Below are 115,343 nucleotides of genomic sequence, written 5' to 3' on the forward strand. Positions count from 1 at the left end.
CACGACCATCGGCCAGCACAGCCGCGCCCCCAGATTGATCTAGTTGCTCAAGCACATGAAGTGCATTGACGGAGCATGGTTCTACCGCGGCATTGATGCGGCCCGGCACTGACGCACGCATTTTCGTCGAAGGAGTGAGATCGCGCCACGCCGGCATTGCTGGCTTTCCGAAGCGCTACGCTCGAAATGGGTATTGCCGAGACAGGAGAGAAGCTTGCTGTCGTTGTCGCTGGCGCAACTACAGCAGAGGAATCCGAAACACGCATCAACGATTACCGCTTCTACCGGCGATACTTATGAGTACGTTTGTGTAGTTCCTTCGCCGTATCGCGACTGTTGAGTAGTACCGTTGCGAACAGGTTATGAATCTCTGCGCACCGAGCTACCGCCGTTTTGATACCAGTCTCCAAGTTTTAGCACAATAAACTCACTGTTTTGCCCAGTGCCGCGCCAAACTCCCGCCTCAAACGTAAACAAACGTTAATCCATGGGCGCTTCGATCGAAGTTAATGCAGAACTGTAGTTACGTACCTGCGCTTTCTTTTACGAAGATTCTTGGGGGCTTCGTCAACGTACTACAATACAGGGGAACGGTATTGACAACATTACACTACACATCCGGAGATAACATCGACGCAAAGGGTAACTTCACTCCAGCTCAGGCAGGCTTCAATCTCGCCGACGTTTCGTCGGTCGAGCAAGTGAACGCTTTGCCGGCAGGTGTGAAGGGCCTCGTCTGGCTCGATCAGGGCGATGGCGTCACCCAGAGCTTCATCGACGCTGTGAAGCCTTACATCGGTAATCCCAACGTTTACGGCTTTTTCCTTAAGGACGAACCAGATCCCACGGGGCAGTGGAATACCCTCGTGACCGCTGCAAACCTGAAGGCTGAGTCCGATTGGATTCACGCCAATGTTCCGGGCGCGAAGACCTTCATCACCATGATGAACATGGGATCTTCAGATAATCCCAGCTTCGCGAATACATATACTCCGGAAAACACCCACATCGACCTCTTCGGAATCGATCCGTATCCGGTGCGGTCGGACAGCTCGACAGTCGACTACAGCATGATTGACAAGGCTGTCGCTGCCGCCAAAGCCGCTGGAATTCCGGAGGCCAGCATCGTGCCGGTATTTCAAACATTCGGCGGCGGTAACTGGGTCACCGATCAGGGTGGTCACTATGTGATGCCGACCGCCGCGCAGGAACAGCAAATGCTCGACCATTGGGCATCTGTCGTTCCCAATCCGGCTTTCGACTACGCCTATGCCTGGGGATCGCAGAACGGAGACGTGGCGCTCGAAAACTCGCAAGCGCTCCAGAACGTATTCCTGCAGCACAATACGAGCACCACGGCGACGGGTTCGACGTCGACTGGAAGCACGACTCCGGTCGATACGTCGAGCAGCAGCCCGACGACGCCGGTCGACACGTCGCATAGCGGCACCTCGACAGACACGACGTCTTCGAACGATTCTTCGACGACGCCCACGACCTCCCAGCCGACAACGACGGCGCCGACCAACGACACCAGCAGTTCCGGGCACAATCACCATCACAAGGCTGACTCCTCCCAGTCGACAGATGGAAGCACATCGTCCGGTTCCGGAGGTGGACACCATCACCACGGATCCACGGCAAACGCGTCGGTGAGCACTGCAGCGGATACCGCTTCCAGCAGCGTCACGGACACGACCTCGTCGGTAGACACCTCGACTGCGCCCACGACCACCGAGCCAACGACGACGGCGCCGACCACCAACGCCGGCCACTCCGGGCATAACCACCATCACAAGCTGGACTTCTCCCAGCTGACCGATGGAAGCACATCATCCGGAGGTGGACACCATCACCACGGATCCGCGGCAACCGCTTCCGTGAGCGTTGCAGCGGATACCACTTCCAGCAGCGTTGTCGACACCTCGACTGCGGCGGCGACCACCGAGCCGACGACAACGGCTCCGACCACCGACGTCGGCAACTCCGGGCACAACCACCATCACAGGCTGGACTTCTCTCATCTCACGGATGGGAACAAATCTTCCTGGGGTGGTCATCATCAGCACGCATCCGCATCGCCCGCTGCAACCGCAGCAGCGACGGCTGCGACGGATACGGCTTCGAGCGACGTCACCGACGCAACTCTGGCGCCGCATCTGGATCTCGCCAGCCTCCACAACAACCATCACGTGGATCACCATTCTTGGCACTGGTAAGCCCGCAGAACTGAGTCTGCGGCAAAGAACGACATATGCGCGGTGATCCGCGCATATGAAAGCGACTTGGGGGGCCTTCATGGCCCCCCAATTTGGGGATCATCGCGGCCAGTATGGTCGCGAGAGGAATGCCGTCTCGCGCAGTGCGGGATGTGTTGCGTACGAGCGCATTCGCGCTCGCTTCTTCGCATATGGCTTCTCTAACGTTAGCGCCGTCCGATTCGGGCGGCCTGGATACACACATGTATACTTCGACAAGACCGCCCGCACTTGCGGATGCGTTCCGCCAGATACGTCCAGGCCTGCTTGCCGCGGGCGGGCTGTCTATCTTCATAAATCTTTTGGTGTTCGTTTCGCCGCTCTATACGATGCAGATCTACGATCGCGTACTGACGAGCCGAAACGCCATGACGCTGTTGCTGCTTTCGCTGATCGCGCTCGCGCTTTTCATCAGCTACGCAGCACTTGAACACTTTCGCAGCCGCGTTCTCGTGCAAACCGGGCTACGCTTCGACCAGTTACTCTCAGGAGAAGCTTTCGAAACGGCGCTTGCACAGGCAGTGCGCACAGGGAGCTCGCATCATGTTCAACTGTTGCGCGACGTCGATACATTGCGTGATGTTTTATCCGGCGGCGTGATCACGTCTCTGATGGACGTACCTTGGACTCCGATTTTTCTCGGCATGTGTTTCCTACTTCATCCATCGATCGGCCTCGTTGCTTTGATGGGCGCGCTGGTCATTCTTGCACTCGCCTTTCTCAACGAGCGCGCCACCAAGGCGCCGCTGATGGCAGCTTCGTTCAAGAACCTTCACGCTCTGGACCGATTGACATCTTCGCTTCGTAACGCTGAAGCGATCCGCGGTCTCGGAATGGGGCCTGCCGTGCGCGCCGCCTGGGGTGTCATGCATGGACAGGCGCTCGTTGAAAGCGCCAAGGCCGGAGAACGCGGCGGAACATTGCTCGCAATCTCGAAATTTCTGCGGATGGCGATCCAAGTGGCGATTATGGGCGTCGGGGCCTACCTGGCAATTCATCAGGAGATTTCGGGAGGCGTTCTCTTCGCTGCCTCTCTGATTATGGGGCGTGCGCTGGCACCGGTAGAAGCGGCCGTCTCGCAATGGAGGGCATTTGTTTCCGCGCGCACGTCTTTTTCCCGCCTCGATGAGGCCCTGCGAACGCGAGCGACGGAAAGACAACCGACGCGGTTGCCGCCCCCGATCGGCGAAATCTCCGTCGAGGCTTTGACAGTTATGGTACCAGGCTCACAACTGGCGGCGATCGCCGATGTCACTTTCCGACTGACACCTGGCGAGGTTGTTGCGATCGTCGGCGCGTCGGGCTCCGGCAAATCCTCCCTGGCCCGCGCGCTGGTCGGAGCTTGGCCGGCCGCACAGGGCTGCGTACGTGTCGACGGAAATGACATCCGGCATTTCGAAACCAGCTTCCTCGGGCAAAGTTTCGGTTACCTGCCGCAGGATGTTGAACTATTCGCCGGGACCGTCCGCGACAATATCGCTCGCTTTCGCGACGGCGCCTTGGATGAACAGGTCGTCGAAGCGGCACAACTGGCTTCGGCGCACGCCATGATCCAGCGGCTGCCGCAGGGCTACGACACTGTCATAGGGGAAAACGGGGCTGGTCTTTCCGGCGGCCAGCGACAACGCATCGGGTTGGCCCGCGCGCTTTTTGGCAGGCCCGTCTTTGTCGTGCTCGATGAACCGAATGCCAACCTGGACGGCGACGGCGATCGTGCTCTGGCCGATGCCATCCAAATGCTCCGTCAGCAACGCGTGACGATCGTGATCATCAATCACAGACCCAATCTCCTTTCATTGGTCGACAAGATTGTTTTCATGCATGACGGTCGCATCGGGCGCGCCGGCACGCGCGAAGAGCTTCTTCCCTTGCTTCTCGGCGAGACCGTTGCGCCCATGCGTCGCGAGCCGCGGATCGCAACAGAAAGCCACCGAGTTGATGGGGCCTCACGCCACGCGCCGTTTCCAGGTTCAGTGCGGCCTGTCCATGTCACGAGGCAATGATGAAGATTCCCAAACTGCGAGCAGAGATTTCTGCTCAGGACGAACTCGCGCGACTCCTTAGACGGTTGAGCAATGGTGGCCACGCGCTTCGCAGGCCGGATGTCCTGCAACGATTTATGGAGATCAAGGCGCGGTTGCTGATCTGGCTATCAAAGGTATGGCTGTCGATATTCCCGAATCGCGACGCCGGGAACGCAAATGGCGGCCCATCGGGCGATTGGCGAACGCCGGCGAGACGCGGCTTTGGCATCGTATTCCTGACCTTCGTTGTGTTTGGTGGTTGGGCTGCCCTGGCATCTATCGATGGTGCCGTCGTGGCTGCTGGCTCGATCGTCGTCGAGAGCGACCGTAAGTCCGTTCAGCACCTTGAAGGTGGCATCGTCCAAAGCCTGATGGTGAAGGGCGACGCGCATGTCGAACAGGGACAGGTGCTGTTGCGGCTCGATCCAACACAAGACCGGGCACGGGAGGAGATGGCGCGTTCGGCAGTGTATTCGGCAATCGCGGAAGAGGCGCGCCTGCTTGCGGAAGCCGATGGGGCCGATACGATCATGTTTCCATCCGAATTGACGCAGAAGGCCTCCGATCCCTCTGCGCAGCGTGCCATGGGCGATCAGAAGCGGCGGTTCGAGGAACGCCGCGTTGCGCGAAAGATCGAGGTTTCGATCCTTGAAGAAAAGATCGGACAGGCACAGCGCCAAATCCAGGGAAACGCTGCGCAAAGCAAGGCTGCACACGCGCAGTTCGACAGCATGGCGCAGGAATATACCAAGCTCAAGCCGCTCGCCGACCAGGGGATTGTTCCGTTTGCGCGGGTTGCGACCCTGGAGCGTTCCAAATCCGATCTTGAGGGGCGAATTGGTTCATACGACGCCGACATCGCGCGCTTCGGACGGATCATCGACGAGGCACGGTTACAGATCAATCAAGTAGGGCAGAAAGTTCTGGAAGAAGCCACCGGCAAGCTAGCCGACACCCGCGCCCAGCTCGCCGACGCGCGCGAGAAGCTACGCATGGCCGCTGACGTTCTCGGTCGGATGGACCTGCGTGCACCTCGCTCCGGGCGTATCGTCAATCTGAAAGTCCACACGGTTGGCGCGGTGATCAAGCCGGGCGACGTCTTGATGGAGATCGTGCCAGACAACGACGTTCTCGTGGTTGCCGCAAAAATATCTTCTCTCGACGTCAATCATGTACAAATCGGCATGCCTACAGAAGTGCGGCTTCCCTCGTTCAAGGCTCGCTCGACGCCTATCGCCATCGGCGAGGTTCTCTCGGTGGCGGCGGACGCGCTTCGCGACGAAGCCACGCACCAGCCTTACTATGAAGTCAAAGTTTCAGTGCAAGTGACGAAATTTCCCGACAAAATTCGCGAGAAGCTGAAACCCGGCATGATGGCCGACGTCCTGATCGCGACTGGTGAACGCACCGTTCTTGCCTATCTCATGCAACCGATGACCGATGCGATACGACGCGGTATGCGGGAGGATTAAGGAGACCTACCGGCGTCGCGACTTGCCGATGCCTCGCCGGTGGCTTGGTTCAGTTCAGCGCAACCGTCGTTGCCGCAATGCCAAGACATTGCGGATGTTGGAGCGTTGAATGGACGAGCGGGCGCGAAGGGCAGCTGCGCATGCGGCGAGGCAATGGAAATGTCAGGCTGGTATCTTCGCAACAAAGGCGAGCGAACTGGTCCCATCGTCCTGCACTCGTTTAGCATCTGCGTCAGTCAGGGCGCGGGCCAGTTGCATGCTGTCGCTATCTTGCGTCGGACTGAATCCAAGCCGACCAATTGAAACGTACTTTCATATGGCGGACCTTTCCCAACGCGGACCTTAACAAGAAGTTGGCTGCCTTCCGGCATTGAGCGGAGCAAGCGAACAACGTCGCCTGGAAAGGCAAGACCTTTCCCCGTTTCTAACGCCCGCCAGCGCTGTTCAACAACTGGCTCTTCGTTGATCCGGTGCGCGACCTTCACCTCGCCATCCGCGCCCTGCTTCCAGGATCCCGTTGTGGAAATGGTCAGCTCCGTGCGATGGGCGCGGCAATGGATGGCGAGCGCGGAGGCAGCATTTTGCGATGCCGTGCGCGCTGTCATCAGCGCCTCAATCTGCGGCTGATAATCCACCGGCGAGGTGGTCTCGCTGATGATCCAGTTCGGACTTGGAGACGGCGTGGTAGCGTGGGTTTCGGTCATCTCCCCCAACAGCTCATCGACGCACTTCAAGCGCTCCATGCCTTCAAACTGTGAGCAGGTCTTCAGGCGATCTATGGCGCCACCGGTTTGAGCACACACAGTCTGGCTCATAACCAAGAGCACAGCCAGACCGAGGGTACCCGTGTCCTTCATGGGGACCGTCCCGCGGTTACGGCCTGCGGAAGATCAAGCCATTCCTGCGCCGGCTTGAACCTGCCGAGGCTCGGGACACTAGCCCGCAGGTTGACCTCTTTCCATTTCGGATCGAAACCGGGCGACTGCAACCGGTCGAAGCGACCAAACAAGTGATCGACCAGGCGCGCCACGCGCCGGTATCGATCGGACTGTTGCGGCCAGTTGTAGGCCGCAAGGATGGTGGGGACTGCAATCGTCGCTATCCGCTCACCCTTCGGTACCAGACTCGGATAATCCGTCGCGTCGATGGACGACGGGAGGTAGTAGTCCTCAAATCTGGCGCCGTATTCGACGGGGAGGAACTTAAATCCGGGATCCCAGCGTCCCTTGAGAAAGGCGTCGACGGGCTTTGACGTCACAAATACAACGGCCGCGATTTCTCCGCGCTTCATTTGCTCCAAAGCCACCTGGTGTGGAATGAACATTTTCTCCACGCCCAGCCCCAGCCGACTGAAAATCAGCGGACCGGAATAGGCGGCTGCCGTACCTTGCGTATTGAAATTGACCTTCTTGCCCTTGAGGTCTTCGAGCGACCGGATCTCGGGGCGGACGAATATATGTAGTTCGGATGGGAAGAGGCTCAGAACGTAGACGATGCGCCGCTCGATAGACGGGACCTGAGCCTTGTATTCGTCAAGAGCGTCCGTATTGATAATCGCCGCATCAACACCCTTGAGATACAGCAGCGAATTGACATTTTCCGTTGCTCCGCGCGTTACGATCGGGAGAACGTGAAGCTTGTCTTCTTCATTCACGACGCGAGCGATCTCTGCCGCGAGACGAAGCGGAGCGCCTTCAATGAGGCCGCCGGCAAGGCCGACAGTCCAAGCATTGATGCGTTCTTTCGCGGCTGTTTCAGTCTTTTTCGCGGCCACCGCAGCTGGCGTCTCGCGCGTCGGAAGCGATTGCGCATTTGCGGCCAATTGCGACCCGAACGCCGCCAATGCCATCGCAGATAAGAGCTTGATGAGCGACATGCGAGTCTCCATTCTCGGAATGACCATCTAGGGCTGACGCGCCAGGAGCTGGCAGCTATTTCAGCGACTCAATCCTCGTCTTCGCATCCTCAATGCCGCCCGCCTGTGCCTTTTCGTACAGTTCGCGTGCCTTTCTGGAATCACCGAGGACCCCACGTGCGCTCCACGATTTCAGCACGCGGGCGTCGTAGGTCTCCGCGAGCATAAAGGCGGCTCGCGCGCTGCCATGTCCAAGAGCGTGTTCAAGCAATGGGCGCGCCCCGCTGATGTCAGCTTGTCGGAGCAATGCGTTGGCCCGAACAAGCAATCTCTGTTCGTCCGCCACAGAATAGGGAGCGACACTCGCCAGCATGGTTGCCTCTGATGCCACGGGGACTTTCAGCTCCACACTTGGCACGGCTTCGCGAGCGGTCGACCGTGCTTGCGGTGGCGTTTCCAACACGGACGATCGTTCCACATATGAAGCGACGGCCTGAGTGGAAGCCCACTGCGGCAAGGCGCTCTTTCCCTCGGTCGTCTTCGCACGGGGCTCCGCCGCGCCTTCGTTCCGGCCAGTAGTGGCGGGTTGGCGCGAAGCGAGAGTCTGAGAAGCACTCACGGCAGCAAGCTGCTGGTTTCCAGCCTCCAGTTGGTTCTTAACAAGAGCAAGCTCCTGCACAAGTGCGTCAGCGCGCTCGCGCTCGCTGGCAAGAGTTCGCTTCTGCTCTGCTGCCGTGGTGTTGCTGGCCTCCGTCACCCGAAGCATCTCAGCGTGTGCCGCCGCGAGACGGCCGGCATGCTCCTCGATCTGCTGACGCGCCGAGGAGAGCTCGCGGGCGAGTGCCTCGGTCCTGCTCCGCTCCTTTGCAAATGTCCGCTCTTGTTCGATCTTCGCAGCCTCTATGATCCGCGCGGCCTCCGGCGTCGCGGCATGCGCCGCGTCGAGTTCCGTCCGGAGGGAGATCAATTCACGCGTGAGGGCTTCTGCTCCGTCTTGCTGCTGTTTGAGCTGCTGTTCGAGCGCCTGCTTTTGTTCAATCTCCGCCGCAGTGGCTTTTGCGGCGTCCGAAGCTGCGATCCGCGCCGTATCGAATTCCGTCCGAAGGGAAGCAAGGTCACGAGCGAGCGCGTCTGCCTTCCCCCGCTCCTGCTGTTCGAGCGCCTGCTCTTGCTTGATCTCTGCCTCGGTGGCTTGCACAGCTTTCGAAATCACGATCCGTGCCGCGTCGAGTTCCGTCCGAAGGAAAGTAAGCTCACGCATAAGGTTGATTGTTTTTTCTCGCTCCTGCTCGAGCGCTTGCGTTTGCCTGATCCCTACCTCGATGGCCGGGCCAGATTCCTTTTCCTTGCCTGCCACCCGCGCCGTCTCGAGTTCCGCCCGGAGGGTCGCAAGGTCACCCGCAAGAGCGTCTGCCCTGGCTCGCTCTTGATCAAGCGCGTGTCCTAGCATGGTGCTGGTCGCTTCAGCCGTCGACTGCACCGCATTGAGTTCTGCTCGAGGAGGCGCGACAAGCACAGGTGCAAGGGCCTCAGCCCTGTTCCGTTCCCGTTCAACGGCCAGTTCCCGCTCCCGTGTTTGAGAGGATTCGGAGGCCTGCGCGCGGAATTGGCTTTCACCGCATAGCCCATCCTCCGCAGCCCCAATGAGGACCCACAGAATGCAAGCTCCTACCGCAGACGAGGCACGCACAACGGTTCTGCTTGTTGCGCGGGAGCCCTCAACAGCTTTGGATCGCCGTAGCCAATGCGATGCTGCCTCAATTGTCTGTGACCACATCGTGACAACTCAGGTGAGCTTTTATGTGTGTCCATTTTCATGACACAGCCTTCATCGGCCGTTTGTCGATGTAGCAATGGAAGTAGTCACAACGAGGTAGGCGCACCAATCGCGGCAATTAAGTAGATCACGCCTGCATTGTCTGAACCATTCTTGACCCGCCTGTTCGCGCGCGATTACGCTATCGCGCACACTTGAGCCCGCACTCCCAGCACACTCAAGGAAACAACATGAACAGATCACTCGTCGTCTTCGCCAGCATGGCCGCCGTTGGGAGTATCTTGATGCTGAGCATCCAAACCAGTGGCGCTGTGGAAATCAATACGTCTGCCAAGACTTCTACCAAAATGAACGCCAACGCCAAGGTGACCACTGCCGCCATCCGAATGCAGCCCCATCGGCTCGTTGTACAGGTTGACGTCAATGACCCCGCAACAATCAATCTCGCTCTCAATAATGTCAGCAATGTAGCTCAGCACTACAGCGAGATCGGTCAAAAGGTTGGGATCGAAGTGGTCGTTTTTGGACCCGGACTGCATATGCTGCGAGATGACACCTCTCCCGTCAAAGCGCGCATCAAATCCATGAGCGAAACCATGCCACAGCTGACCTTTTCAGCATGCGGGAACACCCGCGAGAACATGGCAAAAGCTGAGGCGAAAGATATTCCTCTCATCCCGCAGGCCAAGGTCACCAAATCCGGAGTGGTACGGATCATGGAGCTGCAAGAGCGAGGCTGGAGCTACTTGCGACCTTGATCCAGAGGGGGCCTTTGCGATCTGCATCGCCTTGTTCCAATCTGTTGGATCTGCTGGTCGAAGATCAGGAACAGGACGACGCAATTGCTCGTTCGATGACGGGTCGGTTGACCGTCAAATGTGGGTCGATAACGAGATCGAGATGCCCGCCAGCAATCGGAATAACGTCTAGTTTTGCAAACAAGGAGTCCCAACCGAGGTGCGCCGGCGCCCCTCGCCGGTTGCAAAGGAATAACGTTCCGGTGATTGGCAAGCGAGATTTGGCACTTGCCACCCAGCGGCCGAATTCCTGCATCCGGAGAATCTCCTCAAGCTCCAACTTGAGCATGAAGCGGGTGTCGGCCAGATGCCTCCAGATCCTCATATCGAGAATTCGGCAGAACTTCATTTCCCAGTGGAGCCGAACAACACATTTTGCGATAGCGCGGCACAGCATTCGGTACATCGTGACCCGGTGTGATCTAACTCGCTGCAACGTACGTGACAGGGTCTCCCGATAGTCACTCCTGCGGGGGCCGATATTCGTATCCAGAATGCCTAGGAATTTCACCGATCGGCCTTCCGCAATCAGCCGGGCTGCCACTTCAAATGCCACGCCACCACCCAGTGAATAGCCGATCAGACTTATGTCGCCGCGAGGATGAACAGCGTTGATCTGCTCCAGGGCCAACGACGCCATGTGGTCGACCGAACTGCATCCAGTCAGAGCAGACGTCAGATCCGGGTAGCGGATCGGGATCACATGAGCCGTCTTGCTCAACTGCGCCCCGAACGCCGCCAGACTTGGGCCGTACCCCATCGAACCTGGCAACATCACAAGATGAGGCAAGAGTTCCCCGGCGGCTTGTCTCCGCTGCGCTTTACCTCCTGCAGCGACGATCTCGATCATATCGGCTGCGTTCATGTCCACCGTAAAGGCTTCCATGTTGAGCTCTTCGCCGACCAGCTCTTCCAGCTCCATCACGCATCGCAGAAGCTTGAGGGAATCGCCACCTGCCTCGTCCCAGCGGCTGGCAACGTCGGTCGTACCGAGGATCCGCGCCCATACCTGCGCCACTATTTTTTCGGCTTGCTTCACTTCACCCGCCCCTGGGGGCTGAGGTGGGGCTGGACCTCTTCGGCTCTCGGCATCCAGCACCTTGAGTTTCGCGACGTCTATCTTTCCGCCGGCGAGCCGCGGAAGCTCTGCGATTTCATGCAATCTGGTGGGATGCAATGCGGTCGGAAGCGTCTGCCTGATGACGTCCCGAACGTTAGTTGTGAATGTTGCCTTCGCCTCGGCGCCTGGCGATGCAAAAATAACCAGCTCGTTTGAATCGGTGACGATCGCGACAGCGTCGCTTACATAGGGAATTCTGCGTACGACAACCTCGAGTTCAGCCGGTTCGACACGCCGTCCATTGATTTTGAGTTGACGCCCCTTTCGTCCCAGCATCTGCATCAATCCGCGCGCATCGACAATAACAAGGTCGCCTGTCGGGAAGATGCGGCAATGGCTATCATCCGGGTCGGGTAATGCCGGAAGCACCTGACCGTTCTCCCAGTAACCAAGCAGCACATGCATGCTCTTGATGATCAGCTCCCCAACCTCACCGGTGGGCACAGGCACTCCATTGTCGTCGACGACGGTAAACGACATTCCTGGAAGCAAATAGCCAACCGGGGGCATGCCGAAGTCGCTTTCCTTGCAGTTGTCGGGAAGAAACCACTGCGTGCCGGTGGTTTCAGTCGACGAATAGCTGATCTGAATGAAGCAGGAGGGCTTCACGACCTTTCGGACGAGTGCAACATCCGTCCACAGCACCTTCTCGCCGCCGATCCGGACAACCCGGAGCGACTCGAAATCACCGGTATCGCTCGCGGCAACCACTGCCCGCAGGAGAGCGGGAACGATATACGCGATCGTTATCTGCTGCGAGCGAATCTGACGCAACACGCCGCGAAGGCCAAGGGCCTCGACATCCGCCATATGCAATCTTGCGCCGGTCAACAAAGCCGTGAGCATCTCTCTGGTGCCCGCAATGGTCGTAGGGCCGCTCAGAGGCATGAAGACGTCAGTAGCGTCGATGTGACATGCATCCGCATATTGCTGGACGCGCTGGAGCAAGCTCCGTTGGCTATTCACAACGCCCTTTGGCTGTCCGGTACTGCCCGAAGTGTAGAGCACGAGGGCAGGTGCATCCACCGAGATCGGCTCAAGCGATGCGGCGTCGCCGAAAAGTTCGTTGACGCGCGTAATATCGATCCAGTGCAGGCCGTCTCCGTCGATCCATTTGGTTGAGCTACCGTCGCCCTGGCCGATCAGTACAGAAATCTGCGCATTTGCAACGATGTGGGCAAGTCGCTGGTCGGGATCGCGCGGATTGAGCGGCACCAAGGGGCGCCCTGCGGCCATACATGCAAGCATGGCGATCGGATGCCAGATCGAGTGGCGCAACAACAGGCCGACGGCCCGCCCTTCGGGAGCCACCGCTGCAATCGCCTGGGCCAGCGTCAAAACTCTGATCAGAAAATCCGAATATGTGATTTGGCGAGTGTCATCGCTGATGGCGACGTTGTTCGGAAATCTCTTTGCCACCGCATCCAGATGCGTGATCGCGGGCACGTCGGCAAATTCGACCCCCATACGATTGAACGGGCGATCGACAGGCCCGCCCAGGTCGAGGGGCAGTTCGGGAGGTTTCATCCAGAGGGCTTGTGCAGGCTCGCTTGAATCTCCGGAAAGTGCGCGCCCGCCAGCGAACGTCTTCGCGCGTTTCGCCAAGGATCCATCGGGAAATCTCTGAAGTTGCATGACGGTACTCACCGTTGCGGGACGAACATCGTAGGTTAACAAGTCGGCTATTGGCGTCCTTCGAGTGAAGGATAAGCCCACACCAATTTACCGGCTTCTATCCAATTTCCGGTTACCCGGCGGCGGGCCGACGAAACTCCACAAAGGCAAAGAGCAGGCCGGCCGTCATGTTCACGCGTTTGTAGATGTAGATCGCCATTGCCGTGTTCCAGGCTACGTTCGTCACGGCCGTCGCAACGGCGGCACCCATCACTCCAAAGAAAGCAATGCCGATCGCACAGGCGACAACGTTCATGATGGCTCCGATCGCTGTGATTGCGGCTGCTGCGCGCTCGTGCCCAGTCATGGTCAGAAGATTTTGCTGTGGACCAGTAGCAGCAGCAAAGATCTGTCCGACGACAAGAATTTGGGCGACCGGAGCTGTTGCAACGAATTCCTCGCCAAAAAAGCGGAGTAGTGGCACCGTCAGCAATAGAAGCGGAAGTGCCAGCACGACTGTACCAGTCAGTGACAAGACAGTTGCTCGGGCAAACAGACTCTGAAGCGCCGCCTCATTCCGATGAGCGTGAAGCTTTGAGACGTTTGGTGAAAAGAAAGTCCCCACTGCCATGCGGGGGAGAACAAGAAAAAGAGCTAAGTTCAACCCCAGTGCAAAGATGCCGGCCTCGTGAGCATCGCCGGTCCAGCCGAGAATAATCACGCCGGCGCGGCTCATGAGAACTTCAACTCCAATCAAGATCATGGCAGGACAGGCGAGATGCCACCAGTCGCGAGGTGCATAAGCCGGCACCGCCGAGCGTAGTTGTGGCGGCCAAAGCTTCCGCATGCTCAATCCGACGATAGCGGCTGTGACGGCAGAGCTTGCCATCAAAGCGATCAAAACCGTTGTCGCATCGATTGGCGTGACGTTGAGTGCCACGGCAAGCAGAAGCAGCACGACCATAAGGCCGTCCCGAACGAAGCGTTCGGGCGCAATTGCCGAAATGACGCCACCCAGCGCGCGTACCGTGGCAGAACCGAGAACGTAAAGTGCGACCAATGGGACGGTCGCCATGCCAACCGCCAGACTAACAGTCAGCTCCCGATGAAGCGTCTCCGACAGGAATAGTGCGGTGGCGATTCCGCAGATCGCAATCAACATCCCAACCAACAATGATCGTCCGAATGCAAATTGAATAACTCCGCGCGCCAATGGCCACTTTCCGGTCGCACTATAGGCCGGCACATATCGCAGCAGAACCGTGTTGAACCCGAGTCCCGCGATGTAGGAGAGAAGGGTCGTCCAGGCCAGGACGTATGAGTAGATACCGTAACTCGTCGCTCCTATCGTACGGGCAATGACAAGTTGAGCCACGCACGTCAGCCCGGCGCCGCCAACATAGATAACGAATGCCCACAGGCTTGCGCTGGCCATGCGCCTAGCCAGCTCGGGGTGAGCCTGAGCTGTGAAAGTTCCGATCGTCTCGGGCGCCGGCAAAGGTGGCGTGAACTTCTCCGCACAGCGCTCCAAACTGTGGTCCGCTGCCCCAGGTGACAAACCGACCGCCCTGTCGGGCCTGAACTTGCTGGAGACTTCCTCTTCGATACGATCGAGAGCCTTGGACATCAGGCTGGGATCGAGCGAATTGATGCAGATCATCTGTTGATGCTCGGCCGCGAGCAGCGAGCCAACGTAATCAGTAATCGGCTTTGCCTTGAGAAAGGTACCTACATCGGGTTCGAACCATTTCTCCATGTACGTTTTCTGGCGTACTCGCTCATGGAGGCGCTGTTCCAACAGTTCCTCCGGAGCATCAAAGCGGATCAGCAGATCTGATTGCGTCCTCATACCGATAGCATGAGCGATCGTCTTCTCGTCTGCTCGGCTAAACAGGGCCAAGGTGCAAACGATCTGCACAAATCCCTGGTCGAACAAGACGATGCGATCGGGCTTGTGTGAATCTCTCCACACGCAGGAAAATCGAACGACGTATTGGCTAAGCCTGATCCACCAGACGGGATTGTTGGGTGGCATCAGTCGGAGCAACTCTTTCGCCAGACGCAGCCCTCGGGCATTTGCGACAGGACGGCACAAGATTGCGATAGTGGCGAAGATGGCAAGAGTGACGCGCTGCAGCGCTGGAAGAAATCCACCAAAGTTAAGAAGATGATTGGATAGATGCGGCAACGTGAGTACGAGGTCGACTTCATACCCACGGTCGCGCAGGCGTTGAGCGAGTGCCTCACTAAAGGTTGTTTTGCCAGCGCCTGGTGGACCGAAGGTCTCGATAATCATGCTGCCCTCAATCGCTTCTTAACCAATTGCGGGGATTCAGTTTGGGTGATCCGGAACGCTTCAGCTCGATTGCGTCTCCGCCCCACGTTCGCCAGGTGATTGCTGTCTTCGACCGCCGGCGAAGTGCGTCCCAAATCCTCTTGAACAGTTGCTGTGCGCGCTCACCGAACTGGTCCTGCTGTGGCGGCTCGACGCGAGTTAAGACAGATGAGAATCTCGTGTTCTGGGCAGGGTTGAGATGTTCTGTCCGAACAAGTTGATGCAGCGCGGTCTGCGCCGCCTCACGATCGGTGCTTCCAGAGTGAATGGCGAGCAAAACGTGGTCAGCCCAACTCGCCAGAAGTCTTGCTTCCGGGGCTTCCAGCAACGAGGGTCCGTCGATGATCACGAAATCATAGGTATCGCTCAGTTGTCGGAGCAACGAAGAAATCTTAGGATCAGCGAGAATCCGAAGCCGGTGTCCGCCAGACGATGTTGCCGGCAGATAGTCAATTCCAGATTCATGGATATGCTCGATCGCGTCTGCAAGTGGACGACCATACGCCAGTACACTGAGTAAGTTGGCGCTCTCGCCACCCGGTCGACGAGTGAATTGACCAAAGTCAAGAAGTAGAGTGCGCCACCCGAGCCGAGCAGCGTAAAGACCAAGGCTCCATGCAAGTGTGGTTTTGCCTTCCCCACCGATGCTGGAGCTGACAAGGACGACACGCTGCGATCGTGGGGTTGCCGGGTCGGGGGCCAGTATGGATACCAGAATGGAGCGGATTGCTCTGGCATAGTGGCTCGCAGGTTGCTCCAAAGCATAATGGGGCTGTTTGTCTGGCTCCAGTGGAATCGCAGGTATCAGTCCGGCGCATGGAATACGCAGAGCTTCGGTGGCGTCGGCTTCCGTGTGCAGGGTCCGATCGAAGTGGTTCAATATGACTGCGAGAACACAAGCCAGCAGAGCGAAGATAATTGCCGCAGGAGGAATCATAAGTAACGGGTGTAATGAGGTCGGTCGTTCTGGCGGCGTGGCCGTGGCAAGAAGACCGACGTCTGATTGCGCGGTCAGACCTTTTGCGATTAGCTCCTGCCGTCGCCGCAGGAGCGTTTCAAACTGTTGCGCCAGGGTGGTGACTTGCCATTCTAGCGCGGCGTCCCGGGAGGGTTGGCCAAGACGGGAGGCCTTTAGTTCCTCCTCGGCTTTTACCAAGTCGCGCTGGACTTTGGATGATTGTGTCGCGAGGGAGCTCAAAGCATACTCCACATCGCTTTGCTTCTGACGCGCGACTTCATCGACATACGATTGCGCCACCGTATTAGCGATTTCCGCCGCTCGTTGCGGGTCGGAGGCCGTAGAGGTAACGGCGATGATTCTGGAGCGCCGCTCCTGACCAACCCTCAGGCTGCGCTTTAGCGCAGCGAGAGCGGATCCGTCATCGGGCTCATGGTTCTTGCCAAGTAGCAGCTCCTTGGTTGCTGACCATGTACGACGAAAGAGCGTGCGCAAGCTTTGCATCCACGTTCGTGAACCCGCTTCCGCACCGTGCCTCGCATCCTCGAGAGCGCGGAGCGTTGGGAGAAGTCTCCGCAGATAGGCGTCGGAGAGCAGCACCGTGACATGTGTGTCGATGGTGGATTCCTCAGCAGCTGGTGTAGGCGCTGCGGACGCGCCACCGGCGTTTAAGGCATCGGCTGCGCCGGACTGTCGGACGTCAACAGCAAGTTGTGCCGTCGCGATGTAAGAAGGAGACATAAGAAAGCCGGCTACTCCGGCCAGCAAGGCGCCGATGACAATCATCCTGACGACAAGCCGCCTGTACTTCCGCACGCTATCCAGCACGCGATTTAAAGAGTGGAGACCATCATTTGAAGCCAAGGATTGTTCCGTCAGGCGCCGCCCAAATTCGTCCTCTGCCATATCCGGCGAAAGAGCCTGCAGCGGTCGAATGCGTCTTCCTACTAACGCTTCCATAGCTAGTTCCTCTACTGTGCGGGCTCGAGGGTATCTGTTGTTCGGGACACTCTCTGTTCGACCGTCGTTTCCAGCCATGACTGCAACATCAAGACGGCCCATAGCGTTCGCGAGTGATCGCGATTGCCACTCAGATGATCCTGCCAGCAGTTCTGGACTCTTTGCGTATCCAGCAAATTCTGCTGGTTAAGGCGTGATTCGGAGAGCAGGTCTGCAGCCCATGAGCGCAGGGGGCCTTTCAACCAGGCGCCAACAGGCACGTCGAATCCTTGCTTGGGACGATCTATCAACTGGCGCGGCACATAACGATCGAGAACCTGCCGCAAGATCCACTTTCCCTGCCCGTCGCGCACCTTGGCCGTGTTCGGCAGCCGCCAGGAGAATTCCACGACGCGATGGTCGAGAATTGGACAGCGCGCCTCTAGGCCTGTCGCCATGCTGGCGCGATCGAGCTTCACCAGAATGTCGCCGGGGAGATAACCGATCATGTCTCGCACAATGAAATCGGATAGAAGATCGTTCAGCGGCGGCACCTTGCTCGACTCGGTGACCATCTGCTCCGGGGTCAACTGCAGTTCGGAAAGCTGCATGACTTTCCGATACATGTCGTCGGCGTCATTGCCTGCAAACAGTTGCGCAAGGCGGTTAATCCGGTCGCTTCCGATCATCCGTCGCAGACGGCCCGGAAGAGGCAGGGCGTCGGCGATGTCCTCCCGCACACCGCGGGCGAGCAATGACACACCTATTGCCGCCGTTCGCCGAATTGCCCGATTGGAGTTCAGGAGGGGAGCCAGACGGGCGGTCAAAAGATGCCTGGAGTATCCAGCAAAACATTCGTCGCCGCCGTCACCGGAGAGGACAACAGTTACATCCCGGCGGGCGAGGCGAGATAGCAGCAGTGTCGGAATCTGCGATTCGTCGGCGAACGGCTCGTCCCAAATACGAGGCAGATCGGGAATGACATCTCTGGCCTCCGAGGGAGTGAGACGTAGCTCCGTGTGGTCCGTGCCGAGGTGACGAGCCACCGCCGCGGCACTGGCCGCTTCGTCGAAGGCGGGCTCGCCGAAACCGATAGTGAACGTGCGGACGGGCCGGGCGGATTGGGATTGCATCAGGGCGACGACAGTTGAACTGTCGATGCCACCGGACAGGAACAGCCCGATTGGCACGTCGGCGACCATGCGCTCACTGACGGCCTCGCGAAGCAAGCCATCAAGATGCGACACGAGCTGGCAATCGTCCGCGGAAACGAGGTTTTCTCGGCCGTTCTTTGCGATGTCAGTCAGCGACCACCAGGTACGCGTCTTTGTTCGAAGCTCTGCAGCATCCCGCGATGTCAGAAGATCATCGGCGCTGAAGGATAGAATGCTGCCGGGTGGAAGTTTGAAGACGTCTTGCCATATGCAATGTTCATCCGGCAACCAGCCGCGGGCGAGAAACTCAGCGACCCCGCACGGATTGATCTCCGGATGGAAATCGGGGAACGCATCGATCGCCTTTAATTCTGAAGCAAAGACAGCAGCGTTTGGCGTTCTGGCGACGTACAGGGGCTTCTTTCCCATTCGATCGCGAGCCAGATGGAGAGTGCGGGTCTGGCGATCCCAGAGGCCGATTGCGAAGATGCCATTGCTGCGCCCCAGGGCTGCTTCAAATCCCCATCTCTCGATCATCGCGAGCAAGACCTCGGTATCGCTGCCGCCGATGAAGTTCTGGCCGAGGCGTTGGAGCTCCTGTCGCAGCGACAAGTAATTGTAAATCTCGCCATTGAACGTGATGACGAACCGTCCGCTCTCGGAAAGCATCGGTTGTCGCCCCGCGTCCGTGAGGTCAACGATGGCGAGCCGGCGATGCCCTAATGCAATCCCGGCATCGCGATCGCACCACGAACCGTAAGCATCAGGTCCGCGATGGTGCAAACGATTCGTCATTCGCCCAATCGCATCCAGATCGGCGGATCGAGGAGCGCTTGGCATCTGAAGAATTCCGGCGATTCCACACATGATCTAGCTTCCGATGCGCGTATGCGGCGACGGAGTGCGCGCCGATCCGAGGATCAGACTGAGAGCGAACGCGAACCACACAATGGGATGACGCAAGATGAAATGGCTGATGCTGAAAATGGCCAGCGCAACGAACAATGCTGCCAGAGCATCGAGCTTCGCGCGGAACATGAGTATGAACGTGCCCGCGAAGAGGCCGCAAACGGCAATCACAGCGAGCAGGCCACCTTGCGTAAATATATCCAGCAGTGTGCTATGGGCTTCGAAAGGAGTTGGAAGCGCCTTGTTATTGGCGACGTTCGGCTTCTCGAGATGCGGGCCCGGCCCGAGCCCGAGCGATCCGGATTCCAGCCCTCGATGGAGTGCATCTTCCCAGAGTTGCAGCCGCAGGGACGCGGTGCGCTTCGTTGCCTCGCCGCCACGGTCCTTAGCCAAACTGATCGCCAGACCTTCGAACTCATCGGCGGTCGCGACGGCATACGGTGCTAATGTGAGCGCCAGAGGGACGGCGGCGGCGATGACCAGAACCGCGACCACAGACCGAAAATTTAATCTGTGCTGTGACGAGGTCAGCCAACTGCGCAAACGCAGCACAGAAAAGATCGCGGTGGCAATCACCATCGCAACAAGAAATGTATCGCTTTTGGTCAGGCGTCCGACGGCGAAGGTTAACAGGCAACTGAACGATCCCGCTACGCGGCCAAACCCTTTGGCCGACAGGGCAAGGCTGAGAGACAGCGGCGTCAAAACGGCGCAATAGAGAGCGATCTGATTCGGATTCTCCGCCCAGCCTCGAAATCGATCCCAGTACCATGGATCGACCGACGGCAGGCTGATGATGGACCATCCCGCAGCGATCTGAAGGACCAGCGCGATGTTCCAGAAAGCGAGCAGGAACCATTGGGTTTGGCGTAGGGCAGCGTTGGCTTCCATCGTTGCGACGATGAGGCAGGTCAAAGCTGCCACCAACAGATACGCGAAGGTGTCGTGCAACATCGTAGGAAGGTCCAGCTCCTGACTCAGATAGGCCACGCATGTCCCTACGCTCAGAGCGAGTGCAAGACAGGCCCAAAACGCACCGATTCGGAGCAAAGCTGTCGCGTTGTAAATCTGGCCGGTAACAACGGCCCGCAATGAGACGAAAGCAAGCCATAGGACGAGACAGATCTCGCCAACACCCAGCGGAATTCCGGGAAGGCGCAGCTGTGAAGCTGTCGTAAGTACGATGCCAAAAGAGAGAAGCGCATTGGCGATCATGGTGATTTCCCTCCGTGCTGGCTAGCCGTTCGATCTTCATTGATGTCGCGAGATAGAACAGTCGTGTCTTCGCTTCGCCTCCCGGTGAAAATCAGCTTCCTGTAAAGATCGGCGTAGCGGTCAGCCACGACGTTCAGGTCGAATTCACGGCGCACGAGTGCGATCGAGCGCTGTCCCATGCTCTTTGCGCGGGCAGGATTTTGGAGAAGATCAAGAATGGCTGCGGCGAGCGCACGCGGGTCGCGAGGCCGCACCAGATGGCCATTGCAGTTCTCCACCACAACATCGCCGCAGCCTGGCATACGCGTGGCGACAATAGGCACACCCGCCAATCCTGCTTCCAGCAGAACACGGGGAATTCCTTCGCGATACTCTGTCGGGAAGGCAAAGACATTCGCGATTCCGAGAAGCGCAGGAACGTCGGATCGCGCACCGAGAGCGACGACGTGTGGTGCGTATCGATCAATCAAAGCCTGATCCACGGCAAAAGGACCTTCGCTCTCCCTGGGACCGACAAGCAGAAAACGAACGCGGGGTCGGGATTCGCGGACAATCGCCGCCGCATCCAGAAGCGTAGGTATACCCTTTTGCACGGTCAGTCGGCTCACAGTCATGACGACTTCGTCGTCACCGAGTCCGAGTTCTGTACGAAGTTGCACGGCGGACGGCGCCTGAGCCCGCGCTGTCTCGAAAGCATCGACATCGATTCCCGAACTTCCGATCAGTACAGCAGGACTGTTGCCAAGCAGACGATAGCGGCGGAAGAAATCGCCATCCTCCTTGTTTTGAAATACCGTTGCCGAGGTCCAGCAGGCTGCCAACCGCTGCAGCGCTAGGTAGGCTGGCCTGAATGCAAGAGCTTTCAGGTGTGCCGAGGAAAATACCCAACCCATTCCGTTGATGGTGCGCACAATGGGGATTGCGCCTCTCACCGCAAGTGGGGCGAGCAGGTTTGGTTTGGTATCGAACGTTTGAACAACGTCCGGTCGAATGTCACGTACGAGCTGTGAGAGCTGGCCGACGGCTAGGCGGTCGGCTACCCGTGCGCCGAACCTATTGAAGTCATAGCGATGATACTCGATGCCGCTATTTGAGAACGGGAGTGCAGCGCCAGTTCCGGCAGCGCTCACCCGAAAGCCACGGCTGCGCAAGGCTGCCAGAAATGGGATCCGCAGGGCATGATCCTCGCCTCCTACGCAAAGCACATGCAACGTCATGCTAATCCTTTCGGTCGCAATCGGAATGCAGCTCGGTCGAGCCGGAAAATCCGGCTACAGACGTATTTCAATGTCTTCGAATATGAGCGGACGGTGCGAGCTTACGGGGTGATCACAAAGTGTCTTCATGCGTTCGAATGACGGCGGCGTCGGAAATATTCGGCGATCCTGAGGAATTTTGGCACCGATACTAGGAGGAGTACTCCGAAGTGCGATTGGCATGACGTGCGCAAGCTGAAGCGCCGTATCGTCAGGTCCGGACTCAGTTCAAACGTCGGAGCAAAGCAGCCGGTCAGCGACCCGCTTCACTTGCTGCTGTGTTTATGCCCGCATGAACAAGGAGACCTGCGTAGATGCCTATCGTCGGACTCAATTGCCGGGAGAAGGCAGGACGGCGACGCGTCCCAGTAGTGCTACCAGCTCCGCCTGCCGCCGTGTCTGTGTCTTGACGAACAGAGAGGCCAGGTGTGAGCGGATGGTCGTCCGGCTTAGCCGTCGGGAGCGAGCAATATCAAGTAAATTATGGCCGCGCGCCAATTCGACTGCAAGCTGGGTTTCCGCGGCTGTGAAGCCGAACAAACATCGCAGCGCCTGGGGGGTCGGCTCCGGATGAGCATCGAGATCGAGCAGGATGATAGTACTGGTTTCATCCGTCCAAACATTGACCATCTGGCTTACAAGACTGGTGACGCCTTCCTTGAAGGAAGTAGCGAGCCATGATGTCGAGCCAACGGGAATTTGGGCCCCCGCGCGGTTCACCAACTGCTTTACGGCGCTGTAGAGTGTTTCAGGACTGGCGGTGAGTTTGCATTCGCGTTCCAATATCGCACGTCCGATTGCGCTCACGTCAAGCACACAGCCACGTTTGAGCAGAACTTGCCCGCAGCCAATACGCGCCAGAACCGCATGTAGCACGTCACGTTGTTCGCCAAGGTCGGGCTTCTTGTCTGGATCAGCGTCTGGCCTGACAAGGGGAGCGCGATTCGAAATGTTGAAGATTGATTCTTTGCAGGGATGAAGCGACGCAATCGCGCCAGGCAATGCGGCACTCTGGTTCAAGTTCAACATTTCGTCATTCCCTTTGCCTACTACTTCGACCGGATGACAAGGATTGATCGTGCCGAAAGCATTCCAATTTCGACGAGCCATGTAAATGTTCAAATCGGGGTAACCCGACTGCACACTTGGCCGAGGCGATCCGCATTCGCAGGGCCTCTAGCGGTCCGACTGACATGGAGGAAATGGAAGAAATGCTGCCTGAAAAGCGGTGCGCAACCTCAGCGCGCAGTTCTGTGCGGGCCATCGGGCCAGAGGCTGTGAATAGCCGTACCCATTGTAGGTACTCCCGCTTGTGCCAATGGCTCAGTTAGATGCGCTGGCTACTCCCGAAGGGCGCAGCGAGACTTCGACCACATCTCCCGGCTCTACATCGAAATCAACTGATGCGGCGATCCTGTTCCACTGCTGGCCGACCTTTCGCGCGATCGTTACCTCTGCTCGGAGATCGCTGGTTCCGACAGGCAATGCTCCCACACCACCGACAGGCTGCAATTTTTGACTCAACGCCTGCAATTTAACCCGTAAGTCCGCCATGCGAACGGTTGAATCCTTCACCTCGCGCAACAGATTGATGGTTCGCTGATTGGCGACCCGCTCTATCTGGCGCAAGAAGTCGTCGCGCTGACGTTGCAGCCGCATGACTTCGACCATCGTTTGAAGACGCCGCGTCGACGACAACAGAAGAGCGCGTCGGCTTTCCGTGACACGAGGGCTTGGCAACGATCCCGCGCCAAACAACTTGGCTACCCGATCCAGCTCATCCTCATCAGCCTGCACACCCTTTTCCTCACCGTCCTGCTGCTTCCTGAGGGTTGAGAGCTGCGCATCCGATTGTTTTACGGCATCCTCCAGAAAGCTCCGTTCCTTACGATAGTCAAGCTGCGCAGTCTTTAGTGACGCCGCCTCGGATTGCACGATCGCCTCGATGACGGAGGCCGGCAAAGATACTTCACTAGGTATCTTCTGATCGAAGCTGTCATTGCCCTGGAGTTCCGCATTGGTGCGGATCACGTGGAGATACTCTTTGATGTACTCGGTCGACAAAGATTGGTAATCGCGCAACAGATCTGCCGGATCGACGGCACCGATCTGACCGCGAGAGCGCAACAGGCTAAAGCCACCGGCCACCGCGACGGCTTGGCGTACAGTCATGGACGCGCGATACACCAACTGTCCGGGCGTGAGAACGTCGCCAGTGACATAGATCGGTCGGTAGTCCACGACGCTTGTGATCACATCTCCGGGCTTGATGACGAGCGCCTGCTCGCGCCCGTCCGGCGCACGCTGACGCAGGATCCTGGACTGCAGCAGCGTCTCCATGCGGGCCTGAAGTTCCGCCGGGGTCAGACCGGCAACCGGTACCGCACCGATCCCTGGAAGAGCAATGGTGCCGTCCATCTGGATCTGAGCTCTATTGCGCTGTTCAGGCGCTCCACCGACCGACACCTCGACAGTATCGCCGGGTGCGAGGCTGTATTGAGCTCCAAGGCAAGCGCTGCTGCCTGCCAAGACAACGATTCCAGCCCAGAAGCTGCTAGGGACATAGCTGAGAGTCTTACTGCGCCTGTTGCCTTCCATGACGATCTCCTTGCGCTAAGCTGCCTCCGCTGTCTCGATCAGCCCAGTCGATGCGGGAAACAAAATCAAATACCGGCCCGCCTCGTTGCCCCCAGTTGCTCGACCAGATGACTTGCGATCCATCAGGAGAAGGTGAGCCATGCGTTTCGCTCCAATAGTCATACGGAGCATTGCGCGTATGCGCGATACGTCGAAATTCGCCACTGCCATCGATTTTAAGTGCGATAACTTCCTGAGCGAACGGAGCCACTCTTTGACCGCCAGCGGGAGCGAGCGCGGCGCCGGCATAACTCATGAAGACCCAGCCGGGACGGCGTATCGCCCGCATCGATGCATGCTGAGCTTCGCCGTAAGGAGCGAGCGCCGTTACCTGTCCGTCCTGGAGTCTCCGCTTGATGACCTGATACTTGTCGGGCACCGACTTGCTGATACCGACATAAACTTCATCACCGCCGGCATCGACGGTCATGTCACCGTGGCCGGGCCGGTGATGCTCGGTCCAGCTCTGCAGGAGATCGCCCTCAATGCTGAAGACAAATGCTTGATCTGTGAAGTCAATGAGAGATTGCTGGCAGAATATGTACTTGCCCAGCGGCGAAATTCCGCAATAGCTGTTTTTGCCGGGAATTCGCGCCAGCTCAATGTCGGGAAATTTCCGACGATCCGAAAGATTCACCGCAAATGCGACAAGCGTGCCCTGCTGGCTGATGGCGCGCACCACGATACGGTTACCGTCCCATGATGGATTGCCTTTGTAGGGGCCGAATTGAAGCTCACGATATGCTTCAGTCTCAAGAATTACATCTTCGGCGTTGCTTCGCGGCGCCCATCGCGAAATGCGACGCCCGGCGACACAAATCATGAGCTCTGGATCTTGCGGATGCCATTCGCATTCACCCCCGCGCTGTCGCCGGAACAGTGGGGCATAGGTGTGCCCATCAAGAAAGCACAAGCCATTGCATCCGTTGACAATCAAAAGCAGGCTCTGGTCGGCATTCCACGCCTGCGCGCTCGAATAGCGATGGGTGCAATAGGAACGCTTGCAAGCCAGGCCGTTTCCCATCGGACTGTCAGGCGTGGTCACGCGTACAAAGGTCGTGCCGAGGGATGCATCGACGGCTGGCGCGAGATAGCCAGGCAGATCCATGGCGGGCGCCGGGAGGAATTGGGCGTTTGCGAGCGATTCCGTTAAGGCGGGTCTCGAGGAAGCGAGCAAGACAAGGGCGCCACAGCACAGGAGAGCTCGGGCATAACCCAGCAGGGCCATCATGTGATGAAATCCCTCTGCCGCCGGACTTGCTTTCCCGAAAGGCGATGACGCCACCAATCAACTGTCCGTTCCAACCCTTCCCGCAGCGTGACCTGCGGTGACCATCCCGTTGCATGGACGAAGCGGGTGCAATCAGCGAGCAACGCTCGCACTTCCGAATTTGTCGGTCGCAGACGCTTCTCCTCCTGAAGCACAGGCTTGTCGCTGGAAGTAAGGTCGACGATGACGTCAATCAGGTCGCGGATCATGATCGCCCGCTGGCTACCTGCGTTATATGGCTGGCCGTATTCGATGCCCTCAGCCAGCCCGGCAGCCATGAACGCGGCTGCCGTATCTGCGACGAATGTGAGATCGCGCACGGTTGTTGCGTCGCCGATCATGATCGCCGGGCAAGAGGGATCGAGCGCTTGCCGTATAATGGCGGCGATGATCGCCCTTTCGCTTTGTCGTGGCCCAAACGTATTGAATGGCCTGAGGATGACGACCGGTACGCCGAACGACTTCGCAAAAGCCCCCGCCATCATGTCTGCGGCTATTTTGGAAGCGGAATACGGCGATTGTCCCTGCAATGGATGATTTTCATCGATCGGCATTGTTATGGCCGTGCCGTAGACCTCGCTGGTCGACGTGTGAATGACCCGCTCGGTGCCGTGCTGCCGCGCGGCTTCGAGCACATTCAAGGTGCCGAGTACGTTCGTCTCGACATAGGATTGCGCAGCGACGTAGGAATAGGGGATCGCAATCAGTGCCGCGAGATGAAAAACGATCTCGTGGCCGGGTACGAGGCGACCCACGAAAGCCGCATCGCGGATGTCGCCGCGAACGAGATTGACTTTCTTTCGGGTCGAATCCGGCAGATCGTCCAGCCAACCATGGCTATCGAAGGAATTGTACTGGGCAAGAGCGGTAACGTTGGCTCCTGCCGAAACAAGCGCTTCGGTCAGGTGCGAACCAATGAAACCGTCGGCTCCCGTAACGAGAATTCTTGCACCAAGGTAGCTCATGGCTGTCAATCCCCGGTTTATTGTCCAGAGTCTTCCGATTGATCCTTCGGCGTGCATTCAGTCCACGATCCCACGGCGATTGCCCAGGCTGCACGAAGAATCCAGCCGAGATCGGAAGCCAATGTTCGACGCGGGAAATAAGCGAGATCGATTTTCGCCTTGGTCGGGAACAGAACTTGTCGATAGAAATCCACAGCCGCGACGTCAGCGGGATAAAGCTTGCTTTCATGCCGAAACATGACTTGGCACGGACCAACAAGGCCGGGCTTGTGGTCGAGAAGCTTCTCGAACCCATTGTGAAAGCAGTCGAAGAATGCGAGCGATTCGGGCCGCGGTCCCACGAGCGCCATGTCGCCGCGCAAGACGTTCCAGAGTTGCGGTAACTCGTCCAGCTTGCTCGCGGCAAGGAAGCGACCAATCATGGTCAAGCGGCCATCCCCCTCTACTGTGAGAGGGTATCCATGCAGATCGCAATCCGACCTGAACTTGCGAAATTTATACATGAGGAATGGTCGTCCATTTTGCCCGAGACGAAATTGCGAGAACAAAATCGGCCTTCCGCCTTCGATCCAGATAGCAAGTGCTACGATCAGAAAGAGAGGAGCGAGACTGGCTGTCGCAGCACCGGCAAACAGAATATCAAGGGCGCGCCGCAAGCCCACCTGCGTAACAGGAGTTGACGCCAGGAGCTGGTTCGCTGCCCCGCGCATGGCTATGCGATTGCCCCTAGTGGAAACTCCGTGCCAAGTGCGCCTGCAAGGGAATTCACCACCTGCTCCACATCGGCTGGGTTCATTCGGGGATGCAACGGCAGCGTGAGCTCCCGTTGGGCAAATTCCTCGGTTCGCGGCAAGAACGTATCGGGGTAAAGCTCTCGGTAGAACGTCAGGTGATGTACGGCGGGATAGTGAATGGTGGTCTGTATACCGCGCTTGCGTAGTCGATCGATCACGGGCTGCCGGTCGGTTCCCGCCGGCAAAACAACCGGCATCAGATGATGCGCCGATGGCCAAGGATTCGCGAAGGGTATCATCACCGCAGGGCAATGCTCCGCCATCAACTGACGATAGCACAGCGACAGGCGTCGCCTGGTGTCATTCCATTCCGGAAGTTTCTTGAGTTGGGCAAGGCCAACGGCAGCGCGCAAATCATCCATACGATAGTTGAATCCGAGGATCGTGACATCGTAATCGGGACGACGACTGGTGAGGCGCTGTCGTGTGCTGCTTGTCATGCCATGAGACCGTGCTCGCCTGATGGTTTCCCTCAAAGCGCGGCTACGGGCGATAATGGCGCCGCCCTCGGCGGTCGTCATGTTCTTGTTGCCATAGAAGCTGAATGCCGCCGCCTCGCCAAAAGTCCCCACTGCGGACAGTCCGGGCGCATGAGCTGCATCCTCGATCAGGAGCAGGCCCTTGCGACGAGCGAAGGACTGCCAGGTATCGCGATGTGCGAGGTAGCCAGCGAAATGGACGAGAATAATCGCTTTGGTTCTCGATGTGCATTTGGCTTCAGCATCATCCAACGACATCAACGGAATCTCGGCCGAATCGATATCGACGAAGACGGGGCGTGCTCCCACATAGAGAACGCTATTGGCCGTGGCGACGAAGGTCAGCGACGGAACGAGAACTTCGTCGCCCGGCCCAATGCCGAGCGCGTGCAGGATGAGGTGGAGGGCTGCCGTGCACGAGCCGACGGCGATCGAATCCTCGGCCTCATGAAGATGAGCAAACGCTTGTTCGAACTCCCGGACCCGGTCTCCCATCGTAACCCAGCCGCTCTCGATGACAGAGGCTAGGGCTGTTTGCTCGTCCGGACCCAGGACTGGCTCTGATACCAATAGCATGTTCATCTCCAATCCCGGATTCAGCGATACGTTTGAGATTGCACGAGCAGCAGCCGTGACATGCAGCGTCTTCGTCAGGCCGCGACGGTTGCCACGAATGCCGGGGGCGACTGCTCGTCCCATGCAATATCCTGAGCCTTGAGGAAGTCGTCCACCCGCCCGATATCGAGCCACATGCCGTTGTGCTTGAATACGTTCACGGGTATTTCCTCTTCCAGCATCTGGGCCATCAGATCGTCGAAGCCGAATGGAACACCTGACGGAATGCGATCCAGCACCGAGGGATCCATGCAGTAGATGCCCATGCTCACGAGATGCGACAGTTCAGGCTTCTCGCGGAATCCGGTGACGCAACCGCCCGTCTCGTCGATCACGCCAAAGTCCATCTTGGTAGGACGCGTGGCGGTGGCGATGGTGAGGGGACCCTGATGTCGTCGATGACAGCTCACGAACTGACTGAGATTCAGGTCCGTCAGCACATCGCCATTGAGAACGAGAAACGGCGTGTCGAGTTGTTCTCGCAGAAGTGACAGCGGGCCGATCGTTCCAAGCGGCTCCAGCTCCTGCGTGTAAACGATCTGCATGTTCCACTGATTGCCGTCGCCGCAAACGCTGCGAATAAGGTGGCCCAGATATCCAGTCGTGATGAAGACTTCTCTGATTCCGTTTCGTCGGAGCCATTTGAGCAAGAGTTCGAGTACGGGCCGCGATCCGATCGGCATGAGCGGTTTCGGCAAAATGGATGTATGCGGGCGCAAGCGCATTCCCTTTCCGCCGCATTGGATGACAGCCTTCATGTTATCCTCCTGTGTTGCTGGAGCGCGCAATCGTCATCATATCAACGTGACGGCCCGACCTGCGCTGACGGCCAAACCGGAATAGCATTGACGAGAAAGCTAGACACTGACTGTCAACACGTCTTCGTGCGTTTGCATGAGATGTCGGAAGTATAGTTGGATTTCACGCGAGCATCTATTGCAGCGGCAATGCCGCAGCTCGCGCAACGCATGCAGCTCCCAGTAACCCATGAAGAGATTGGATGGGCCGGACATAGGCTGCATCGCTAACGTGCGATATCGCGAGGCAAGATTGACATCGCTGCGATTGGAATGACGACAACGGCCGCAACGAGTCGGTTTTTCAGAAAACCTACTAGAAACTGACGCCCGGTATCCACCACGCGCGTAAGCGACATTGCCTTAACCGTCGCCGATGATTGGTGAAATAATTTACTGAGTCGCATCGCAACGATACGCGCGATCGTCGGCGCCTCACGTATCTATGCTCGATCGTTCGCCGGCGTAAGCGCCACCATCCGACAACTATCAGTCGGCTCGACTTGCTTTCCTACGCCGAAACGCTGACTATTTTCCGATTCGTGCAGTGCCACAGATCTTTCCGTTGATGCCCTTACGGATCAGACCGTCGATGCGCGAGACTTCAACATGATTTGGCTCATGGTTGACGGCACCAAGAGGCGCCGGCGCCTCGATTTTCTTGATCTCGGAGATCATCGTAACGGGATTTGAAAGCCGCCCGCTCGAATCGCCAACCAAAGGTGGAGAGTTGCTGTTCGCTGGCTCTGCTAGTGATCCGTTGTTCATCCCCCAAATCGCTGCCTGTGTCCGATTCTGAACTCGGAGCTTGCGAAGGATCGCCTTGACGTGGACTTTTACAGTTGCCTCGGCGATATGGATCTTTCGCGCGATGCTCTTGTTGGAGGCGCCTTCGATCAGGCAGTGCAGAATTGATTTCTCCCGCGGAGAAAGCTGCGGCGTGATTGTATCGTCTGTAGCGATAAGAATCGCATGTTTTTTGTTTTGATCGCACGACCTCGCCTCGCCGAGGTGACTACCTTCAGGAGCGAGAACAGATGATAGAAATGCCGGAGGAAAAATGGTTTCACCCATCATGATCAGTTCGATGGACTTTATGAATACATCGCAGGTCATAACGTTGACAAAGTAGCCGCTAGCACCTGCCCTAAACGCCGACGCCAGTTCTTCCATTCGATAATGATCGGCCACGATCGCAATGCGCCCGTCCGGATGGCAGTCCCTGAAAAGTTCGATTTGTTCAATCGCGGCGTCAAAATCATCGCCGGTGTAGACAATAAGAAACAGAGGTTGGTGTGCTTGCAGTTGGCCCGGGAGCAAATCATCAACACTTGATACAGAGGCAAGGATACGAAAATTTGCTGAGCGTAGAATTCTGGCAAGCCCCTCTCTAAGTAGAACGCTTTTCCCAACGAGAATGGTTAAAAATGATTGTTGCCTTCGCATAGCGACTCTCCCAACCACACGCAAACGGATACTTAAAAAACGGAGCGATTGAAATTCAGCTCCTTCTTGATGATCTGTCGGCGGCTAAGCGCCGCTTCTTCCGCAGAAGTTTTGGTATTGAAATATTCTCAGTCGGCAAGAAACTCTGTCTTTTAGAAAGCATTTTATGGTCGAATTTTGGGAACCTCCCTGTCGGTTTGCGACGATTTTATGAATGTTAGATGCGAATTCCCGATCTCCCTATATACCTTTAGTTATAGGCGATGGACCGGTACTGAGGGATGTCGTTCATAATAGTAAACGGGGGAATCACCGCAGACTCCGCAGTGGGAGTGCGTGCTTTGTCATATGGGGCATCCACCCTTGAGTGACGATCTCAATTATAGCGACCCGAGGTTGCGGAACGTTTTCATTGTTGCGTTGCGATGTAGCGTGACAAATTTGAGCCTCCAGAAAATTAGGTTAAGAAGGAAATATCCGGGGTAGCGTGGAGTTTAAGTTTTGGGGGGCGAGGCTGAGGACCGCCCATGAGCTGCACCAGCGTGGTGATCGCAGACCGCCATCCTGTGGTTCTGCAAGGTTTGACGAGCGTGCTTGAAGCGCAAAACGGCTTCAAGGTTGTCGCATGCTGCAGCAATGGCATGAGCTGTATCGAAGCGATCCGAAATTTAACGCCGGACATCGCCATTATCGACATCGCAATACCGGGCCTGACCGGGCTGGAAATCATTACCATCGCCAATTCCGAGGGGCTTTCAACGCGGGTCGTCTTTTTCAGCGCCGTGGTTGAAGATCGCCAACTGGCTTTATCGGCCGCGGCTGGCGCCTACGGTGTCATCCTGAAGGATGTGCCGCTCGAAACCCTGGTGCAATCCTTGCGGGAGATCGCGAATGGTCAAAGGCTATTGCCGCTCCCCTCGGTCAATCACGTTATACCTTCCGAGCAAAAGAATATCCCGATCGCGGAGAGTGTGCTGACGGCGCTGACAGAGCGCGAGCGTCAGATCATGCGCCTGGTCTCTGAAGGGTTGTCGAACAAGCAAATTGGACGCCGGCTGAGTATTGCCGATGGCACCATCAAGCAACATCTCCATCACATCTATCAGAAGCTTGAAATCAGCAACCGGACAGTACTTGCGGCGCTTGCTATATCCCACCACGAACGTGGGGGCTTTCTTGAGGATCGTGCTCTGTCGACTCATTGTGATTGAGCGTCTGCAGTCGCGCGCTGACCTGTGTGCCACTTCCACGCTGATGCGGGCGCTGATCGGCGCACAAGCCTGGTTGGCGACATCCACCTTGCCGCCAACGCGGAGTCAAAAAGAACCCCGATGCGCGGCTTCACCACCGTGCACGACATCGGTGGGCCTTCTTCAGCAAATCGCTGGGGAACCTGCATTGCCAGTTGCGCGGCGCCATGCCCCCGGCGGTAGTCCGGTCGCAGCGGAAAAGACGCGGGTGAAGTGGCTTTGATCGGCAAAGCCACAAGCCAGTGCGACATCGGCCAACGGCGTATCGGTCTTCATCAGAAGACCTCGGGCCTGCTCGACGCGCTGGGACAGGATCCACTGGTGAGGCGCCTTGCCCGTCGCTTTCTTGAAGCCGCGAATGAAATAACCGCGCGACAATCCGCAGGCGTGGGCAACATCGGCAACGCGCACATTGCCGGCAGCGTTGCTGCTCAGCATTTCGATGGCGAGCGCCAGTTGCGGCCGCGATAGCGCCGCGCCTTGCGACGTGGATTCCAGACTGGTCGTATTGTTGTATCGCTCGATCAGATGAATGCCGATCGTCGTTCCGAGCTGGTCGAGGAACAACGGACTCGCTTCGCTACTTTTCTGCAGCAAGGGCTCGACCACGCTGACGAGCCGCAACAAGACTGGATCGGTATCACCGGCGTTGCACGCAAGGTCGACCGCACCGCGCCACCCGTGCTCCTGCGCCAGTTCGATCAGGAACGGCCGCGACACCTCCATCAGGAGAAAATCGAACGCGCCGCGCAAATCGGCGCGATAATCATCCGCTAGGTTTCGGATATAGATCGAGCCTTCCTCGAACTCATGGCTCGTGGCGTGATGCTCGTGAAAAATACGCCGCCGATGACCACGACCCTGCGAGATGCCGATCAGGAAACCGCGATCGTCGGCGGCGGTCGAGACCTGACCGAGATGCGGATCGTCGCTCCCTTTGCGGAAAAACTTGATCCCGGCACCGCGCAGCTCCTGATCCTTGTGGAGCTTGCTGGCGGGACAACCAAACAGGTCGATCGTCGGCGCTTTCGGCTTGGCCGGGATTTGCTGCTGCCCCAGCATATGGACCGGTCCCACATATGATGCACTGTCGGGAATTCGGGTATTCGCCATCATATACCCCATTGCTGCACGCCACAGATCGCCTGGACGCTCTCATGCGCCCCACCGAACCACCGCAGGTTTCAGTTCAGCCACGCACATCGTTGCGCGTCGTCGCGCTCCATGATTCCAGAATGCGGAATTGTATGCGGACAGACAATTGGAGCATGGTGGAGACTGACTAGACCTTGGTCTAGGCGAGCGAGGGCGGCTCATATCTCAACCGGTCGGCCATCCGCACGACGTCAGCGAGCGAGTTTGCCCGCATTTTGCGCATCATCGTGCCGCGGTGGAGCTTGATCGTGGCCTCGCTCAGGTCCAGCGCAGCCGCAATCTGCTTGTTCATCAGACCGGCAGCGACATGCGCGAACACCTCGCGCTCCCTGACCGTCAACGTCTCGAAATCTGCCTTGAGGCCAGCGATTTTCTCGGCCGCCTGCTTCGTTGCACAGTCGCGCTTCACGGCCGCCTCAACCGCAGCGAGAAGATCCATCGCGCGAACGGGCTTAGTCAGGAATTCGATAGCGCCGGCCTTCATCGCCCGCACCGACATCGGCACATCGGCAAAGCCGCTAATCACGATCACCGGCGTCGTGACATGCAGGGCAACCAGATCATCGAGAAAATCGAGCCCGTTACGGCCGGGCAGATGCACGTCGAGAACGATGCAGCCAAATTTGCCCCTGTCATCTTTCGCCAGAAACTCCTGCGCCGAGGCAAAGCACTCGACCTGAAGACCGACCGAGCGCAGCATACCGTCCAAGGCCTCGCGAATACCCTGGTCATCGTCGATGACGGCGACAACGGCTGCAACTTGTTCTTGATTTGCGATCACGGTGCTACCTGCAGCGTACGGGGCGGCAGCGTGAAGCGAAAGCGCGTGCCGGTGGGCACGCGTGGCTCCGCCCAGAGCCTTCCGCCATGGGCATCGATGATGGAACGGCAGATCGACAGCCCCATGCCAATGCCATCTCGCTTGGTCGTGAAGAACGGATTGAAGATCATATCGAGATGATCGGGATCGATACCCACCCCCGCATCTTCGACGGTGACGCAGACCTCTCCCAGTGGGTCCATCGCCGACACGACAGTCACACGCCGTTGTTGATTCTCCGATGAATTGATGGCATCCGCCGCGTTGGACACTAAGTTCAACATCACCTGCTGCAACTGCACCCGATCGCCAACGATCGACGGCTGGTCAGGCTGAAGATCAACGTTCAGCGCAATCCCCTGTCGCGACAGTTCCGGCTGCACGATCAAAAGAACGCCTTCGATCATCTCATTGAGGTCGAGCGGCTCGAACACCACGGGCCCGTTGCGGGCGATCGCGCGAACGCGCTGGATGATTGCTCCGGCGCGATGCCCCTCCGCGATGGCCCGCTCCGCGGCGGCGCGGGCTTCGCCGACATTGGTCTTCTCGCCCTTGAGCCATTGCACGCAGGCCTCGGCATTCATGACAACGGCCATCAGAGGCTGATTGACTTCATGCGCAATGGACGCGGTGAGCTGCCCCATCGTGGTGATCCGCGACATGCGCGCCAGTTCCGCATGCGCGACCTGAAGCGCCGCCGTGCTCTCGCGCAGCTTGCGGTCGGCGCGGTCCTTGTACAGGGCCATTTCAATCACGGTGCGCAGTTGCAGATCCTCGAACGGTTTGAGCAAATAACCGAATGGCTCGGCCTCACTGGCTCGCCTGATCGTCTCGTCATCGGCATACGCCGTGAGGAATACCACCGGGATCTGGCATCTGGCACGGATCTGCCGGGCGGCATCGATGCCGTCGATCTCGCCTTCCAGACGGATATCCATCAGCACCAGATCGGGACAATTGCTGATCGCGAGTTCAACCGCCGCCTCGCCGCGGGCGGTCACCCCGATTACGGAATGACCGATTCGGCCGAGCTGCTCGCTGATATCGCGGGCAACGATGCGATCGTCCTCGACGACCATCACGCGAGCGCGCGTTGTCATGGCGCGAGCCTCGCGCTACGACCAGCTGGGAATGTAAGGGTGCAGGTGGTGCCGCCAGTGCGATCGACCGAGAAAGTGCCGTGCAACTGCTCGACCAGATCGCGCACGAGCTGCAGACCAAGCGATCTGGTCTCGATGAAGTCGAACTGCTCGGGCATCCCTATGCCGTCATCCGCGACAGTCAGAATGCATGTCCCGTCGTCGCTGCGGCCGAACCTGACCTGGATATATCCGCCGCGTTCGCCGGGAAAGGCGTGCTTGAACGCATTGGACACGAGCTCGTTGATAATGAGGCCGCAGGACACAGCGCGATCCATATCCAGCGTGACGTCATCACTTTCGGCCGTGATCTCGACGCGAGCCCGCCCATAGGCGCGGCGCAGATGCGTGCACAGACTGAGCACATGGGTCTGCATCTCGATCTCGGCGAAGTTGCCGGCGCGATAAAGATTTTCGTGCACGAGTGCCATCGACCGCACGCGGTTGCGGCTGTCCGCAAATAGCGCCGCGGTGATCGGGTCGGTGATCCGCGATGCCTGCAGGTTCAGGAGACTGCTGATAAGCTGCAGGTTGTTCTTGACGCGGTGATGCACTTCCTTGAGCAGCGCTTCCTTTTCGTTCAGCGATGCTTCAAGTCTTTCCCGCGCAGCATTTCCGGTTGTGATGTCCATCATCGCCCGCCGCAGCTCAAGCTGGTTCATGATCTGCCGCGCGAGCGCCTGTAGCGTGAAGCGCTGGCGGGCCGAAAGACCATCCGGACGCGGCGTATGGTCGAGCACACAGACGGTGCCGATCGGCAGGCCGTTTTGCGTCTCCAGCAAAGCACCTGCGTAGAAGCGCAGCTTTGGACCGCCGCTCACCAGTGGATTGTCCTGGAAGCGCGTGTCCGAGGAGAGATCGGGGACCACGAACAGATCGGTCTGGCGGATCGCGTGCGCACAGATCGAATGATTGAGCGGCAGTTCCTGGTCGCCATGCGCGATGCCGGTCAGCGTCCAGTGCCGGTCGCCATCGATCAGATTGATGGCCGCGATCGGCGCATCGCAGATATCCGACGCGATCTGCACGAAGTCCGCGAAATCTACATCAGATGCAGAGTCGAGAATATCATATCGATGCAAGGCCGCGAGACGATCGCGTTCATTCCACATGTCAGCCACTTATCTCGGCGTCATCCGAACCATCACGCCAAAATGAGAACCGATGGCGGGCGGGCGCGTAACCTATTCTGCGGCGGCACAAAATGAAACCTGGCCGCACGCGGTAGCCGGAGCGCCCGGTTACCACCCATATTTGAGCTCCAGGCCCAGATAGTTGCTGTCATGCCCGCCGGCATTCCGCACGGTATCGCCGATAGCATAATGCACCGCCTCGACGGCTCCGGTCAGGTTGGCGTTGAAGACGTAATCCGCACGAAGCTGCGAATAAACCCCGGTCCAGCGACTGCCCTGCCCGGCCGTGCCGGCAACGGTAACGTTGGGCTGAACATAGACGGCATCGGCAACCGTCTGGCGCCACTGCATGCCGACCCCGGCGGTCACCGTCAGATTGGCAATGGGCTTCACCGTCAGTGTCGGCTTAAGATGGATCAGATTGGCGTAGCCGGTATAGCCTGCCAGCGAAAAATAGTAGCCGTTCGGGAACAGCGGATTGAACGTACCGATCGTGTTGTCACCCGCACGCCCGTCACCTGACGCCGCATCCGCCTGCAAGCCGATCCTTGGCGTCCATGCGACGTTAGAGAATGTGTAACCGGTGCGGCCGCCCAGTGCCCACGCTTCGATGTCCTTAGCGCCGACATGACCGGCCTGCCCCATCGCCTCGAGATCCCAATCGAAGCCATTGGCGTTGCCGGCAAAGCGGACGTCGAAGATGTGCCGCGTCTCTTCGCCCAGGGCGTCGAGATAACGCGCAGACGATCGCTCGAACAGCGAGTAGTAGCCGGAGAGTTCGTTGTCGCCGAAAACCTTGCGTTCGATACGCGCCGTACTGAAGCGAAAATTCTGGCCGGAGAAGTCGTCGAACACATCGCCAAAGCGATATTGCACCGGCTGACTGACAAAGCCAATGAAACGCCACCGCCCGGTCTCATAATCTGCCCACACCGCATCGAATGACTGCCGCACATTCGGTCCGTCGCGCGACGATACGAAGCGCTGCAGATCGAAGGCAAAATCCTGCCGGCCGACGCGCGCCTTGAAGATGCCGTCACCCAGCGCGCCGCTATAGGCGATGAAGACCAACCTCAGATCTAGCTGGTTCTGGTCGACCGGCGAGATACTCGCCTTGTCGAGGGTTCGCACGTCCTCGAGCTGGGTGAAGATCTGCCAGTTCTCGTTTAGCCGGATATCAACATGCATCTGCAGCCGCTGCAGCAGATAGGAATCGCCACGCGTATTGCCGACGCCGAAATTCGGCGCATCGTTGAACTCGAACCGCTCGCGCAGATTGGCACCAAGCGAGATATAACTTTTCGGATCGGTGACAAAGAGCGGGATATATTTCAGCGCGTCGAACGACTCCGTGCGCAGCGCCGGATTGGCGAGCGCGGACCAGTCTTCCTGCCAGCGATTGGCGAGAAGCTTCGGGCGCGCGGGCGCTACCGCTGAATCGTCGGCATGCGCGGACTGCAGCAACGCCGCGCTGACGATCAACGCGGTCGCGGCTGCCCAGACCCTACTTGCCAATAGCGGAATGGATCTCGGCAACATAGCCTCCCGGGAATTTCACCAGCACCGCGCGCCGCGCATCCGCGACATAGGGCTCGACTAGCACCGTGGCACCGGCCGTCTTCGCCCTGGCCAGCGTCTCGTCGAGCGACGGCACTTCATAGCCGGTCAGCTCATGCCCATAAGGATAAGGGAGCACGCCGTCGGTCACTAGCACAGTCATCTTGCCGAATTTCGACGTGATGCGAACCCGACGATAGGTATCGTTGGGGCGGCCGATCTCGATGCCCGGCGCCTTCGCCGTGTCGGAGACGATGCTGCCTTTGGAGAAAGCGACAAAGCTCTTCACGAACTGGTCGGCCCGGCCAGCCGGCACATAGACGCGATTTTCCGGGATCGTCTGCAGCTCCGGATAGGACGGCGCCGTCGTGTGCCAATAGAGCTGCATGTTGATGCCACCCGGCCATTGCACCACGACGTCGCGGCCAATGGGATCGGGGAACGTCTTGACCAGCACGTCGGCGCCCGCGCCCTGCGCGGCTTTGACGGCGGCGTCGATATCGGTGACGAGATAGCCGGTGCGCTCATGGCCAAACGGATACGGAATCGGCGTCTTGAAGCCGAACACCGAGACCGACCCCGCCGGGGTCAGCAGAAGCTGCGACGTCGTGCTGCTCGGTGTCGGTGTCACCGTGGCGACGACCTGTTTGGTGCTCTTGCCGCCAAAGGTTGCGATGAAGCTCTCGACGAAGCGATCGACCTCGTCCGGCGCAACATAGACATGCGTCGTGTCATATTGCGCGCCGACCGCAAAATTGGCCTTCGCCGGCGCCTCGCGCGACCATGCATCTTGCGGCGTGGCCGATAGCAACGCGACGGAAACAATAGCGGCGGTGAATTTGAACAAACGCATCATGGCAGTCCTTGTGGCAACTAGTGCTGATTGACCAGTTCGGGCTTCGACATCGGGTTTTTCAGATCCAGCGTCAGAAAATGCCGGACCACGGGGGCGGCGGGCCCGATGTGATATTGCGTCATCTCGCGTTGCACATCGGCATCAGCCTTCGAAACGCGGTGATGCTGCCGCAGATGCTCCGCCCATGATTCCACCAAGAACCATTCGACGATCTTTTCCGGATCGGCGGCATCCTCGGTGATGCCCCAGCCATAAGCACCATCGCGACGACGCGCTTCGGAGAGGCGCTTGAGCCCGGTGAAGAACGGCGCGCGATTCTGACGCGCGACTCGGTATTCAATCAAGATCAGGACGGGACCGCGGTCATGTTCGACCTCATCCGACGTCAGCGGCTCCGGCCAGTAATTGGATGGCGTGAGATCGGCTTCGCCGGTTGGCAGCTTGACCCGGTGCATGATGAAGGCGGCGATGGCGAGACCGCAGGCGCTAACCAGCAGCGTCGCCGGCAGGCTCAGCGCTTGGGCCACCGCGCCCCAGCCGAGGCTTCCGGCGGCCATGGCACCGTTGAATATCATCAGATAGACCGCAAGGCCGCGGCCGCGCACCCAGTTCGGCAACACCGCCTGCGCGACACCACTGAACGTCGTCAGCGCCGTGATCCACGCAGAGCCGAGCAGCAGCAGAGCCGGCAGCGCAACCCATCTTGGCGGCGCGAAGGACAATACGGCCATCACACACGCCGATAGCAGCGCAGCGATGAGCAACAGCGCGTCGGAATCGAGCTTCGCGCGGAGCCGCGGCAGCACCAGCGCGCCACCGATCGCACCTGCGCCGACCGCACCAAGCAGCACGCCGTAGAAACTGGCATCGCCGCCGAGCAAGTTACGCGCCACTAACGGCAGCAGCGCCCAGATCGAGCTGGAGAACGCAAAGAAGATCGCAGCACGTAACAGCACGACATGCAGCTCGCGGCTGGAGCGCGTATAGCGCAAGCCCGCCCGGAACGCGCCGAAGAACTTCTCCGACAACACGTCGTTCTCGGCCTTGGCGCGCGGCCACCACAGCAATGCTGCGATGACGAACATATAGCTGATGACATCGGCGCCATAGGTGACGGCCGCGCCGAATGTTGCCAGCAGTATACCGCCGGCCGCAGGACCGATCGAGCGCGAGACATTGATACCCAGCGAATTCAGCGCGACCGCACTCTTGATATCCTGCCGCGGCACGAGCTCCGGCACGATCGCCTGCCAGGTCGGCCCGACCAGTGCCGCTCCGACGCCGCCCATGAAGGTCAGCCCGATCAGCAGATTAACCGTCAGCAGCCCGTAATAGGACAGCATCATCAGCGTCGCGCTCACCAAGGCGAGCAGCACCTGCACCGCGATCAGGAATTTGCGGCGATCGAGAATATCGGACAGCACCCCGGCAGGGATCGCAAACAGAAAAATGGGCAGCGTGCCCGCGGCCTGGATCATGGTGACTGCTGCCGGCGCTGCCGACAGGTCGGTCACGAGCCAGGAACTCGCCACGTCGCGCATGAAGCTGCCGGTGTTACCCATCACCGTCGCGACCCAGATCACCGCGAAGACGGATTGATGGAATGGCGCGAAGGCGCTGGTTGCCTTGGCGGTGTCGGCAGTGCCGCTCATGATTTTACCTTGTTGAGGTCATGCCATGCGACGAGCAGGAAGCCGCCGCACAGGCCGATGTGTTCGAAAAACGAATTGGCGCTCATAAAGCGCTCTGGCGGAGCCAGCTCCCAGAACCGATTCGCCAGAAACGTCGCCATCAGCGTAAAGCCTGCCAGCGAGAGTGCGCCGAGCCAGCGCAACACGCCACCGAGAATCAATAGCGAGGCAACCAGTTCTAGCCCGATCGTCGCCAGCGCGAGGGGCGCTGCCGGCTGCAGTCCGAAATGGTTCATCTCGGCAATCGCCCCCGGAAGGTCGAACGCCTTCACCAGTCCACCTTGCAGATAGGCCGCGCATAGGCAGAGCAAACCCAGCCAATGCACAAAGGGCGCACCGATCACGCGACGTGCGAGATTCGTGATCATACCGCCCAGCACGCGCAGCCGAGTGCGCCCCAGAAGCTCTTGAGATCAGCGATCGGCAGCTTGCTGGACCACGCCGTGGCGTGATCATGGCCATGCACGCCGCATGAATTCGCGCAGCCACAGCTCATCGCCATCTTCTGCGCGACGACCTGTCCATTCGCATCGGGCGCAGCCCATGCGCCATAGCCACCGAAGGTGCGCACAGGCGACCAGTCCGGCATGGCCGGCGGCGGCGCATTCTCGTCGAGCTTGGCGAAGTCACCGACGCCATAGACCACCCTGCCGCCGACGATTGTCAGCACTGCGCTCGTTTCGGCAATCTCGTTCTCCGCGCAGGAGAAGAAGTCGCGATCGGGTACGACGATATCGGCGAGCTGGCCGACCTGGATGCGACCCTTCTTGCCTTCCTCATTGGAGAACCAGGTGACGTTTTCAGTCCACATGCGCAGCGCCGTCTCGCGGTCGAGACAGTTGCGTTGCGGATAGAGCTGCATGCCACCAACGGTGCGGCCGGTGATCAGCCAGGACAGCGACACCCAGGGATTATAAGACGCAACGCGCGTCGCATCGGTGCCGGCGGAAACCTTGACGCCCTTGGCGAGCATCTTCGACACTGGCGGCGTGGCTTCCGCCGCGCCATAGCCATAACGCTCGACGAAATATTCGCCCTGATAGGCCATGCGGTGCTGCACGGCGATGCCGCCGCCAAGGACGGCGATACGGTCGATCGACTGATCGGAGATCGTTTCGGCGTGATCAAAGAACCAGTTCAGCCCTTCCAGCGGCATTTCCTGATTGACGCGCTCGAACACATCCAGCGCACGGCTGATGGTCTCATCATAGGTCGCATGCATGCGCCACGGCCATTTGTTCTGCACGAGAACGCGAACGACCTCCTCCAGCTCGCCCTCCATCTCCGGCTCCATGTCCGGACGCGGCTGGCGGAAATCCTCGAAATCGGCGGCAGAGAACACCAGCATCTCGCCAGCGCCGTTATGGCGGAAGTAGTCGTCGCCCTGCTTGTATTTGGACGTCTTGGTCCAGTTCAGGAAATCGTCCTTCTCGCCCTTCGGCTTCTGAGTGAAGAGGTTATAGGCGAGACGAATGGTCAGTTGGTTCTCGTCATGCAGTTTCTGGATGACGGCATAGTCTTCCGGATAGTTCTGGAAACCACCGCCCGCATCGATGGCGCCGGTGACACCGAGGCGATTGAGTTCGCGCATGAAGTGGCGGGTCGAGTTGACCTGGTAGTCGAAGGGCAGCTTGGGCCCCTTGGCCAGTGTCGCATAGAGAATGCCGGCATTGGGCTTGGCCAGCAGCATGCCGTTCGGATTGCCGTTGGCATCCCTGATGATCTCGCCGCCCGGCGGGTTCGGCGTATCCTTGGTGTAGCCGACCGCGCGCAGCGCAGCGCCGTTGAGCAATGCACGGTCATAGAGATGCAGCAGAAACACCGGCGTATCAGGCGCAACGGCATTGAGCTCGTCGATGGTCGGCAGCCGCTTCTCGACAAACTGATGCTCGGTAAAGCCACCGACCACGCGCACCCATTGCGGCGGCGGCGTGATGGCGACCTGACGCTTCAGCATGCTCATGGCATCGGAGAGCGAGCGCACGCCGTCCCAGCGCAGCTCCATATTGAAGTTCAGACCACCGCGAATGATGTGCAGGTGATTGTCGATCAGGCCGGGCAGCACACGCTTGCCCTTGAGATCGACGAGCTTCGTCTTCGGTCCCGCCAGCGGCAGGATTTCCGCGTCGTGGCCGACGTGGGTGAAGCGGCCGTCCTTGATGGCCACCGCGCTGGCAACGGGATTGGAGCGGTCCAGCGTCGTGAACAGGCCACGATGGAGAATGAAATCGGGGATCTGTGACTCGGCCATGGGGAGCTCCTTTGGAGGTAGTGAATTGAACGGTCGACGTGATCGTGAGACGTGTACCGGCGACTAGCCGCCAGCGGGCGGCTGCGACGCCTTCTCGGCCACGACACGCGTATCGGAGCGCTGGCCCTTTGGCAGATGGCCGAACATGTGTGGCTTCACCTGTTCGAGCCAGGACTGCACCATCGGCTCCTTCTGCCAGATGCTGCGCACCAACGGCGGCAATTGCTCGCCGACGAGAATGCCGAGCAGGCCAACCAGCGCCACCACCGGTGGCGCTGGCGAGCGCACATTGATCAGACTGTAGATGATACCCACCAGCAGGCCCGCGCCCAGCGAGATCATATGCGCTTTCATATCGTTGTCCTCGGTTGTGTGACGTGACGGCTTACTTGGCCGGGCCGCCTTCGGAAGCGTGCTCACCAAGCGCCCACTTCGAGAAGCGGATCTGGATGCCGTAAGGCGAATGCGCACGCTGGATGTCCATCATGCCCTCATAGGTCTCGCTGCGCGCCCAATCCTGCTGCAGCTCATAAGCATATTGCGAGGACGTGATCGGCACCGCGCCAGCCTGGATGGCGCGCTGCATGGCGCGCTCATGCGCTTCCGGCGAGAGATCGCCGCAAGCGTCGGCAGCGATGTAGATTTCAAAGCCTTCGCGCAGCATGTCCAGGGTCGGAAAGATCACGCAAGCCTCGGTCCACAAGCCCGCGATCACGAATTTCTTGCGGCCGGTGGCGGCGACGGCCTTTCGGAAGTTCGGATCGAGCCACGAATTCATCGAGGTGCGATCGATGATCTCCTGGCCCGGAAACAGCGACACCACCTCGGGGATGAACGGGCCGGAAAACGACTCTGCCGCGACTGTGGTGAGAACGGTTGGAATCTTGAAGAGCTTCGCAGCTTTTGCAAGAATCTGGACGTTGTTCAATGTGACAAGACGGTCGTGCGACTGGACGCCCTGGAACATCGCGGGCTGAAAATCGATCAGCGCGATAGCGCTGTTTTGGGGCGTCAACATTTCCTGAAATGACATTCGAATTCTCCATGAAAGGGTTGTGACGGCTTCGCTTGTGTCCGCACAATGGCGGCTCTTCTGCTGATCCGTACGCCGACACCGATCAATTCGTCGATCAGGAGACCACGGGTCACGAAGCCACCACGCGGGATAACCCGGGAAGAAACCACGGTCTTGTCTGTAAGTCATCAGCATTGAACGATCGGCCCACGACACGGCGCGCGAACGATTCTCCCCAGCATGGTACCGGCTTAGGCAAAAGTCGCAGTCGACGCGGGCGAGTTCTTCAAAGAGTTGTCGCAGATAGCTTACTTAGCAAAGCACTGGCTTTCGCAAGATCTGCTGTCTTGCCTCCCTCAGCGAAAGCGAGATACACACTCGACAACAGTTCTTTTGTGCTGTCTCGCCTTTCAGTATCTGCCGTGAGGGCCGCAAGGTCGACCACTGTGTGCAATTCCCACGCGCGATCCCTGCGCGCGAGCTAGATCCAAGGATTGCTGAAAGTACAGTTCAGCTTCGTGTCGCCGCGCTTGGGGCAGCTCGCAAAGCAGCTTGCCCTTTACGCGCAAGAGTTCAGGCAACTGGATCAATTCTCCGCTGCCCTTCCCGCGATCAATCGATTCATCGATCAGTTTCGGCCTCTCCCCGGCCTGCCCAAGCTCGAGAGGTCCGAACGCCGGTTTCATGTTGAACTCTGTCGTCAGCAACTCATGGCGCGCTGCATGGATGGGCCGCAGCGCGGCCTTGAGATCGTAGACGCCCTGCCTCACTGCGCCCCGCCGAATTGGCCAGCTCGGCCTTGCGGCATCGCCCGATAGCTATCAGCGATCCCATGGCGTTCGCTTCAGCCAGCGAATAGGAGCGATCAACGTAGCGTTGAGCAACATCGAGATCTCCGCGCCAGAGGGCGACGGTCGCTGCTCCCACCAGTACCAGGGCGAGCGCCGCCGAAGGTCCCGTGGCCTCAGACGCCTTGACGGCCTCGCTTGCGCGCTCCGCCGCTTGATCAAGATAGCCCTGCAACCAGAATGTCCGCGCCAAAGTGACGATCGACCGATAATGCGGGTCGCAGCCAAGAAAGATCGAACTGTGCTGCGAGTGGGCAAGCACGAAAATCAGGCTCTCGAGTTCGGAACGCGAACGACCGAGATCGCCTGAAAACTGCAGGGCCATTCCGAGCGCCGAATGCGCTAGCGCCGCGACCGCAAGGTCGTCCGATCGACATCACCACCAATATCATCTGATGCAGGCATTGCGCTGATCGAGCGCGCGGCACCCGACGGCTCGCGGGGACAGTAGGTGGACAACCTTGCAGGTGCTCCGCGTCACTGCACGGGCGTCAGCGAGAGCCAGCCAGCATCTCCGACATGATCTGTCCGACTTGATCCGTGTGTTTGAAAAACGAACCGGACCTTTTGCTTCATCGTTGGACGCTTCAGACCATCCTCCAGCTTGAAGCTGGGAGATGTTGCCACGTCCGCGCATGGAGGCAAGCGGTCGAGAACCTCGTCCCTATTGATCACATCTGCAGTTTCGTGGGGCCGCAACGAGCGACATGTGGGGGACGCCTCGATTTTGGGACCCGCCAAGCCATTGATTTGATTGAGATCGTAAGGGTCAAAGCGTAGTGGCGGAGAGGGGGGGATTCGAACCCCCGATGGGCTTGCACCCATGCCGCATTTCGAGTGCGGTACAATCAACCACTCTGCCACCTCTCCAAGGCGCCAAGACCCGCGGTCGCCCGCGGGTGGTTGCGCGGAGTTCTAGGCGAGGATGGCGGGCCAGACAAGACGGGCAGAGCGGAAAATCCGTACCCGATCACCCGCAGAGCCGCAAAAGCTGGCTCGAGCGGGCTCGTCGACCAGAAAGCACACCCTTTCGTTGGAGATTCGCAGCTGCAACAGACGCTATGGTCGTGTCTGCGGCATGATGAGCCGCGGCGGCACCAGGATGATTCGCCGACAGATGCCCGCACTCGGCCATTGGCCGAGGCGGCACCGGGACCACCCGGCCCCACCGCGCAGTCAGCCGCCCGCAGCACCGATGCGAAAGATGACGACGAAAGTGCCCGGGACAAACCAGCATGGCGCGAGCACATCCGTGATGCGAGCATTCCGCGCAATTACTCCACGACCAGAAGTCGGGCACCACCGACTGGCTCGATCCGAAAGCGTCGCGCGATGCCCGTCATCATTCCGCCGACGCGAAGGCCAACAAGTGCCGGAAACTGAAGGACTGAAAGTCACGGCACTGGATCGCTGTGGCGGACCCGGCAACTGTCCGGGTCAATCCTTGTCTTTCTTCGCTTTCTTGTCGTCCTTCTCTTTCTTGCGATTGGTGAAGCGGGCATTGCCCAGCCCCGTTCCGATCGTCAGCACGCCCCAGCGTTCGAAGTCCTGCATGAAAGGGACTTCACTGAGCCCCTGGACAACGCCATCATTGTGCATGAGCACCGCAGTATCGTGATCCCCGATTGTGGGAATGCCTTCGGCAAGCAAGGCCGGCAGATTGAACTTGCTGCTCTCCCAATTACCCGGAAGATTCTGCGCGCCCTTCGCAATGGTGCCGTCTTCGTTGATCACCCCCGGGCACGAGATGCCAATGAACGGCGCCAGCTTGAGGCCTTCCTTGTCGGCAGCGGAGATCAGATCCTTCAGCATCTTCACTAGCCGCTTGACGGCGCCCTCACGCGTCGGCTCGTCATCGGCATGTTTCCAGAGATCGGACTTCCACACCCCGGCCTTGGAGAGATCCTTCGATTTCTTCCATGCGGTTTCGACCACGCCGCAACGGATGTTGGAGCCGCCGATGTCGACCGCAAGAATGCTGTCGTAACCTTCGAAGATCCATGACGGCGCCAGATGCAGGCAACCGATCAGGCCGGCTTCGTCTGGATGAAAACGGATCGGCACCAACGCTACCTTGAGACCCTCGGCCTTGAGAATGATGTCCGTGCGCGCAATAACAAGTTCCCCGACGCGGCTCTGGCGGAAACCGCCGCCGACCACGATGCATTCCGTATCTGCCCAGGCCTTCGTCTTGAAGAAGCGCTGCGTGACATAAGCCAGCTCCCGCGCGAATTCTTCGATCGCACCATGGACGAGTGCAGCCGCAGCTACATCGTCGCCAAGCAGGATTTCGTCGAGGCTGGATTTACTGATCTCGTTGGCAGCCTTTTTGCCGAGCGGGTCGTCGCCATTCTTTTTCAATGGCTTTCTGAGATCATCCAGTATCCGCTGAAACGCGCCCTTACTGGCGCGGTCGCCGAGAAAGCCGTTGTCGTCCTTCAGCTCGATGTTGAACGTGTCCACATCAACGGATGGCAGCCGCTTGGCACCGTGATTGCCGATGCCGACGGTCGTCATTGTGTCTTCAGCCATATTGCCCCTGCCAGACTAGAACCGCACGATAATGCCCGGGGAGCCGGTTTGTTTCATCGCCGAGGCAGGATGATCGTACCGCTTCCTTTTGCGTCGATCCTTCAAGCCGTTTTCGACGATGGCCGGTAGAACATCCTTAACTAACCAAACGGGGCGGTAACCCAAGCCACCACTTTCTGCGATCGACCTAACGGTAAATTTATTAGCTCAGGTAATTATCTCTGCATTCATACGGGTGCGTATTCATGCTGAAGTCATTCCTCGGGCTATCATTCCTCAGGCTAACTGATCGTTTTCGCCGCGACCGGCGCGGCAATGTCGCGATCATATTCGCGATCACATGCATACCCCTTATTTCCATGGTGGGCGCTGCGGTTGACTATACGCGTGCCCTACAGATCAGATCCCAACTGCAAGCCGCCCTTGATACTGCCAGCGTCGGCTCCATCGTGCAGAAGTCCGCTGCATTCATTACCGCAGGCTCGATGACATCGGACGGCCCCGTCCCCGGGGGCGACGTCGATGCAATCAATATTTTCAAGGGCAACACATCAGGCAGGACCGGCTTCACGCTGACCAGCACGACAGCGACCGTCAATCGCGCCAACGGCGTCGTGACGGCCACTATGCAATTCTCGGCGGATGTGCCGACCAGCCTCACATCCGTCATGGGCTTTTCCAAGATGACCGTCACCGGCAGTTCTGTCGCGACGGCGACGATGCCGAATTATATCGATTTCTATCTGCTGCTCGACAATTCGCCGTCAATGGGCGTCGGCGCAACACCGGCCGACGTGGCTACGATGGTCAACAACACGTCGGACAGCTGCGCCTTTGCCTGCCACGACCTCAACAACAACAATAACTACTACAAGCTCGCCAAGACACTTGGCGTGACCACACGCATCGACGTGCTGCGTACGGCCACCCAAAAACTGATGGATACCGCAGCCAGTACGCAGACCTATTCCAACCAGTTTCGCATGGCTATCTACGACTTCGGTGCGGCCGCCTCGACGTCCGGTTTGAGAGCCCTGTTCACATTGTCGTCCAGCCTCTCGAATGCGAAGACGGCGGCCGGAAACATCGACTTGATGACCGTGAACGGCCAGAACGACAACAACGATCAGGACACCGGCTACAGCACCATATTCCCGGCGATCAACACTGCTATCAGCGCGCCCGGAGCCGGTACAGCAAGTGCACCACTCAAATATCTCTTCTTCGTATCCGATGGCGTGGCTGATGAATACAATCCAAGCAACTGCCTGAAACCGACGACTGGTGGACGATGCCAGTCGCCGATCAATCCGGCGCTTTGCACCACGTTGAAGAATCGCGGCATCAAGATTGCCGTGCTCTACACGACCTACCTCGCACTTCCGACCAATGGCTGGTACAATAGCTGGATCGCACCATTCAACGCTGGTCCTTACGGACCTTCACCCAACAGCCAGATCGCCAGCAATATGCAGAGCTGTGCTTCGCCGGGCTTCTATTTTGAGGTCAGCCCGACCCAGGGCATCTCGGAAGCGATGACGGCGCTGTTTCAGCGTGCCGTCGCCGATGCGCGCGTGAGCCGCTAACCGGCGCAATCACCGGGCAAGCCGGGCAGCTCCACGATATCGACTGCGTGATTCGTCTTCAAGATCACGCACGACACCACACTATGGCGAATTCTCATTCGCTTGCGCTCTCCTTCAGGCTATCCAGCAGCAATTGCGCCGGCCGACTGAGGCCCTTGTCGCGCACGGCGACGACGAATTGCCGCTTAGCCCAGTCATTGCTGAGCGGAATGACCTTCAGTCCCAGCGTCTGCTGGATGGTGGAGGCTTCTTCCTGCGGGATGATGGCAACAGCCAGTTGTGCGGCGACGATGCGATAGGCGGCATCCACCGTGGAGACCTGAATGCGGTAGCGCATCTGCTTGCCGGCCGCAGCCGCGACGCTTCGCTGCATGGTTTGCATGATGCTCCGCGCGACGATATCGACATGCTCGAAGTCGATCGTATCCTCGAACGACACTGACGTGCGTTTCGCAAGCGGATGAGCGGGGTGCACCACCACCGCGAGATGATCGCGGTGATAGGGAATCGTCTTGAGGCCGCGCAGGTCGACGGCATCCCAGCACACGCCGATATCGGCGCGCCCTTCCTCGACGCCGCGGACGACCTCCCAGATCTCGCGCTCTTCCAGACTGACGCGCACATCGCGATAGCGCTTGGCGAACAGGCTGATGTCTTCCGGCAGCACCTGCGCCACCGCCGACTTCGAGGCGAACACCCGCACATGGCCCTGCACGCCATCGGCGAACGCGCCGAGTTCGGCCTGCATCCGGTCGAGCAATTGCAACGACTCCCGTGCATAGCGACACAGCGCTTCACCGGCCGCCGTCACCGTGACGCCGCGGCGACCGCGTTCGAGTAACTGCACGCCGGCTTCCTGCTCCATCTGGCTGATGCGCTTGCTCACCGCGGAGGGCACGATGGCCTCGCGTTTGGCGGCATTGGCGATATTGCGCTCCTCGCAGACGGCGATGAACAGGCGGAGCGAAATTGGATCGAAGCTTTGCATGGAACGTCCGGGATGGCACTAGCCATCTTATCTCGGAACTTCTCTGATGAAAAATGACCATTTCAGAGATGGCTGGGGAAGGCGTATGTCATCTCAAGCTGGCCGGAAGTCGGCCTCAAGCATCTCAAGCCTGCCTCAGGAAAGTCACAGGATCCATGCGTATCGTCGACATCCGGGAGCGCACCGCTCCGATCGCCTCCCCCATTGCTAACGCCTTCATCGACTTCAGCAAAATGACATTGAGTCTGGTCGCTGTGGTGACCGACGTGATCCGCGACGGCAAACCCGTGATCGGCTACGGCTTCAATTCCAACGGCCGTTACGGCCAGGGCGGCCTGATCCGCGAGCGCTTTGCACCGCGCATTCTGGAAGCCAAGCCCGACAGCCTGATCGACGCCTCCGGCGACAATATCGACCCGCACAAGGTGTGGGCCACCATGTTCACCAATGAGAAGCCGGGGGGCCATGGCGAGCGTTCGGTCGCTATCGGCACCATCGATATGGCGGTGTGGGACGCAGTCGCCAAGATTGCCGGCAAGCCGCTGTTTCGTCTGCTCGCGGAGCGTTACGGCACCACCGCCGACCCGAAGGTCTTCGTCTATGCCGCGGGCGGCTACTACTATCCGGGCAAGGGCCTCGAAGGCCTCGCCTCGGAAATGAAGGGCTATCTCGATCGCGGCTACAATGTCGTGAAGATGAAGATCGGCGGCGCGCCGCTGGCCGATGACTGCAAGCGTATCGAGCATGTGCTGAAACTGCTTCCAGCAGGCGCTAAACTCGCTGTCGACGCCAATGGTCGCTTCGATCTTGAGACGGCCGTCGCCTATGCCAAGGCGCTGCGTGAATACGATCTCTTCTGGTACGAGGAAGCCGGCGATCCGCTCGATTACGAGCTGCAGGCAAAGCTCGCCGAGCATTATCCCGGTCCGATGGCGACCGGCGAGAACCTGTTCTCGATGCAGGACGCGCGCAACCTGATCCGCTATGGCGGCATGCGCTCGGACCGCGACTGGCTGCAGTTCGACTGCGCGCTCAGCTACGGCCTCGTCGAATATCTCCGCACGCTCGACATGCTGAAGTCTTACGGCTGGTCGTGGCGCCGCTGCATCCCCCATGGCGGCCACCAGATGTCGCTGAACATCGCGGCCGGCCTCGGCCTCGGCGGCAACGAGTCCTATCCGGACCTGTTCCAGCCCTATGGCGGGTTCCCGGACGGCGTGAAGGTCGAGAACGGCCATATCGTGATGCCGGAACTCCCGGGCATCGGCTTCGAGGGCAAGTCCGACCTGATCAAGGAAATGCGAAGCCTGGCGTCGTGAGGGCGACCGAGAGGCTAAGCCTCTGATTTGGAGAACAAAACTCCGTCATGGCCGGGCGTGACCCGGCCATCCACCTTTCCGCCATTCCGTCCGAAGATGGATGCCCGGGTCATCTAGCGAAGCTCGCTTCGCGCTACCCGGGCATGACGAACTGAAGGCAGGCGCCCGAAAAACGGGACGGCAGGTTAAATGGTACGCTCCATCGGAGGCACGGACCCATCCGCCAAGACTCTGTTTTTGGCTCGCTTTTCGCCCGTCTTTCCTTGACTCTCCGCCTTCACCCTCTATAAAGCACGCTTCGGCGCAAGCTTTGCTTGGCGCCGATTGTTTTTGCGTGGGGTCGCAACGTCGACCAGAAAACGCAGAAATTCGCGACTTCCTAGAAGTCGCGGTGAACCCTTATCGACTGAACAAGAAGCCGTCCCGGATCTGATCCGAGGATGGGATCGAACACGAAGGAATATAACGATGTTCGCAGTCATCAAAACCGGCGGCCGGCAATACCGCGTCGTTCCGGATGATGTGCTCGAGATTGGCAAGATCGCCGGCGATGTCGGAACGATCGTGCAGCTTGGTGAAGTTCTCGTGCTGGGCGGTGATACGCCTGTGCTCGGCCTGCCTTTGGTGGCTGGTGCGTCGGTTGCCGCCGAAGTGCTCGACCACAAGCGCGGCCCCAAGGTCATCTCTTTCAAGAAGCGCCGCCGCAAGAATTCGAAGCGCAAGCGTGGCTACCGTGACGAGCTCACGATGATCCGCATCACCGAGATCCTGGCCGACGGCAAGGCGCCGACGATCGGACCTCGCCCGAAGCGTGAGAAGCCGGTCGTGACCGCTCCGGTTGATGGCGACGAAGCTCCTGCCAAGAAGGCGCCGGCGAAGAAGGCCGCTGCTCCGAAGGCAGCCGCTGCCAAGCCTGCTGCAGCCAAGAAGCCGGCTGCAAAGAAAAAGCCCGCCGCGGAATAAGCCGCTGCGAAAAGTTGAGAATCTGTGAGACAATTCCTTCAAGGAATTGATCTAGAACTTATCGAGATCGGAGACGGGCTATGGCTCATAAAAAAGCAGGCGGTTCATCGCGCAACGGCCGCGATTCAGCTGGCAAGCGCCTCGGCGTGAAGGCGTTCGGCGGCGAACGCGTGATTCCCGGTAACATCATTGCGCGTCAGCGCGGCACCACTTGGCACCCCGGCCTTAATGTCGGCATGGGCACAGACCATACCCTGTTCGCCAAGGTCGAAGGCCATGTGGAGTTTCGCGCCAAATCGAACGGCCGCACTTTCGTATCGGTACTCCCGATTACTGAAGCCGCGGCCGAATAAACGGTGGACACATTGGAGTCCGCCGGGTCCTGTTGAACCGGCGGAGCGCCAGAATTGGGCTCCAGGGGAGGCGGGAAACCGGCCTCCCCTTTTCGTTTGGTGCGTCGCTTCGGGGCGCACACAGGAGCCCGAGATGCTGCAGGATATTCCGACCCCGACGTTGAGAGAAACCAGAGGCTGCGTCCTCGAGACCGAACGGCTGGCCTTGCGCAAGCCGACACTCGCGGACGTAAAAGCCATCGCGCTTCTCGCCAATGATCGCCGCATCGCCGAGATGACGCGTCGCCTGCCCTTCCCGTATCGGCAGGATCACGCAGTCGATTTCGTCAATTCGCTGAGCGGAACGGCAAGCGACAGCGTGTTCCTGATTGAACTCGATCGTCGCCCCATCGGCATGGTCGGGATCGACTGGCGCGAAGCCGAATCGCCGGAGCTCGGCTACTGGCTCGGCGTCGATCACTGGGGTCAGGGTTTTGCCACCGAAGCTGCTCGTGCCGCGATCGATTACGCATTCGATGAATTCGACATCGATCACCTGATCTCGGGTGCGCGCGTTGCCAATCCGTCGTCCCGCAACATCCTGGAGAAGTGCGGCTTCCAGTGGAGTGGCGTTCAACTGCACCGCTTCGAAGCCATCGGCTCATCGACGCCGGTGGATTGCTTCAAGCTGACAAGGGGCGTGTGGTCGTCGCTGAAGAACTGGGGAACGTCGACGAGAAGGTGAGCGACTCTTACTTCCCCTCTTCCCTTGCGGGAGAGGGTGCCTCCGCGAAGCGAAGGCGGGAGAGGGGAAGGAAGAAAGCCTCACACCGCCGCCGGCGGCACCTCATCCGCGATCTTTCCGAGCTGCTGCTCGCGCAGGAAGATGTAGAGCCCTGCCGCGATGATGACTGCCGCGCCGATCAGCGTGGCCCATGACGGCAATTCGCCGAACACGAGATAGCCGAAGATCACCGCCCAGATGATCATCGAATACTGATACGGCACCACCGTGCTGGCTGGCGCCAGCTTCAGCGAACGATTGACACAGAGCAGCGCGCAGACCGAGACAACGCCCGCCAGAAAAAACAGACCGAGATCGCGCAGATTGGGCGTCACCCATCCGAATGTCGTGAAGACCGCGCCGAAAGTAAACGTGCCGATAAACTGCGTCGTCGCCAGCACGACGTCCGGCGCGGAACGCAGCGAGCGGGTGATCAGCATCAGCGCGGCGAAGGACAAGCTACCGCCGAGCGCGATCAGTGCCGGCCATGTCACCGTCTGCGCCGAGGGCTGCAGTGCGATCAGCACGCCGCAGAAGCCGACGAAGATCGCAGTCCAGCGTCGCCAGCCGACGGATTCGCGAAGAAAGATCGCGGAACCCGCGGTGACGAAGATCGGACAGGCGAGATAGTAGGTGATGACGTCCGCCAGCGGCAGATAGGCCGCCGCCCAGAAGAACGCCGCGACTTCCAGCGTCGACAGCACCACGCGAATGAGCTGCAGACCTGGTCGGTCGAGTTGCAGGAAGTCCGCACGATGCCGCCAGATCGACGGCGCCAGCAGCGCCAGCGCTGCGCAGGCGCGCAGGAGCATCAATTGCCCGACCGAATAGGTGCCGACCAGGAATTTGCCGATCGCATCGCCGCAGGAGAACATGCTGATGCCCAGGAGCATCAGGCCGATACCGGCCAGCCGGGCGGCGCGATTGTCGGCTGCGGTCGAAATGGTCGCAAACATGCCTATATGAGCCTTTAGGTAAGCTTCTGGGTGCGGCTTGGTTAACGGCGCGATGTTGTCGTTTAGGACGCCACCGGATGCGCAGCAAGGCCCGAAAATAAGGGCTTTTCACGATGCGCCGACGATGAAGTGGTTGCCGCGACCACCCCCCTGCGATACGGATACGCTATGAAATTCCTCGATGAAGCCAAGGTTTACATTCGCTCCGGCGACGGCGGAAACGGCTGCGTGGCCTTCCGCCGCGAGAAGTATATCGAATTCGGCGGCCCGTCCGGTGGCAATGGCGGCCGCGGCGGCGATGTCATCATCGAAGTGGTCGACGGCCTCAACACGCTGATCGACTATCGCTACCAGCAGCACTTCAAGGCGCCGCGCGGTGTCAACGGCATGGGCAAGGATCGCCATGGTGCCAATGGCAAGCCGATCACGCTGAAGGTTCCGGTCGGTACGCAAATCATCGACGAAGATCGCGAAACGCTGATCCACGACTTCACCAAGCTCGGCGAGACCTATGTGCTGGCCGAAGGCGGCAATGGCGGCTTCGGCAACGCGCATTTCAAGTCATCGACCAATCGCGCACCGCGCAATGCCAATCCCGGCCAGCCCGGCGAAGAGCGCTGGATCTGGCTGCGGCTGAAACTGATTGCAGATGCGGGCCTCGTCGGCCTACCCAATGCCGGCAAGTCCACATTCCTCTCCAAGGTCAGCGCTGCGCGACCGAAGATCGCCGACTATCCGTTCACCACACTGCATCCGCAGCTCGGGGTCGTCGATGTCGACGCGCGCGAATTCGTGCTGGCCGACATTCCCGGTCTCATCGAGGGCGCGCATGAAGGCGCCGGCCTCGGCGATCGCTTCCTCGGCCATGTCGAGCGTTGCCGCGTGCTGCTGCATCTGATCGATGCGACCTGCGAACATGCGGGCAAGGCCTACAAGACTGTCCGCGCCGAACTCGATGCCTATGAGGGCGACCTTGCCAACAAGGTCGAGATCGTCGCGCTTAACAAGATCGATGCGGTCGAGCCGGACGAGTTGAAGAAGCAGAAAGACCGACTGAAGCGCGCTGCGAAGCAGACGCCGCTGCTGATCTCGGGCGCAACAGGCGAAGGCGTGCCGGAGGCATTGCGTGCGCTCGTTGCAGTGATCGGCGAGGCGCCGGTGTCGGACAAGGCCAAGAGCGCGGCACAGTCTGCGCCATGGGCACCGGCGACGAGCTGATCTGCCTCTGACGTCCGTCCAAGCATCACACGCACTGCCAAAGCCCACATCATGTCGCGCCCCGAGCTAAAGAACTTTCGCCGTATCGTCGTCAAGGTCGGCTCCTCGCTGCTGATCGATTCCGCGGCCGGTGAAGTCAGGGCCAAGTGGCTCGCCGCACTGGCCGCCGATATCGCCAAGCTGCATGCAGATGGCCGTGACGTGCTCGTCGTGTCCTCGGGTTCGATTGCGCTTGGCCGCAGCCGCCTCAAATTGCCGCGCGGTCCCTTGAAGCTCGAAGAGAGCCAGGCTGCCGCTGCCGTTGGACAGATCGCGCTGGCACGCATCTGGTCGGAAGTGCTGGGTCATCACGGCATCGGCGCCGGACAGATTCTCGTGACACTGCAGGACACCGAGGAACGCCGCCGCTATCTCAATGCGCGCTCGACCATCGGCAAGCTGCTTGAATGGCGCGCCGTGCCGGTCATTAACGAGAATGACACGGTCGCGACCAACGAGATCCGCTATGGCGACAATGACCGCCTCGCAGCGCGCGTCGCGACCATGGCATCCGCCGACCTGCTGGTGCTGCTGTCGGATATCGACGGTCTCTACACTGCGCCGCCCGGCGCCAATCCCGATGCGAAACTGATTCCTATTGTCGACAGCGTCACCGCCGAGATCGAAGGCATGGCGGGCGCGGCCGAGAGCGAATTGTCGCGCGGTGGCATGTACACCAAGATCGAGGCAGCGAAGATCGCGACCACGGCCGGCACGCACATGATCATCGCGTCCGGTAAGGTCGAGCATCCGCTGCAGAAGATCGCCGATGGCGGCCTCTGCACCTGGTTCCTGACGCCTGCCAATCCCGTCACTGCACGTAAGCGCTGGATTGCGGGATCGCTGGAACCGAAGGGTACGTTGACCATTGATGCAGGTGCTGTTGCTGCACTCCGTGCCGGCAAGAGTTTGCTGCCTGCCGGCGTCATCAAGGTGGAAGGCGATTTCGCACGCGGCGACGCCGTTATCGTGCGTGGACCGGACACGCACGAAATCGGCCGCGGCCTCGTGGCTTATGACGCAGACAATGCCGAGAAGATCAAAGGCCGCTCATCTCCGGACGTGATGATTATTCTTGGCATCAGCGGCCGCGCCGAAATGATCCATCGCGACGATCTCGTGATCTCGGGATCGCGAAGTTAAGTAGCGACGCTTCGCCTGAATGACGTAACGCGCAATCCGTGAACCTGGTGCCGGACGCTCGCCATCATTGCGCCACTCCCGCGTACTTCGTTGCGCGCCATACAGTCAGATAACCAATTTTTGGGAGGCCCATTTCATGACCCGACTTTTGATCATCCCGTTCCTGCTGATCGCAACGTCCGCTTTCGCGCAGGGCGGCAACACATCAGCCAATCAGTCGGCCTGCTCACGCGACGTCTCGCGCTTCTGCCGCGCCAAGATGAACGATGGCGACATGGTCGTGCTCAGCTGTCTCAAGGAAAACCGTTCGAAGCTCAGCAAGGCCTGCGCGAAAGTTCTCGCCGAGAATAATCAATAGCGCGACTGGCGTTTTCGAGCGAAGTGGGCACGGGCTCGCGTCAAAACAAAAAACTCTAACCGCTGCTGCCGGCCGGCGTCGCGACAGGAAGCACCTCGGTCGCTGCGCGATCGGGCGTATCGTCCTTCCAGCGCACCGAACCGAACGGCCGCTCCAGCATGCGGCGCACGCGGACCGGATCCGCCCCGAGATGGAATGCCACTGCGCGCTGATACAATGCGCGTTCGGACTGCGTCGCGCGGTTGCGCTGGCGCAGGAAATCGAGCCAGGTTGGGCAGTGATAGCGCTCGGTCCACAATTCGGGATCGGCGATATCACGCGCGATCGACCAGCCATAGGCGCCATTGCGCTGGCGAGAAAGCTGCACGTCCTGCATCACGCCGTGGAACGCCCGCGCGCTTTCCTGATCCACGCGATATTCGATCTCCACCACCAACGGGCCACTGCGCGCCGTCAACTGGAGCTGCACTTCAGGATCGGCCAACGTCTCGGCATCCTCGTCACGCGCGCCGGTCGGCGGCATCCGCAAGAACAGACCGAACAGTGGTGACAGAAACATCGCCGCGCCAGACACCAGTAGCGCGGCCTCGACGCCAACCATGTCGGTGAGATGACCCCAGCCCCAGCTGCCAATCGCAATGCCGCCGGCGATCGCCGCCTGGAATGCCGCAAGCGAACGCCCGGCGACCCAGCGCGGTGCGGAGAGCTGCACGCCAATGTTGAACAGGGCGACCGCCAGCATCCACACCGAGCCCGCCACCACCAGCGCCGCCGCGGTGATCACCGGCTCACTGCTGACCGCAACGACCGCAATCGCCACGCCCATGATCAGCGCGCAGGCGCGGATCGCGCCTTCGCCGCTGAGGTGCTTGCGGACATGGCCTATATTCATCGCGCCGATCACCGCACCCATGCCGAAGGCGCCGAGCATGATGCCATAGGTCTGCGCGCCGCCATGCAGAAGGTCGCGCGCAACCAGCGGCATCAGTGCCGACACCGAGCCGCCGCAGATGCCGGTGATCAGGGTGCGCATCAGCACAATGCGGATCGACGGCGAATTGGCAATGTAACGCACGCCGGACACGATGGCGCGGCTCATCCGCTCGCGCGGCAGCCTGGAAACATCGACCTTGCGACGCCACAGGAACAGCACCACCAGCAACGGGATGTACAGCACCGCATTGGCCGCGAAGGCTGCGACGGCACCGGCGGTGGCAACCACGATGCCGCCGATCGCCGGGCCGAAACTCCGCGCGATATTGTAGCTGATGCCGTTCAGCGCCACGGCGGATGGCAGTACCTCCGGCGGCACCTGCTCGCCCACTGAGGATTGCCAGGCCGGCCCGAACAGCGCCATGCCGCTGCCGATGATGAAGCAGAAGGCCAGCAGGATGTTCGGCGTGATGTGGCCGGTCCAGTCCAGCATGGTCAGCATGGTGGCGCCGACCAGGGACAGCACGAGCGAGACCAGCGACACGATGCGGCGATCATACATGTCCGCGACGGCACCCGCGGGCATCGAGATCAGCATGATCGGCAGCATCAAGGCGGTCTGCACCAGCGCCACCTTGTCCGCCGACGCAGTCATCTGCGTCATCGCCCAAGCGGCGCCCACGCTCTGGATCATCAGACCCAGATTGGACAGCAGGCTGGCGAGCCAGATCCGCCGGAACACCGCAAACCGCAGCGGGGCGGCAATGCCGTCGGAGGGAAGAACCACTGGTTTCGCTGCTTCGGCCATCATCGTCCCGTCGTCTGCTGCAGATAGCGACTGCAGGGCCATGCGGGGCCTGATTCCCCGCTGGCGTATCCAAGGTGATGCCTGTGAAACGCGTTGTCTGTCCAGTGCCTGCTCCGCTATCACAGCAGCAAGCGCCGGTAGTGCGCAGATAGAGGGAGACCAGCCATGACGCTGTCGCGACGAACCATTCTCACAGGCGCAGCGATGCTGCCGCTGGCCGCCCATGCGCTCCGTTTCGAGGCCGTTGCACAGACCAACCTCAGCGCAGCGGCCGGTTTCGACATTCCCCCGATCCTGTTCGTCCATGGCAATGGCGACCACGCGGCGCTCTGGATGACGCAGATCTGGCGCATGGAATCCAATGGCGTGCCGCGCAACCGCCTGATGGCGCTCAATTTCACCGATCCGCTGGCGCGCAGTGACGATGCTGTGGCGCAGCAAGGCCGCTCCTCCACGGAGGACCAGCGCCGCGAGCTTGGCGAGGCCATCGCGGAACTGAAAAAGCGCACGGGTGCTGCGAAAGTGGCGCTCGTCGCCAATTCGCGCGGCGGCAATGCGGTCCGCAATTACATCAAGAATGGCGGCGGCGCCGATGTCAGCCACGCCGTGCTGTGCGGCACGCCCAATCACGGCGTATTCGACTGGACCGACAATCCCGGCAGCGAATTCAACGGCCGCGGCCCGTTCCTCAAGAGCCTTAATCCCGGCGAAGGCCCTGAGGTGACCGAAGGCACCGCCTTCCTCACCCTCCGCAGCGATGGCATCGACAAATATGCGCAGGCCGACGGTCGCCTGCTCGGCAAGCCGGGCGTGGCCACCGGCGTCACCGCCGATGGTCCGGCGCTGCGCGGCGCGACGAATCTCGTGCTCGGTGCCATCGATCATCGCGAGACCGGCTTTCACCCCCGCGCCTTCCGCGAGATCTACAAATTCATCGCCGACCGCGAACCAGTGCGGATCGATATCGCGCCGGAAAATGAGGTGAAAATCAGCGGTCTCGTCACCGGCACGCCCGGCGGCGTTCCGACCAATCGTCCGGTCGCGGATGCCTTGGTTGAGGTGTATCGCGTCGCGCCCGACAGCGGCGAACGGATCGGGGCGGCGCTCCATGCGGCCCGCACCTCCGCCGATGGCCGCTGGGGTCCGGTTCAGATTGACCCTACCTGGCCTGTCGAGATCGTGCTGACATCGGCCGCCGCGCCGATCACGCATTCCTATCGCTCGCCATTCCCCCGCTCGTCCGACGTCGTGCATCTGCGTGCCGGTCGCGCACTGGGGCCGGCCGATGCCAATGTCGGCGCCGTGGTGTCGATGTCGCGCGTCCGCGGCTATTTCGGACTGCCGCGCGATGTCGTGCTGCTCGACGGCAAGGAGCCGGCCGACGTGAAAGCCGGCGTGCCCACGGATTCGCTCTCGACTATCCGCCTTCCGGCCAAGGACATGGGACGTCCGGTGGCAGCGCTGTTCAATCAGGAGCGGATCGTGGTGCGCGCCTGGCCGGCGTCGGAAAACCGGATCACGGTGGCGGAATTCACCGAGTAGCCGGCGAGACTGCCTCTCGCCTTCATGGCGCCCGGATTTGCAACTGCTATAGTCGGGCCACACCCAGCGCCCCATTCCAGGTTGCGAGGTCCATCGTGAGCATTGCCGAAGTCTACGACTTTCCCGCTCCGCGGCAGCCCCTGGTGCCGCCGAGCCCGCCACGTGCGCCCGAGAACATGGGTGCACTGGGGCGTATGTCGGCAATGCGCCGCAGCGCCATCGAGACCTGGGGCCAGCGCGCCTATGAAGATGACATCATCAAAGGCCGTTTCTTCGGCCATTCCAGTTTCATCCTCAATGACCCCGATGCGATCCGCCATGTGCTGGTAGACAATTACGAGAACTATACCCGCACGCCTGCGGCATTCCGTGTGCTGCGGCCGATGCTCGGCGAGGGCCTGCTACTCGCCGAAGGCCGCACCTGGAAACACCAGCGCCGCACACTGGCGCCGGCCTTCACGCCGCGCGCGGTGATGACTTTGGTGCCGCACATGATCTCGGCGGTCGATGACACGCTGACCGACTTGCACCGCGCGGAAGGCAAGCCGGTCGATCTGCGCGCGATCATGCAGCGGATGACGCTGGAGATCGCAGGCCGCACCATGTTCTCGTTCGGCATGGCCGAGCATGGCGCGAAGCTGCGCGACTTCGTGATGGAATACGGCATGAACCTGGCGCGGCCGCATTTCCTCGACCTGCTGCTGCCGCTGGGCTGGCCAACGCCGCAGGATATCTCGCGCGCCTTCTTCCGCAGACGCTGGACGAAATTCGTCGGCGAGCTGATGACCGCACGTCGCGCTGCCGGCAAGAACGACGACGCGCCGCGCGATCTGTTCGACCTGATGGTGGCCGCACACGATCCGGAAACCGGTGCATCCTTCACTGATGTGCAGCTCGGCGATCAGGTGGCGACGATGATCCTCGCCGGCCATGAGACCACGGCAACGGCGCTGTTCTGGGCGCTGTATATGTTGACGCTCGATCCGGCGACCCAGGAGCAGGTCGCGGCCGAAGCCCGTGCCGCCAGCGCGAGCGGTACGTTCGACATCGAACATCTGAAATTCACCCGTGCCGTGATCGACGAAACCATGCGACTCTATCCGCCGGCCTTCCTGATCGCACGCGCGGCCGCGGGCCCTGATCGTCTGGCTGGCCAATCCGTTGCCAGCAAGGACGTGATCCTGATCGCGCCCTGGCTGCTGCATCGACACGAGAAATTGTGGCACGAGCCCACCGCCTTCATGCCGTCCCGCTTCACGCCCGGCGCGACGCCGCCGGACCGCTTCGCCTATCTGCCTTTCGGCGTCGGTGCCCGGGTCTGCATCGGCGCGCATTTCGCGCTTGTCGAGGCCACATTGGCGCTGGCGAAAATCATCGGCGCGTTCCGCGTCGAGCTGCCGGATAAAGCACCCGTCATGCCGATCGGCGTAGTGACAACACAACCGGATCGCTCGCCAATGTTCCGGATCGAGCGGCGCTGACGTTACTTCAGCACGCCCTCTTGCGCGCTCATGGCACATGGCGGAACGACAAGTTGAAGCGCTGCGGCAAAGCCCTGCCTTGGACGCAGCGGCTATTTGGCCTAAACTGAAGCCATGAGTGATATTCAGGCACAATTCGCGACATTAAACCAGACGATCGATCCCGCCGTGGCGGATGCGATTGCGCAGCTGATCCGCGATGGCGCGGACCACGAACTCAATCGTATCAACGTGCTGGATTTTGCGGCACGCCGCGGCCTGAACGAAGAGCGCGTCATTTCCGGCTTCCTACATGCCTCCCGCCTCGGCCTGTTCGACTTGACCTGGAATGTGCTGTGCCCGGGCTGCAGCGGCGTCCTCGACGCCCACAGCACGCTGAAATCGCTGCGCCATGACGACTACCATTGCGGGCTCTGTGCCTGCGGCTATGAAGCGTCGGTTGACGAGCAGGTCGAGGTCGCGTTCACGGTCGCGCCGCGCGTCAGGCATATCGCTGCACACGACCCCAATACGCTGCCGCTCTGGGAATATTTCAAGCAGGTGTTCTGGAGCTCCGGCGTCGATCTCAACCAGGAATCGTTTGCGTCACTCACCGATGAAGTGACGCTGGACGCAATGGAACTGCCGGCGCATGAAAAAGCGGTGATGTCGCTGCACTTGCCGTCGGAGTTCGTCATCGTGTTCGAGCCGGTAACCCATGCCGCGCAGTTCATTGACGTGCAGGGCGAGCCGACCAAGGAACGACAGCATCTGTCGCTGATCTATAACCGGCAGCATACACCGACCGGCACCATCACACTGCAACCCGGACCGTTGCGGTTATCCCTCGAAAACCAGACCGAGGTGCGCGTGCTGCCATCGGTATTTGTCGCGGCCGAGGGCCTCCACCACCTGATCGGCAAGCGCAAGCCGTTCCTCACGGCCAAGCGGATACTCACCAACCAGACCTTTCGCGATGTCTACAAGGCCGACAATCTCAATATCGATCAGCGACTGAAGATCACCTCGCTGACTTTCCTGTTCACCGACCTCAAGGGCTCGACCGCTCTGTACGAGCGCGTTGGCGATCTTGCAGCCTTCGATCTGGTGCGCGCGCATTTCCATGCACTGCTGGAGATTATTGCGTCAGAAGCTGGTGCCGTCGTGAAGACCATCGGGGATGCCGTCATGGCGACCTTTACGCGGCCCGAACAGGCGCTGGCTGCGGGTCTCCGCATGCGCACCGCGATGGAGCGATTGAACGAGGAGCGCGGCACCAAAGACCTCGTGGTCAAAATTGGTATCCACGAGGGACCCTGCCTTGCTGTGATGCTGAACGAACGGCAGGATTACTTTGGCCAGACCGTCAATATCGCTGCCAGGGTGCAGGGCCTGTCAACCTCGCAGGCGATCCACGTCACCAGCCCGGTGATATCGGCGCAGGCAGTGGAAGCCATCCTGCGGAAGGCTGAAATCACGCCGATCCAGAAGCATGCGGCCTTGCGCGGTATCGCCGACAAGATCGTGGTCTATGAAATCCCCTGACATGAGTCCCGGTAAACTGCCGATCGTCTCAATTGTTACTTAACTGTCATGAGTGCTTCGGGAACCCGGCCGCATTGCGCGCGTTCCATTTCCGCGCCACAAAGCACGAGCGCTTTCGCCGCATGGCGGGCTTCTCGATCATCTGGTTCAAAGAATAATGCTGGAAAAACTGCGCCAATTCATTGCCGACGTGGTGTCTCCCGATGCGCACGGAAATCAGGCATTCGACGATACCGGTTTCCGTCTCGCCGCCACAGCACTGATGCTTCACGTCATCTCGCTGGACGGTGAACCCACAGCTATCGAGAAAGCCAAGTTGCATAGTTTGATCGAGTCGCGTTTCGAGCTCGATCCCGGCACGGCTGACAGGCTCATCTCGGCTGCCACGCTCGTCGAAGGCGAGGCCGTCGATCTCTATCACTTTACAAGCGTCATCATGCGCGTGGTCGATGAGCCCGGTCGTGTCCGTCTCGTCGAGATGATGTGGCAGCTGGTCTATGCTGACGGCCGCGTCAGTGAGTTCGAGGAAAATGTGGTCTGGCGCGCAGCCGACCTGCTCTCGGTTTCATCACGTGACCGGATGGAGCTCAAGCGACGCGTGGCGGGCGGTACAGCCACAACGGATACAACTGTCTGAGCAGGCGCAGCCGGACCGGCAAATGACAGCACCACGACGCATAACCAAAGTTTAATGCGCGGTCCCCGATAATTCATGCCACTGCTACGCATTCGGGAACCGAAGGCCACGCGGTATTCCGGTGGTCATTCCGGCTTGCACATCACGGGTATCCCTATTACGCCTGTAGATGCATGCAAATCGTCCTCACGTATTTCAAGAGTACCTTATTGTGACTGAGCGCGTGACGTTGATAACCGGGGCCTCGGCCGGAATTGGCGCCGAACTCGCCCGCGTCTTCGCCGCGAACAAGCATCGCGTTGCACTGGTTGCGCGCCGTGCCGAGCGTCTGGATGCGCTGGCTGCTGAGATCATGGCCGCAGGCGGCGCGACCCCCGTCATCATTCCCTGCGATCTCGAACAACGCGACGCCTGCGCCCAGATCGCGGCTGCCCTCGCTGCTGCCAATGTCGAAGTGGAGTACGTCGTGAACAATGCCGGCTTCGGCATGTTCGGTCGCGCGATCGACATGGACCGCGACCGGCAACTCGGCATGCTTGAGGTCAATGTGCGCGCACTGACAGATCTGTCGCTGCGCTTTTCCGAGAGCCTGATCCGCAACAAGGGCGGCATTCTCAATCTCAGCTCGATCGCGGGTTTTTTGCCGGGTCCCGGAATGGCCGTGTACTACGCCAGCAAGGCCTATGTGCTGTCCTTCACCGAAGCACTGCGCCAGGAGCTCGGCTCCAAAGGTGTGCGCGTGACCGCATTGTGCCCCGGTCCGGTGCCCTCGGAATTCCAGGCGCGCGCCGGATTCACGCCGGGCCTCGACTCGGCCATCCTCAATGTTTCGGCGGCCGACGTCGCCCTGCTGGGCTATCAGGGTCTGATGGCCAACAAGCGCACGGTTTTCCCCGGCCTCGGCATCAAGATCGTGCCACTGCTGCTGCGGCTTTTTCCGCGCGGCTTCATCGCGGGGGCGGTGGCAAGGTTGCAGTTGAGACGGGTGTGACGAGATCGAGCGCCGTCATCAGGCGTGCAGGGATGTCAGTTTAAATTTTGGAGTTCAGTCCGTCTTCGCCCTGCGGGCTTCGCCGGGCGCCACACGTAGCCACTTGGCGAAGCGTGGTGGAGCCAGGCGGGATCGAACCGCCGACCTCGTCATTGCGAACGACGCGCTCTCCCAGCTGAGCTATGGCCCCGATACGAACCGGGTCGCGGAGGCGATCCGGTCAGCAATCGGCGCCATTTACAATCCCCGTTAACGGCAAGTCAAGAACGTCGCAAAAGCGCGGTTTTCCAGCACTTTTCACCCGGAACTTCCCTTGTTTGAGGGGCGCTGAACCGATATTTAGCGGACAGTCGAATCCGCGACCTAACCCGCGAGCCATCCCCGCCATGCGCGCCGTTCTCGATATCGTGCTGATCATTCTCGATCTCTATGTCTGGCTGCTGATCGCCTCGGCGATCCTGTCCTGGCTGATCGCCTTCAACGTGGTCAATACCCGCAACCAGTTCGTCTCCGCGATCGCCGAATTCCTGTTCCGGATCACCGAGCCCGTGCTGGCGCCGATCCGCAGGATGCTGCCGAGCCTCGGCGGTCTCGATATCTCGCCGATCATCCTGATCCTGATCATCATGTTCCTGCAGCGGGTGATCACCTACTACATCTATCCCAGCGTCTTCTGATCGGCCGCCGGGTTCGTGGCAGATCCCTGGCGCTACGCGACTGACGGTGTCAGCATCGCCGTTCGCGTGACGCCGCGGGGTGGCCGAGACGACATCGACGGGATCGAGACCATGGCCAATGGCCGTTCGGTGGTGAAGGTGCGGGTGCGCGCCATCGCCGAGGGCGGCGAAGCCAACCGCGCCGTGACCGAACTGCTTGCCAAGCGGCTCGGCGTGCCGAAGCGCGATGTGCGCGTGCTGTCCGGCACTACGTCGCGCGTCAAACAGATCGCGGTCGATGGCGACCCGACGAAACTGGGCACCATACTGCGCAGTATCACTGCAGCAATGCCCGACGACACAGACGACAGGAGCGACACATGACCGTCAGCATCATCGATGGAAAGATCATTGCCGCTGAATTGCGTGGCCGCGTTGCCGCTGAAGTCGCGCGCGTCAAAGCCGAACATGGCGTGACGCCTGGCCTCGGCGTGGTGCTGGTCGGCAGCGATCCCGCCAGCGAAGTCTATGTCCGCAGCAAGCACAAGCAGACCCAGGAAGCCGGCATGGCCTCCTTCGAACACAAACTGCCGGCTGACGTCGCCCAGGCCAATCTGATCGCGCTGGTGCAGAAGCTGAACGCCGATCCCACCGTGCACGGCATTCTCGTGCAGCTGCCGCTGCCGAAGGGGTTCGACACCGACGCTGTCGTCAACGCCATCGATCCCGCCAAGGACGTCGACGGCCTGCACCCGACCAATGCCGGACGTCTCGCCAGCGGCATGCCCGCTTTGTCGCCCTGCACGCCGCTCGGCTGCATCATCCTGACCAAGAGCGTGCACAAATCACTCGAAGGCATGAATGCCATCGTGATCGGCCGTTCCAATCTGGTCGGCCGTCCCTTGGTGCAACTGCTGCTCAATGAAAACGCCACGGTGACTATCGCGCATTCGAAGTCCCGCGATCTCGCCAAGCTCTGCGCGCAGGCGGATCTCGTCTATGCGGCAGTAGGTCGCCCTGAAATGGTGCGCGGTGACTGGATCAAACCCGGCGCGACCGTGATCGATGTCGGCATCAATCGGCTGCCCGGTGCCGAAGGCAAGACGCGCCTCGTCGGCGACGTGGCCTATCAGGAAGCGCTGAAGACCGCAGGTGCCATCACCCCGGTGCCCGGCGGCGTCGGTCAGATGACAGTCGCCTGCCTGCTGGTGAACACGCTGCGCGCGGCCTGTGCGATTCACAAGCTGGCGGCACCCGCAGTTTAATTGGCCGTATTCTCGATCAGCCGCTGATAGAACCGGATCATGTCGGCGTAATTCGCCACGCTCAGCCGTTCATTGGTGCCGTGAAAACGTTTGAGGTCTTCCGACGTCGCGCGCACCGGCGAGAAGCGGAAGATGTTGTCGGTGACATCCGTATAGTGCCGGGAGTCGGTCGCCGCGACCATCAGGCCCGGCGCCACCAGCGCATCCGGGAAGATCTCGCGAATGGTCTGATTAAGCGCGCGATAGGACGAGCTCGCCGTGCCCGTCACCGGAGGCGGATCGGTATTGCCGGGGAACGGCGCGATCGAAATCTTGTCGTTACTGACGGCGTTGCGCACGTGCTCGGTGACGCTGGCCTGGGTATCGCCGGGCAACAGCCGGAAATTCACCGTTGCCTCGGCATTGCCCGGCAGCACATTGTCCTGCTCGCCGGCCTTGAAGATCGTCAGCGCCGTGGTCGTGCGCACCGTTGCCTCGGTCGGGCCGCTTTTCTCGAATTCACGCAGCAACAGCGGCTTGAACAGCCACAGATTGGACAGCACCACGCGGTTGAAGCCGCTCATCTCCGGCGCGATCGTGTCGAACATCTCGCCGACGGTGCCGCGGATCTGCATCGGCAGCCGCTTGTTTTCGAGCTGCGCCAGCGCCGCACTCATCATGCCGATGGCCGTCTCGCGCGGCGGCATCGACGAGTGACCGGGCGTGCCATGCGCGGTCAGCACCAGCGTCGCATAGCCCTTCTCGGCCACGCCGATCAGCGCCATTGGTTTGTCGAGACCCTTGAGAATCCCCTCGGTGATCAGCAGGCCTTCATCGAGCACGAAATCGAGCTTCACCCCGCGCGACTTCAGCAACGCTGCAATGGCCCGCGCGCCGCGCGTGCCGGAGACTTCCTCGTCATGACCGAAGGCGAAATAGATCGTGCGCTTGGGGCGGAAGCCCTGTTTGGCCATCGCCTCAGCGGCCTCGAGGATTGAATACAGATTGCCCTTGTCGTCCCACGAGCCGCGGCCCCAGATGAAGCCGTCGGCGACGACGCCCTTGAACGGCGGCTGCTGCCAGTCCTTCTCGGTGCCCGGCGCGACGGGCACCACATCCTGATGCGCCAGCAGCGCAATCGGCTTCAAGGCGGGATCGCTGCCTTCCCATGTGTAGAGCAGGCTGTAATCGCCGACCACTTCGCGCTTCGCCGCCGCATGAAAGGCCGGGAAGCTCGCCACCAGATGAGCCTGCATGGCGCGCAGTGGTTCGGCGGCCTGATCGGGATTGAGGAAATTGGAGATGGTCGGAAAGCGGATCGCCTCTGCAAGTCGCTCTGCGGCCGCCTGTTCATCAATGGGCGCTTTCACCGCCGCGGTCACCTGCAGCTGCCGCGATCCCCCGCTGAAGGTCTTGACGAGAACCACACTCGTAAGCAACAGAACGGCCGCGATGACAATCAGCGCGGCCGTTCGGAGCAGTTTGATCCATCGGCGCATCGGAAGTCCCCTTCTGCTACGCCGGTCTCTGTTACTTGGTCTTTGCCGCCTTGGCGCGCTCGATCCCTTCGAGGATCAGGCGCTGCGCGTCGGCGGCATCGCCCCAGCGCACCACCTTCACCCACTTGCCGGGCTCGAGATCCTTGTAGTGCTCGAAGAAGTGCTGGATCTGCTGCAGCGTGATCTCAGGCAAATCGCTATAGTTCTTCACCTTGTCGTAGCGCTGGGTCAGCTTCGAGGTCGGCACCGCGATGATCTTCTCATCGAGACCGCCTTCGTCTTCCATCAACAGCACACCGACGGGACGCACGCTCATCACCGCGCCCGGCACGATGGCCCGGGTGTTGGCGATCAGCACGTCGCAGGGATCGCCGTCGCCGGACAAAGTGTGCGGGATGAAGCCGTAATTCCCCGGGTAGCGCATCGGGGTGTAGAGGAAGCGATCGACGAACAGCGCGCCGGATTCCTTGTCCATCTCGTATTTGATGGGCTCGCCGCCCACCTGGACCTCGATGACGACGTTCACTTCATGCGGCGCCTTGGCGCCGAGCGGGATTGCGTCAAGACGCATCAAACACTCCAGATTTCATAGGACAGGTTGCGACAGGCGTAGCCGAGCGAGAGCCCGGATTCAACGCCTGCGAGACCAGAAAATCATGAACCGGCTTAATGGCTTAATTCGTCCAGGCGAATGCCACTTTATCGAGCGATTTTGCGCCGAAACGCTCCGAGGAACGGGCCACCATGCGGCCGCCCAGAGCGCGGTAGAACTCCGTCGCGCCCTCATTGTCCGACAGTGCCCAAATCACCATGCTCTTCAGCCCGCTCTGCACGAGGTCGCGCTTGGCGGAGGCGAACAGGCGGCGGCCGAAGCCGAGGCCCTGGAATTCCGGACGGAGGTAAAGTTCGTAGATCTCGCCTTCGAACTGCAGGCTGCGGGCGCGGTTGCGACCGTAATTGGCGTAGCCAGCGACCTTGTCGCCGAAGCACAAAACGCTGACGCGGCTGCCCTTGCGGATCGCCGAATCCCACCAGCCGGGACCGCGGCGGTTGATCAGCTTTTCCAGTTCGGGACCCGGGATGAGGCCCTGATAGGCCGCGCGCCAGGCTTCGTCATGGGTGGACGCCACCGCGGCTGCATCCGCAGCTTTGGCCGGCCGAACCTCGATCAGGGTTGTGCTCATGGACGGGATCAAAGCAAGTCGGCGGGCGCTCTTCAAGGTCCATCGTTAATTATCGGTTAACGTGTGGATTTTCAGCATCAGTTTACCGAAAGAGTTGTATCGAAAAAGGACAGAGCTGCATCCCATGCGCGCCGAACGCCATGTTTTCCACTGTTAGCATTTATCGGCGCGAGTCATGTCGCAGTTGCACACGGGTCTCGATGTGCACAACTGCACCGATGTGATTCGCGGCGTATAGAATGGGGCAGGCATTGCGTCCGCACGAAAGCCCCCGAGCGCCTATGAAATACGTCCAAGCGCTTTGCCTGCTGGCTGCATTGCTCGGAAGCGCGGCTCCAACCGCGGCCCAGACATCAGGCGCGCAGGGCCCAGAAGAAGCGCCGCATCGTCGGCAGCTCTGGTCGGTGCCATCGCCCGATCCAAATACCAGTTCCCGCGCCGTGCTGTTTCGCCCGCCCGGCAACGGCCCATTCCCGCTCGCTGTTATCGCGCATGCCACCACGCAGAATGCGCTGCGCCGCGCGCAGATCCCGCAACCGGAATATCGCGCACTGGCCTCCTGGTTTGTTGGGCGTAGCTATGCCGTGCTGGTGCCGGAACGCCCCGGCCATGGCTTAACCGGCGGGCACTATCTGGAAGACCAGGGCGGCTGCGACAATGCCGACTATCTCAATGCCGGCCGCGCGACGGCGGATAGTATCGGCGCGGCGATGACAGAGATGCGCAAACAACCCTTCATTCGTAGCGACGGCACGATCGTCGTCGGCCATTCCGCGGGCGGCTGGGGCGCACTGGCCATGGCCGGCACCAACCCATCGGGCGTCAGGGCGATCGTTGCCTTTGCACCGGGACGCGGCGGCCATGCCAATGACAGGCCGTATGACGTCTGCGCGCCGCAGCGCCTGATCGCCGCAGCTACAACCTTCGGCAAGACGGCGCATGTGCCCGTGATCTGGCTCGTCGCGCACAATGACAGCTATTTTTCGCCGGACTTGTCACGCCAACTCGCCGACGCATTTCGCAAAGGTGGCGACAAAATCGATTTCAGCGAACTGCCAGACTTCCGAAGCGAAGGTCACTGGCTTGCGGAGAGCGACGGCGGTGACGACATCTATGGTGCCACGCTGGACAAGGCGCTGAAGACGATCGCAGCCACGCCGGCAAAGACACGATGACGCGCAAGCCGGTACGACTGGAATGGACACCGCAGTGACCGAGCCCTGGCCCGATGACGACATCATCCTCTATGACGGCGTCTGTATCTTCTGCTCGCGCTGGATCCAGTTCGTCGCCAAATGCGACACCGATCATCGCTTTCGCTTCACCCCGATCCAGTCCGACTATGGCAGCCGCCTCGCCCGCCATTTCGGCATCGATCCCGCCGATCCCGACACCAATGCGGTGATCCATGGCGGCGTGGCCTACCTGCAATCCGACGCTGCACTGACGGTGCTGGCGAACCTGCCCGGCTGGCAATGGGTGCGCGTGTTGTTCGCCGCGCCGAAGGCATTGCGCAATCCCATCTATAATCTGATTGCAACGAACCGCTATCGCATCTTCGGAAAGACCGAGGCGTGTATCGTCCCGGATGCGGGGATGCGGGCAAGAGTGATTGAATAAACGACGGGGAGACTTCTAGTGGCAATGATCAGAGATTTTGTTGAACGCCCTATGGAGAGAAATTCGATCCACGATGAGATAGAAGCAAAGTACACAATTTTCGAACGAGACGGTCGCAGCTTCGTGCAGATCGATACATATGGACGCACAGGCCGGGAGATGCCTGAAAAGAAAAGTCAATCGATCCAACTAGATCGAGACGCTGGGCTAGCGCTGATCGGAATTCTGCAGCGCGCATTTCATACAGATTGACGTACCTCCCTCGCCGCCCTCTCTCCGCTCTCCCGCGCCCCGTGGGCCGTCGAGAAGAAGTTCGGCGACGTTGCCTCGCCCGCAAAAAACAACTTGCCATCCACTGGCGCAGCGAGCACGGCCCGCGCATCGGCATGGCCGGGCTTTGCAGCCGAGTAAGCGCCTTGCGCAAAGCGGTCGTGGCCCCAGCGGGATTCCGCGAGCGGCGTGAGCTTGCTGCGGATGTCCGAGCCGAGCAGCGCGACGATCTCGTCGACGCTCTGTGCGGCGAGCGCGCCGTCGCCGGCATCTTCCAGCTCGCGCGCGAAACTTCCGCCGAAGAAGCCGGCGATACAGGGACGGCCGGAGGGACGCAGATGGAAACTGCCGACACCGGTGCGCAAGGCGGCACCACGCAAGCCGATGTCGAACGGCCACTTGTCGGCATCGGCGAGCGCCAGCATCACCTTATTGTCGGCGCCGAGCGGCAGGCCGGTGGCGACATCGACCTTGCCGGGCAGCGGTGGTTCGAAGCGGATGTTTTCATTGGCGATGAGATTGGTCGGCACGCAGACGATCACTTTCGCTGCACTGAGCGTGCCGCGCGATGTTTCGATGCGGATGCGCGCTCCGGAATGATCGATCACAGTGACTTCGGTGCCCAGCGCCACAGGGCACCGCGCGCCATAGGCCGCGATCAGCGCGCCGTAGCCATCGGGCAGCCGCCAGTTAACTTCGGTGTCCTCATAGGCATCCATGTCGTGCAGCGAGACATCCTTGAGCTCGAAACCGTTGATATAGGTGGAGACCGCGTCAATCATCGGATTCCACGGATTGCCGGGCTCAAGGCAGGTCGCAGCAGGCGCATCGACGGGATTTTCGGCGGCCTCTTCGGCGCGATCGTAGAAAGCATCGATCGCGGCGAAGAACTCCGTGCGCTTTGCCTTGGAGAAAGCGGCGTCATAGGCCTGATCGCGCCACGGCGGGCGCGTCTTGTCGACGGCGAAGCCGAGATCTTTCGCGATGCCGACGAAATCGTTCTTGTCGGCGGAGTGCAGCCATTCGCAGCCGAGATCGAAAGGAATGCCGGGCGCCGCCATGATGGTGTGGGCACGGCCGCCGATCCGGTCACGCGCTTCCAGCACGATCACGGAGAGCCCGGAACCTTCCAGCGCACGTGCGGCGCCGAGGCCGGCAGCGCCGGCTCCGATGATGGCGACATCTACTTCAGAAGGCAGTCTGGTCATCGCGTCGGTATTCACAGCGGATGGGAAACGGGTGACAACGGGATAAAGGCTTGCTTGAATTATTCAAGCCACCGCGGCTCTTGGAGAAAATGCATGACAGCCCCACGCGATTTCGAACTTTACGGCTTCTGGCGGACTTCGGCGACCTATCGCGTCCGCGTCGCGCTCAACTTGAAGGGATTGGAAGCGCACGAGCGCGTGATCGACCTCGACAAGGGCGAACAGCGCGGCGACGCGTTCCTCAAGATCAATCCGCTCGGCGCGATTCCGGCCCTGATCGAGCCCGGCCACCTGCCGCTGACGCAGTCGCTGGCGATCCTGGAATTCCTCGACGAGATCCATCCGAGCCCGCCGCTGCTGCCAGCCGATCCGCATGGCCGCGCCCGGGTGCGCTCGATCGCCGCGATGCTGGCCGCCGACACCCATCCGCTCATCACACCGCGTGTGCGCAAATATCTCGCCATCACCGCCGGCTTTGACGACGCCGCAGTGCGCGCCTGGCTGGTGCACTGGTTCACTACGGGCCTCGCCGCCGTGGAAAAGCGCCTCGCCAGCGAGCCCGCCACCGGCCGCTTCTGTCACGGCGACGAGGTGACCATTGCTGACATCTGCCTGCTCAGCATCACCGCGACCATGAAGGTGCTGAAGATCGAGATTGCAGGCATCCCGACCATCGATCGTATCGTCGCCACCTGCGAGGCGATGGAGGCGTTTGCGAAGGCCGATCCGTTGAAGCAACAGGGGGCGCCGAAGGGGTAGCTACAAACTCGTCGTTCCCCGCCGCTGCAATTGCAGCGACTGAGAGCGCGTGCTCAGCATAGCTGAGGGAGCGAACCTCAGCCACTCCAATTGGAGTGGCGGGGAACCTCGATGTAGTGAGAACTCCACTTCGAGATTCCGGGTTCGCCCGCGCAAGAGGCGCGGTCGCCCCGGAATGACAGTGCAAAATAAAAATGCCCGGCTTTCGCCGGGCATTTCGTAACCAGCCAAAGAAAACTCGTCGCTTACGCGATCACTTCCTTGGTCTTTTCGGCGCGCTTGCGGTCGTTGGCATCGAGATGCTTCTTGCGCAGGCGGATCGACTTCGGGGTGATCTCGACCAGCTCGTCGCTCTCGATATAGGCCAACGCCTTTTCCAGCGTCATGCGGATCGGCGGCGTCAGGCGAACCGCTTCGTCCTTCGACGTGGTGCGGATGTTGGAGAGCTGCTTGCCCTTGAGAACGTTGAGTTCGAGATCGTTCTCGCGGGTGTGCTCGCCGATGATCATGCCCTTATAGACCTTCCAGCCCGGCTCGATCATCATCGGGCCGCGATCTTCCAGCTTGAACATGGCGTAAGCAACCGCTTCGCCCTGGTCGTTGGAGATCAACACGCCATTACGGCGGCCAGCGATCTCGCCCTTATAGGGCAGGTAGTCGTGGAACAGGCGGTTCATGATCGCGGTACCCTTGGTATCGGTCATGAGTTCGCCCTGATAGCCGATCAGGCCGCGGGTCGGAGCGTAGAACACCAGACGCAGACGGTTGCCGCCCGACGGACGCATCTCGATCATCTCGGCCTTGCGTTCGCTCATCTTCTGAACGACTACGCCGGAGAATTCCTCATCGACGTCGATGACGACTTCTTCGACCGGCTCGAGCGTGTTGCCGTTCTCGTCCTTGGTGAGAACCACGCGCGGACGCGACACCGACAGTTCGAAGCCTTCGCGGCGCATGTTCTCGATCAGGATCGCGAGCTGCAATTCGCCGCGACCAGACACTTCCATCGCATCACGATCGGCGGATTCGACGACCTTGAGCGCGACATTGCCTTCGGCTTCGCGCAGCAAGCGGTCCCGGATCAGGCGGCTGGTGACCTTGTCGCCTTCGGTGCCGGCGAGCGGCGAGTTGTTGACGATGAAGGACATCGACACGGTCGGCGGATCGATCGGCTGGGCCTGGATCGGAATTTCAACCGACGGATCGCAGAAGGTGTCGGCGACAGTGCCCTTGGGCAGGCCGGCGATGGCGACGATGTCACCGGCTTCGGCGAGTTCAACTGGCTGACGCTCAAGACCACGGAACGCCAAGATCTTGGTGATACGGCCGGTTTCGACGACCTTGCCATCACGCGACAGCACCTTGACACTCTGGTTCGGCTTGACCGAACCGGCCGAGATGCGGCCGGTGATGATGCGGCCGAGATAGGGGTTGGCTTCGAGGATGGTTCCGAGCATGCGGAACGCACCTTCTTCAACCACCGGCGGCGCGACATGCTTGATGACGAGATCGAACAGCGGCTTCATGCCGACGTCATGCGACGCGTCCGGGCTGTCGGCCATCCAGCCGTTGCGGCCTGATCCGTACAGGATCGGGAAGTCGAGCTGATCGTCGGTGGCGTCGAGCGCTGCAAACAGGTCGAACACTTCGTTGACAACTTCGGTGATGCGGGCGTCCTGACGGTCGACCTTGTTGATCGCGACGATCGGTTTGAGGCCGAGCTTCAGCGCCTTGCCGACCACGAACTTGGTCTGCGGCATCGGGCCTTCAGCAGCGTCGACGAGCACGATCACGCCATCGACCATCGACAGGATGCGTTCGACTTCACCGCCGAAGTCGGCATGGCCTGGGGTGTCGACGATGTTGATCTGGACATCATCCCACAGCACCGAGGTGCACTTGGCGAGAATAGTGATGCCGCGCTCTTTTTCGATGTCGTTCGAATCCATCGCGCGTTCCTGGACGCGCTGGTTATCGCGGTAGGTGCCCGACTGCTGCAGCAGCTTGTCGACGAGGGTCGTTTTGCCGTGGTCAACGTGGGCGATGATAGCAATGTTGCGAAGGTTCATAGGTCTTCTTCTGGTTACGGTCTGGGTGCCCTTAAGCGGGTTCAACAAGACATGCTCGACAAAAGGCCAGATCAATTAGAGTTGGGCCTTGCGCTCGAGCGCGTTCGATAACTGCCTCGTCTGAAAACGCGCTGGGGCAATCCCTCCAAAAGCAAACCCGGCCAGAAGGGGCCGGGTACTCGGACGCGTTGCGGCGCAATATAGGGGGAAATCGCCGAAAAACAATGCGAATCTGCCAAATGGTTAGCCCAATTTCGGGTCCAGAACCGTGGCCCAAAGGGCCATATCGGCCCGATCTCGCAAGGTAACGGTCATTTGGCCGCTTTGGCCGTCGATTTTGACGTGGCCGAAGAACTGCATGCCGGCCGACGGGGGCAAATTCTGCTTGTCGGGCCCCGGCGCCTTCACGAAACGGACCTCGGGACCGAAGGTATTGTCGAGCGCCGCCGGCCCGAAAGTTCCCGCGTGAAACGGGCCCGAAACGAACTCCCAGAACGGCTCGAAATCCTGAAACTGGGCCTTCTCCGGACTGTAGTAATGCGCCGCCGTGTAATGCACGTCGGCCGTCAGCCAGACCGTGTTGCGGATCCCCGCCGATTTGATGAAGCGCAGGATATCGGCAATCTCCAGCTCGCGGCCCCGCACTGGGCCGTCGGCCTGCGCGATCGCTTCCGAGCCCTTCTTGTCGGCGGCATTGTCATAGACGACGAGGCCGATCGGCATGTCGGAGGCGATCACCTTCCAGGTCGCCTTCGACGCCATCAAGGCGCGCTTCAGCCAGGCCATCTGCTCCGGGCCGATGAAATACGCATCGGGACCATAGGTCTCCTGCAGGTTCGGGCCATTGGGGCCGCGATAGCTGCGCTCGTCCAGCATGAAGACATCGAGATGTGGACCGTAGTTGAGCGTGCGATAGACGCGTCCGGGTTCGGTCGGGTTGACCGAGATCGGATACATCTCGTGAAAGGCACGGGCGCCGCGCGCGGCCAGCAGCGTGATGTCGCGCTCTTTGTAAGATGACGGCAACTGCTTCGATGAGGACCAGTTGTTGGTGACCTCGTGATCGTCCCACTGGCCGAAGATCGGCACCTGCGCATTGAAGGCACGAACATTGTCGTCCAGCAGATTGTATTTGTGCGCAGCGCGGAATTCGTCGAGCGTCTCGGCGACCTTCGCCTTTTCCGGCACCGTAATGGTGTTTTTCCAGATCGTGCCGTCCGGCAATTTTGCTTCGGGCAGGATCGGGCCGTCAGCGTAAATCGTGTCGCCGGAATGGATCAGGAAATCCGGATTGTGCTTGCGCATGGTGGCGAAGGTGACCATGCCGCCGTCATCGGCATTGATGCCCCAGCCTTGGCCTGCGACATCGCCGCCCCAAACAAAGGACACATCGCGGCGATCCGCCGGCGCGGTGCGGAAGCGGCCGATCACGGGCTCGCCGACGATGTCGGTATGCGAGAGATCGCAGAATTTGACGCGGTAGAAGATGTCCTGCCCGGCCGGCAAATTATCGAGCAGCAGCTTCACCGTGAAATCGGTTTCAGGCAGCGCCCTGACGACAGGCAACATGCGCGCATTGCTGAAGGATTCGGTGGTGGCGACTTCCACTATCATCTGCGCCGGGCGATCGGCGCGCGACCAGATCATGCCGCTGCTCGTCCCGACATCGCCGGACTGCACGCCATGCGATACGGCCGGACGATCCGCCGCGCGGCTGAGGTAAGGCATCGCCAGGAAGCTTGCGCCTGCTGCAGCTGACTGCGTGAGAAAACGACGGCGGGAAATACGTAATACCGAAAACTTGTACGCCATGGCGAACTCCTGATCCTGGCTCTGGCACCAGTGGCTCTAGGCAAATCGCTTGACGCTGCGATGACAGGTGATGCGCAATATCAACACCCGTCAGCACACGTTGCGAGTGACTAGCAACTTGATTGACACATTTGGAAATTTCACCTTAACGTGAAGGCGACGGTTCCCTTCGGGGATCAAAAGGGAATGCGGTGAGGGGGATCCCCCGATTCCGCGGCTGCCCCCGCAACTGTAAGCGGCGAGCCTGCGCCAAGAGCCACTGGGTATTCACCTGGGAAGGCGGCAACAGGCATTGACCCGTGAGCCAGGAGACCTGCCGCCAGTCGTGGTCACACGCGAGCACATTGGGCGGGGTGTCCTGGTGGAAGTCACACTGCCTGTTTGAAAGCAGCGGGGCGACTTGGTTTGCGGTGACGTGCCACGTAACCGCGAGTCCTGTAGATGACCTCCGTTTCTCCCGTCGCATTGAAGCGACATACTCCCTTTCTTTATTCTGTTGCTCTCTCCTGCTTGTTGTGTCCGAGCGAAAGCTGGGCGCAAGCTGCACAGCCAAGCCAGACGCTCGATCCCGTTGTAGTCCAGCCGTCGGCGACGCCTCAGCGCGCACGCCGCACCACGAACGGCAATGCATCGCGTGCTGCGCGCTCACGCCAGCAGCGCAATGTCGCCGCCAATACCGGCGCGCCGGTTACCACACCGACAGGCCCCGTCTTCGCAGCGCCGACGCTCAACCTCACGGGCACTACATCCACCGGCAGCCGCCTCGGCCTGACGCGCCTGCAGACGCCTGCCAGCGTCGAGGTGATCTCGGCCGAGACCATCGCCGAACGCGGCCAGCAGAACGTACTCGATGCCGTGACGCAGAACGCCACCGGCATAACGGCCATCGGAGATCCCGGCAACGGCGGCGTTGCCTTCAGCACCCGTGGCTTCACCGGCGTGGATTCGGTGAAGATGTTGCTCGATGGCACGCGACTCTACGTCGCTTCGGGCACGGTCAACTTCCCGTTTGACACTTGGTCCACCGAACGCATCGAGGTGTTGCGTGGTCCGGCGTCCGTGATGTTCGGCGAGGGTGCCGTCGGCGGCGCTATCAACATAGTCTCGAAGATGCCGTCATGGATCCCGCAAAACCAGGCCGAAATCTCGCTCGACAGCAACATGACCCGCCGCATCGCGGTGGACAGCGGCGGACCGATCAACAAGGACGTTGCCTACCGCATCACGGCTACCGGTAACATGTCGGACGGCTGGGTCGATCGCGGCAACAACTCGAATGTCGCGCTGCATGCCACCGTACAGATCAAGCAGACCGAAGACCTCGTCTGGACGATCTCGACCGACTACGGCGATCGCCACCCGATGCGCTATTTCGGCACGCCGCTGATCAACGGACAGTTCGATCCCGCCCTGCGCTTCAAGAATTACAATGTCGGCGACAGCACGATCCGCTGGCAGGACAGCTGGAGCCAGGTGAAGACCGAATGGCAGGTTGCCGACGGCATCTCGATCCGCAACACGCTGTATTACATGTACAGCCAGCGGCACTGGAAAGAGCTCGAAAACTACGCATTCAATCCGGCAACGGGCCAGATCGACCGCAGCTCATATTTCGAAATCTTCCATAACCAGCAGCAGATCGGCGATCGCTTCGACGCCACGTTCAAGGGCCATGTGCTCGGCATGGCCAATGAGTTTTTGGCCGGTTTCGACGTCAATCGCATCGACTTCAAGCACACCAACAACTCGCCCTATGGCGGATCGTCATCGGTCGATCCGATCAACTTCGATCCCGGCCTGTTCAGCAGCCCGGACCCGACGATTCCCGGCTTCAGGAGCGTCGCCAATCAATACGCGTTCTTCGCCGAAAATCGACTGGCCATCACCGAACAATTGTCGCTGATCGCGGGCGTCCGCCAAGATCAGCCGACCATTGAGCGAACCGACTATCGCAAACCCGCCAACAGTTACACCCGGGACTATTCTGCGACCTCGTGGCGCGTCGGCGCGGTCTATACACCGATCCAGAATCTCGCTTTCTATGGCCAGTATTCGACGGCTGTGGATACGGTCGGCGGACTGATCTCGGCGAGCAATGCCAATGCGAAATTCGATCTCGCAACCGGCAAGCAGGCCGAGATCGGCGTCAAGCAGTCGTTCTGGGGCGGTCGCGGTGAGTGGACGCTAGCAGGCTATGAGATCGTGAAGAACAATCTGATCACTCCCATTCCCGGCGGTGGCGGAACAGTACAACAAGTCGGCCAGCAATCGTCGCGAGGTATCGAAGCCTCGATCGGCCTCGCGCTCGACCACGGCTGGCGCATCGACGCCAACACCGCTTTCCTGCGCGCGAAATATGACGACTTCCAGCAAGCGACCATCGGGGTGAATTATGCGGGCAACGTCCCCATCAACGTCCCGCAGAACGTCTCCAACATCTGGGCGACATGGGCTTTCACAGCGAACTGGTCAGCCAATGCCGGCGTGCAGATCGTCGGCAAGACCTTTGCTGACAATGCCAATACGCTGGAAATGCCGAGCTACACGCTGGTCAATGCCGGCCTGCAGTGGAAGCCGGACGTCAACACCACGGTGTCACTGCGCGTCTATAACCTGTTCGACAAGATCTACGCGACGTCGAGCTACAGCGACAATCAGTGGGTCCTCGGCATGCCACGCACCGCTCAACTCGCCGTCAACGTGAGGTTCTGAGCTTGTCACGCAAGCTGACACGCACTCTCCGGCGGTGGCTGTATATCGGCCACCGCTGGGTCGGCATCGTCACCTGTCTCTTCTTCGCGATGTGGTTCATCTCCGGCGTAGTGATGATGTATGTCGCGTTTCCCAACCTCTCCGATACGGAGCGGCTGGCGACATTGCCTGACATCACCTGGGAGAAAGTTACCCTCTCTCCCGACGACGCGATGAAGAAGGCTGGCGCCGCGCGCTATCCGCGCGATCTGCGATTGAACATGATCGCCGATGAGCCGGTCTATCGATTGACCGGCTGGGACGGCAAACGGCAAACGATCTCTGCCATCGATGGCCGCGCCATCACTGACGTCTCCAAACAACAAGCGCTTGCAGTCGCAAGCTATCATCCAGCGAGCCAATCACCGCAACTCGAAGAAATCGTCGATCGCGACCAATGGAGTGTCACCGCGCGTTACGATCCGCTGCGGCCGTTGTATCTCATCGCGCTCGGCGATGATGCCGGCACCAAACTCTACGTCTCCTCGCGCTCCGGCGAGATCGCGCTCGATACCAGCCGTACCGAACGCTTCTGGAACTGGCTCGGCTCGATCCCGCACTGGATCTATCCGACCGTGCTGCGCCAGGACGGACCGCTGTGGCGGCTGGTGGTGCTGTGGATCTCCGGCATCTGTTTGATCGTCGGCGTTACCGGAATCTGGATCGGCATTCTGCGCGTGCGCCTGAAGCAACGTTATGCGAACGGCAACATCACGCCCTATCGCGGCTGGATGGCGTGGCATCACATCACCGGACTGATCGCCGGGCTGTTCGTGCTGACCTGGATGTTCTCGGGCTGGCTGTCGCTCGATCCCGGCCGGGTTTTTGCCGACCGCAATACGCCACGCGAGGTATTGGAGCGCTATGCCGGCCACGATGCGCCAACCATCGCTGCAGCCATTCGCGTACCAGCGGACAAAGCCGCGGTCGAAGCGCGCTTCGTATGGATCGACGGGATGCCGCTGATGATCGTCGCGTCACGCGACGGCACGAAGACGGTGATCGATCCGGCAAGCGGCGAAATCGCAAGATTGCCGCAAGATCGTCTCTGGAAAGCCGCAACAACGCTGCTGCCGGACTCGCGCCTCGAAAACCGGCTAACTATCGGAGAGTACGACGCTTATTGGTACACGCACCACAATGACCGCGAACTGCCGGTGCTGCGCGCCAAATTCGATGACGACGCGCAGACCTGGTTTCACATCAGCCCCGTCACCGGCGACATCCTCGGCCGCGTCGACTCAAGCCGGCGCACCTATCGCTGGCTGTTCAACGCGCTGCACAGTTTCGATTTTCAGTTGCTGCTGATGTATCGCCCAGCCTGGGACATCGTGGTGTGGCTGCTGTCGATTCTCGGCACCATCGTCTCGATAAGCGGCGTCGTGATCGGTTGGCGCTATCTCAAACGCTAGACCGCCAGCGGCCGCGGCGGCTGGCGCAATTGCTCCGGCGGATTCATCGGCTCCGGCGGTATCATCCCGATCAGTGCCTTGCGGTCGGCGACGGCGTTGTGGAATTGCTCAAGCGCAATGTTGAAGGCTGTCAGCGTGCCTTCCTCGATGGCACCGTGCTCGTAGCAATTCAGCGTATGACGCAGAATATCGTCGGCCTCCGCCTGCATCGTATCGAGCTCTTCGAGCGACTCGCTCTTGCGCGCGGCGGCGATCATGTCGAGCAGACGATCGCGCTCCGACACATTCACGTTGCGCTCGTCCTTCTTCAGATAGCTCGCGAACCAGGCGCCGATCGAGCCCATCGCCGAGAGCCCCATCAGGCTCCACCAGATGTAATCGCTGTAGCGATCGAGGAAGGTTTTTTCTTCGCCATCCACATAGGCGGCCGCGCCGGGATGCACGGGGATCACCGCATCCTTGTCGGTATCCGGCGTCTCGATCTTCGCCGCCAGCGGGAAGTCGTTGATGATCTGCTGACGGATCGCAAACAGCTGCCGCGTGAAGGCGGCAATGGTCACATCCGACAGGCTCTGCCGTGCCACGATGTGATGCGAGAAGCTGATGGTCTTGACGTCATCGTCCGGCCGCGCCGGCGCGCCGCCGAATGCGCCTGCAGGAATTTCCGATGATTCATACATCGGGAAATTCTGCGCGATGGCTTCGGCCGAATCGATCGCGAGGAAAGTCGGCGTGCCATCGCGGCTCGAAGCCTGGATGGCGTCATTGGTGATCTTGCTGTTCACCGGGCCGGCCGCAATGAACGCATCGACCTTCTGGTCCTTCACCGCCTCGGCCACTTCGGTGGTCGAGAACTGCACGATGGTGACCTTGGCCGGATCGACGCCGTATTGCCGCAGGATAATGTTGAGCAGATTGACGTTGGCCTGCGTCTTGCCGATCACGCCGACGCGCCGGCCGGCGAGCTGCGAGAATTTGGTGATCTTCGGCCCGGACTTCTTGCCCTTGGCGGCCGGCGGCACCCAGATCACGGCGACATTCTTGCGCAGCGTGGCGACGGCGCGCGCGTTCTTCGGCACTTCGAGATCGCCGCGAATGATCGCGAGATCGGCCTTGCCATCCGCGAGCGCCTTGGCGCTGGCGGTGGCGCCTTCGGTGAGGATCGGTCGCAGCCGGACGGTATAGTGATCGCGCGAGAACGACTGCACCAGCGCCTGCACGACCTTGACGTCGTCGCTGTTCGGCGGACCGACGGCGATCCGCAGCGGCACCGGCTTCATAGCGAAGTAGTAAGCGCCGGCCACGGCCGCGACGATCGCCAGCGTCCCCGCCAGCGTGATCAGCGTCATCTTGCGCCGGATCGACCGCGGCGACGGCGGTCCCACCGGCCCGATAACATCGGGACCGTCTGCCATGGATCTGGAAAACAATCGCTTCAAATTCATCTGCGCCAAATGGGTTCGAGCGACAATGTAGCAAAGTTTCGGGTCGACGCGCCGTTCCAACGGCAGCATGGTTACCGGCACGCTTGATTACCGTTCTGCATGCGCGGCATTTGCTGCCTTATTGTGGCATGGATCCCAACTGTGTCACCGGGCGTTAGAGTAAAGTTCAAGTGAAGCAGGAGGTTGGCATGGTGGAACGACTCTCGGCCGAGGCCCGCAAGGCGGCGCTGAAGGAGCTCTCGGGCTGGAGCGAGGTTTCCGGGCGCGATGCCATCGCCCGGACCTTCACGTTCAAGGACTTCAACGAGGCCTTCGGCTTCATGGCGCGGGTCGCTCTGGTCGCCGAGAAGAGCGACCACCATCCGGAATGGCGCAATGTTTACAAGACGGTGGAGGTAGTACTGTCCACCCACGACGCTGACGGCGTGACCAAGCGCGATGTCGATCTGGCGAAGGCCATGAATACCATCGCCGGGCAACTCGGCCACTCCTGAGCGTTGCTGAACGTTGCGACCGCCGCGCCAAATCACCATTTAATCGGAACGCTGCAAACTGCAGCCGTGAGGACATTGCCGATGGCAACCGACCACAGCGTGGGCTTCGAGCCAGCCGATGAACTGGCCAAAGACCGCGAAAGCGTACGCAAGCAGTTCTGGCGCAAGCTGAAGAAGCTGGCCGTCAAGGTGCCTTTCGCCGAAGACTTGCTGGCCGCTTATTACTGCGCCTTCGACCGGCAGACGCCGCGTCATGTCCAGGCGGCGCTGCTCGGCGCCATCGCCTATTTCGTGCTGCCGTTCGATTTCGTGCCAGACATGCTGCCGGTTCTGGGATTCACGGACGATGCCGCGGTGCTGGCGACAGCTTTGCGCATGGTGGCGAGCCACATCAACGAGGACCATCGCGCGGCTGCCAGAGCGGCCATCGCACGTGGATTGGCGAAAGGTGAAACGGACGCGTAATCCGCGTCCGCCTCATTCAGCTTTATGGATGAAGGATCACTTTGCCCATGGCCTGACGGCCCGCCAGTACCTTCAAGGCATCGGCGGTCTTGGCCAGCGGGAAGGTCCGGTCGACGTGGGATGAGATCTTCCCTTCGGCGGCCCACTTCACCAGCTTTTCAAGATTGGCGCGGTTCTTCTCGGGGTTCTGCCGCACCCATGCGCCCCAGAACACGCCGCGGATGTCGCAACCTTTCAGCAGCGCGAGATTGAGCGGCATTTTCGGAATGTCACCGGCAGCGAAGCCGATCACCAGGAAGCGGCCCTCCCAAGCGATGGCACGGAGCGATGCTTCGGCATATTTGCCACCAACCGGATCGAAGATGATGTCGACACCCTTGCCATCGGTCAGCTTCTTCAGACCTTCTTTCAGATCTTCGGTCGCGTAGTTCAGTCCGATATCCGCGCCGTGCTTCTTGGCGAATTCAAGCTTCTCATCCGACGAAGCGCAAGCGATGACCTTGAGGCCGAGCAGCTTGCCGAGTTCGCACGCCGCGAGGCCGGTGCCGCCGGCAGCACCGAGCACGGCCAGCGTTTCGCCGGGCTTCGGGCTGGCGCGGTCTTCCAGCGCATGCAGCGCGGTGCCGTAAGTGATGATCACGCCGGCGGCGCGGTCGAAATCGAGATTGTCGGGAATCTTCACGGCGGATGCCGCAGGCACCGCGATCTTTTCACGGGCGCCATTGTGGCCCACGGAGGCGACCACACGGTCGCCGACCTTGAGACCGGTCACACCGCTGCCGATGCTCTCGATGACACCAGCGACTTCCGCAGCCGGCGAGAACGGGAACGGCGGCTTGATCTGGTACTTGCCCTGGATCATCAGGATATCGAAGAAATTCAGCGCAGCGGCCTTGATCGCGATGACGACCTGACCGTCGGCGGCGACGGGATCATCGATATCGGCGAAAACGAGATCGTCGGGTTCGCAGAACTGCGAGCAGAGAATGGCTTTCATCTGATCATCTGACCTTCGGCTTGAGACAGTTGAAGGGAGTCATGCCGGATTTGACGGCGCGCTACAATCTGATTCGAGAAAAGGTAATTCCGCCCTGCGGCCAAACGAGGAACCGTCCATGTTCGAGACAACGCTGCTCGCCAACAAGCGCATTCTGGTCACAGGTGGCGGCTCCGGCCTCGGTGCGTCCATGAGTCGCCGCTTCGCGGAACTGGGCGCCGAGATCGTTCTCTGCGGCCGCCGACTTGAATTGCTCGAACAGACTGCGGCGCAACTGCGGACCGATTTCGGCGGCAAGGTCAGCGTCATCCGATGCGACATTCGCGACGCCGCCGCGGTCGAGACGATGATGGAAACAATCTGGCGCGACGGGCCGCTCGACGTCCTCGTCAACAATGCTGCGGCGACCTTCATCGCACAGAGCGAACATCTCTCCGCCCGCGCCGCCGACGCGATCCTCGCGCCGACGCTGCATGGCGCGATGTATTGCACGCTCGAAGCCGGACGGCGCTGGATCGCTGGACACCACAAGGGCGTCGTGCTGAGCATCCTCTCGACATCGACCATTACCGGCCGCGCTTTCACGGTGCCATCGGCGATGGCCAAATCCGGACTCCTTGCAATAACGAAGTCGCTCGCGGTGGAGTGGGGACCTCGTGGCATCCGCACCGTTGCCATCGCGCCCGGACCGTTCCCCACCGCTGGCGCAACCGGGCAACTGCGGCCCGAGGGACGCGACAACGGCCCCGCGGCACAAAACCCGCTCGGCCGTGTCGGCGACCACCGCGAACTTGCCAATCTCGCCAGCTTCCTGATTTCCGATCAGGCCGGCTATATCAATGGCGAGATGGTGGTGCAGGACGGCGGCGCACACCTGCGCGCATCTGGCGTAGAGGATCTGCTGCAGTGGAGCGATGCGCAGTGGGCGGCGCAACGTGCGGCGCGCACCAAGAACTGAGCCGAAGGCTGGACAAAAAACTGAGGATGACCCTTGCGCCATCAGCGCGCAGCAAGGCAAGGACTGCTATCCTTGCGGGAGTCGCGTCTGCCTTTTCAAGAAAGCGATTTGCGGATATGGCAGACATCGTGACGTCAGCGATTCCAGATCGTCTTGGTAAAGCCGTCTTGTTGCGAGCCATCTTCCAGTCACAATGATAGAGGATCGAGACTTGATGTCCGTGCGGCGATTCCTGACAGTTGTGTCGATAAGTGTAGCGATGGTCGGTATCTCCGATCTTGCGCAGGCGCAGAGCGCTGCATCGAAGGGCAAGGCCGCCGCACCACCGAAGGCAGCACCCACACCGGCGAAGCCCGCAGCGGCAGCGCCTGCTGCAGCAGCGGGTGGCGCAGAGCCCACGCTGGTCGGACAGTTCGGCTCGTGGGGCGCCTACACCGCAACACCGAACGGCAAGAAAGTCTGCTTCGCGCTGGCCAAGCCGGCATCGTCGAAAACCAATCCGGCGAACCGCCCGCGCGATCCCGCTTACGCCTTCATCTCGACCCGCCCGGCCGAGAAGGTGACCAACGAAGTCTCGATCATGATCGGCTATCAATTGAAGCCGGGCTCCGAGTCCACGCTGGAAGTCGGCGGCGCGCGCTATGCGATGTACACGCAGGGCGACGGGCTCTGGATCAAGAATGCCGCCGAGGAAGAGCGCATGGTGGAAGCCCTGCGCAAGGCGGCCGACGTGACCGTGAAGGGCGTCTCCGCCAAGGGCACAGAGACCACCGACACGTTTTCGCTGAAGGGTCTGGCCCAGGCGCTGGACCGTCTGGCGCAGGATTGCCGGCGGTAATTGCCGCCAAAACTCCGGCTAAATCCTTGTCGCCGTTAATATTGCCGCATTTCGCGCCTTTTCATTCGGGCGCGAAAAGCTTATTTGAGGTCGGCCTGTTTAAGGCCAGATTTCCCGTGACATCATAGATCGAACGCCATGACCCCCGTTTCAGCCGAGGCCGGTTCCGCCATCGACGCTTCCCGCGCATTGCCCGCGGGCGAGATGCCGCTGGAGAAGATCGCCACCGAAACCTATGTCCCGCTGGCCAAGCCATCGCTGATCGGCCTGTCGCGCGCGGAAATCGCCGAAAAGCTCGGTTCCATCGGCGTGGCCGCAGCCCAGCGCAAGATGCGGACGCAGCAGATCTGGCACTGGATGTATGTCCGGGGCGTCCAGACCTTTGCCGAAATGTCCAGCATTTCCAAAGGCATGCGCGAAGACCTCGAGAAGCATTTCACGGTGGCACGGCCCGAGGTCGTGGTCGAGCAAATCTCCAATGACGGCACTCGCAAATGGCTGCTGCGGCTGCCTTCAGGCACCGCCGGCGAGAAGGCCCATGAGGTCGAGTGCGTCTATATCCCCGAGACCGACCGCGGCACGCTCTGCGTCTCGTCGCAGGTCGGCTGCACCCTGAACTGCTCGTTCTGCCACACCGGTACCCAGCGGCTGGTGCGCAATCTGACGGCCGGCGAGATCGTCGGCCAGATCATGGTTGCCCGCGACCGCCTGGGTGACTGGGCCGACCGCGAGACCCCGGACGGCAACCGCCGCGTCACCAATATCGTGATGATGGGCATGGGCGAGCCGCTCTACAATTTCGATGCGGTGCGCGACGCGCTGCTGATCGTCTCCGACAATGAAGGCATCGGCATCTCGCGCCGGCGCATCACGCTGTCGACCTCCGGTGTGGTGCCGAACATTGCGCGCACCGGCGACGAGATCGGCGTCATGCTGGCGATCTCGCTGCATGCAGTGCGCGACGAGCTGCGCAACGAACTGGTGCCGCTCAACAAGAAATATCCGCTCGAACAGCTGATGCAGGCCTGCCGCGATTATCCCGGCGCCTCCAACGCACGGCGCATCACGTTCGAATATGTGATGCTGAAGGGCGTGAACGACTCGCTGGAAGATGCCAAGCTGTTGGTCAAGATGCTCAAGGGCATCCATGCCAAGATCAACCTGATCCCGTTCAATCCGTGGCCCGGCACGCGCTACGAATGTTCGGACTGGGACCAGATCGAGAAGTTCTCCGAATACATCTTCAATGCCGGCTATTCCTCGCCAGTGCGCACCCCGCGCGGCCGCGACATTCTGGCCGCCTGCGGCCAGTTAAAGTCGGAGACCGAGAAACTGTCGGCGCGTGAGCGTCAGGCTTTGCGCGCGATGGCGATGACGGACTGACGATGGCGCTGATCGGCCGCCTGTTCGTCATCTTTCTCGGCTTCTGCGCAGCATATCTTGTCGGCGGCGCGATCGTGGTGTTCTCGATCCTGTTTCCGGAGCTCAGCGCGCTCGATACCGGCGTCATCGATCCCAACACCATCAATATCCTGCTTGGCTTCGGCTTCATCTTCATCAGCGGCTTCGCGCTGATCCCGGCGATACTCGTCGTCCTCATTACCGAGGCCTTCTACATTCGCAGCGTTATCGTCTATGCGCTCGGCGGCGCGGCGGTCGGGCTCGCCTGCTATCTCGGTCTGATTCCCTATGACCCTGCCACGATGAGTTTCGACGGCATTGTGCGGCGGCATCTCGAAGTGATGACCGGCGCGGGTATCGTTGCCGGACTGATCTACTGGGTGATCGCCGGCCGCAACGCCGGCGCCTGGCGGCAGCCACGGCGCGCACCACCGCAGCCCGATGTCGCGGCCGGCCCCTAGTGCACTGCCTTTCCTTCAACTCCTGCCTCGGTTAAACCGCCCGCTATGAACCGGACCGGACTCCTCATCGCGCTTGGGCTGTTTGCCGCCATTGCCATTGTCTTCGGAGTCTGGCCCGAACTCGACCTCAAGCTCGCGGCACTGTTCTACGATCCCGCGACCAGACGCTTCCCCACAACGTCGCTGCCCTATGCGCAGTTCGCCCGCGATGCGGCGATGTGGATCGCATGGGCCTTTGTCGCGCCCTCGATCCTCGCGCTGATCGTGAAGCTGATCTGGCCCAACCGGCCGCTGCTGGTGAAAGGCCGCACCGCGGCCTTCCTGATCCTCACCATGCTGATGTCGGCCGGAGTCCTGACCAATCTGACCTTCAAGACCTTCTGGAGCCGCCCGCGGCCGGTGATGGTCTCCGAATTCAATGGTCCCTGGCAGTTCAAGGCCTGGTGGGATCCGACCGGTCAGTGCGGCCGCAACTGCTCGTTCTTCTCCGGTGAGGGCGCCACGGCGTTCTGGACCTACGCTCCGGCCGCGCTCGCGCCGCCGTCGCTGCGGCCCTATGCCTATGTTGCGGCGACGGCGTTCGGGATCGCCACATCCGGCTGGCGGATGGCTTTCGGCGGCCATTTCTTTACCGACGTGACCATCGCCGGGCTGGTCTCATTCCTGGTCATCTGGTTGATTCACGGATGGATTTACCGCTGGCCCTCGACCCGCAAGACTGACGAGGAGATCGATGCTGCGTTGACGCGCTTTGCCTGGCCGGGCTATCGCTGGCGGCAGAAATTGCGCGGTCGTGACGTCGGCCCCGCGCCCAATTCAACCGAAATTTCCCGATTGGACGTTCGATGACCACGATCCTGAAGAGCCTGCCCAAAGGAAAAAACGTCGGCATCGCGTTCTCCGGCGGGCTGGACACGTCAGCCGCGCTGCTGTGGATGAAGCAGAAGGGCGCCAAAGTCTTCGCCTATACCGCAAATCTCGGCCAACCCGACGAGGCCGACTACGACGAGATCCCGCGCAAGGCCATGGAGTTCGGCGCCGAGAAGGCCCGCCTCGTCGATTGCCGCGCGCAACTGGTCCATGAAGGCATCGCCGCCATTCAAGCTGGCGCCTTCCATGTCTCGACCGGCGGCATCGCCTATTTCAACACCACGCCCCTCGGACGCGCCGTCACCGGCACGATGCTGGTCTCGGCCATGAAGGAAGACGGCGTCAACATCTGGGGCGACGGCTCGACCTATAAGGGCAACGATATCGAGCGGTTCTACCGCTACGGCCTGCTGACCAATCCAGACCTGAAGATCTACAAGCCCTGGCTCGACGATCAGTTCATCGACGAACTCGGCGGCCGCGCAGAAATGTCGGCATTCATGACGGCCCACGGCTTCGCCTACAAGATGTCAGCCGAGAAGGCGTATTCGACCGACAGCAATCTGCTCGGCGCCACCCACGAGGCCAAGGATCTCGAACACCTCGATAGCGGCATCAAGATCGTCAATCCGATCATGGGCGTGCCGTTCTGGCGCGACGACTGCGCCGTCAAGGCCGAGAAGGTCGTGGTGCGGTTCGTCGACGGCCAGCCCGTTGCACTGAATGGTCAGACCTTCACTGACGCTGTCGCGCTGTTCCTCGAAGCCAATGTCATCGGCGGTCGCCACGGCCTCGGCATGAGCGACCAGATCGAGAACCGCATCATCGAAGCGAAGAGCCGCGGCATCTATGAAGCGCCCGGCATGGCGCTGCTGCACATCGCCTATGAGCGTCTCGTGACCGGCATCCACAACGAGGACACCATCGAGCAGTACCGCATGAGCGGCATGAAGCTCGGCCGGCTGCTCTATCAGGGCCGCTGGTTCGACTCGCAGGCCCTGATGCTGCGCGAGACCGCACAGCGCTGGGTGGCCCGCGCCATCACCGGCGAAGTAACGCTCGAACTGCGCCGCGGCAATGACTACTCGATCCTGAACACCGAGAGCCCCAACCTGACCTACGCGCCGGAGCGGCTGAGCATGGAGAAGGTCGAGGACGCGCCGTTCACGCCGGCAGACCGGATCGGCCAGCTCACCATGCGCAATCTCGACATCACCGATACCCGCGCGAAGCTGGATCTCTACGCGAAAACGGGCCTGTTGAGCGCCGGCGAAGGCTCGAACATTCCAAAGCTGGGTAGCGACAAGGATTAAGCCACGCAATCGCGTAGCCCGGATGAGCAAAGCGACATCCGGGCTACGGACTACGTTTTCATGCCATCGCTACATCTTCATCGACAGCTCGACGTCATCGCCGAACGAGACCGACAGGTAACCGTTCGCGGGATTGCGGACATAAGCGAGATAGTCGGGGCTGTAATCCGCATTGTCAGCGATAGCAAAAGCACCGGGCTTGAGGCGGCTTTCGACGATCGCAAGCACCTCCGGATAAAGCGCCTTGGCGCCATCGAGCAGCAGCAGATCGATCGTATCGGGCAGATCGGTACGCAGCGTCTGCAACGCGTCGCCTTCACGGAATTCAACCAGATCGATCAGGCCGCCTTCGGCGAGATTCTGCCGCGCGATGACGATCTTCGAGGGCTCGAATTCGCTCGTGATCAACCGGCCTCCGCCGTTGTCGTGGAGCGCCGCCGCCATATGCAGCGTCGAAATCCCGAATGACGTGCCGAATTCGACGATTGATCGCGCACTGGTCGATCGCGCCAGCATGTAAAGCAGCGCACCAGTCGCGCGCGACACGGCGAGCGGGACATCCCTGAACCGGCTGTAGAGATCGACATAGTCGGTCTTGCTCTGCATCATCCCCTGCCGATCGTTCTCAGACAGGTCGGCGACGGCCTGGCTGGTGCGGGACCGTGCGGCATCTGCTTCTTCAAACAGACGCTTGAGAAGGGGGCCGACGGGATCCGTCGTGAGTGTGATCATGATATTTCCTGCAAAAAAGACGCTTGATTGCGCCCCTCTGAAAATACGAATATTTATTCGCATTCGCTAATCGCATTGCGGAGACGGTAAATGGCACGTCGCACAAGCCCTTCGATTCATTCGAGAAAACAGCCACAACAGGCACGCTCGGAAGAGCTGGTCAGCGCCATTCTCGAGGCTGCTATTCAGGTTTTGGCGAAAGAGGGATTTCACCGCTTCACCACCGCGCGCGTGGCCGAGAAGGCCGGTGTCAGCGTCGGATCGCTCTATCAATACTTCCCGAACAAGGCGTCGATCCTGTTTCGCTTGCAGAGCGACGAATGGCGCGACACCAACAACATGCTCCACCAGATTCTGGAGGATGAAAGTGCATCGCCATCTACGCGTCTGCGCAAACTGGTCCATGCCTTCATCAAATCGGAATGCGACGAGGCCGATATTCGCCATGCGCTCGATGGCGCTGCGCCGCTCTATCGGGATGCTCCGGAATCCCGCAAGGCCAAGGCGGCAGGACGACGCACATTCGCGACCTTCATCGCGCATGCACTGCCAGCGGCGACTGAGGAAAGGAGATCACTCGTCGTCGATGTCATCACCTCGACCTTGAGCGGAGTAGGAAAGGACTTTTCCATGCGCCCGCGATCGACGGCCGAGATCGAGCTTTTTGCAGAAGGCCTAGCGGACATGCTCTGCAGTTACCTGGAAGGTTCCGGGAGAAATGAAACCTAGCGCCTCGGACTGCCGTTGCGTGATCGCAACGCATGTCACCCGTTAGTCATCCAACTGTCGTAATGGAGACCGCGCCCCTAAGCTGGGCGCTTCAGGGGATATCCGTGTCATGTCGAGAACCTTTATTGCGGCCGCCGCGATGCTGCTACTGACGAGCACATCGCTGCCAGCACAAACCATCTATCCGATCGACCGCGCAGAGATCCTGGCGGGCTCGAAATTCGACTTCAAGGTCGAACTGCCCGAGAAGATCGCAGCCGCCGACATCAAGGTCACGATCAACGGCGCCGACCAGAGCGCGGCGCTCGGCAAGACAGCTGACTATATCGAGCGCGAGGATGGCAAGGACCAGTCAGCGCTACTGTTGCGCGACGTCACGCTGGACAAGCCCGGCACCTACAAGATCGACGTCACGGCCGGCGCGCTCACCAGGTCGGTGACGTGGAACGTTTATGACACCGGCGCGCGCAAGGCGAAGAACGTCATCCTGTTCATCGGCGACGGCATGTCGCTGTCGCACCGCGTCGCCGCGCGAATCCTGTCCAAGGGAATCAGCGAGGGCAAGAGCAGCGGCAAGCTCGCCATGGATGACATGCCGCATATGGCGCTGGTCGGCACTGCCGGCACCGATTCGATCATCACGGACTCGGCGAATTCCGCGAGCGCCTACACCACCGGGCACAAGTCGGCGACCAATGCGCTCGGCGTCTATGCGGACCGTACTCGCGATGTGTTCGACGATCCGCGCGTCGAGACGATCACCAGCCTCGTCAAACGCAAGCTCGACCTCGCCGTCGGCATCGTCACCAATACCGAGATCGAAGACGCAACGCCGGCCTCGATGGTCGCGCATACCCGCCGCCGCGCTGCCTATGACGAAATCGTCGCGCAGATGTTCGCGGCAAAGCCCGATGTCATCCTCGGCGGCGGCGCGGCGAACTTCCTGCCTCAAGCGGCCGAGACCTCGAAGCGCCGCGACGATGCGGACTACATCGCGAAGTTCAAGGATGCCGGCTATCCCTATGTGAAGACCGCCGGCGAGATGAAGGCAATCGCCGACAAGCCCGACACGACCAAGCTGCTCGGCCTGTTCACGCCCGGCAATATGGACGGCGTGCTCGACCGCAAATTCCTCAAGGGCGGCGGCGTCAGGAAATATCCGGAGCAACCCGATCTGACCGAACAGGTGCAGGCCGCGCTCAATGTGCTGTCGCGCAACGACAAGGGATTTGTCCTGATGGTCGAGTCCGGCTTGATCGACAAGTATGCGCATCTGCTCGACATGGACCGCGCCGTCTACGAGGTCATCATGCTCGACAATGCCGTGAAGTTGGCTCGCGACTGGGCCGCCAAGCGCGGCGACGATACGCTGATCCTCGTCGTCTCCGACCACAGCCATCCCAACAGCCTGGTCGGCACCATCAATGACGACATGAGCAAGGAGTCGAACCTGCCACTCCGCGAGCGGATCGGCGTCTATGACAAGGCCGGCTTCCCGAATTATCCGGCGCCGGATGCAGAAGGCTATCCATCGCGCATCGATGTCAGCCGGCGGCTTGCGATCATGTCGGCCAGCCTGCCCGACCACTATGAGACGCTGCGGCCGAAGCTCGACGGCCCGAACGATCCCACCGAGAAGGGCGAGGAACCCGGCACCTTCAAGGCCAACGAGAAATACAAGAATGCGCCCGGCAGCATGCTGCGGCTCGGCAACCTGCCGGCCATGATGGGCGCCAGCGTGCATTCCGGCGAGGACGTCATCCTCACCGCCACCGGCCCCGGCAGCGACCGCGTGAAGGGCGCGATGGACAATACGGAAGTGTTTCGCGTGATGGTGGATGCGTTGGGATTGGCGGCGAAGTAGCAGCGGAGCTCCGCTTATCCCTCCCCCTAGCGTGGCGTAGCCACGCTAGGGGGAGGGTGGCACGACTGCGAGCGTTCAGCGAGCATCGTGACGGGTGGGGTGTTGCCACACACTCCGTCCTTCCGTGGGAGAGACCCCACCCCGGCCTATCGGCCGACCCTCCCCGCTGCGCGGCTTCGCCGCTTGGGGGAGGGAGACCGCAACGACAGCGCTTCAACAATCAACGAAAACAAAAGTGGCCGGGATTGCTCCCGGCCACTTTCATTTTCTACTCGCCTCAGCGACGCGGCGGTGCCGTGCCCGGAGGCGGCGGGGGCAGCGACGCCTGACCGCCGTTCAACAGCGGCGTGATGTTGCGGATCGTGACGCGGCGGTTCTGGCGCTCCGGGCCGTCGGTCTGGATCTTCAGATACTGCTCGCCATACCCCTGCGACGTCAGGTTTTCCGCCGGCACCTGGAATTGCTGGGTGAGCAATTCAGCCGCCGACTGCGCGCGGCGATCCGACAGCGACAGATTGTCGACGTCCGATCCGACCGCATCGGTGTGCCCCTCGATGAGGAACACCGCACGCGGGTTGCGCGAGATTGCCCGGTTCAGACCATCTGCGATCACCTGCAGCTTCGAGGCCTGGTCCGGCGGGATGTCCCACGAGCCTAGCTCGAAGTTGATCGAGTCCAGATCGATCGACGGCATGCGCTGGCGCACCATCGGGCTGTAGCGGATTTCATCCAGCGTATAGCGGCGCTCGATGCGATCTACCGGAGGCGCAATCAGCGTATCGTAGACGAGATCGGGCGAGGCCTGATCGTAATCGACGATATAGCGGTTCTGCGGAATCCGGATCATCGGCGGCGGCAGATCGACATAGAAGCCGAGACCACCCGGACCGCCGGGGCCACGCGGACCGCGGAACGAGTTATCGATGATGATGATCTCGCGTCCCTCCCGATCCCTGCGGATACGTCGCAGCAGCTGACCGTCGCGGCCAACCACCGTGATGATCTGCGAACCGTCGGGACGGATCACGATGGTCCGGTCCTCACCGCCGACCCGATCCGTACGGATGTCACGCGCGCCGTAGCGGAAGCGATCGACTTCGTTGTGGCGGATGAACGACTGACCGCTCGGATCCTGCACGATGATGCGCCCAGGTTCGGTGATGATCGTGCGACCACCTTCCTGGCGCTCGCTGCGCTGGCCGCGGAAATCGCCCATGTTGCGCGGGCCCTGGGGGGCAGCGCCCGGTGCGATCGGCGTCAGCGCTGCTGCTGGCGGCGGCGCCTGAGGGATCGGCGCCGTCACCGTTGGTGCGGGCGGCTGCACGACCTTGATGTTGCCACCACCGGGCGCGACCACGACAGGTGCAGCAGTGCTCGTGGGCGGGGCAGCGGCGGGTGCCGCAGCGTTCGGCGGCGTGCCGGGTGCACCGGGCGCGCCTGCGCCCGGGCCACCGGGAGGACCACCACGACGACCATCCGGACCACGTCCGTCAGGACCACGCCCATCAGGGCCACCGGGGCGACCTGACGGAGGCGCACCCGCAGCGGGCGGTGTACCAGGCGCAGCCGGAGCTACCGAAGGCGCCGGTGCTGCAGCAGGAGGCGTTGCCGCAGGGGGAGTCGCAGCCGCTGGCGGCGTTGCCGGTGTTGGAGCCGGTGTCGGCGCAGCAGCAGGCGCTGGCCGCGCGGCAGGCGGTGTCACCGGGGCTGCAGCTGGCGGTGTTGCGGGCGGCGTAGGACGTGCGCCGGCCGGCGGCGTTGCACCCGGCTCACGGCGCTCAGGACGTCCTTCGCCAGGCTCGCGACGTTCGGGACGCACAGCGGGCGGCGTTGGCGCTGAAGGAGCTACAGGCGCAGCAGTGGGCGCTGGAGGTGCGGCGCGCGGGGCCGGAGGCGCGACGGGAGCCGGCGGTGGAGCTGGGCGCGGCGGCGGAGCGGCCGCAGGTGGCGGGGGTGGCGGCGGTGCCGGGCGCGGAGGTGCAGCCGCAGGCGGCGGCGCAGCAGGAGGTGCCGGAGGCGCGGGACGCGCAGCAGGGGGAGCCGGTGGTGGTGGCGGTGGCGCCGCAGGGCGCGCGGCTGGCGGCGCAGCGGCAGGAGGCGCAGCAGCTGGCGGAGCCTTGGGTGGTGCCTTCGGGGGAGCCTTGGGCTCACCTTCAGGCGCAGCAGGTGCGGCCTGCGCGAGCACGATCGGCGCGTCGACACTCGACGCATAAGCAGCGGTCGCTGCGATATGCGCAACGCCGAGCGTCGTCGTGGCCAGCAATACGAGACGAAGTTTTGTCATGATAGACCTTGGGCCCCCGGATAAGGATCTTCAACAAACTGATTTTTGTCGGCCGAACAAATCGGCATATTGATCAACTGATATGCATTGGGCCGGAATGTGGCGACAGGCAAATGCAAATTCGTTTTTATTTTCGACACGACAATGGCCCAAACGCGCTTTGTTCATTGCGCGTTCAGGCCATTGATCTGTAGTTCGCTACATCACTGCCGCTGCATCATTGCAGGCGGCTGTTGACCCGGATTGATATCAGGATTCGGCAACGGCACTTCATCGGGCCTATCTCCCGGCAGCTCGTTCGGTCGCGACGGTTCGCCGGGGTCATGCACCGGTGGCGGCACCTCGGGCTGCGGATAGCCCGGCGGGCTCTCCTGCGGCGGCTCGGCGGGCTGGCCGGGCTTGATCGGCGGATCCTCGACGGGATCGATGCCGGGTGAACTCATCATCGACATTGGCATCATAGCTCTCTTCGCCATCAGGACGCTTAGCCCCACCGCATCGGCAGGACTCGCATCAAACCGTGCCATTGCCTTTCACGGCTCTGGTCAAGGCCAAGGACAACGGCACAACGTGCGCGATGTTCCGGGAGAGCAGAACGCCGCTTGGCAGTCGGGTTTGACAGCGGAACAGGAACCGCTCATCAAGACGCAGTTTGGCCATACTATTTCACTTGGGGGATTTCGATGCCGTTCGCCTATTGGAGCATTCTGATTGCTGCACTGCTGCCGCTGATCATTATTGGCTATGCCAAAGCGGGGTCGCGCGACAACAGCGCACCGCGCGACAGCGCCGAGAACCTTTCAGGCGCCAAACGCCGCGCCTATGCCGCGCATCAGAATGCCTTCGAAAGCTTCCCGTTCTATGCAGCCTCGGTCATCGCAGCGCTGAACTTCGGCGCGTCGGCGACGACCGTGAGCGTGCTGGCCGCGCTCTATCTCGCATTTCGAATCGCGCATGCGCTACTGTACATCGCGGATCAATCGTCGCTGCGCTCGGCTGCCTATGCGGGTGGGCTTTTCGCGAATATCGCGATCTTCCTGTCGCCGGCGCTGAAGATCAACTTCTTCTAAGTCGAAACACGCAGCAAGCGCCTCATAGCGCATGGTGTCACGCCGCGCTCCTGGCCGGCTTGCGCTGGCGCAGGAAGCGACCGAGCAGACGGCGCTTACCCTTGCGCGGGATGAGATCGATGTCGCTGACCAGCTTCGCGCCGCCCTTGCGACGTTCCAGCACGATCTTGCGGCTGTGGAAGGCTTCAAGCTCGACTCGATGCGCGACAGATACCACCGTGGCGTTGGGCAGCTCCTTGGTGAGCAGTTCCATCATCTTGTCCTGGCTCTTCGCGTCCAGCGCCGATGTCGCTTCGTCCAGCACAATGATATCAGGGCGGTGCAAAAACAGTCGCGCAAAAGCGAGCCGCTGCTTCTCGCCGCCGGACAGTGTCTGGTCCCACGGCGCATCCTCCTCGATCTTCTCCTTGAGATGGCCGAGTCCGACCTTTTCGAGCGCCTCGCCGATCTGCTCGACGGTCCAGTCCTCCGATGCCGCGGGATAGGCGGCCGCACGCCGCAAGGTGCCTGACGGCACATAGGGCTTCTGCGGCAGCATGAAGAGCCGCCGGTCCGGATGGAAATTGACGCTGCCACCGCCCCATGGCCACAGGCCTGCAATGGCGCGCACCAGCGTGCTTTTGCCGGTGCCGGACTCGCCCGCGACAAGCAGACGTTCACCAGGCTCGATCTTCACTTCGGCATCGCCGACGACGGCAGTGCCGTCGTCAAGCGTCACGGAGAGATCCTGCAGACTCAGCATCGTCTCATCCGTCGTTTCGCCACGCTTGATACGGCCGATACCGTCACCAAGCTCGGCGCGTTCGAGGCCGTCCAGCGACATCATCAGCGAGGCGATGCGGCGCGCGCAGGCGTTCCAGTCGGCAAGGCGCGGATAGTTGTCGACCAGCCAGCCGAATGCGCTTTGCACGATGGTGAAGGCCGACGCCGCCTGCATCACCTGACCGAGCGACATACTGCCATCGAGAAATTTCGGCGCGCACAGCAGCAGCGGCACGACGGGTGCGATCAGGCTCGAGCCCTGCGACACCAACGTGGTGCGCATATGCTGGCCAGCGAGACGCGCCCATTGCCTGAGGACATTGCCGAAGGTCTTGTCGATCCCGTCGCGCTCTTCCTCTTCGCCGCCAAGCAGCGCGATGCTCTCGCCGTTCTCGCGCACGCGAGTAAGCGCATAACGATACTCGGCCTCGGCCTGGTTCTTGTCCTCGGAGATCTGCACGAAGCGGCGGCCGATCACCATGATCGAACCGGATGCAATGGCTGCATAGATGATCGCGGCAACGACGAGGAAGCCGGGAATGGTGATGACGTTGCCGCCCACCGTCAGCGTCAGCGCGCCGCCGATGGTCCACAGCACAACGATGAAGGTGGTGGCGGAGAGAAACGCGGCAATGACGCCGGAGACGAAATCGACAGGCGAGTCGGTCGCGATGCGCAGATCTTCGGCGATCCGATATTCCGGATTCTGGTGATCGCCGCCGACAAGATTGAGCTGATAATAGCGGCCGTTGGTGAGCCAGCGCGACACCACGGAATTGGTCAGCCATGCGCGCCAACGGCGCTGGATGCCCATGCGGCCATAGACCTGCGCGACGCCAAGAAGCACGCTGCCGATCGCCAGCGGAAAAAACACGCCGGTGAGATGAAACACGCTGGCCGCATCACGCTTCTCGATGGCATCGAAGATCGCGCGATTCCAGACATTGATGCCGTATTGAAACGCGACATTGCCAACAATCAACAGCACGAGCCCGATCGAGAACATCCAGGCCAGTCTGTCGCCCGACTTGCCCCAGAAGCCGCGTGCGCTGATCCAGAACCGGGTCAGCAGATAGTCCTTGCGCGCCTGCTCGGCTTCTTCCGGCGTCAAATCCGGATCGGGCTCCGCCACTTCGGGCGGCGGCGGCTCTATATGCTTGCCGTCTTCGCCGACGACGCCGACGATCGGCCCTTTCACATCAGACGCCTCGGATGCAGGTGCGGGCTTAGATTCGTTAACGGACTGCTTGTTCATGGCGCGATAACGCCAAGGAAATCAGAAGGTTCCTTCAAGTTCCCGAGCGGCTAAACGGCCTCGCGCTGGGCTTTGCGCCAGGTACCGGCCTTGCTGAGTACGCGCGACAACTGCTCGACCGAATAGGGCTTATGCAGCAGCTCGAACCCGAAGGTGCCGTTTTGCGCCAGGACATGGCTGTAGCCGGAGGTCAGCACCACCGGCAGATCCGGGTAGAGTTTTCGGATCTCCTGCGCCAGCTCGATGCCGGTCATCCCAGGCATCACCACATCGGAGAATACCACGTCGTAGTGCGTGGCGTGGCGGGCGAGTTCGGTAAGCGCTTCCTGAGCGTTCGGCCGCAGCACGGTGGTGTAGCCAAGCTCGCTCAGCGCATCAGTCGCAAAAGTGCCGACGTCGCGATTGTCTTCCACCACTAGCACCGACATGCCGTGGCCATCGACAACAGGCGCTTCGCTCGCCGACAGCGCTGGCGCGATGCTATTGCCGGAAACGCGCGGCAGATAGAGCGTGAAAGTGCTGCCTTTGCCGACTTCGCTCGCGACCACGACCTCGCCGCCGGATTGTTTGGCAAAGCCGAACACCTGCGAAAGTCCGAGGCCAGTGCCCTGCCCGACTTCCTTGGTCGTATAGAATGGCTCGAAGATGCGCTCGAACTGATCGGCGGGAATGCCGGCGCCGGTGTCGGATACTGAGATCGCCACATAGCCGTCAGACCTCAGGGCGAGCGCAACAGGGATTTGCTCCGCCGCGCTGACAGCGATCGTCAGCCGCCCCTCGCCCGCCATGGCATCGCGCGCATTGACCGCGATGTTGATCAACGCGGTTTCGAACTGACCAATATCGGCATCCACGAACAACGCCTCATCGGGCACATGGGTCATAATTTCGATGGGCGCGCCCGTCAGCGTGCCGATAATCTCGCTCACCGAATGCACGCATTGGCCGACATCGAACACTTCAGGCTTCAGCGTCTGGCGCCGTGCAAAAGCCAGCAATTGCGCTGTCAGCTTGGCGGCCCGGTTCACGGTTTCGGAGATCGCTGCAATGTAGCGTGCACGGCGATCCGGCGAGAGGTCGGGCCGTTGCAGCAGATCCACCGACGAGCGGATCACGGTAAGGAGGTTGTTGAAGTCATGCGCGACGCCGCCGGTCAACTGGCCGAGCGCTTCCAGCCGCTGGCCATGTTTCAAAGCCTCCTCCGCCTCGCGCCGCTTCATCGCTTCGAAATTGAGCCGGCGGGTGCGACGGATCGCGAATACCAGCAGCAGGAACAGCAGCGCCGTCGCAGGAACGCCGAAGATCAGATGATAGCTGATGGTGCGCAGCCAGCGCGCACGGATCGCTGATGTTTCAAGACCTGCCGCGACATAGACCGGATAGCCGGCGAGCTGCTGATAGCCGATACGGCGCTCGACATTGTCGCCAGGCGAGACAAGCGTAACCAGTCCTCCAGCGGGATGGGCCGACAGGGTGCGGCCCACGGCCCCCTTAGGATCGAGCCGCACCTCACGATCGAGCTGCGGATAACGTGCCAGGATCGAACCGTCGGTGAGACCAAGCGCAAAGAAGCTCCCGGCATCGTGACCGATGCGCGCATAGAAACGATCGAAATATTCCGGAAAGACCGAGGCTTGCACAACGCCGGTGAAGCTGCCGTCGGCCGAGACCCGCCTGCGGCTCACCCCAAAGAACGACGCGCCCTGATAGGGTGGGCGCGGCAACAATGATTGACCAATGAACGTGCCAGCATCACCTGCGATATGGGCCCTGTAGTAATCGCGATCAGAGAAATCGAGATCCGACAGCGCCAGATCCAGACTGTTGACCAGCGCGCGGCCTTTGTTGTCGAACACCCAGACCGACTTCAACTGCGGCAGCGCATCGGTGAGCTGCTTTAGCCGGGCCGCCATCTGGTTCGATTGCGCACGCAACTCGTCGTCGGATTTACCGCGCACGATCTCGTTTATTTCGGACAGGCTGCGATCGATGGTCTCGAACACTTTCAACGCGTGTTCATGCGCCACATCGAGCGCGCGCTCGATCTCGCGGTCGGCGATTTCGCGCGTCGACACCCATGACGTCGCCGCCGCAAACAGAAACAATGCAAGCGGAAGGGCCAACGAAGCGGCCATCATCCATTGCAGCGTTCTCAACGAATTTTGGTGTTCTGTCTTCAAAGCGCCTGCCCGACTCCCTGCAGTCTAGCGCAAGGGCGGTGTCTCACCAACCGCGCCGCGGGCAGGAACTCGGCTCTAACCGGAAGGAAGTCTTGTGGCGTTAGCCGCCCGCGCTCATCTGCGACCGGAACGCCCATTTGGTGAAATGCTGCTCGATACCCGCGAACACCGCATACATAAGCACCCCTTCAAAGGCGAGCAGCAGCAAAGCGGCGTAGACATTTGCCATACGGAAGCTGGCGCCCTCCAGCGCGATCAGATAGCCGAGCCCGGCATTGGCGCCGAGCGTCTCCGACACCACGGTGCCGACGAAAGCCAGCGTGATGGCGATCTTCAGCGAGCCAAAGAAATATGGCAGCGCACGCGGAATGCCGACCTTGAGCATGATGTCGAGCTTGCCGGCGCCAAGCGCCCGCAATACGTCCTCGAGTTCCGGTTCGGTTGTCGCCAGACCCGTGGCGATATTGACCACGATCGGGAAGAACGAAATCAGGAAGGCGGTGACGATTGCCGGCACTTCGCCGATGCCGAACCACAGGATCAGCAGCGGCACGATGGCGACCTTCGGGATGGTATTGAAACCGATCATCACCGGATAGAGCCCGCGATAGATCGCTCGCGACCAGCCCACCACGAGACCGAGAATGATGCCGAAGCCGACGGCCAGAGCAAATCCGACCATGGTGACCCAGAGCGTGACCCAGGAATGATAGAGGAACACCCGCCAGAGTTTGAACATCGCCGCAAAGGCGGCTGACGGCGGCTGCAGCACCGACGTGTTGACCTTGAAGACGATGCAGGCCAGCTCCCAGATCAGGAAGATGGCAATGGTGAAGAGCCAGGGCGAAAGCTTTTCGAAAGTCCGCGGGTTCATGACTGGCGCACCTGTGCAATCTTCATGCGCAGCTCCATCACGATGTCGCCGAACTCCTTCTCGTAGGTGACCTGCAGATCGCGCGGGCGCGAGAAATCTACCGGCTTGATCTGGACGATGTGACCGGGGCGCGCGCTCATGACGTAGATATTATCAGCAAGGAATGCCGCTTCGCGCAGATCGTGCGTCACCAGAATCACGGTGAAGCCCAGCCGCTGCCACAGATCACGCAGCACGCACCACAGCTCCTCGCGCGTAAACGCATCGAGGGCGGCGAAGGGTTCGTCGAGCATCAGCAGGGCCGGCTCGTGGATCAGCGAGCGGCACAGCGAGACGCGCTGTTGCATGCCGCCTGACAATTCCCAGGGATAGCGGTCGCCGAAGCCGGCGAGGCCGACCGTGGCCAGAAGCTGCTCGGCCTTGGCGCGGAATTCCGCTTTCTTTGAACGAAACTGCGAGCGATGCGGCTCAACGATTTCCAGCGGCAGCAGTACGTTGTCGATTACCTTGCGCCACGGCAGCATATTGGCGTTCTGGAACGCCATGCCGGCCATCTTCACCGGTCCCGTCACCTGCTTGCCGTCGATGGCGATGGTGCCGGCCGTTGGCTTGTGCAGGCCTGTGACGAGCCGCATCAAGGTGGACTTGCCGCAGCCGGAGGGGCCGACCACCGCGGCGAATTCGCCGCGCTGGACTTTGAGCGTCGCATCCTGAAGCGCGACAATGTCACCCGAGGCGCCACGGTATTTCAGCGTGACGCCATCGATATCTACGAACGCTTCCATGCGAAACGACCTGGCCTTCTGTCGCGACGCTTAGAACTTACGCTCGTCAGCCGGCGGAAGGTATTCCGACGTGAACAGATCCCCCGCCTTCGGCTTCGGATTCTTGAACTCGTAGGTCACAGCGATCTGATCGATGGCATCTGTCATGCGCTTCTCATCGATGCCGCCGACGCCGTTGGCCTTCACCCACGGCGTCACGAAATTATCCTTCAGCGACATCTTGAGGCGAGCGAGTTCGATCTTCTCGTCAGCGGTCTCGTTGCGCTTCATCACCGACTTGATCGCGGTGTCGGGATCCTTGATCGTGTCGATGATACCCTTGACGGTCGCGCGCACGAAGCCGGCCACGACCTTGGGATTAGCCTTGGCGAATTCGGGGTTCACCATGATGGCATTGCCATAGAGCACGATGCCGTAATCAGACATCAGCATCACCTTGATGTCCTTCTCGGCGATACCCTTCGACATCAGGTTGAAATAGGACGAGAACGAAAAACCGGTGATTGCATCGACCTTGCCGTCGGCGAGCATCGGCTCGCGCACCGGAAAGCCGACATTCTCGATCTTCACCTTGCTGTCGTCGATCTTGTTCTCTTTGACGAAGGCCTTCCACTGCGCGAAGGCACCGTCCGGCGCCGGTGCGCCCAGGATCTTGCCTTCGAGGTCCTTTGGCGAATTGATGCCCGACTTGGCGATGCTGACGATGGAGAACGGCGGCTTGTCATAGACCATGAGGACGCCCTTGACGTCCTTGTCGGGATTCTGGTCGCGGAAGCGCGCCAGCGAATTGATGTCGAAGAAGCCGATCGGATAGGTGCCCGCCGCGACCCGCGCGATGCCGGCGACCGAGCCCGGACCGGAGTCGATGGTCACGTTGAGGCCTTCGGCCTTGTAGTAGCCCTTGTCGAGCGCAACGAAATACGGCGCGGACGGACCTTCGAATTTCCAGTCGAGCGCGAATTTGACATCGGTATCGGCGCTCGCGGATAGCGCAGACGCCAGCAGCGCTGCACCCGCCATCACGCTCAAACCCAGCTGACGAAACATGAAGAACTCCCCCTGATCAAATATCAGGCACAGGCTAGCACAGCCCGTGCCAACCTTGGCGAGTCCCCTTTTCAACGAGAAATAGCGTTGCAGCCCCGAGGGATCGGGATTCGAGGAGGCAATATGCTTAAATCATGAGCAAAAAGGACACCGGCCTGCTTACGCAGACCGGTGTCCTTTTCGGCAAATCTGGATCCGTAAAACGTCAGACCTGACGTTCGACCATCTTCATCTTCAGCTCGGCGATGGCTTCGGAAGGATTGAGACCCTTCGGGCATGCCTTGGCACAGTTCATGATGGTGTGGCAGCGATAGAGCCGGAACGGATCCTCGAGATTGTCGAGACGCTCACCGGTGGCTTCGTCGCGCGAGTCCTTGACCCAGCGGGTGGCCTGAAGAAGTGCAGCCGGGCCGAGGAAGCGGTCGCTGTTCCACCAGTAGCTCGGGCACGAGGTCGAGCAGCAGGCGCACAGGATGCACTCATAGAGACCGTCGAGCTTCTCGCGATCCGAATGGCTCTGCTTCCATTCCTTCTGCGGGGTCGGCGTGGTGGTCTTCAGCCACGGCTCGATCGACGCATACTGGGCGTAGAAGTTGGTAAGATCCGGCACGAGGTCCTTCACGACCGGCTGATGCGGCAGCGGATTGACCTTGATGGCGCCGTCGTCGACTTCGTCCATCGCGCGGGTGCAGGCCAGCGTGTTCTGGCCATCGATGTTCATGGCGCAGGAACCGCAGACGCCCTCACGGCAGGAGCGGCGGAAGGTCAGCGTCGGATCGATATTGTTCTTGATCCAGATCAGACCATCGAGAACCATCGGACCACAGTCGTTGGTGTCGATGTGATAGGTGTCGACCGACGGGTTCTTGCCGTCATCCGGATTCCAGCGATAGACGCGAAATTCGCGCGTCTGCGTGGCACCGGCCGGCTTCGGCCATTCCTTGCCGCCGGTGATCTTTGAATTCTTCGGAAGTGCGAACTCAGCCATTCTCTCAAGCCTTCGCTGTCATCATCATTAGTACACGCGCGCTTTGGGCACGATGTACTGAACGTCGTTGGTCATCGTGTAATCGTGCACCGGGCGATAATCGATGGTGGTCTTGCCGCCCCCGTCGATCCACGCCAGCGTGTGCTTCATCCAATTCTTGTCGTCGCGATCCGAGAAGTCCTCGCGCGCATGGGCGCCGCGGCTCTCGGTGCGGTTTGCAGCGGAGTCCATGGTAACGATAGCCTGAGTGATCAGGTTGTCGAATTCCAGGGTCTCGATGAGATCCGAATTCCACACCAGCGAACGGTCGGAGACGGCGATATCGCCGATGCCGCCATACACCTTGTGGATCAGCTCCTTGCCTTCGTTCAGCACTTCGCCGGTGCGGAACACGGCGCAATTGGTCTGCATCACATGCTGCATGTTTTCGCGGATCTTCGCGGTGGTGGTGCCACCCTTCGCATAGCGGTAGTGATCGAGACGGCTCAACGCGCGGTCGGCCGAGTCCTTCGGCAGATCAGGCTGCTTGCCATTCGGCGTCAGCTTCTCGGCGCAGCGCAGCGCGGCCGCACGGCCGAACACCACGAGATCGATCAGCGAGTTGGAGCCGAGACGGTTGGCGCCATGCACCGAGACGCAGGCGGCTTCGCCCACAGCCATCAGGCCCTGCACCACGGCGTTGTCGTCACCGTCTTTCTTGGTGACGACTTCGCCGTGATAGTTGGTCGGGATACCGCCCATATTGTAGTGCACCGTCGGAACGATCGGGATCGGCTCCTTGGTGACGTCGACGCCGGCGAAAATGCGCGCCGAGTCGGAGATGCCCGGCAGACGTTCGGCCAGCACCTTGGGATCGAGATGGTCGAGATGGAGGAAGATGTGATCCTTCTTCTTGCCGACGCCGCGGCCTTCGCGGATTTCGATGGTCATCGCACGCGAAACGACGTCGCGCGAGGCGAGGTCCTTGGCCGACGGTGCGTAACGCTCCATGAAGCGCTCGCCTTCGGCGTTGACGAGATAACCGCCTTCGCCGCGTGCGCCTTCGGTAACGAGACAGCCCGAACCGTAGATGCCAGTCGGATGGAACTGAACGAATTCCATATCCTGCAGTGGTAAACCAGCGCGCAGCGCCATGCCGCCACCGTCACCGGTGCAGGTATGCGCCGAGGTGCAGGAGGCGTAAGCGCGGCCATAGCCGCCGGTGGCGAGAATGACGGTCTGCGCCTTGAAGCGATGCAACGTGCCGTCGTCGAGCTTGAGCGCGATGACGCCGCGGCAGACGTTCTGATCATCCATGATCAGATCGATAGCGAAGTATTCGATGAAGAATTCGGCCGAGTGTCGCAGCGCCTGGCCGTACATGGTGTGCAGCATGGCGTGACCGGTACGGTCAGCGGCGGCGCAAGTGCGCTGGGCCTGGCCCTTGCCATAATCCATGGTCATGCCGCCGAACGGGCGCTGATAGATCTTGCCGTCTTCGGTGCGTGAGAACGGCACGCCCCAGTGTTCGAGCTCGTAAACGGCGTCGGGCGCGTTGCGCACCATATATTCGATCGAGTCCTGATCGCCGAGCCAGTCCGACCCCTTCACAGTGTCGTACATGTGCCAGCGCCAGTTGTCCTCGTGCATGTTGCCGAGCGAGGCGGAGATGCCGCCCTGTGCTGCAACCGTGTGCGAGCGGGTCGGGAACACTTTGGTGATGCAGGCGGTGCGCAGACCCGCCTCGCCGCAGCCGACGGTCGCGCGCAAGCCGGCGCCGCCGGCGCCAACGACAACGACGTCATAGGTGTGATCTTCGATGGGATAGGCGTGGCCGTTGGTGGCGGGGCCGCCAACGCCGTTCGCGCCAGTGCCGTTGACGGCCATGCGCTACACTCCGGATGAAAGTTTAAGGATGGCGTAGATCGATGCCAGCGCCACGGCGGCAGAGAAGAAATTGTTGCCGATGATCGAGATCAGCTTGATCTTCTCGTCATGGACATAGTCTTCGATGACGACCTGCATGCCGATCTTCATGTGCCAGATGCTGGCAACGATGAAGAGCAGCATGACGATAGCCACGATCGGCGAACCAAGGACTTGCGCGACGCCGGCCTGGTTGCTTCTGAAAAGCGACATCACGATGAAGATCACAGGGATCATCAGCAGCAGCATGGCCACGGCGGTCAGGCGCTGACGCCAGAAGTCCGAGGTGCCGGAATGCGAGGAGCCGAGACCACGGACGCGACCGAGCGGCGTGCGCACCGACTTGGGCGAATTGGAACCGCTCATCGTCCGCCTCCGATCGCATAGGCAATGATCCAGAGCAGGATGGTGATGCCGATGCCGCCGATCAATGCGGCCCAGGTGAGCCATTCACGTTCGGAAGGCTTGAAACCGTAACCGAGATCCCAGACGAGATGGCGGATTCCGCTCATGGCGTGATGGATCAGCGCCCATGTGTAGCCGAATGCGATCAGGCGACCGATGATGCTGCCGGTGAAGGCCTGCACATGAGCATAGGCCGCGGGGCCGGACGCAGCGGCGATCAGCCACCAGACAAGAAGCAAGGTGCCGAAATACAAAGCGACGCCGGTAGCGCGATGCACGATGGACAGCGCCATCGTCAGGGTCCAGCGGTACACTTGCAGATGCGGCGAAAGGGGACGTTCGATCCGAGCGGTCATTTAGCAACTTTGACAGGTTAATGGGCAGACGGTGCCCGATTGGGGATCGCGTAGAGCAATTCTATTTACGAACTCAAAACAACCAGTGCAATCGCGAAATGACATACTCCGAACAGGTGTTCAGAGCTTCAAATGAGCCTTGCATTTGCGGGTATTGACAGTTGCCAGGCTTGTTGCTGACAGCCTTGGTGAAGCGCGATTCATGAGAACTTCATGATGCGATAGCAAATAGCAATCGGGGCGGGAATGGCTGGGCTCAATGTAACCGAGATTGTCGAACTGGCGGCGCTTCTTATTGCCGTCGGCGCACTGGCCGGTTTCCTGGCGGGCGTCTTCGGAATAGGCGGGGGCGCCATCCTAGTCCCCGTATTTTACGAGTGTTTCCGCATCGCCGGAGTGCCTCTGGAAGTGCGGATGCCGCTCTGTATCGGCACCTCGCTGGCCATTATCATCCCGACCTCGATCCGGTCCTTCCGTGCCCATATGGCGCGCGGCGCCGTGGATATGGAGATCCTGCGGAAGTGGTGGTGGCCGATCCTGATCGGCGTCGTCATCGGCAGCGTCACAGCCCGTTATGCCCCGGAGCGGCTGTTCAAGATCGTTTTCGTTGCCGTCGCCTGGTCCGCAGCCGCACGGCTGCTGCTCGCGCGCGATGGCTGGAAGCTCGGCGACGACCTGCCCGACGGGCCGCTGATGAAGATCTATGGCTTCTTTGTCGGCCTTCTTTCGACACTGATGGGCATCGGCGGCGGATTGTTCTCCAACCTGCTGATGACCTTTTACGGCCGGCCTATCCATCAGGCGGTGGCGACATCCTCGGCCCTCGCCGTGCTGATCTCGATCCCCGGCGCCATCGGTTACATCTATGCCGGCTGGCCGGCCGCCGCGCGCTTCCCCGACGTCGCAGCGCTGCAGCTGCCCTTCGCTGTCGGTTATGTCTCGCTGATCGGCGCGCTGCTGGTGATGCCGACCAGCCTGCTGGTGGCGCCGCTCGGCGTGAAGGCAGCACACGCGATGTCGAAGCGCGCGCTGGAAATGGCGTTTGGAATTTATCTATTCATCGTCGGCAGCCGGTTTGTCATCGCTCTAATATGACCCCGTAATCGGGGCGACAGAGGCGCATCGGTCACCGTAATAGTATCCAAATCATAACTTGCTATGGATGCCGTCAGACCACGCGACGGAACATCGATGGCGCATTCACATCACGATCATGACGACCACGGTCACACACACGACCATGCGGGCCACAGCCACGCGCAAGGCGATCACGGCCATGCGCACGGCCCCGGCGGGCATGTGCATGCGCCCGCGAGTTTCGGCATGGCCTTCGCCATCGGCATCAGCCTCAATACCGTCTTCGTCGTCATCGAGGCGATTTACGGCTATGCCAGCGGCTCGATGGCGCTCGTGGCCGATGCCGGGCACAATCTCTCGGATGTGCTCGGGCTAATCGCCGCATGGACCGCGGCTGTGCTGTCAAAGCGCGCGCCAACGCCGCGCTTCACCTATGGCTTGCGCGGTTCTTCAATTCTCGCGGCACTCTTCAACGCAGTGTTCCTGCTGGTTGCCGTCGGTGCCATCGCCTGGGAAGCCGTGTTAAGACTGTTCAATCCCGAACCGGTAGCCGAGATCACCGTGATGATCGTCGCCACCATCGGCATCGTCATCAACGGCGTGACCGCCTGGCTGTTCGCCTCGGGCCGCGACAGCGACCTCAATATTCGTGGCGCCTATCTGCATATGGTCGCCGACGCTGCGGTCTCGGTTGGCGTGGTCATCGCCGCGATCGTCATCATGTTCACCGGCTGGCTGTGGGTCGACGCCCTGACCAGCCTCGGCATCTGCGTGCTGATCGTCTGGGGCACCTGGAGCCTCTTGCGCGACTCCACTGCGATGTCACTTGCCGCCGTCCCGCGCGGCATCGATCCTGCTGCAGTCCGTACCTATCTGGAGAAATGCCCCGGCGTCGCGCAGGTGCATGACCTGCATATCTGGCCCATGAGCACCACCGAAGTGGCGCTGACCTGTCACATGGTGATCCCGTCAGGCGCACCTGGCGATGCCTATCTGATGGAAGTCGCAGCGCGCCTGAAGCGCGACTTCGGCATCGAGCACGCGACGATCCAGATCGAGATGGACCCGAATTCAGCCTGCGCGCTCGCGCCGGAGCATGTGATCTAGGGCACGGCCACGCACTTGCTTCACCTCTCCCCGCGCGACACGAAGCTTCGCGAGGGGAAGGGGTGCAGCGGAGTTTGGCTCAAGGACCGTGCGAGGACTTACTTCGCGTAGATATCCTTGTAGCTATCGCGCAGCACGTTCTTCTGCACTTTGCCCATGGTGTTGCGCGGCAGATCGTCGACGAAGATCACGCGCTTCGGCATCTTGAACTTGGCGATCTGGCCATCCAGCGCCTTGAGCACGGAGGCCTCATCGATCACGGTCTTCTTGTCGCTCACGACCACGGCGGTGACGCCCTCGCCGAAATCTGCATGCGGTACGCCGATCACGGCGCTTTCGATCACGCCGGGCATGGCGTCGATCTCGCTTTCGATTTCCTTCGGATAGACATTGAAACCGCCGGAGATCACCAGATCCTTGCCGCGGCCGAGAATGTGTACGTAACCCTTGGCGTCAATCTTGCCGAGGTCGCCGGTGATGAAGAACCCGTCGTCGCGGAACTCCGCCTTGGTCTTCTCCGGCATCCGCCAATAGCCCTGGAACACATTCGGCCCTTTCACCTCGATCATGCCGATGGTGTCGCGCGCGAGTTCTTTGGCCGTCTCCGGATCGGTGACGCGTACGGACACGCCGGGCAGCGGGAAGCCGACAGCGCCGGGCACGCGCTCGCCGTCATAGGGGTTCGACGTGTTCATGTTGGTTTCGGTCATGCCGTAACGCTCGAGCACGGCGTGGCCGGTGCGCGCAAACCATTCGCGATGGGTATCGGCCAGCAGCGGTGCGGAGCCCGAGATGAACAGCCGCATGTGGCTGCAAGTCTCTTTCGTCAGGTTCGGCGACTGCAGGATACGCGTATAGAACGTCGGTACGCCCATCAGAACGGTGGCGCGGGCCATCAGCTTGATGATGAGTTCCGGATCGAGCTTGGGCAGGAAGATCATCGACGCGCGCGCAAACAGCGTCACATTGCTCGCCACGAACAGACCATGCGTGTGGTAGATCGGCAGCGCGTGGATCAGCACGTCGTCTTTGGTGAAACGCCAGTATTCAACAAGGCTCAGCGAGTTCGACGCTAGATTGTCGTGGCTCAGCATCGCGCCCTTGGAGCGGCCGGTGGTACCCGACGTATAGAGGATCGCGGCGAGATCCTCGTTCTTGCGCGCGACGGTCTGAAAATCCGGCTTCTCTTTCGCCGCAGCATCGGTCAGCGAACCCTTGCCATCAGCACCCAGTGTTTCGACCTTCGCGCCGACCTTGGCCGCAATAGCGGCAAAGCCCTCGGCCTTGGAGGGATCGCAGACCACCAGGGACGGCTCGGCGTCGGTAATGAAGTAATCGAGTTCGTTGAGCGTATAGGCGGTGTTGAGCGGCAGGTAGACCGCGCCGGCACGCACGGTCGCCAGATACAGCACCAGACCAGGCACCGATTTCTCGGTCTGCGCAGCCACACGGTCACCCGGCTTGACGCCGCGAGCAACCAGAACATTCGCCATCTGGCCCGCCAGCGCGATCAGATCGCCATAGCTAATGTGCTTGCCCTCAGGCGTCTCGATCGCGAGACGTGAGGCATCGTCGAGTTTGTCGAACAGGCGAGAAAACAGATTGGCGTTCATGGCAAGGTCACGCGGTGCAGGAGTGCGGGAGCGACCGGTGCGGATAGCCCAACGATCGCATCAATTTGTCCCGTTCCTTAGCAAGGATGGCCACATCTAGGCAACGCATCCCCCATGGGGATCGCCCCCATATCCGGTGGATCAGCCCCTTGGGTCGCGTCATCCCGTCGCGGTTTCCGCGCGTGATTGTATCAAACGCGATGCATCGAACTCGTTATTGCCTCGCGCGAACGAGATGCGCCCGCAAAAGTTTCAACGGCACCGAAAAATATAGGCTGAAACTGCCCCCGAGGCCTCGCGTAGCTCCGACATCGACGGCGCAATCTGGCCTCCAAGGGATTGCCGCGGTCGATACCCAATCATCGCACCAGCGAGATCGCTGGTCACTCACATCACTCGGGAGACGATCCATGTCCAAGCGCATTGCACTTCTGTCGGCCGTCGCATTCAGCACCCTCGCCATCGCTGGCACTGTGCTTGCCCCCGCACAGGCCGAAGACAAGAAGATGATGAAGAGCGAAATGTCGGGCGAGAAAACCGTGATGGTCGGCGGCGCGCCGATGTATCCGTCGAAGAACATCGTCGAGAACGCTGTCAACTCGAAGGATCACACCACGCTGGTCGCCGCCGTGAAGGCCGCCGGCCTGGTCGATACCCTCTCCAGCAAGGGCCCGTTCACGGTATTCGCACCGACGAACGCCGCCTTCGGCAAGCTGCCGGCCGGTACCGTCGATACGCTGGTGAAGCCTGAGAGCAAGGCGACCCTGACCAAAATTCTGACCTACCATGTGGTCCCCGGCAAACTGAACGCCGCCGACCTCAAGGACGACCAGAAGCTGAAGACCGTGGAAGGCGAAGAGCTGACGGTGAAGGCTTCGGGCGGCAAGGTGATGATCGTCGACGCCAAGGGCGGCTCTTCAACCGTGACCATCGCTGACGTCAACCAGTCGAATGGCGTGATTCACGTCATCGATACTGTCCTGATGCCGAAAGCCTGATCTCTGGCTTCAGCGCAGCAAGTTCGCGCATCCTGACTTGTCCCCACCGGATGCGCGCGCGTCCCCCGAGGATACCGAGGGGCGTCAAGAAGCGAGCCGGGGCAACCTGGCTCGCTTTTTTGTGATCGGAATGATTGGCATCCCGGAAGGTTGAGAAGACAGCGTCCGTAACGAATGGCACTTTATACCGTATAGATGCCAGAACCCATGCCAATGGATGATTCCATGTCGAGCATCTCCCTGAGCGAAGACCGTGCGGCTACAGCCAAACCCAAAACAAAGGTGATCCAGCCAGCCTGGGTCCGCGTCGTGCACTGGATCAATGCCGTGGCCATTGTGCTGATGATCATGTCGGGCTGGCAGATCTACAACGCCTCGCCGCTGTTCAATTTCACCTTCTCGTCGTCGATCACGCTCGGCGGCTGGCTCGGCGGCGGCATCATGTGGCATCTCGCAGCGATGTGGCTGCTGGTGATCAACGGCCTCGTCTATCTCACCCTCGGCATCGCCACCGGACGCTTCCGCAAGAAGCTGCTGCCGATCTCAGCGAAAGGCGTGCTCGACGACACCAAGGCCGCGCTGACCGGCCAGCTCTCGCACGCTGATCTCTCAACCTACAATCAGGTGCAGAAGCTGCTCTATACCGGAATCATTGCGGTCGGCATTCTGATCGTCCTGTCGGGCCTCGCGATCTGGAAGCCGGTTCAGCTGCAATATCTCACGGCGCTGTTCGGTGGCTACGACACCGCGCGCTATGTGCATTTCTTCATGATGGCCGCCATTGTCGGCTTCCTCGTGATCCACGTGGCTCTGGCCTTGATCGTGCCGAAGAGTCTGCGTGCGATGATTATCGGACGCTGAGGAAATACGACCATGATCAGGAAAATCCGCTCCCTCATCATTCCCGGCGTCGACAAGGATCTCCTCGTCAAGGACGCCACCAAACTGATGCCCGATCTGTCGCGCCGCCGCTTCATCGCGTCGGGTGCAAGCTTCGGCGCGCTGACGCTGCTCACCGGCTGCGACGTGAGCGACAGTCTCTCGGCCGATAACCTGCTGACACATATGTCGAAATTCAACGACATGGTGCAGGCCAGGATCTTCAATCCGAATACGCTGGCGCCAACCTACTCCGAGAAGGACATCAAGCGTCCATTTCCATTCAACGCGTTCTATGCCGAGGACGACGCGCCGAATGTGGACGGCAAGGAGTGGAAGCTCGAAGTATCCGGCTTGGTGCAGGACAAGAAGTCCTGGACGTTGGATGAGCTGCATAAACTGCCTGAGGTGTCACAGATCACCCGCCACATCTGCGTGGAAGGCTGGAGCGCCATCGGCTCCTGGCAGGGCACGCCGCTGCGCGACTTCCTAAAGCTGGTGGGTGCAGACACCAACGCGAAGTGGGTCCATTTCCGCTGCGCCGAGGACTATACGAGCTCGCTCGATATGCCCACAGCCATGCATGCGCAGACGCAGATGACCTTCAAGTTCGACAACCAGCTTCTGCCGCGGGCCTATGGTTTCCCGATGAAGATCCGCGTACCGACCAAACTCGGCTTCAAGAATCCGAAATACGTCGTCGCGATGGAAGTCACCAACGACTACAAGGGCGGCTATTGGGAAGACCAGGGCTATAACGATTTCAGCGGGAGCTGATCGGTTTCTGGAACATCGACATGGCAGCGCCAATCGCGAGCGTTGCCGCCGAGACCACCAGCGCCGAAGTGAGGCTGCCCGTTGCATCCGTGATGGCACCCACCGCGATCGGGCCCAGGGTCTGGCCGATGCCGAACACGATCGTCACCGCTGCGATGGCTTTCGACCATGCCGCGCGGGGATAGTTGAAACGCACAAAGGCTGTGGTCGCCGCAACCACCGCGAAGAATGCAACGCCGAAAATGGCGGCAGAGATGCCGAGCACCACAGGCGAATGGCCGAGCAGCGGCATCGCTGCGCCCACCGCATTGGTGCCGAGAATGATTGCCATCGCGCGGCCGCTCTGGCCACGCGCGAGCACGCCGCGCCACAGCCATGGCGACGCGAACGAACTGACGCCGATCAGGCACCAGAACGCACTCTGGGCCACCGCGCTGCCGCCGCCATCGCGCACATAGGCAATCATGAAGGTCATGTAGGCGATATAGCCGGCGCCAAACATGAAATAGGCAATGAGGTAAATCCACATCGGACGGATCGCGAGCGGCACCTTGTCGTCCGTTGACGAGTCATCGGACGCATCAACGCGCGGACGCAACAGCGGCAGGCCGATCACGACCGATACGAGACCAAGGACCAGCCACACGATCCACCAGGAGCCCGGACCAAAGCCCTGCAGCACGAAAGGCGCGATCAGACCGGACAGGAGGATGCCCATACCTGGCCCGGCATAAAACAGACTGAGCAGATAGGACGAGCGTTCGGGATAAGCGAGGCCGATGGTGGCGGCGAGCGCGCCGCCGGCCACGAAGGAGACCGCCGCGCCAAAACCGGTGACCAGCCGCGCGATGCTGAGCAGCGTAAAATCCACGGTGACGCCGCAAACGATGAGCGACAGGATGCAAGCAAGTGTGCCGCCCTGAATCACCGCGATCAAACCGAAGCGCCTGCCGAGCCGGGCCGCGACCAGTGCGCCCGCGAGATACCCCGCGGCGTTGACGGTATTCATGAAGCCGGCGGCCGAATATGACCATTGCAGGCTGTCGCGCATATCGGGCAACACCAGCGAATAGGCAAAACGGCCGATGCCAAGCCCGATGGCTGGCGCGAGCGACAGGACGAGTATCAGCCACGCCGGGTTACGGCGCGCCGGGGAAGGCACAGGTGACGTCACGGGAATCTCCGCTGCGCCGGCAATGTCGCAGGTTTCACGGAAGCCGCAATCATCCCTTCGGCAACACTGTCTTGCCATTCCCGCAATGACGTCTTAGCACTCGCGGCAATCAATAACGGATTGCAAGGGCACTTGAATATGGCAACGCACAAATTGCTGCTTCTCCCCGGCGACGGCATTGGCCCTGAAGTGATGGCCGAGGTGAAGCGCCTGATCGACTG

The 115,343-nt window shown here is 60.6% G+C and carries 99 protein-coding genes, 2 tRNA genes and 1 riboswitch (1 of these 102 running past the window's edge); of the genes, 44 read left to right on the forward strand and 57 right to left on the reverse strand.

Annotation, left to right across the window (positions count from 1 at the left end; translation table 11 throughout):
- The first annotated feature begins 596 nt into the window (after positions 1 to 596).
- The 3 genes from AB8A33_RS25550 (at position 597) to AB8A33_RS25560 (ending at position 5,754) form a co-directional block, all read left to right on the forward strand.
- Positions 597 to 2,219 carry a calcium-binding protein gene (locus AB8A33_RS25550; protein ID WP_439095353.1) on the forward strand — a complete coding sequence of 541 codons (1,623 nt, stop codon included), beginning with the start codon at positions 597 to 599 and terminating at the stop codon, positions 2,217 to 2,219.
- Between the two features lie 242 nt (positions 2,220 to 2,461).
- Complete coding sequence (locus AB8A33_RS25555; protein WP_439095354.1) at positions 2,462 to 4,261, forward strand: type I secretion system permease/ATPase; 1,800 nt, start codon at positions 2,462 to 2,464, stop codon at positions 4,259 to 4,261.
- Positions 4,261 to 5,754, forward strand: a complete 1,494-nt coding sequence (locus AB8A33_RS25560; protein ID WP_439095355.1) for an HlyD family type I secretion periplasmic adaptor subunit — start codon at positions 4,261 to 4,263, stop codon at positions 5,752 to 5,754. Before AB8A33_RS25555 ends, AB8A33_RS25560 begins: the two co-directional genes overlap by 1 nt.
- A 236-nt stretch (positions 5,755 to 5,990) precedes the next feature.
- Here the strand turns inward: AB8A33_RS25560 and AB8A33_RS25565 are convergent, their stop codons facing one another.
- From AB8A33_RS25565 to AB8A33_RS25575, 3 genes are read right to left on the reverse strand one after another with little or no spacing between them, the layout of a single operon-like run.
- Positions 5,991 to 6,611, reverse strand: coding sequence for a hypothetical protein (locus AB8A33_RS25565; protein WP_439095356.1), 621 nt, complete (start codon positions 6,609 to 6,611; stop codon positions 5,991 to 5,993).
- Positions 6,608 to 7,630, reverse strand: a complete 1,023-nt coding sequence (locus AB8A33_RS25570) for a TAXI family TRAP transporter solute-binding subunit (protein WP_439095357.1) — start codon at positions 7,628 to 7,630, stop codon at positions 6,608 to 6,610. The genes AB8A33_RS25565 and AB8A33_RS25570 overlap by 4 nt, the downstream gene beginning before the upstream one ends.
- A 55-nt stretch (positions 7,631 to 7,685) precedes the next feature.
- Complete coding sequence (locus AB8A33_RS25575; RefSeq protein WP_439095358.1) at positions 7,686 to 8,966, reverse strand: hypothetical protein; 1,281 nt, start codon at positions 8,964 to 8,966, stop codon at positions 7,686 to 7,688.
- A 650-nt stretch (positions 8,967 to 9,616) separates the two neighbouring features.
- Here AB8A33_RS25575 and AB8A33_RS25580 point away from each other — a divergent pair.
- Positions 9,617 to 10,144 (forward strand): DsrE family protein, encoded by a 528-nt coding sequence (locus AB8A33_RS25580; RefSeq protein WP_439095359.1) that lies wholly within the window; start codon positions 9,617 to 9,619, stop codon positions 10,142 to 10,144.
- A 64-nt stretch (positions 10,145 to 10,208) separates the two neighbouring features.
- Here AB8A33_RS25580 and AB8A33_RS25585 read toward each other — a convergent pair whose 3' ends face one another.
- The 13 genes from AB8A33_RS25585 to AB8A33_RS25645 all read right to left on the reverse strand — a co-directional run bounded on the left by AB8A33_RS25585 (position 10,209) and on the right by AB8A33_RS25645 (position 29,162).
- Positions 10,209 to 12,938 (reverse strand): AMP-binding protein, encoded by a 2,730-nt coding sequence (locus AB8A33_RS25585; RefSeq protein ID WP_439095360.1) that lies wholly within the window; start codon positions 12,936 to 12,938, stop codon positions 10,209 to 10,211.
- A 112-nt stretch (positions 12,939 to 13,050) separates the two neighbouring features.
- On the reverse strand, positions 13,051 to 15,213 hold the full coding sequence (locus tag AB8A33_RS25590) for an oligosaccharide flippase family protein (RefSeq protein WP_439095361.1): 2,163 nt from the start codon (positions 15,211 to 15,213) through the stop codon (positions 13,051 to 13,053).
- 7 nt (positions 15,214 to 15,220) lie between these two features.
- The gene (locus tag AB8A33_RS25595) at positions 15,221 to 17,170 is read right to left on the reverse strand and encodes an AAA family ATPase (protein ID WP_439095362.1); all 1,950 of its coding nucleotides are present in this window, start codon (positions 17,168 to 17,170) and stop codon (positions 15,221 to 15,223) included.
- An 11-nt stretch (positions 17,171 to 17,181) separates the two neighbouring features.
- Positions 17,182 to 19,170: an asparagine synthase (glutamine-hydrolyzing) gene (asnB, locus tag AB8A33_RS25600; protein ID WP_439095363.1), complete on the reverse strand. Its 1,989-nt coding sequence runs from the start codon at positions 19,168 to 19,170 to the stop codon at positions 17,182 to 17,184.
- Positions 19,171 to 19,173: 3 nt separating this feature from the next.
- Positions 19,174 to 20,427, reverse strand: a complete 1,254-nt coding sequence (locus AB8A33_RS25605; RefSeq protein ID WP_439095364.1) for an O-antigen ligase family protein — start codon at positions 20,425 to 20,427, stop codon at positions 19,174 to 19,176.
- Complete coding sequence (locus tag AB8A33_RS25610; RefSeq protein WP_439095365.1) at positions 20,424 to 21,644, reverse strand: glycosyltransferase; 1,221 nt, start codon at positions 21,642 to 21,644, stop codon at positions 20,424 to 20,426. Before AB8A33_RS25610 ends, AB8A33_RS25605 begins: the two co-directional genes overlap by 4 nt.
- 369 nt (positions 21,645 to 22,013) lie before the next feature.
- Positions 22,014 to 22,793 (reverse strand): helix-turn-helix transcriptional regulator, encoded by a 780-nt coding sequence (locus tag AB8A33_RS25615; RefSeq protein WP_439095366.1) that lies wholly within the window; start codon positions 22,791 to 22,793, stop codon positions 22,014 to 22,016.
- A 213-nt stretch (positions 22,794 to 23,006) separates the two neighbouring features.
- Positions 23,007 to 24,281: a polysaccharide biosynthesis/export family protein gene (locus tag AB8A33_RS25620; RefSeq protein ID WP_439095367.1), complete on the reverse strand. Its 1,275-nt coding sequence runs from the start codon at positions 24,279 to 24,281 to the stop codon at positions 23,007 to 23,009.
- On the reverse strand, positions 24,259 to 25,428 hold the full coding sequence (locus AB8A33_RS25625; RefSeq protein ID WP_439095368.1) for a hypothetical protein: 1,170 nt from the start codon (positions 25,426 to 25,428) through the stop codon (positions 24,259 to 24,261). The genes AB8A33_RS25620 and AB8A33_RS25625 overlap by 23 nt, the downstream gene beginning before the upstream one ends.
- Before the next feature lie 119 nt (positions 25,429 to 25,547).
- Positions 25,548 to 26,555 (reverse strand): SDR family NAD(P)-dependent oxidoreductase, encoded by a 1,008-nt coding sequence (locus AB8A33_RS25630; RefSeq protein ID WP_439095369.1) that lies wholly within the window; start codon positions 26,553 to 26,555, stop codon positions 25,548 to 25,550.
- Between the two features lie 17 nt (positions 26,556 to 26,572).
- A complete protein-coding gene (locus AB8A33_RS25635; protein ID WP_439095370.1) occupies positions 26,573 to 27,265 on the reverse strand; it encodes a sugar transferase in 693 nt (230 codons plus the stop codon).
- Positions 27,266 to 27,267: 2 nt separating this feature from the next.
- The gene (locus AB8A33_RS25640) at positions 27,268 to 28,527 is read right to left on the reverse strand and encodes a DegT/DnrJ/EryC1/StrS family aminotransferase (RefSeq protein ID WP_439095371.1); all 1,260 of its coding nucleotides are present in this window, start codon (positions 28,525 to 28,527) and stop codon (positions 27,268 to 27,270) included.
- Positions 28,479 to 29,162 (reverse strand): sugar phosphate nucleotidyltransferase, encoded by a 684-nt coding sequence (locus AB8A33_RS25645; protein ID WP_439096060.1) that lies wholly within the window; start codon positions 29,160 to 29,162, stop codon positions 28,479 to 28,481. Before AB8A33_RS25645 ends, AB8A33_RS25640 begins: the two co-directional genes overlap by 49 nt.
- Between AB8A33_RS25645 and AB8A33_RS25650 the strand changes: the two genes are divergently transcribed.
- On the forward strand, positions 29,050 to 29,286 hold the full coding sequence (locus AB8A33_RS25650; RefSeq protein WP_439096095.1) for a hypothetical protein: 237 nt from the start codon (positions 29,050 to 29,052) through the stop codon (positions 29,284 to 29,286). The genes AB8A33_RS25645 and AB8A33_RS25650 overlap by 113 nt on opposite strands.
- A 482-nt stretch (positions 29,287 to 29,768) precedes the next feature.
- On the opposite strand, the gene AB8A33_RS25655 is transcribed toward AB8A33_RS25650, so the two are convergent.
- Positions 29,769 to 30,686 carry a LuxR C-terminal-related transcriptional regulator gene (locus tag AB8A33_RS25655; protein WP_439095372.1) on the reverse strand — a complete coding sequence of 306 codons (918 nt, stop codon included), beginning with the start codon at positions 30,684 to 30,686 and terminating at the stop codon, positions 29,769 to 29,771.
- A 527-nt stretch (positions 30,687 to 31,213) separates the two neighbouring features.
- On the opposite strand from AB8A33_RS25655, the gene AB8A33_RS25660 reads away from it, so the two are divergent.
- Positions 31,214 to 31,897 (forward strand): response regulator, encoded by a 684-nt coding sequence (locus AB8A33_RS25660; RefSeq protein WP_439095373.1) that lies wholly within the window; start codon positions 31,214 to 31,216, stop codon positions 31,895 to 31,897.
- Positions 31,898 to 32,059: 162 nt separating this feature from the next.
- Here AB8A33_RS25660 and AB8A33_RS25665 read toward each other — a convergent pair whose 3' ends face one another.
- From AB8A33_RS25665 to AB8A33_RS25730, 14 genes are all read right to left on the reverse strand, one after another.
- Positions 32,060 to 33,049 carry a helix-turn-helix domain-containing protein gene (locus AB8A33_RS25665; RefSeq protein WP_439095374.1) on the reverse strand — a complete coding sequence of 330 codons (990 nt, stop codon included), beginning with the start codon at positions 33,047 to 33,049 and terminating at the stop codon, positions 32,060 to 32,062.
- A 181-nt stretch (positions 33,050 to 33,230) separates the two neighbouring features.
- Positions 33,231 to 33,872 carry a response regulator transcription factor gene (locus AB8A33_RS25670; protein WP_439095375.1) on the reverse strand — a complete coding sequence of 214 codons (642 nt, stop codon included), beginning with the start codon at positions 33,870 to 33,872 and terminating at the stop codon, positions 33,231 to 33,233.
- Positions 33,869 to 35,011 carry a sensor histidine kinase gene (locus tag AB8A33_RS25675; protein ID WP_439095376.1) on the reverse strand — a complete coding sequence of 381 codons (1,143 nt, stop codon included), beginning with the start codon at positions 35,009 to 35,011 and terminating at the stop codon, positions 33,869 to 33,871. The genes AB8A33_RS25670 and AB8A33_RS25675 overlap by 4 nt, the downstream gene beginning before the upstream one ends.
- A complete protein-coding gene (locus AB8A33_RS25680) occupies positions 35,008 to 36,162 on the reverse strand; it encodes a histidine kinase dimerization/phosphoacceptor domain -containing protein (RefSeq protein ID WP_439095377.1) in 1,155 nt (384 codons plus the stop codon). The genes AB8A33_RS25675 and AB8A33_RS25680 overlap by 4 nt, the downstream gene beginning before the upstream one ends.
- A gap of 129 nt (positions 36,163 to 36,291) precedes the next feature.
- The gene (locus tag AB8A33_RS25685; RefSeq protein ID WP_439095378.1) at positions 36,292 to 37,719 is read right to left on the reverse strand and encodes an alginate export family protein; all 1,428 of its coding nucleotides are present in this window, start codon (positions 37,717 to 37,719) and stop codon (positions 36,292 to 36,294) included.
- On the reverse strand, positions 37,688 to 38,596 hold the full coding sequence (locus AB8A33_RS25690; RefSeq protein WP_439095379.1) for a glyoxalase: 909 nt from the start codon (positions 38,594 to 38,596) through the stop codon (positions 37,688 to 37,690). Before AB8A33_RS25690 ends, AB8A33_RS25685 begins: the two co-directional genes overlap by 32 nt.
- Positions 38,597 to 38,613: 17 nt before the next feature.
- Positions 38,614 to 40,248, reverse strand: a complete 1,635-nt coding sequence (locus tag AB8A33_RS25695; protein ID WP_439095380.1) for an MFS transporter — start codon at positions 40,246 to 40,248, stop codon at positions 38,614 to 38,616.
- Entirely contained in the window at positions 40,245 to 40,655 is a 411-nt protein-coding gene (locus AB8A33_RS25700) for a DoxX family protein (RefSeq protein WP_439095381.1), read from the reverse strand. The genes AB8A33_RS25695 and AB8A33_RS25700 overlap by 4 nt, the downstream gene beginning before the upstream one ends.
- Positions 40,652 to 42,538, reverse strand: coding sequence for an amidohydrolase (locus AB8A33_RS25705; protein WP_439095382.1), 1,887 nt, complete (start codon positions 42,536 to 42,538; stop codon positions 40,652 to 40,654). The genes AB8A33_RS25700 and AB8A33_RS25705 overlap by 4 nt, the downstream gene beginning before the upstream one ends.
- A gap of 63 nt (positions 42,539 to 42,601) precedes the next feature.
- A complete protein-coding gene (locus AB8A33_RS25710) occupies positions 42,602 to 42,892 on the reverse strand; it encodes a XapX domain-containing protein (RefSeq protein WP_439095383.1) in 291 nt (96 codons plus the stop codon).
- Positions 42,893 to 42,923: 31 nt separating this feature from the next.
- Positions 42,924 to 43,571 (reverse strand): hydrolase, encoded by a 648-nt coding sequence (locus AB8A33_RS25715; RefSeq protein ID WP_089267975.1) that lies wholly within the window; start codon positions 43,569 to 43,571, stop codon positions 42,924 to 42,926.
- 690 nt (positions 43,572 to 44,261) lie between these two features.
- On the reverse strand, positions 44,262 to 44,726 hold the full coding sequence (locus AB8A33_RS25720; RefSeq protein ID WP_439095384.1) for a hypothetical protein: 465 nt from the start codon (positions 44,724 to 44,726) through the stop codon (positions 44,262 to 44,264).
- 455 nt (positions 44,727 to 45,181) lie between these two features.
- A tRNA-Ser gene (locus AB8A33_RS25725) sits at positions 45,182 to 45,271 on the reverse strand.
- A gap of 567 nt (positions 45,272 to 45,838) precedes the next feature.
- A complete protein-coding gene (locus tag AB8A33_RS25730) occupies positions 45,839 to 46,933 on the reverse strand; it encodes an ROK family protein (RefSeq protein ID WP_439095385.1) in 1,095 nt (364 codons plus the stop codon).
- A gap of 245 nt (positions 46,934 to 47,178) precedes the next feature.
- On the opposite strand from AB8A33_RS25730, the gene AB8A33_RS25735 reads away from it, so the two are divergent.
- Positions 47,179 to 48,519 carry a TadE/TadG family type IV pilus assembly protein gene (locus AB8A33_RS25735; RefSeq protein WP_439095386.1) on the forward strand — a complete coding sequence of 447 codons (1,341 nt, stop codon included), beginning with the start codon at positions 47,179 to 47,181 and terminating at the stop codon, positions 48,517 to 48,519.
- A 94-nt stretch (positions 48,520 to 48,613) separates the two neighbouring features.
- Here the strand turns inward: AB8A33_RS25735 and AB8A33_RS25740 are convergent, their stop codons facing one another.
- Positions 48,614 to 49,507, reverse strand: a complete 894-nt coding sequence (locus AB8A33_RS25740; protein WP_439086958.1) for a LysR family transcriptional regulator — start codon at positions 49,505 to 49,507, stop codon at positions 48,614 to 48,616.
- Between the two features lie 155 nt (positions 49,508 to 49,662).
- On the opposite strand from AB8A33_RS25740, the gene AB8A33_RS25745 reads away from it, so the two are divergent.
- The 4 genes from AB8A33_RS25745 (at position 49,663) to AB8A33_RS25760 (ending at position 52,866) form a co-directional block, all read left to right on the forward strand.
- The gene (locus tag AB8A33_RS25745) at positions 49,663 to 50,826 is read left to right on the forward strand and encodes a mandelate racemase/muconate lactonizing enzyme family protein (protein WP_439095387.1); all 1,164 of its coding nucleotides are present in this window, start codon (positions 49,663 to 49,665) and stop codon (positions 50,824 to 50,826) included.
- Between the two features lie 468 nt (positions 50,827 to 51,294).
- Positions 51,295 to 51,789 carry a 50S ribosomal protein L21 gene (gene rplU, locus AB8A33_RS25750; RefSeq protein ID WP_089266555.1) on the forward strand — a complete coding sequence of 165 codons (495 nt, stop codon included), beginning with the start codon at positions 51,295 to 51,297 and terminating at the stop codon, positions 51,787 to 51,789.
- Positions 51,790 to 51,869: 80 nt separating this feature from the next.
- Positions 51,870 to 52,142: a 50S ribosomal protein L27 gene (gene rpmA / locus AB8A33_RS25755; RefSeq protein ID WP_068737821.1), complete on the forward strand. Its 273-nt coding sequence runs from the start codon at positions 51,870 to 51,872 to the stop codon at positions 52,140 to 52,142.
- Positions 52,143 to 52,275: 133 nt separating this feature from the next.
- Positions 52,276 to 52,866, forward strand: coding sequence for a GNAT family N-acetyltransferase (locus tag AB8A33_RS25760; protein ID WP_439095388.1), 591 nt, complete (start codon positions 52,276 to 52,278; stop codon positions 52,864 to 52,866).
- A gap of 80 nt (positions 52,867 to 52,946) precedes the next feature.
- On the opposite strand, the gene AB8A33_RS25765 is transcribed toward AB8A33_RS25760, so the two are convergent.
- Positions 52,947 to 53,867: a DMT family transporter gene (locus AB8A33_RS25765; protein ID WP_439096061.1), complete on the reverse strand. Its 921-nt coding sequence runs from the start codon at positions 53,865 to 53,867 to the stop codon at positions 52,947 to 52,949.
- A gap of 162 nt (positions 53,868 to 54,029) precedes the next feature.
- Here AB8A33_RS25765 and obgE point away from each other — a divergent pair, with 162 nt between their 5' ends.
- From obgE to AB8A33_RS25780, 3 genes are all read left to right on the forward strand, one after another.
- A complete protein-coding gene (gene obgE / locus AB8A33_RS25770; protein WP_315840093.1) occupies positions 54,030 to 55,079 on the forward strand; it encodes a GTPase ObgE in 1,050 nt (349 codons plus the stop codon).
- 51 nt (positions 55,080 to 55,130) lie between these two features.
- Entirely contained in the window at positions 55,131 to 56,261 is a 1,131-nt protein-coding gene (gene proB / locus AB8A33_RS25775; protein ID WP_092140564.1) for a glutamate 5-kinase, read from the forward strand.
- A gap of 136 nt (positions 56,262 to 56,397) precedes the next feature.
- Positions 56,398 to 56,619: a cysteine rich repeat-containing protein gene (locus AB8A33_RS25780; protein ID WP_068737829.1), complete on the forward strand. Its 222-nt coding sequence runs from the start codon at positions 56,398 to 56,400 to the stop codon at positions 56,617 to 56,619.
- Positions 56,620 to 56,674: 55 nt separating this feature from the next.
- On the opposite strand, the gene AB8A33_RS25785 is transcribed toward AB8A33_RS25780, so the two are convergent.
- On the reverse strand, positions 56,675 to 58,360 hold the full coding sequence (locus tag AB8A33_RS25785) for an MFS transporter (protein ID WP_439096062.1): 1,686 nt from the start codon (positions 58,358 to 58,360) through the stop codon (positions 56,675 to 56,677).
- Between the two features lie 165 nt (positions 58,361 to 58,525).
- On the opposite strand from AB8A33_RS25785, the gene AB8A33_RS25790 reads away from it, so the two are divergent.
- From AB8A33_RS25790 to AB8A33_RS25810, 5 genes are all read left to right on the forward strand, one after another.
- Positions 58,526 to 59,902, forward strand: a complete 1,377-nt coding sequence (locus AB8A33_RS25790) for a hydrolase (protein ID WP_439095389.1) — start codon at positions 58,526 to 58,528, stop codon at positions 59,900 to 59,902.
- A gap of 95 nt (positions 59,903 to 59,997) precedes the next feature.
- Positions 59,998 to 61,383, forward strand: coding sequence for a cytochrome P450 (locus AB8A33_RS25795; RefSeq protein WP_439095390.1), 1,386 nt, complete (start codon positions 59,998 to 60,000; stop codon positions 61,381 to 61,383).
- Between the two features lie 114 nt (positions 61,384 to 61,497).
- Positions 61,498 to 62,907, forward strand: coding sequence for an adenylate/guanylate cyclase domain-containing protein (locus tag AB8A33_RS25800; RefSeq protein WP_439095391.1), 1,410 nt, complete (start codon positions 61,498 to 61,500; stop codon positions 62,905 to 62,907).
- A 157-nt stretch (positions 62,908 to 63,064) separates the two neighbouring features.
- Positions 63,065 to 63,544, forward strand: a complete 480-nt coding sequence (locus AB8A33_RS25805) for a TerB family tellurite resistance protein (protein ID WP_439095392.1) — start codon at positions 63,065 to 63,067, stop codon at positions 63,542 to 63,544.
- A gap of 211 nt (positions 63,545 to 63,755) precedes the next feature.
- A complete protein-coding gene (locus AB8A33_RS25810; RefSeq protein ID WP_439095393.1) occupies positions 63,756 to 64,535 on the forward strand; it encodes an SDR family NAD(P)-dependent oxidoreductase in 780 nt (259 codons plus the stop codon).
- Between the two features lie 114 nt (positions 64,536 to 64,649).
- Here the strand turns inward: AB8A33_RS25810 and AB8A33_RS25815 are convergent.
- Positions 64,650 to 64,725 (reverse strand) — tRNA-Ala (locus AB8A33_RS25815).
- 196 nt (positions 64,726 to 64,921) lie between these two features.
- On the opposite strand from AB8A33_RS25815, the gene AB8A33_RS25820 reads away from it, so the two are divergent.
- From AB8A33_RS25820 to folD, 3 genes are read left to right on the forward strand one after another with little or no spacing between them, the layout of a single operon-like run.
- Positions 64,922 to 65,212 (forward strand): YggT family protein, encoded by a 291-nt coding sequence (locus AB8A33_RS25820; protein WP_068737841.1) that lies wholly within the window; start codon positions 64,922 to 64,924, stop codon positions 65,210 to 65,212.
- A 15-nt stretch (positions 65,213 to 65,227) separates the two neighbouring features.
- Positions 65,228 to 65,575 carry a DUF167 domain-containing protein gene (locus tag AB8A33_RS25825; protein ID WP_439095394.1) on the forward strand — a complete coding sequence of 116 codons (348 nt, stop codon included), beginning with the start codon at positions 65,228 to 65,230 and terminating at the stop codon, positions 65,573 to 65,575.
- Complete coding sequence (folD, locus tag AB8A33_RS25830) at positions 65,572 to 66,456, forward strand: bifunctional methylenetetrahydrofolate dehydrogenase/methenyltetrahydrofolate cyclohydrolase FolD (RefSeq protein WP_439095395.1); 885 nt, start codon at positions 65,572 to 65,574, stop codon at positions 66,454 to 66,456. Before AB8A33_RS25825 ends, folD begins: the two co-directional genes overlap by 4 nt.
- Here folD and AB8A33_RS25835 read toward each other — a convergent pair.
- The 3 genes from AB8A33_RS25835 to AB8A33_RS25845 all read right to left on the reverse strand — a co-directional run bounded on the left by AB8A33_RS25835 (position 66,453) and on the right by AB8A33_RS25845 (position 69,118).
- On the reverse strand, positions 66,453 to 67,934 hold the full coding sequence (locus AB8A33_RS25835; RefSeq protein WP_439095396.1) for a M20 family peptidase: 1,482 nt from the start codon (positions 67,932 to 67,934) through the stop codon (positions 66,453 to 66,455). The two genes, folD and AB8A33_RS25835, sit on opposite strands and share 4 nt — an antisense overlap.
- 31 nt (positions 67,935 to 67,965) lie before the next feature.
- The gene (gene ppa, locus AB8A33_RS25840; RefSeq protein WP_149529430.1) at positions 67,966 to 68,505 is read right to left on the reverse strand and encodes an inorganic diphosphatase; all 540 of its coding nucleotides are present in this window, start codon (positions 68,503 to 68,505) and stop codon (positions 67,966 to 67,968) included.
- A 103-nt stretch (positions 68,506 to 68,608) separates the two neighbouring features.
- Positions 68,609 to 69,118, reverse strand: coding sequence for a GNAT family N-acetyltransferase (locus AB8A33_RS25845; protein WP_068737851.1), 510 nt, complete (start codon positions 69,116 to 69,118; stop codon positions 68,609 to 68,611).
- 281 nt (positions 69,119 to 69,399) lie between these two features.
- On the opposite strand from AB8A33_RS25845, the gene AB8A33_RS25850 reads away from it, so the two are divergent.
- The gene (locus tag AB8A33_RS25850; RefSeq protein WP_439095397.1) at positions 69,400 to 70,293 is read left to right on the forward strand and encodes an alpha/beta hydrolase family protein; all 894 of its coding nucleotides are present in this window, start codon (positions 69,400 to 69,402) and stop codon (positions 70,291 to 70,293) included.
- Positions 70,294 to 70,315: 22 nt separating this feature from the next.
- Positions 70,316 to 70,738, forward strand: a complete 423-nt coding sequence (locus AB8A33_RS25855) for a thiol-disulfide oxidoreductase DCC family protein (protein ID WP_439095398.1) — start codon at positions 70,316 to 70,318, stop codon at positions 70,736 to 70,738.
- 239 nt (positions 70,739 to 70,977) lie between these two features.
- Here the strand turns inward: AB8A33_RS25855 and AB8A33_RS25860 are convergent, their stop codons facing one another.
- On the reverse strand, positions 70,978 to 72,216 hold the full coding sequence (locus AB8A33_RS25860; RefSeq protein ID WP_439095399.1) for a flavin monoamine oxidase family protein: 1,239 nt from the start codon (positions 72,214 to 72,216) through the stop codon (positions 70,978 to 70,980).
- Positions 72,217 to 72,309: 93 nt separating this feature from the next.
- Here AB8A33_RS25860 and maiA point away from each other — a divergent pair, with 93 nt between their 5' ends.
- Complete coding sequence (gene maiA / locus AB8A33_RS25865) at positions 72,310 to 72,975, forward strand: maleylacetoacetate isomerase (protein WP_439095400.1); 666 nt, start codon at positions 72,310 to 72,312, stop codon at positions 72,973 to 72,975.
- Positions 72,976 to 73,220: 245 nt separating this feature from the next.
- On the opposite strand, the gene typA is transcribed toward maiA, so the two are convergent.
- Positions 73,221 to 75,044, reverse strand: coding sequence for a translational GTPase TypA (gene typA, locus AB8A33_RS25870; RefSeq protein ID WP_439095401.1), 1,824 nt, complete (start codon positions 75,042 to 75,044; stop codon positions 73,221 to 73,223).
- Positions 75,045 to 75,287: 243 nt separating this feature from the next.
- Complete coding sequence (locus AB8A33_RS25875; RefSeq protein ID WP_439095402.1) at positions 75,288 to 76,856, reverse strand: alkaline phosphatase D family protein; 1,569 nt, start codon at positions 76,854 to 76,856, stop codon at positions 75,288 to 75,290.
- Between the two features lie 143 nt (positions 76,857 to 76,999).
- Positions 77,000 to 77,191: riboswitch (cobalamin riboswitch) on the forward strand.
- A gap of 106 nt (positions 77,192 to 77,297) precedes the next feature.
- On the opposite strand from AB8A33_RS25875, the gene AB8A33_RS25880 reads away from it, so the two are divergent.
- A complete protein-coding gene (locus AB8A33_RS25880) occupies positions 77,298 to 79,568 on the forward strand; it encodes a TonB-dependent receptor (protein WP_439095403.1) in 2,271 nt (756 codons plus the stop codon).
- Between the two features lie 2 nt (positions 79,569 to 79,570).
- Positions 79,571 to 81,019: a PepSY domain-containing protein gene (locus tag AB8A33_RS25885; RefSeq protein ID WP_439095404.1), complete on the forward strand. Its 1,449-nt coding sequence runs from the start codon at positions 79,571 to 79,573 to the stop codon at positions 81,017 to 81,019.
- Here the strand turns inward: AB8A33_RS25885 and AB8A33_RS25890 are convergent.
- Entirely contained in the window at positions 81,016 to 82,434 is a 1,419-nt protein-coding gene (locus AB8A33_RS25890; RefSeq protein ID WP_439086977.1) for a TAXI family TRAP transporter solute-binding subunit, read from the reverse strand. The two genes, AB8A33_RS25885 and AB8A33_RS25890, sit on opposite strands and share 4 nt — an antisense overlap.
- A 200-nt stretch (positions 82,435 to 82,634) precedes the next feature.
- On the opposite strand from AB8A33_RS25890, the gene AB8A33_RS25895 reads away from it, so the two are divergent.
- Both AB8A33_RS25895 and AB8A33_RS25900 read left to right on the forward strand, forming a co-directional pair.
- Positions 82,635 to 82,958 carry a 4a-hydroxytetrahydrobiopterin dehydratase gene (locus tag AB8A33_RS25895; RefSeq protein ID WP_439095405.1) on the forward strand — a complete coding sequence of 108 codons (324 nt, stop codon included), beginning with the start codon at positions 82,635 to 82,637 and terminating at the stop codon, positions 82,956 to 82,958.
- 81 nt (positions 82,959 to 83,039) lie between these two features.
- The gene (locus tag AB8A33_RS25900) at positions 83,040 to 83,423 is read left to right on the forward strand and encodes a YkvA family protein (RefSeq protein ID WP_439095406.1); all 384 of its coding nucleotides are present in this window, start codon (positions 83,040 to 83,042) and stop codon (positions 83,421 to 83,423) included.
- Between the two features lie 22 nt (positions 83,424 to 83,445).
- Here the strand turns inward: AB8A33_RS25900 and AB8A33_RS25905 are convergent, their stop codons facing one another.
- Positions 83,446 to 84,420 (reverse strand): NADPH:quinone oxidoreductase family protein, encoded by a 975-nt coding sequence (locus tag AB8A33_RS25905; RefSeq protein ID WP_439095407.1) that lies wholly within the window; start codon positions 84,418 to 84,420, stop codon positions 83,446 to 83,448.
- Between the two features lie 118 nt (positions 84,421 to 84,538).
- Between AB8A33_RS25905 and AB8A33_RS25910 the strand changes: the two genes are divergently transcribed.
- From AB8A33_RS25910 to argG, 6 genes are all read left to right on the forward strand, one after another.
- Positions 84,539 to 85,378 carry an SDR family oxidoreductase gene (locus tag AB8A33_RS25910; protein ID WP_439095408.1) on the forward strand — a complete coding sequence of 280 codons (840 nt, stop codon included), beginning with the start codon at positions 84,539 to 84,541 and terminating at the stop codon, positions 85,376 to 85,378.
- Between the two features lie 214 nt (positions 85,379 to 85,592).
- Positions 85,593 to 86,216, forward strand: a complete 624-nt coding sequence (locus tag AB8A33_RS25915; protein WP_439095409.1) for an invasion associated locus B family protein — start codon at positions 85,593 to 85,595, stop codon at positions 86,214 to 86,216.
- Positions 86,217 to 86,420: 204 nt separating this feature from the next.
- Positions 86,421 to 87,599, forward strand: coding sequence for a 23S rRNA (adenine(2503)-C(2))-methyltransferase RlmN (gene rlmN / locus AB8A33_RS25920; RefSeq protein ID WP_439096063.1), 1,179 nt, complete (start codon positions 86,421 to 86,423; stop codon positions 87,597 to 87,599).
- A 2-nt stretch (positions 87,600 to 87,601) separates the two neighbouring features.
- The gene (locus tag AB8A33_RS25925; RefSeq protein ID WP_439095410.1) at positions 87,602 to 88,078 is read left to right on the forward strand and encodes a hypothetical protein; all 477 of its coding nucleotides are present in this window, start codon (positions 87,602 to 87,604) and stop codon (positions 88,076 to 88,078) included.
- Positions 88,079 to 88,123: 45 nt separating this feature from the next.
- A complete protein-coding gene (locus AB8A33_RS25930) occupies positions 88,124 to 88,927 on the forward strand; it encodes a phosphatase PAP2 family protein (protein WP_439095411.1) in 804 nt (267 codons plus the stop codon).
- Positions 88,924 to 90,261, forward strand: a complete 1,338-nt coding sequence (gene argG, locus AB8A33_RS25935; protein WP_439095412.1) for an argininosuccinate synthase — start codon at positions 88,924 to 88,926, stop codon at positions 90,259 to 90,261. Before AB8A33_RS25930 ends, argG begins: the two co-directional genes overlap by 4 nt.
- 69 nt (positions 90,262 to 90,330) lie before the next feature.
- Here the strand turns inward: argG and AB8A33_RS25940 are convergent, their stop codons facing one another.
- Positions 90,331 to 90,993 carry an O-methyltransferase gene (locus tag AB8A33_RS25940; protein ID WP_439095413.1) on the reverse strand — a complete coding sequence of 221 codons (663 nt, stop codon included), beginning with the start codon at positions 90,991 to 90,993 and terminating at the stop codon, positions 90,331 to 90,333.
- A 90-nt stretch (positions 90,994 to 91,083) separates the two neighbouring features.
- On the opposite strand from AB8A33_RS25940, the gene AB8A33_RS25945 reads away from it, so the two are divergent.
- Positions 91,084 to 91,722, forward strand: coding sequence for a TetR family transcriptional regulator (locus AB8A33_RS25945; protein WP_439095414.1), 639 nt, complete (start codon positions 91,084 to 91,086; stop codon positions 91,720 to 91,722).
- A gap of 109 nt (positions 91,723 to 91,831) precedes the next feature.
- Complete coding sequence (locus AB8A33_RS25950; protein ID WP_439095415.1) at positions 91,832 to 93,586, forward strand: alkaline phosphatase; 1,755 nt, start codon at positions 91,832 to 91,834, stop codon at positions 93,584 to 93,586.
- Between the two features lie 277 nt (positions 93,587 to 93,863).
- On the opposite strand, the gene AB8A33_RS25955 is transcribed toward AB8A33_RS25950, so the two are convergent.
- Both AB8A33_RS25955 and AB8A33_RS25960 read right to left on the reverse strand, forming a co-directional pair.
- Positions 93,864 to 95,870 (reverse strand): OmpA family protein, encoded by a 2,007-nt coding sequence (locus AB8A33_RS25955; RefSeq protein WP_439095416.1) that lies wholly within the window; start codon positions 95,868 to 95,870, stop codon positions 93,864 to 93,866.
- Positions 95,871 to 96,073: 203 nt separating this feature from the next.
- A complete protein-coding gene (locus AB8A33_RS25960) occupies positions 96,074 to 96,328 on the reverse strand; it encodes a hypothetical protein (RefSeq protein WP_439095417.1) in 255 nt (84 codons plus the stop codon).
- Positions 96,329 to 96,553: 225 nt separating this feature from the next.
- Here AB8A33_RS25960 and AB8A33_RS25965 point away from each other — a divergent pair, with 225 nt between their 5' ends.
- Entirely contained in the window at positions 96,554 to 96,940 is a 387-nt protein-coding gene (locus AB8A33_RS25965; RefSeq protein ID WP_439095418.1) for an MAPEG family protein, read from the forward strand.
- Between the two features lie 37 nt (positions 96,941 to 96,977).
- Here the strand turns inward: AB8A33_RS25965 and AB8A33_RS25970 are convergent, their stop codons facing one another.
- The 9 genes from AB8A33_RS25970 to sdhC all read right to left on the reverse strand — a co-directional run bounded on the left by AB8A33_RS25970 (position 96,978) and on the right by sdhC (position 107,497).
- Positions 96,978 to 98,957, reverse strand: coding sequence for an ABC transporter ATP-binding protein/permease (locus AB8A33_RS25970; protein WP_439095419.1), 1,980 nt, complete (start codon positions 98,955 to 98,957; stop codon positions 96,978 to 96,980).
- A 50-nt stretch (positions 98,958 to 99,007) separates the two neighbouring features.
- Positions 99,008 to 101,137 carry an ATP-binding protein gene (locus AB8A33_RS25975; protein WP_439095420.1) on the reverse strand — a complete coding sequence of 710 codons (2,130 nt, stop codon included), beginning with the start codon at positions 101,135 to 101,137 and terminating at the stop codon, positions 99,008 to 99,010.
- 100 nt (positions 101,138 to 101,237) lie between these two features.
- Complete coding sequence (locus tag AB8A33_RS25980; RefSeq protein WP_439095421.1) at positions 101,238 to 102,011, reverse strand: ABC transporter permease; 774 nt, start codon at positions 102,009 to 102,011, stop codon at positions 101,238 to 101,240.
- Positions 102,008 to 102,796, reverse strand: a complete 789-nt coding sequence (locus AB8A33_RS25985) for an ABC transporter ATP-binding protein (RefSeq protein WP_439095422.1) — start codon at positions 102,794 to 102,796, stop codon at positions 102,008 to 102,010. The genes AB8A33_RS25980 and AB8A33_RS25985 overlap by 4 nt, the downstream gene beginning before the upstream one ends.
- 30 nt (positions 102,797 to 102,826) lie before the next feature.
- A complete protein-coding gene (locus AB8A33_RS25990) occupies positions 102,827 to 103,843 on the reverse strand; it encodes an ABC transporter substrate-binding protein (protein WP_439095423.1) in 1,017 nt (338 codons plus the stop codon).
- Positions 103,844 to 104,048: 205 nt separating this feature from the next.
- The gene (locus AB8A33_RS25995) at positions 104,049 to 104,831 is read right to left on the reverse strand and encodes a succinate dehydrogenase iron-sulfur subunit (protein WP_068737894.1); all 783 of its coding nucleotides are present in this window, start codon (positions 104,829 to 104,831) and stop codon (positions 104,049 to 104,051) included.
- 27 nt (positions 104,832 to 104,858) lie between these two features.
- Complete coding sequence (sdhA, locus tag AB8A33_RS26000; RefSeq protein WP_439095424.1) at positions 104,859 to 106,697, reverse strand: succinate dehydrogenase flavoprotein subunit; 1,839 nt, start codon at positions 106,695 to 106,697, stop codon at positions 104,859 to 104,861.
- 3 nt (positions 106,698 to 106,700) lie between these two features.
- The gene (gene sdhD, locus AB8A33_RS26005) at positions 106,701 to 107,102 is read right to left on the reverse strand and encodes a succinate dehydrogenase, hydrophobic membrane anchor protein (protein ID WP_439095425.1); all 402 of its coding nucleotides are present in this window, start codon (positions 107,100 to 107,102) and stop codon (positions 106,701 to 106,703) included.
- On the reverse strand, positions 107,099 to 107,497 hold the full coding sequence (gene sdhC / locus AB8A33_RS26010; protein WP_068737900.1) for a succinate dehydrogenase, cytochrome b556 subunit: 399 nt from the start codon (positions 107,495 to 107,497) through the stop codon (positions 107,099 to 107,101). The genes sdhD and sdhC overlap by 4 nt, the downstream gene beginning before the upstream one ends.
- Positions 107,498 to 107,743: 246 nt before the next feature.
- Between sdhC and AB8A33_RS26015 the strand changes: the two genes are divergently transcribed.
- Positions 107,744 to 108,592: a sulfite exporter TauE/SafE family protein gene (locus tag AB8A33_RS26015; RefSeq protein ID WP_439095426.1), complete on the forward strand. Its 849-nt coding sequence runs from the start codon at positions 107,744 to 107,746 to the stop codon at positions 108,590 to 108,592.
- A gap of 96 nt (positions 108,593 to 108,688) precedes the next feature.
- A complete protein-coding gene (locus tag AB8A33_RS26020; protein ID WP_439095427.1) occupies positions 108,689 to 109,681 on the forward strand; it encodes a cation diffusion facilitator family transporter in 993 nt (330 codons plus the stop codon).
- A gap of 98 nt (positions 109,682 to 109,779) precedes the next feature.
- Here AB8A33_RS26020 and AB8A33_RS26025 read toward each other — a convergent pair whose 3' ends face one another.
- Positions 109,780 to 111,294: a malonate--CoA ligase gene (locus AB8A33_RS26025; RefSeq protein ID WP_439095428.1), complete on the reverse strand. Its 1,515-nt coding sequence runs from the start codon at positions 111,292 to 111,294 to the stop codon at positions 109,780 to 109,782.
- Between the two features lie 410 nt (positions 111,295 to 111,704).
- On the opposite strand from AB8A33_RS26025, the gene AB8A33_RS26030 reads away from it, so the two are divergent.
- The 3 genes from AB8A33_RS26030 to AB8A33_RS26040 all read left to right on the forward strand — a co-directional run bounded on the left by AB8A33_RS26030 (position 111,705) and on the right by AB8A33_RS26040 (position 113,948).
- Positions 111,705 to 112,292: a fasciclin domain-containing protein gene (locus AB8A33_RS26030; protein ID WP_439095429.1), complete on the forward strand. Its 588-nt coding sequence runs from the start codon at positions 111,705 to 111,707 to the stop codon at positions 112,290 to 112,292.
- Positions 112,293 to 112,517: 225 nt separating this feature from the next.
- Positions 112,518 to 113,153 (forward strand): cytochrome b/b6 domain-containing protein, encoded by a 636-nt coding sequence (locus tag AB8A33_RS26035; protein WP_439095430.1) that lies wholly within the window; start codon positions 112,518 to 112,520, stop codon positions 113,151 to 113,153.
- 12 nt (positions 113,154 to 113,165) lie between these two features.
- Positions 113,166 to 113,948 (forward strand): molybdopterin-dependent oxidoreductase, encoded by a 783-nt coding sequence (locus AB8A33_RS26040; RefSeq protein ID WP_439095431.1) that lies wholly within the window; start codon positions 113,166 to 113,168, stop codon positions 113,946 to 113,948.
- Here AB8A33_RS26040 and AB8A33_RS26045 read toward each other — a convergent pair.
- Positions 113,935 to 115,122 carry a YbfB/YjiJ family MFS transporter gene (locus AB8A33_RS26045; RefSeq protein ID WP_439095432.1) on the reverse strand — a complete coding sequence of 396 codons (1,188 nt, stop codon included), beginning with the start codon at positions 115,120 to 115,122 and terminating at the stop codon, positions 113,935 to 113,937. The two genes, AB8A33_RS26040 and AB8A33_RS26045, sit on opposite strands and share 14 nt — an antisense overlap.
- A gap of 138 nt (positions 115,123 to 115,260) precedes the next feature.
- On the opposite strand from AB8A33_RS26045, the gene leuB reads away from it, so the two are divergent.
- A protein-coding gene (gene leuB / locus AB8A33_RS26050; protein WP_439095433.1) for a 3-isopropylmalate dehydrogenase crosses the window boundary here: on the forward strand, positions 115,261 to 115,343 show its 5' end (the start). 1,030 nt of this gene lie beyond the right edge of the window; the window shows 83 of its 1,113 coding nt (coding positions 1-83); its start codon is at positions 115,261 to 115,263; the stop codon falls past the right edge of the window.

Origin of the sequence: Tardiphaga sp. 813_E8_N1_3 (assembly GCF_051811025.1) — a bacterium.
Lineage (GTDB): Bacteria > Pseudomonadota > Alphaproteobacteria > Rhizobiales > Xanthobacteraceae > Tardiphaga.

Coding starts and splice junctions, on each gene's coding strand:
- AB8A33_RS25565 (WP_439095356.1), bottom strand. CDS start 6,611: ATGAAGGACACGGGTACCCTCGGTCTGGCTGTGCTCTTGGTTATGAGC.
- ppa (WP_149529430.1), bottom strand. CDS start 68,505: ATGCGTCTTGACGCAATCCCGCTCGGCGCCAAGGCGCCGCATGAAGTG.
- typA (WP_439095401.1), bottom strand. CDS start 75,044: ATGAACCTTCGCAACATTGCTATCATCGCCCACGTTGACCACGGCAAA.
- AB8A33_RS25800 (WP_439095391.1), top strand. CDS start 61,498: ATGAGTGATATTCAGGCACAATTCGCGACATTAAACCAGACGATCGAT.
- AB8A33_RS25845 (WP_068737851.1), bottom strand. CDS start 69,118: ATGAGCACAACCCTGATCGAGGTTCGGCCGGCCAAAGCTGCGGATGCA.
- AB8A33_RS25695 (WP_439095380.1), bottom strand. CDS start 40,248: ATGAGCGGCACTGCCGACACCGCCAAGGCAACCAGCGCCTTCGCGCCA.
- AB8A33_RS25705 (WP_439095382.1), bottom strand. CDS start 42,538: ATGGCCGAGTCACAGATCCCCGATTTCATTCTCCATCGTGGCCTGTTC.
- AB8A33_RS25990 (WP_439095423.1), bottom strand. CDS start 103,843: ATGTTTCGTCAGCTGGGTTTGAGCGTGATGGCGGGTGCAGCGCTGCTG.
- AB8A33_RS25960 (WP_439095417.1), bottom strand. CDS start 96,328: ATGCCAATGTCGATGATGAGTTCACCCGGCATCGATCCCGTCGAGGAT.
- rpmA (WP_068737821.1), top strand. CDS start 51,870: ATGGCTCATAAAAAAGCAGGCGGTTCATCGCGCAACGGCCGCGATTCA.
- AB8A33_RS25580 (WP_439095359.1), top strand. CDS start 9,617: ATGAACAGATCACTCGTCGTCTTCGCCAGCATGGCCGCCGTTGGGAGT.
- AB8A33_RS25875 (WP_439095402.1), bottom strand. CDS start 76,856: ATGGCGTACAAGTTTTCGGTATTACGTATTTCCCGCCGTCGTTTTCTC.
- AB8A33_RS25855 (WP_439095398.1), top strand. CDS start 70,316: ATGGACACCGCAGTGACCGAGCCCTGGCCCGATGACGACATCATCCTC.
- AB8A33_RS25735 (WP_439095386.1), top strand. CDS start 47,179: ATGCTGAAGTCATTCCTCGGGCTATCATTCCTCAGGCTAACTGATCGT.
- folD (WP_439095395.1), top strand. CDS start 65,572: ATGACCGTCAGCATCATCGATGGAAAGATCATTGCCGCTGAATTGCGT.
- AB8A33_RS25910 (WP_439095408.1), top strand. CDS start 84,539: ATGTTCGAGACAACGCTGCTCGCCAACAAGCGCATTCTGGTCACAGGT.
- AB8A33_RS25985 (WP_439095422.1), bottom strand. CDS start 102,796: ATGGAAGCGTTCGTAGATATCGATGGCGTCACGCTGAAATACCGTGGC.
- maiA (WP_439095400.1), top strand. CDS start 72,310: ATGACAGCCCCACGCGATTTCGAACTTTACGGCTTCTGGCGGACTTCG.
- AB8A33_RS25850 (WP_439095397.1), top strand. CDS start 69,400: ATGAAATACGTCCAAGCGCTTTGCCTGCTGGCTGCATTGCTCGGAAGC.
- AB8A33_RS25970 (WP_439095419.1), bottom strand. CDS start 98,957: ATGAACAAGCAGTCCGTTAACGAATCTAAGCCCGCACCTGCATCCGAG.
- AB8A33_RS25625 (WP_439095368.1), bottom strand. CDS start 25,428: ATGGATCTGCCTGGCTATCTCGCGCCAGCCGTCGATGCATCCCTCGGC.
- sdhC (WP_068737900.1), bottom strand. CDS start 107,497: ATGACCGCTCGGATCGAACGTCCCCTTTCGCCGCATCTGCAAGTGTAC.
- AB8A33_RS25740 (WP_439086958.1), bottom strand. CDS start 49,507: ATGCAAAGCTTCGATCCAATTTCGCTCCGCCTGTTCATCGCCGTCTGC.
- AB8A33_RS25905 (WP_439095407.1), bottom strand. CDS start 84,420: ATGAAAGCCATTCTCTGCTCGCAGTTCTGCGAACCCGACGATCTCGTT.
- AB8A33_RS25640 (WP_439095371.1), bottom strand. CDS start 28,527: ATGGGACGAGCAGTCGCCCCCGGCATTCGTGGCAACCGTCGCGGCCTG.
- AB8A33_RS25880 (WP_439095403.1), top strand. CDS start 77,298: ATGACCTCCGTTTCTCCCGTCGCATTGAAGCGACATACTCCCTTTCTT.
- AB8A33_RS25710 (WP_439095383.1), bottom strand. CDS start 42,892: ATGAAAGCGCATATGATCTCGCTGGGCGCGGGCCTGCTGGTGGGTATC.
- AB8A33_RS26020 (WP_439095427.1), top strand. CDS start 108,689: ATGGCGCATTCACATCACGATCATGACGACCACGGTCACACACACGAC.
- AB8A33_RS25635 (WP_439095370.1), bottom strand. CDS start 27,265: ATGCGCGGGGCAGCGAACCAGCTCCTGGCGTCAACTCCTGTTACGCAG.
- AB8A33_RS25665 (WP_439095374.1), bottom strand. CDS start 33,049: ATGGCGAATACCCGAATTCCCGACAGTGCATCATATGTGGGACCGGTC.
- obgE (WP_315840093.1), top strand. CDS start 54,030: ATGAAATTCCTCGATGAAGCCAAGGTTTACATTCGCTCCGGCGACGGC.
- AB8A33_RS25560 (WP_439095355.1), top strand. CDS start 4,261: ATGAAGATTCCCAAACTGCGAGCAGAGATTTCTGCTCAGGACGAACTC.
- AB8A33_RS25900 (WP_439095406.1), top strand. CDS start 83,040: ATGGCAACCGACCACAGCGTGGGCTTCGAGCCAGCCGATGAACTGGCC.
- AB8A33_RS25650 (WP_439096095.1), top strand. CDS start 29,050: ATGAAGACTTCTCTGATTCCGTTTCGTCGGAGCCATTTGAGCAAGAGT.
- AB8A33_RS25655 (WP_439095372.1), bottom strand. CDS start 30,686: ATGCGAAGGCAACAATCATTTTTAACCATTCTCGTTGGGAAAAGCGTT.
- AB8A33_RS25555 (WP_439095354.1), top strand. CDS start 2,462: ATGTATACTTCGACAAGACCGCCCGCACTTGCGGATGCGTTCCGCCAG.
- AB8A33_RS25615 (WP_439095366.1), bottom strand. CDS start 22,793: ATGGCTCGTCGAAATTGGAATGCTTTCGGCACGATCAATCCTTGTCAT.
- rlmN (WP_439096063.1), top strand. CDS start 86,421: ATGCCGCTGGAGAAGATCGCCACCGAAACCTATGTCCCGCTGGCCAAG.
- asnB (WP_439095363.1), bottom strand. CDS start 19,170: ATGTGTGGAATCGCCGGAATTCTTCAGATGCCAAGCGCTCCTCGATCC.
- AB8A33_RS25860 (WP_439095399.1), bottom strand. CDS start 72,216: ATGACCAGACTGCCTTCTGAAGTAGATGTCGCCATCATCGGAGCCGGC.
- AB8A33_RS25585 (WP_439095360.1), bottom strand. CDS start 12,938: ATGCAACTTCAGAGATTTCCCGATGGATCCTTGGCGAAACGCGCGAAG.
- AB8A33_RS25995 (WP_068737894.1), bottom strand. CDS start 104,831: ATGGCTGAGTTCGCACTTCCGAAGAATTCAAAGATCACCGGCGGCAAG.
- rplU (WP_089266555.1), top strand. CDS start 51,295: ATGTTCGCAGTCATCAAAACCGGCGGCCGGCAATACCGCGTCGTTCCG.
- AB8A33_RS25945 (WP_439095414.1), top strand. CDS start 91,084: ATGGCACGTCGCACAAGCCCTTCGATTCATTCGAGAAAACAGCCACAA.
- AB8A33_RS25835 (WP_439095396.1), bottom strand. CDS start 67,934: ATGCGCCGATGGATCAAACTGCTCCGAACGGCCGCGCTGATTGTCATC.
- sdhD (WP_439095425.1), bottom strand. CDS start 107,102: ATGAGCGGTTCCAATTCGCCCAAGTCGGTGCGCACGCCGCTCGGTCGC.
- AB8A33_RS25595 (WP_439095362.1), bottom strand. CDS start 17,170: ATGGAAGCGTTAGTAGGAAGACGCATTCGACCGCTGCAGGCTCTTTCG.
- AB8A33_RS25940 (WP_439095413.1), bottom strand. CDS start 90,993: ATGATCACACTCACGACGGATCCCGTCGGCCCCCTTCTCAAGCGTCTG.
- AB8A33_RS25790 (WP_439095389.1), top strand. CDS start 58,526: ATGACGCTGTCGCGACGAACCATTCTCACAGGCGCAGCGATGCTGCCG.
- AB8A33_RS25680 (WP_439095377.1), bottom strand. CDS start 36,162: ATGTGGAATGAACGCGATCGTCTCGCGGCCTTGCATCGATATGATATT.
- argG (WP_439095412.1), top strand. CDS start 88,924: ATGACCACGATCCTGAAGAGCCTGCCCAAAGGAAAAAACGTCGGCATC.
- AB8A33_RS25700 (WP_439095381.1), bottom strand. CDS start 40,655: ATGATCACGAATCTCGCACGTCGCGTGATCGGTGCGCCCTTTGTGCAT.
- AB8A33_RS25660 (WP_439095373.1), top strand. CDS start 31,214: ATGAGCTGCACCAGCGTGGTGATCGCAGACCGCCATCCTGTGGTTCTG.
- AB8A33_RS26030 (WP_439095429.1), top strand. CDS start 111,705: ATGTCCAAGCGCATTGCACTTCTGTCGGCCGTCGCATTCAGCACCCTC.
- AB8A33_RS25715 (WP_089267975.1), bottom strand. CDS start 43,571: ATGTCATTTCAGGAAATGTTGACGCCCCAAAACAGCGCTATCGCGCTG.
- AB8A33_RS25690 (WP_439095379.1), bottom strand. CDS start 38,596: ATGATGCGTTTGTTCAAATTCACCGCCGCTATTGTTTCCGTCGCGTTG.
- AB8A33_RS25965 (WP_439095418.1), top strand. CDS start 96,554: ATGCCGTTCGCCTATTGGAGCATTCTGATTGCTGCACTGCTGCCGCTG.
- AB8A33_RS25780 (WP_068737829.1), top strand. CDS start 56,398: ATGACCCGACTTTTGATCATCCCGTTCCTGCTGATCGCAACGTCCGCT.
- AB8A33_RS25950 (WP_439095415.1), top strand. CDS start 91,832: ATGTCGAGAACCTTTATTGCGGCCGCCGCGATGCTGCTACTGACGAGC.
- AB8A33_RS25760 (WP_439095388.1), top strand. CDS start 52,276: ATGCTGCAGGATATTCCGACCCCGACGTTGAGAGAAACCAGAGGCTGC.
- AB8A33_RS25980 (WP_439095421.1), bottom strand. CDS start 102,011: ATGAACCCGCGGACTTTCGAAAAGCTTTCGCCCTGGCTCTTCACCATT.
- AB8A33_RS25930 (WP_439095411.1), top strand. CDS start 88,124: ATGAACCGGACCGGACTCCTCATCGCGCTTGGGCTGTTTGCCGCCATT.
- AB8A33_RS26035 (WP_439095430.1), top strand. CDS start 112,518: ATGTCGAGCATCTCCCTGAGCGAAGACCGTGCGGCTACAGCCAAACCC.
- AB8A33_RS25730 (WP_439095385.1), bottom strand. CDS start 46,933: ATGGCTGAAGACACAATGACGACCGTCGGCATCGGCAATCACGGTGCC.
- AB8A33_RS25675 (WP_439095376.1), bottom strand. CDS start 35,011: ATGACAACGCGCGCTCGCGTGATGGTCGTCGAGGACGATCGCATCGTT.
- AB8A33_RS25610 (WP_439095365.1), bottom strand. CDS start 21,644: ATGACGTTGCATGTGCTTTGCGTAGGAGGCGAGGATCATGCCCTGCGG.
- AB8A33_RS25720 (WP_439095384.1), bottom strand. CDS start 44,726: ATGGCCCTGCAGTTTTCAGGCGATCTCGGTCGTTCGCGTTCCGAACTC.
- AB8A33_RS25590 (WP_439095361.1), bottom strand. CDS start 15,213: ATGATTATCGAGACCTTCGGTCCACCAGGCGCTGGCAAAACAACCTTT.
- AB8A33_RS25925 (WP_439095410.1), top strand. CDS start 87,602: ATGGCGCTGATCGGCCGCCTGTTCGTCATCTTTCTCGGCTTCTGCGCA.
- AB8A33_RS25620 (WP_439095367.1), bottom strand. CDS start 24,281: ATGGAAGGCAACAGGCGCAGTAAGACTCTCAGCTATGTCCCTAGCAGC.
- AB8A33_RS26015 (WP_439095426.1), top strand. CDS start 107,744: ATGGCTGGGCTCAATGTAACCGAGATTGTCGAACTGGCGGCGCTTCTT.
- AB8A33_RS25820 (WP_068737841.1), top strand. CDS start 64,922: ATGCGCGCCGTTCTCGATATCGTGCTGATCATTCTCGATCTCTATGTC.
- AB8A33_RS25915 (WP_439095409.1), top strand. CDS start 85,593: ATGTCCGTGCGGCGATTCCTGACAGTTGTGTCGATAAGTGTAGCGATG.
- sdhA (WP_439095424.1), bottom strand. CDS start 106,697: ATGGCCGTCAACGGCACTGGCGCGAACGGCGTTGGCGGCCCCGCCACC.
- AB8A33_RS25785 (WP_439096062.1), bottom strand. CDS start 58,360: ATGGCCGAAGCAGCGAAACCAGTGGTTCTTCCCTCCGACGGCATTGCC.
- AB8A33_RS25570 (WP_439095357.1), bottom strand. CDS start 7,630: ATGTCGCTCATCAAGCTCTTATCTGCGATGGCATTGGCGGCGTTCGGG.
- AB8A33_RS25890 (WP_439086977.1), bottom strand. CDS start 82,434: ATGGCAGACGGTCCCGATGTTATCGGGCCGGTGGGACCGCCGTCGCCG.
- AB8A33_RS26025 (WP_439095428.1), bottom strand. CDS start 111,294: ATGAACGCCAATCTGTTTTCTCGCCTGTTCGACAAACTCGACGATGCC.
- AB8A33_RS25955 (WP_439095416.1), bottom strand. CDS start 95,870: ATGACAAAACTTCGTCTCGTATTGCTGGCCACGACGACGCTCGGCGTT.
- AB8A33_RS25805 (WP_439095392.1), top strand. CDS start 63,065: ATGCTGGAAAAACTGCGCCAATTCATTGCCGACGTGGTGTCTCCCGAT.
- proB (WP_092140564.1), top strand. CDS start 55,131: ATGTCGCGCCCCGAGCTAAAGAACTTTCGCCGTATCGTCGTCAAGGTC.
- AB8A33_RS25745 (WP_439095387.1), top strand. CDS start 49,663: ATGCGTATCGTCGACATCCGGGAGCGCACCGCTCCGATCGCCTCCCCC.
- AB8A33_RS26040 (WP_439095431.1), top strand. CDS start 113,166: ATGATCAGGAAAATCCGCTCCCTCATCATTCCCGGCGTCGACAAGGAT.
- AB8A33_RS25605 (WP_439095364.1), bottom strand. CDS start 20,427: ATGATCGCCAATGCGCTTCTCTCTTTTGGCATCGTACTTACGACAGCT.
- AB8A33_RS25630 (WP_439095369.1), bottom strand. CDS start 26,555: ATGAGCTACCTTGGTGCAAGAATTCTCGTTACGGGAGCCGACGGTTTC.